This is a genomic window from Shewanella sp. MF08487 (assembly GCF_050848685.1).
Lineage (GTDB): Bacteria > Pseudomonadota > Gammaproteobacteria > Enterobacterales > Shewanellaceae > Shewanella > Shewanella glacialipiscicola.
The window spans coordinates 173014-265735 of the sequence record NZ_JBOZPB010000003.1 but is presented as its reverse complement, the minus strand read 5'-3'; the positions used below and the strand labels follow the sequence as shown (position 1 = coordinate 265735).

The 92722-nt window shown below is 44.9% G+C and carries 78 protein-coding genes and 3 pseudogenes (1 of these 81 cut by a window edge); 47 read left to right on the top strand and 34 right to left on the bottom strand.

Translation table 11 applies throughout. From position 1 onward, the window contains the following. Together ACRN9H_RS03795 and ACRN9H_RS03790 are read left to right on the top strand one after the other, a co-directional pair. Positions 1-93: pseudogene (locus ACRN9H_RS03795) on the top strand (IS5/IS1182 family transposase); the annotation flags it as partial. A gap of 93 nt (positions 94-186) precedes the next feature. After that, complete coding sequence (locus ACRN9H_RS03790) at positions 187-816, top strand: 3'-5' exonuclease (RefSeq protein ID WP_432312523.1); 630 nt, start codon at positions 187-189, stop codon at positions 814-816. A 376-nt stretch (positions 817-1192) separates the two neighbouring features. Here ACRN9H_RS03790 and ACRN9H_RS03785 read toward each other — a convergent pair whose 3' ends face one another. Continuing rightward, complete coding sequence (locus ACRN9H_RS03785; protein ID WP_432312522.1) at positions 1193-1921, bottom strand: DUF3334 family protein; 729 nt, start codon at positions 1919-1921, stop codon at positions 1193-1195. Between the two features lie 358 nt (positions 1922-2279). On the opposite strand from ACRN9H_RS03785, the gene ACRN9H_RS03780 reads away from it, so the two are divergent. The 12 genes from ACRN9H_RS03780 (at position 2280) to ACRN9H_RS03725 (ending at position 12933) form a co-directional block, all read left to right on the top strand. Next, positions 2280-3917, top strand: coding sequence for a methyl-accepting chemotaxis protein (locus ACRN9H_RS03780; RefSeq protein WP_432312521.1), 1638 nt, complete (start codon positions 2280-2282; stop codon positions 3915-3917). Between the two features lie 190 nt (positions 3918-4107). Beyond that, positions 4108-4497 (top strand): ACT domain-containing protein, encoded by a 390-nt coding sequence (locus ACRN9H_RS03775; RefSeq protein ID WP_432312520.1) that lies wholly within the window; start codon positions 4108-4110, stop codon positions 4495-4497. 35 nt (positions 4498-4532) lie between these two features. Next, the gene (locus ACRN9H_RS03770; RefSeq protein ID WP_220774380.1) at positions 4533-4790 is read left to right on the top strand and encodes an HPr family phosphocarrier protein; all 258 of its coding nucleotides are present in this window, start codon (positions 4533-4535) and stop codon (positions 4788-4790) included. A 118-nt stretch (positions 4791-4908) separates the two neighbouring features. Further along, positions 4909-6612, top strand: a complete 1704-nt coding sequence (gene ptsP, locus ACRN9H_RS03765; RefSeq protein ID WP_432312534.1) for a phosphoenolpyruvate--protein phosphotransferase — start codon at positions 4909-4911, stop codon at positions 6610-6612. A gap of 72 nt (positions 6613-6684) precedes the next feature. Continuing rightward, positions 6685-7194, top strand: coding sequence for a PTS glucose transporter subunit IIA (gene crr, locus ACRN9H_RS03760; RefSeq protein ID WP_220774381.1), 510 nt, complete (start codon positions 6685-6687; stop codon positions 7192-7194). A 270-nt stretch (positions 7195-7464) separates the two neighbouring features. Beyond that, positions 7465-7809, top strand: coding sequence for an ArsC family reductase (locus tag ACRN9H_RS03755; protein WP_432312519.1), 345 nt, complete (start codon positions 7465-7467; stop codon positions 7807-7809). Beyond that, positions 7809-8948 carry a succinyl-diaminopimelate desuccinylase gene (gene dapE, locus ACRN9H_RS03750; RefSeq protein ID WP_432312533.1) on the top strand — a complete coding sequence of 380 codons (1140 nt, stop codon included), beginning with the start codon at positions 7809-7811 and terminating at the stop codon, positions 8946-8948. Before ACRN9H_RS03755 ends, dapE begins: the two co-directional genes overlap by 1 nt. Beyond that, entirely contained in the window at positions 8942-9655 is a 714-nt protein-coding gene (locus ACRN9H_RS03745) for a M15 family metallopeptidase (RefSeq protein WP_432312518.1), read from the top strand. The genes dapE and ACRN9H_RS03745 overlap by 7 nt, the downstream gene beginning before the upstream one ends. Positions 9656-9738: 83 nt before the next feature. Next, positions 9739-10569 (top strand): alpha/beta fold hydrolase, encoded by an 831-nt coding sequence (locus ACRN9H_RS03740; protein ID WP_432312517.1) that lies wholly within the window; start codon positions 9739-9741, stop codon positions 10567-10569. Positions 10570-10758: 189 nt separating this feature from the next. Continuing rightward, a complete protein-coding gene (gene can / locus ACRN9H_RS03735) occupies positions 10759-11376 on the top strand; it encodes a carbonate dehydratase (protein WP_076500346.1) in 618 nt (205 codons plus the stop codon). Between the two features lie 532 nt (positions 11377-11908). Further along, the gene (gene kdsB / locus ACRN9H_RS03730; RefSeq protein ID WP_432312516.1) at positions 11909-12646 is read left to right on the top strand and encodes an 8-amino-3,8-dideoxy-manno-octulosonate cytidylyltransferase KdsB; all 738 of its coding nucleotides are present in this window, start codon (positions 11909-11911) and stop codon (positions 12644-12646) included. Positions 12647-12681: 35 nt separating this feature from the next. Next, complete coding sequence (locus tag ACRN9H_RS03725; protein ID WP_432312515.1) at positions 12682-12933, top strand: DUF2897 family protein; 252 nt, start codon at positions 12682-12684, stop codon at positions 12931-12933. Between the two features lie 196 nt (positions 12934-13129). Here ACRN9H_RS03725 and ACRN9H_RS03720 read toward each other — a convergent pair whose 3' ends face one another. Next, positions 13130-14134 carry a rhodanese-related sulfurtransferase gene (locus tag ACRN9H_RS03720; RefSeq protein ID WP_432312514.1) on the bottom strand — a complete coding sequence of 335 codons (1005 nt, stop codon included), beginning with the start codon at positions 14132-14134 and terminating at the stop codon, positions 13130-13132. Between the two features lie 289 nt (positions 14135-14423). Here ACRN9H_RS03720 and ACRN9H_RS03715 point away from each other — a divergent pair, with 289 nt between their 5' ends. Further along, positions 14424-15080 carry a glutathione S-transferase gene (locus tag ACRN9H_RS03715; RefSeq protein WP_432312513.1) on the top strand — a complete coding sequence of 219 codons (657 nt, stop codon included), beginning with the start codon at positions 14424-14426 and terminating at the stop codon, positions 15078-15080. Positions 15081-15242: 162 nt separating this feature from the next. After that, positions 15243-15440 carry a hypothetical protein gene (locus tag ACRN9H_RS03710; protein ID WP_432312512.1) on the top strand — a complete coding sequence of 66 codons (198 nt, stop codon included), beginning with the start codon at positions 15243-15245 and terminating at the stop codon, positions 15438-15440. Between the two features lie 138 nt (positions 15441-15578). Here the strand turns inward: ACRN9H_RS03710 and ACRN9H_RS03705 are convergent, their stop codons facing one another. Next, positions 15579-17336 carry a SulP family inorganic anion transporter gene (locus ACRN9H_RS03705; RefSeq protein ID WP_432312511.1) on the bottom strand — a complete coding sequence of 586 codons (1758 nt, stop codon included), beginning with the start codon at positions 17334-17336 and terminating at the stop codon, positions 15579-15581. Positions 17337-17742: 406 nt separating this feature from the next. Beyond that, a complete protein-coding gene (locus ACRN9H_RS03700; RefSeq protein WP_432312510.1) occupies positions 17743-18369 on the bottom strand; it encodes a LysE family translocator in 627 nt (208 codons plus the stop codon). A 93-nt stretch (positions 18370-18462) separates the two neighbouring features. On the opposite strand from ACRN9H_RS03700, the gene ACRN9H_RS03695 reads away from it, so the two are divergent. The 4 genes from ACRN9H_RS03695 to ilvN all read left to right on the top strand — a co-directional run bounded on the left by ACRN9H_RS03695 (position 18463) and on the right by ilvN (position 24189). Beyond that, on the top strand, positions 18463-19821 hold the full coding sequence (locus ACRN9H_RS03695; RefSeq protein WP_432312509.1) for a PLP-dependent aminotransferase family protein: 1359 nt from the start codon (positions 18463-18465) through the stop codon (positions 19819-19821). 429 nt (positions 19822-20250) lie between these two features. Beyond that, positions 20251-21474 (top strand): multidrug effflux MFS transporter, encoded by a 1224-nt coding sequence (locus ACRN9H_RS03690; protein WP_432312508.1) that lies wholly within the window; start codon positions 20251-20253, stop codon positions 21472-21474. A 502-nt stretch (positions 21475-21976) separates the two neighbouring features. Further along, positions 21977-23695 carry an acetolactate synthase 3 large subunit gene (locus ACRN9H_RS03685; RefSeq protein WP_432312507.1) on the top strand — a complete coding sequence of 573 codons (1719 nt, stop codon included), beginning with the start codon at positions 21977-21979 and terminating at the stop codon, positions 23693-23695. After that, positions 23695-24189 (top strand): acetolactate synthase small subunit, encoded by a 495-nt coding sequence (gene ilvN / locus ACRN9H_RS03680; protein ID WP_220775016.1) that lies wholly within the window; start codon positions 23695-23697, stop codon positions 24187-24189. Before ACRN9H_RS03685 ends, ilvN begins: the two co-directional genes overlap by 1 nt. Before the next feature lie 84 nt (positions 24190-24273). On the opposite strand, the gene ACRN9H_RS03675 is transcribed toward ilvN, so the two are convergent. The 13 genes from ACRN9H_RS03675 to trmJ form a co-directional block, all read right to left on the bottom strand. Then, a complete protein-coding gene (locus ACRN9H_RS03675) occupies positions 24274-24717 on the bottom strand; it encodes an Hsp20 family protein (protein WP_432312506.1) in 444 nt (147 codons plus the stop codon). A 236-nt stretch (positions 24718-24953) separates the two neighbouring features. After that, positions 24954-25385, bottom strand: coding sequence for a nucleoside-diphosphate kinase (ndk, locus tag ACRN9H_RS03670; RefSeq protein ID WP_076500319.1), 432 nt, complete (start codon positions 25383-25385; stop codon positions 24954-24956). Between the two features lie 196 nt (positions 25386-25581). After that, positions 25582-25749 (bottom strand): hypothetical protein, encoded by a 168-nt coding sequence (locus ACRN9H_RS03665; RefSeq protein WP_432312505.1) that lies wholly within the window; start codon positions 25747-25749, stop codon positions 25582-25584. Positions 25750-26074: 325 nt separating this feature from the next. Further along, positions 26075-26980, bottom strand: a complete 906-nt coding sequence (gene rimK / locus ACRN9H_RS03660) for a 30S ribosomal protein S6--L-glutamate ligase (protein WP_220773516.1) — start codon at positions 26978-26980, stop codon at positions 26075-26077. Between the two features lie 157 nt (positions 26981-27137). Beyond that, positions 27138-27476, bottom strand: coding sequence for an ISC system 2Fe-2S type ferredoxin (fdx, locus tag ACRN9H_RS03655; protein WP_076500317.1), 339 nt, complete (start codon positions 27474-27476; stop codon positions 27138-27140). Between the two features lie 8 nt (positions 27477-27484). Next, on the bottom strand, positions 27485-29347 hold the full coding sequence (gene hscA / locus ACRN9H_RS03650) for a Fe-S protein assembly chaperone HscA (protein ID WP_432312504.1): 1863 nt from the start codon (positions 29345-29347) through the stop codon (positions 27485-27487). Between the two features lie 67 nt (positions 29348-29414). Further along, positions 29415-29939 (bottom strand): co-chaperone HscB, encoded by a 525-nt coding sequence (hscB, locus tag ACRN9H_RS03645; protein ID WP_432312503.1) that lies wholly within the window; start codon positions 29937-29939, stop codon positions 29415-29417. 16 nt (positions 29940-29955) lie between these two features. Continuing rightward, positions 29956-30279 (bottom strand): iron-sulfur cluster assembly protein IscA, encoded by a 324-nt coding sequence (iscA, locus tag ACRN9H_RS03640; RefSeq protein WP_006081855.1) that lies wholly within the window; start codon positions 30277-30279, stop codon positions 29956-29958. Between the two features lie 14 nt (positions 30280-30293). Next, positions 30294-30677 (bottom strand): Fe-S cluster assembly scaffold IscU, encoded by a 384-nt coding sequence (iscU, locus tag ACRN9H_RS03635; protein WP_006081856.1) that lies wholly within the window; start codon positions 30675-30677, stop codon positions 30294-30296. A 37-nt stretch (positions 30678-30714) separates the two neighbouring features. After that, positions 30715-31929, bottom strand: coding sequence for an IscS subfamily cysteine desulfurase (locus ACRN9H_RS03630; RefSeq protein WP_432312502.1), 1215 nt, complete (start codon positions 31927-31929; stop codon positions 30715-30717). Positions 31930-32009: 80 nt separating this feature from the next. Further along, a complete protein-coding gene (gene iscR, locus ACRN9H_RS03625; RefSeq protein ID WP_432312501.1) occupies positions 32010-32471 on the bottom strand; it encodes a Fe-S cluster assembly transcriptional regulator IscR in 462 nt (153 codons plus the stop codon). Positions 32472-32858: 387 nt separating this feature from the next. Further along, entirely contained in the window at positions 32859-33668 is an 810-nt protein-coding gene (cysE, locus tag ACRN9H_RS03620; protein ID WP_220773521.1) for a serine O-acetyltransferase, read from the bottom strand. 54 nt (positions 33669-33722) lie between these two features. Then, a complete protein-coding gene (gene trmJ, locus ACRN9H_RS03615) occupies positions 33723-34451 on the bottom strand; it encodes a tRNA (cytosine(32)/uridine(32)-2'-O)-methyltransferase TrmJ (protein ID WP_432312500.1) in 729 nt (242 codons plus the stop codon). Positions 34452-34603: 152 nt separating this feature from the next. On the opposite strand from trmJ, the gene suhB reads away from it, so the two are divergent. Continuing rightward, positions 34604-35407 carry an inositol-1-monophosphatase gene (gene suhB, locus ACRN9H_RS03610; RefSeq protein WP_076500301.1) on the top strand — a complete coding sequence of 268 codons (804 nt, stop codon included), beginning with the start codon at positions 34604-34606 and terminating at the stop codon, positions 35405-35407. Between the two features lie 269 nt (positions 35408-35676). Here suhB and lolE read toward each other — a convergent pair whose 3' ends face one another. From lolE to ACRN9H_RS03595, 3 genes are all read right to left on the bottom strand, one after another. After that, the gene (gene lolE / locus ACRN9H_RS03605) at positions 35677-36927 is read right to left on the bottom strand and encodes a lipoprotein-releasing ABC transporter permease subunit LolE (RefSeq protein WP_432312499.1); all 1251 of its coding nucleotides are present in this window, start codon (positions 36925-36927) and stop codon (positions 35677-35679) included. After that, positions 36924-37619 (bottom strand): lipoprotein-releasing ABC transporter ATP-binding protein LolD, encoded by a 696-nt coding sequence (gene lolD / locus ACRN9H_RS03600; RefSeq protein WP_432312498.1) that lies wholly within the window; start codon positions 37617-37619, stop codon positions 36924-36926. Before lolD ends, lolE begins: the two co-directional genes overlap by 4 nt. 121 nt (positions 37620-37740) lie before the next feature. Beyond that, positions 37741-38973, bottom strand: a complete 1233-nt coding sequence (locus ACRN9H_RS03595) for a lipoprotein-releasing ABC transporter permease subunit (protein ID WP_432312497.1) — start codon at positions 38971-38973, stop codon at positions 37741-37743. A gap of 94 nt (positions 38974-39067) precedes the next feature. On the opposite strand from ACRN9H_RS03595, the gene ACRN9H_RS03590 reads away from it, so the two are divergent. The 4 genes from ACRN9H_RS03590 (at position 39068) to hdhA (ending at position 45811) form a co-directional block, all read left to right on the top strand. Next, on the top strand, positions 39068-39703 hold the full coding sequence (locus ACRN9H_RS03590; RefSeq protein WP_432312496.1) for a hypothetical protein: 636 nt from the start codon (positions 39068-39070) through the stop codon (positions 39701-39703). An 88-nt stretch (positions 39704-39791) separates the two neighbouring features. After that, positions 39792-43280 carry a transcription-repair coupling factor gene (gene mfd, locus ACRN9H_RS03585; RefSeq protein ID WP_432312532.1) on the top strand — a complete coding sequence of 1163 codons (3489 nt, stop codon included), beginning with the start codon at positions 39792-39794 and terminating at the stop codon, positions 43278-43280. Next, the gene (locus tag ACRN9H_RS03580) at positions 43280-44266 is read left to right on the top strand and encodes a peptidoglycan binding protein CsiV (protein ID WP_432312495.1); all 987 of its coding nucleotides are present in this window, start codon (positions 43280-43282) and stop codon (positions 44264-44266) included. The genes mfd and ACRN9H_RS03580 overlap by 1 nt, the downstream gene beginning before the upstream one ends. Before the next feature lie 777 nt (positions 44267-45043). Further along, positions 45044-45811 (top strand): 7-alpha-hydroxysteroid dehydrogenase, encoded by a 768-nt coding sequence (gene hdhA / locus ACRN9H_RS03575; protein ID WP_432312494.1) that lies wholly within the window; start codon positions 45044-45046, stop codon positions 45809-45811. Between the two features lie 88 nt (positions 45812-45899). Here the strand turns inward: hdhA and ycfP are convergent, their stop codons facing one another. After that, positions 45900-46439 (bottom strand): alpha/beta hydrolase YcfP, encoded by a 540-nt coding sequence (gene ycfP / locus ACRN9H_RS03570; protein WP_432312493.1) that lies wholly within the window; start codon positions 46437-46439, stop codon positions 45900-45902. 77 nt (positions 46440-46516) lie between these two features. Continuing rightward, on the bottom strand, positions 46517-47545 hold the full coding sequence (gene nagZ / locus ACRN9H_RS03565; protein WP_432312492.1) for a beta-N-acetylhexosaminidase: 1029 nt from the start codon (positions 47543-47545) through the stop codon (positions 46517-46519). A 384-nt stretch (positions 47546-47929) separates the two neighbouring features. On the opposite strand from nagZ, the gene ACRN9H_RS03560 reads away from it, so the two are divergent. Continuing rightward, a complete protein-coding gene (locus ACRN9H_RS03560) occupies positions 47930-49306 on the top strand; it encodes an L-serine ammonia-lyase (RefSeq protein WP_432312491.1) in 1377 nt (458 codons plus the stop codon). 89 nt (positions 49307-49395) lie between these two features. Here the strand turns inward: ACRN9H_RS03560 and fghA are convergent, their stop codons facing one another. Beyond that, positions 49396-50253, bottom strand: a complete 858-nt coding sequence (gene fghA, locus ACRN9H_RS03555) for an S-formylglutathione hydrolase (protein WP_432312490.1) — start codon at positions 50251-50253, stop codon at positions 49396-49398. Positions 50254-50391: 138 nt separating this feature from the next. Beyond that, complete coding sequence (locus ACRN9H_RS03550; protein WP_025007830.1) at positions 50392-51531, bottom strand: S-(hydroxymethyl)glutathione dehydrogenase/class III alcohol dehydrogenase; 1140 nt, start codon at positions 51529-51531, stop codon at positions 50392-50394. 176 nt (positions 51532-51707) lie between these two features. Between ACRN9H_RS03550 and ACRN9H_RS03545 the strand changes: the two genes are divergently transcribed. Further along, positions 51708-52586, top strand: coding sequence for a LysR family transcriptional regulator (locus tag ACRN9H_RS03545; protein WP_014610473.1), 879 nt, complete (start codon positions 51708-51710; stop codon positions 52584-52586). 45 nt (positions 52587-52631) lie between these two features. On the opposite strand, the gene ACRN9H_RS03540 is transcribed toward ACRN9H_RS03545, so the two are convergent. Then, positions 52632-53921: an NAD(P)/FAD-dependent oxidoreductase gene (locus tag ACRN9H_RS03540; RefSeq protein WP_432312489.1), complete on the bottom strand. Its 1290-nt coding sequence runs from the start codon at positions 53919-53921 to the stop codon at positions 52632-52634. 346 nt (positions 53922-54267) lie between these two features. Between ACRN9H_RS03540 and ACRN9H_RS03535 the strand changes: the two genes are divergently transcribed. Together ACRN9H_RS03535 and ACRN9H_RS03530 are read left to right on the top strand one after the other, a co-directional pair. Next, positions 54268-54921, top strand: coding sequence for a DUF938 domain-containing protein (locus ACRN9H_RS03535; RefSeq protein WP_432312488.1), 654 nt, complete (start codon positions 54268-54270; stop codon positions 54919-54921). A 647-nt stretch (positions 54922-55568) separates the two neighbouring features. After that, positions 55569-55859, top strand: a complete 291-nt coding sequence (locus tag ACRN9H_RS03530; protein WP_432312487.1) for a cytochrome c3 family protein — start codon at positions 55569-55571, stop codon at positions 55857-55859. Between the two features lie 158 nt (positions 55860-56017). Here ACRN9H_RS03530 and ACRN9H_RS03525 read toward each other — a convergent pair whose 3' ends face one another. Continuing rightward, positions 56018-58027 carry an ATP-dependent DNA helicase gene (locus tag ACRN9H_RS03525; protein ID WP_432312486.1) on the bottom strand — a complete coding sequence of 670 codons (2010 nt, stop codon included), beginning with the start codon at positions 58025-58027 and terminating at the stop codon, positions 56018-56020. A 497-nt stretch (positions 58028-58524) separates the two neighbouring features. On the opposite strand from ACRN9H_RS03525, the gene ACRN9H_RS03520 reads away from it, so the two are divergent. The 16 genes and pseudogenes from ACRN9H_RS03520 to ACRN9H_RS03445 form a co-directional block, all read left to right on the top strand. Continuing rightward, positions 58525-59502, top strand: coding sequence for a transposase (locus tag ACRN9H_RS03520; RefSeq protein WP_432312531.1), 978 nt, complete (start codon positions 58525-58527; stop codon positions 59500-59502). Between the two features lie 232 nt (positions 59503-59734). After that, positions 59735-59893: pseudogene (locus ACRN9H_RS03515) on the top strand (IS5/IS1182 family transposase); the annotation flags it as partial. Positions 59894-59967: 74 nt separating this feature from the next. Beyond that, on the top strand, positions 59968-60747 hold the full coding sequence (locus ACRN9H_RS03510) for a hypothetical protein (RefSeq protein WP_006086296.1): 780 nt from the start codon (positions 59968-59970) through the stop codon (positions 60745-60747). A gap of 1065 nt (positions 60748-61812) precedes the next feature. After that, complete coding sequence (hisG, locus tag ACRN9H_RS03505) at positions 61813-62712, top strand: ATP phosphoribosyltransferase (protein ID WP_006086295.1); 900 nt, start codon at positions 61813-61815, stop codon at positions 62710-62712. A 3-nt stretch (positions 62713-62715) separates the two neighbouring features. After that, positions 62716-64038, top strand: coding sequence for a histidinol dehydrogenase (gene hisD / locus ACRN9H_RS03500; protein WP_432312485.1), 1323 nt, complete (start codon positions 62716-62718; stop codon positions 64036-64038). Positions 64039-64066: 28 nt separating this feature from the next. Next, positions 64067-65266, top strand: a complete 1200-nt coding sequence (gene hisC / locus ACRN9H_RS03495; protein WP_432312530.1) for a histidinol-phosphate transaminase — start codon at positions 64067-64069, stop codon at positions 65264-65266. A gap of 101 nt (positions 65267-65367) precedes the next feature. After that, positions 65368-66459: a bifunctional histidinol-phosphatase/imidazoleglycerol-phosphate dehydratase HisB gene (gene hisB, locus ACRN9H_RS03490; RefSeq protein ID WP_432312483.1), complete on the top strand. Its 1092-nt coding sequence runs from the start codon at positions 65368-65370 to the stop codon at positions 66457-66459. 31 nt (positions 66460-66490) lie between these two features. After that, positions 66491-67243: an imidazole glycerol phosphate synthase subunit HisH gene (gene hisH, locus ACRN9H_RS03485; protein WP_432312482.1), complete on the top strand. Its 753-nt coding sequence runs from the start codon at positions 66491-66493 to the stop codon at positions 67241-67243. Between the two features lie 66 nt (positions 67244-67309). After that, positions 67310-68047 carry a 1-(5-phosphoribosyl)-5-[(5-phosphoribosylamino)methylideneamino]imidazole-4-carboxamide isomerase gene (hisA, locus tag ACRN9H_RS03480; RefSeq protein WP_432312481.1) on the top strand — a complete coding sequence of 246 codons (738 nt, stop codon included), beginning with the start codon at positions 67310-67312 and terminating at the stop codon, positions 68045-68047. Then, on the top strand, positions 68029-68802 hold the full coding sequence (gene hisF, locus ACRN9H_RS03475; RefSeq protein WP_006081894.1) for an imidazole glycerol phosphate synthase subunit HisF: 774 nt from the start codon (positions 68029-68031) through the stop codon (positions 68800-68802). The genes hisA and hisF overlap by 19 nt, the downstream gene beginning before the upstream one ends. A 134-nt stretch (positions 68803-68936) precedes the next feature. Next, positions 68937-69575 (top strand): bifunctional phosphoribosyl-AMP cyclohydrolase/phosphoribosyl-ATP diphosphatase HisIE, encoded by a 639-nt coding sequence (gene hisIE, locus ACRN9H_RS03470; protein ID WP_432312480.1) that lies wholly within the window; start codon positions 68937-68939, stop codon positions 69573-69575. Positions 69576-70310: 735 nt separating this feature from the next. Next, the gene (locus ACRN9H_RS03465; RefSeq protein WP_432312479.1) at positions 70311-71498 is read left to right on the top strand and encodes an aromatic amino acid transport family protein; all 1188 of its coding nucleotides are present in this window, start codon (positions 70311-70313) and stop codon (positions 71496-71498) included. Positions 71499-71937: 439 nt separating this feature from the next. Further along, a complete protein-coding gene (locus ACRN9H_RS03460; protein ID WP_432312478.1) occupies positions 71938-75270 on the top strand; it encodes a YdbH domain-containing protein in 3333 nt (1110 codons plus the stop codon). A gap of 13 nt (positions 75271-75283) precedes the next feature. Then, entirely contained in the window at positions 75284-75502 is a 219-nt protein-coding gene (locus ACRN9H_RS03455; protein WP_432312477.1) for a YnbE family lipoprotein, read from the top strand. Between the two features lie 25 nt (positions 75503-75527). After that, entirely contained in the window at positions 75528-75848 is a 321-nt protein-coding gene (locus tag ACRN9H_RS03450) for a YdbL family protein (RefSeq protein WP_432312476.1), read from the top strand. A 205-nt stretch (positions 75849-76053) separates the two neighbouring features. Continuing rightward, a pseudogene (locus ACRN9H_RS03445) lies at positions 76054-76299 on the top strand (integrase); the annotation flags it as partial. 485 nt (positions 76300-76784) lie between these two features. Here ACRN9H_RS03445 and ACRN9H_RS03440 read toward each other — a convergent pair. The 7 genes from ACRN9H_RS03440 to ACRN9H_RS03410 all read right to left on the bottom strand — a co-directional run bounded on the left by ACRN9H_RS03440 (position 76785) and on the right by ACRN9H_RS03410 (position 86481). Further along, complete coding sequence (locus ACRN9H_RS03440; protein WP_432312475.1) at positions 76785-77429, bottom strand: hypothetical protein; 645 nt, start codon at positions 77427-77429, stop codon at positions 76785-76787. Between the two features lie 109 nt (positions 77430-77538). Then, a complete protein-coding gene (locus tag ACRN9H_RS03435; RefSeq protein WP_432312474.1) occupies positions 77539-80454 on the bottom strand; it encodes a hypothetical protein in 2916 nt (971 codons plus the stop codon). 123 nt (positions 80455-80577) lie between these two features. Further along, the gene (locus ACRN9H_RS03430; protein ID WP_432312473.1) at positions 80578-81537 is read right to left on the bottom strand and encodes a hypothetical protein; all 960 of its coding nucleotides are present in this window, start codon (positions 81535-81537) and stop codon (positions 80578-80580) included. Continuing rightward, positions 81530-82375 carry a hypothetical protein gene (locus ACRN9H_RS03425; protein WP_432312472.1) on the bottom strand — a complete coding sequence of 282 codons (846 nt, stop codon included), beginning with the start codon at positions 82373-82375 and terminating at the stop codon, positions 81530-81532. Before ACRN9H_RS03425 ends, ACRN9H_RS03430 begins: the two co-directional genes overlap by 8 nt. A 4-nt stretch (positions 82376-82379) precedes the next feature. Continuing rightward, complete coding sequence (locus tag ACRN9H_RS03420; protein ID WP_432312471.1) at positions 82380-82577, bottom strand: hypothetical protein; 198 nt, start codon at positions 82575-82577, stop codon at positions 82380-82382. A 2-nt stretch (positions 82578-82579) separates the two neighbouring features. Continuing rightward, on the bottom strand, positions 82580-83272 hold the full coding sequence (locus ACRN9H_RS03415) for a hypothetical protein (RefSeq protein ID WP_432312470.1): 693 nt from the start codon (positions 83270-83272) through the stop codon (positions 82580-82582). Between the two features lie 17 nt (positions 83273-83289). Beyond that, positions 83290-86481 (bottom strand): ATP-binding protein, encoded by a 3192-nt coding sequence (locus ACRN9H_RS03410; protein ID WP_432312469.1) that lies wholly within the window; start codon positions 86479-86481, stop codon positions 83290-83292. Positions 86482-87088: 607 nt separating this feature from the next. Between ACRN9H_RS03410 and ACRN9H_RS03405 the strand changes: the two genes are divergently transcribed. Then, positions 87089-89089 (top strand): DEAD/DEAH box helicase family protein, encoded by a 2001-nt coding sequence (locus ACRN9H_RS03405; RefSeq protein WP_432312468.1) that lies wholly within the window; start codon positions 87089-87091, stop codon positions 89087-89089. Positions 89090-89129: 40 nt separating this feature from the next. Further along, positions 89130-90986, top strand: coding sequence for a DEAD/DEAH box helicase family protein (locus tag ACRN9H_RS03400; protein WP_432312467.1), 1857 nt, complete (start codon positions 89130-89132; stop codon positions 90984-90986). 333 nt (positions 90987-91319) lie between these two features. Here the strand turns inward: ACRN9H_RS03400 and pglZ are convergent, their stop codons facing one another. Beyond that, positions 91320-92722, bottom strand: the 3' portion of a protein-coding gene (gene pglZ, locus ACRN9H_RS03395; protein ID WP_432312466.1) for a BREX-1 system phosphatase PglZ type B. The gene runs 637 nt beyond the window's last position; 1403 of the gene's 2040 nt are visible here — the last part of the coding sequence; the start codon falls outside the window, past its right edge; its stop codon occupies positions 91320-91322.

Genomic DNA, 92722 nt, shown 5'->3' with positions numbered 1-92722 from the left:
GCAATATCAACAAGATATGACAAGCTAGCAAGAAATTACGCCAGTATGGTGTCACTGGCGTTTATGTTAATGTGGCTGCCGATGTATTGCTGAGCAACATTTGTACAGCAAAGATCAACAGACCCTAAGCATTTTCTTTTATTGCATCAAATGTTGATTCATTATTTTAAAGCCAAGGTAAGATCTATGCCTCAATCCGCCGCTAACACTTTGGTCGTACTCGACTTTGAAACCACGGGGCTATCGCCTTATCAAGGGGATCGCGCGATTGAGATCGGGGCGGTGTTGATTGAAGATGGTGTGATCACCCAAAGATTTTCTGAGTTAATGAACCCGGGATTCAGAATAAGTCGCTTTATTGAGGACTATACGGGGATCAGTAATCAAATGCTCAGCGATGCGCCACCTTGCGATGAAGTGATGGTGCGCTTTGCCCGCTTTATCGGCAATCATAATTTAGTCGCCCACAATGCAGCATTTGACCAACGTTTTTTAGATGCCGAGTTTGCTAAAATTCGCCACCGTTATCTTGGGCAATTTAGCTGCTCCTTACTGGTGGCAAGACGTTTATATCAAGCGGCACCCAACCATCAATTGGGCACCTTAGTGCGCTATAAACAGTTACCCACTGATGGCACCTTTCACCGTGCTTTAGCCGATGCTGAAATGACAGGCCATTTATGGCTGGCGATGCTAGCCGATCTAAAACAAGATTTTGGCCTCTGTTCACCGACCTTTGAATTACTGCAAAAGCTGACCAAGAAAAGCAAAGCCGATGTACCACGCTTTTTAAGTCAGCACGCCGTTAAAGTCTAGCGGATAAAAAAGAATAAACTCACGAGTCATTAAATGCCAAAGTATGGCTATTTTGAGTGTGACGATTCTGGTATTTTCATTTAACCTGCAATCAGAAAATTTAGCAACACCTTGAATATTTTGATAAATATCCACATTAACATGTCGATGATTGGTAGGTGCGCTGGACGCTATTGGCGGCGATACACCCGCACGATAAGCGATACCAATCGAGGTCCCTATCGTGTCATAAAGAGCATTTTACCTTAGTCATATATTGCCATGATGCTAAAACAGTTCAATTAGCTTTTATAGACGAATGCATTAACATCAGTCTATGTTCACGTTAACTGTGCCTGCATAGCCAATACGATTGGTATTACACTACTATTCCTGCTTAAATGCCAAGTTGATCAAGTAAATCATCGGCTTCATTATCAATTGCGTGCATCGCGATTGCGGGCTTATCAACATTTTTTACCAACGACGAGACATTTGAAGCTGAGCCCTTATTTACCCCTATCGTGCTGTGCAGCTCTAAAAGACTATCGGGATCGAACTCTTCATCATATACAAACTCATCTAAACGAATGAACTCGGTTTTGTCCATGGCAAATTCAAGGTAGAAAATATGATTATTTTCAGTTCTAAATGACACTCTGCGAGCAACAGCATCATCAAGATTTGCATCAATAGAAATAGTTAACTCTTTATTAATCGTTAACATTTTTGGCTGGCTTTGGCTGATCGATGTTTGTAATTCCTTAGAAATTTTATTAATAAAATCCCCTAAAATTTGGTTCATCAGTTCACCTATCACGTTACCTACTTCATCCGACGTATGTGAAAACGCGAGTTCAGCTTCAGGCATACCCATATTCAGCATGTAACGACGGTAAATTTCAATTGCAGCAGATGAGGAAAAATTAATCACTACCAGCCCTGAAAAACCACCATCAAAAATTGAAAAACAACCAAGATCGGGCTTAAGGCGAGTGCGTGCAATACTCTGCACCATACCCGCGTGAGTGACATGACTGGCACTGGTACTGGATAAGACGTGGGCGACTGAATGACACAGCTTCAGTAAAATATCATCCGACGTTACGATAGTATTATTGGTCATAATTGATTCTCAAACTGAATAATGGGTTAATATTGCGCGTAAATGCGTTAAAAATCAAAGTTAAAACAATTAATTAGCCTAATGCTATCATATTACTGGTGTTAACATAAACCTAACGTGTTGATATCTAATAGAACAGATAAAACGTCGTCAACTAAGCAACTTAAAAAATAGCGACACAAAAACAAATCTGGCTAATAAAGAAACACATTCAAATTGACTCTCCTTAATAATCTGCTTTAGATCAAATAAATTGAACTTTATTAAGCGGGTTAATTGAATTTACAGATTAGGTGATTCAATTAAAAATGATTCACGGGTATATTAACCTTCAATAATAATACCTTAAGGAACACCCATGATCACATTTTTGCGCCGATTTACCATTTTACAACGCTTAATGATGATGCTCCTTATGGCAGCTTTGGGCACGGTCTGTTTTGCTAGCTTTTCGATTAAAGAACAATACAGCAATTTAATCGAGCAAAAATGGCTACAGATCGATGGTCAACTCTCCAACGTATTAAGCATAATAGATGCATACCATCAAGATGCCATTAAAGGTAGGTTTAACGAAGATGGAGCTAAAAAAGCAGCAGCTAACTTAATCAATCAGACTCGCTATTCAGGCTCAGGCTACTTCATTGTGATTGATGATAAGAATCAAATTCTGGCCCACGGTGATAACGCGAGCTTAGTTGGTACCTCAGCATTAAATTTCAAGCTACCTAATGGCACCAACCCATTAGCCACTATGCTGCCATTAGCGCGGGCTCAATCGAAAACCACCCTCGAATATCCGATTGCCAATCCCATGACTAGAGCCATAGAAGATAAGCTCGCACAGGCCAGCTATTATCCGCAATGGGGCTGGACGGTGATAACGGGCGCCTATTTAAGCGATGTAAAAGCCAGTTTGCAATCTATCATTATCGATTACTTGATCATCATGTTTTTGATTTCGGTCCCAATTTTTGCTTTCTTTCTGGTACTCAACCGTTCTATTACCTCGCCTTTAAATGATGCCATTGATGCCCTTGAAAACATTGCCCAAGGTGAAGGCGATTTAAGTCAGCGCATTAGCACCCAAGGTAAAGATGAGGTTGCCCACCTCGCCCGCGCTTTTAATCTGTTTGCCCAAAAAATTGGCGACATGGTGGGCCAATTACAGCCTTTAGGCCAAGCATTAGACACTGATGCAAAACAGCTGTTAATTGCGGTAGAAGAGTCAAATCAAAGTACCGACCATATATACAAAGAAACCAGTAGTGTAGCCACCGCAATCAATCAGATGCTCTCTACCACGCATGAAATGGCGAGTAACACACAACAAGCGGCCGATGCAGCCAACAGCGTGAAACATCAAGCGCAGCAAAGCCAAATAGTGATCGATAACACGGTCAATAATACTGAAAAGCTGGTGGCAGAATTAAAAGCCTCTGAAGTCATTACCCAAAAGTTGGCTGTGGCTTCTCAGCAAATAGGTAACATACTCGATGTGATCCGCAGCATTGCCGACCAGACAAATTTGCTAGCCCTCAACGCCGCGATTGAAGCTGCGCGAGCGGGTACTCATGGCCGAGGTTTTGCTGTGGTGGCTGATGAAGTTCGCGCCCTAGCAACTCGCACGCAAGCTTCGACGAATGAGATCCAAAACATCATCAGTGAAATCCAATCGGGCGTGAGCTCAGTGATGAAAAGTAATAATCAGACTCAACTGCAATCCGATGAATTACAAGCACAAGCCTATGAAGCGGGTAAAGCGATGGCAGCTATCCTGCAATTAATCGCACATATTAGTGATATGAATACTCAACTGGCCAGTGCCACTGAAGAACAATCCCTTGTAACTGAAGAAATTAATCGCAATATTTGTAACATTTCTGAGTTAACTGAAGTCTCGGTTAAAGCTAACGAAAGTAACCGCTATGCCGCGCAGTCACTGCAAGACATTAGCCAAGGTATGTCAGGTACCTTAGGGCAGTTTAAAATCTAATGCTCTAACGACATGATGACTCACTAAAAAGGGTGCAACTAAGCACCCTTTTTATTAGCTTTTGTTGAGTAAGTTATTTTTAAAGCCCTGCTGTTGACAATAAGGCAGGCAGCTCAATACAAATTCAGTGTCACACTCTGGGTTTGATATGCGGTATGCTTTAGTTACAATACCCTAACGAGTAATTGCCATGCGCATGACCTTAGCTGTTCTTCCCGAACAATATACCATCCATAGCTTTAGCCCGAATGCCGTATTACCCAGCGAAGTGTTTGCCCAAGAAATCTATTTCATTGGCAAAACACCAGAAGGCTTATCTTTGGTTATTGACAGTGATGTCACACTCGATAGCTTAGAGCAAGAACACGGTTGGCGCTGTTTTGAAGTGCTAGGTCCACTTGGATTCTTGACTACAGGTCTCTTATCTAAAGTGACGAGTACCTTAGCAGACGAACATATCAGTATTTTTGCCATGTCGACCTTTGATACTGATTATATTTTAGTGAAATATAATCGGCTCAATCTTGCCATTGATGCCTTGAGAAAACAGGGCTATCACATCATAGAATCACAAAAGTGACGTGTAATATCTCCTTAAATATGAGTTCAGCCACTATGTACGAAAAAACAGTCACGATTATTGCTAAACATGGTATTCATACTCGTCCTGCGGCCCTATTAGTCAAAGAAGCCAAAACCTTTGACTGTGATGTGCTTGTCGAATGTAATGGCAAACAAGCCAGTGCTAAGAGTTTGTTTAAACTACAAACCTTAGGTTTATACTATGGCGTAACGGTTAAAGTATTTGCTGAAGGTGAGCAAGCACAAGCTGCGGTAGAAAAGGTTTCAGAACTCCTTATTACCCTAAGCTAGTCCAATTATTGTCACGCTTTAATGCATTTATCCCCACTCTTTACAAACTCAGCAGCACTCAATTAGACTCGCTATCGGCGAGAGAGCACTCAGTTCAGTGGTTAATTTAGGAATGAATATGTCAATAACGGGGATTATAGTGTCATCGGGAATCGCTTTTGGTCAGGCGCTTCACCTTATTCACACCGAACATCACCTTGATTATCGTCCGATTCCCCTGTCTAAAATCCCTCAACAACAGGGTAAGTTTGTTAAAGCATTAACAGAGTTACAAGCACAGCTGACGCATAGCCAAACAACATTAAGCCACGACTCAGATAACTATCAATTGATTGAGGCTGACTTACTTTTATTGCAAGATGATGCGTTAATTGAGCAAGTTAATGACGCTATTCGGACGCTACAATTGTCCGCCAGTGTGGCGGTCGAGCGTATATTCGCCCATCAAGCTAATGAGCTAGAGTCATTAGACGACCCTTATCTTGCTAATAGGGCTCAAGATGTACGCGCGTTGGGCCAAAGAGTCGTGGCAGCCATTAACGGCCATTTAGACCCCGGTTTTGCAACATTCGACACGCCAACGATATTATTAGCCCAAGATTTAACCCCTGCTGAATTTGCATTACTCCCCCGGGAAAACCTCTGTGGGATTGTGCTTAAAACTGGTGGCTTAACCAGCCATACGGCTATTTTAGCCAGAGCGGCGGGTATTCCTGCGATATTAAGTTGCCAGTTTGATGCCGACGCCATCCCCAATGGCATACCATTAGTGCTCGATGCGCTTAATGGTGAACTCTGTATTAACCCAAATCCTGAACAACAGGCAAAACTCACGGTTACCTTTCACCATGAACAGCTGCGCCGCGCAGCACTACAAGCCTATAAAGATGTCCCTGCACAAACCCTAGACGGCCACCAAGTGGGGTTAATGGCCAACGTGGGTAACCTGAACGACATCATCCATGTGAGTGATGTCGGTGCAGATGGCATCGGTTTGTTTCGTACTGAATTCATGTTGATGAACGTGAGCACCCTACCCGACGAAAAAGCCCAATACAGCTTATATTGCGAAGCTCTGCACGCGCTAGGCGGTAAAACCTTTACGATTAGAACGTTAGATATCGGTGCAGACAAAAAGCTTCCCTGCTTGTACCAAGAACAGGAAGATAATCCCGCTTTAGGCCTGCGCGGTATTCGCTACACCTTAGCCCACACCGAATTATTTAAAACCCAATTAAGAGCCATTTTGCGCGCCGCTAACCATGGTCCTATCCGCTTAATGTTTCCTATGGTTAATCAAGTCGAAGAGTTAGATGAGATATTTACATTAATAGCCCAGTGCCAAGATGCCTTAGAAGAGGAAGAAAAAGGCTACGGTGAACTCAGTTATGGCATCGTTGTTGAAACTCCCGCAGCAGTGCTGAATTTAGGCGCTATGTTACCAAGGCTTGATTTTGTCAGCATTGGCACGAATGACTTAACCCAATATGCGATGGCCGCAGATAGAACTAACCCGCAATTAACCCGCGATTATCCTTCTCTGTCCCCTGCCATTTTAGCGTTAATTAACATGACCATAATCCAAGCTAAAGCCGCCCATGTAAAAGTCTCACTTTGCGGCGAAATCGCCAGCTCACCGCATATTACGCCACTGCTCATTGGTATGGGATTAGATGAGCTCAGTGTTAACTTAAGCTCGCTCTTAGAAGTGAAAGCGGCGATTTGCCAAGGCAATATGCAACAATTTACCGCACTGGCACACACCGCATTACAACAAGATAGAATTTCAAACCTGCAGCAGTGTATAACAAGCTATAAATAGAGACATTTATTCGTTATGCTGCATCTATAGAATAAAAACGATGACCAAAACAAGTATAAGAGGCATGACATTATGGGATTTTTAAGCCGAATAAGGCGCTTGGTATCGGGTCAGTCTCAATTAGCGGGCGGTATCATGGTATATGCGCCAGTATCAGGCGATATTGTGGCAATCGAAAAGGTTCCCGATGTGGTTTTTGCCGAAAAAATTGTTGGTGATGGCATCGCTATCGCCCCAAAAGGTGAATTAATTCTTGCACCTATCGACGGCACTATTGGTAAAATTTTCGAGACTAATCACGCATTCAGTATTGAATCACCCCAAGGTTTAGAATTATTTGTCCACTTTGGTGTGGGCACAGTTGAACTCAGGGGAAGAGGTTTTACACGCTTAGCCGAAGAAGGCCAAGAAGTTAAAGTCGGCGATCCTATTTTGTCGTTTGATCTTGATTACCTTAAAGATCAAGTCGACAGCTTACTAACGCCTGTCGTACTTGCGAATATGGAAGACATTAAATACCTCGACAAAGCCCAAGGCAGTGTCGTTGCGGGTAAAGATGTTATTTTTACAGTACAGCTTTAAATTTTTCACAGTGCAGCTTTAGGTTAATGATTGCAATGCACTCTTTACCAGACGATATGATTTACCAGACAATATAGTTGGGGGAGCGATTCCCATGATAAGCGCCCTTTATGTTTTTAGGATAAATAAACAATATCGTGATAAATGCCTGAAAAAGCTAAGAATAAATTGTGTTGTCTTTTGGTCGCATATCGCACTAGTTACATGTGACACATTGCCTGCAAAAACAATGCTTGCTAGCCAAGCGTCCATCTACACTGGAGCATCATTTTGACCCTCTACGGTATTAAGAATTGCGATACAGTGCGTAAAGCACGTAAATGGATTGAAAATCATCAACTGCCAGTTAATTTCCACGATTTTAGAGATGACGGCTTACGTCAAGAAGACCTCGAACTCTGGTGCAACACCTTAGGTTGGGAAACCGTATTCAATAAGCGCAGTACTAGCTTTCGCGCACTTAGTGACGCAGATAAAACCGATATTAATCAAATCAAAGCCATTAAACTCATGTTAGCGCAGCCAACACTTATCAAGCGCCCCGTCCTTGCTGTCGGTGAACACATATTAGTGGGTTTTAACGAGGCCGATTATAAAAGAGTATTCTCGCTATGATGTCAGCTGATAATTACCCCGTAACTGAACTCACCAAAGCATTAATCGCTCGCCCTTCGGTGACACCGCTTGATGAAGGCTGCCAAACCTTAATGGCAGAACGATTAAGTACACTCGGCTTTAATATCGAAGCGATGATATTTGAAGACACCACTAATATGTGGGCACGGCGTGGCAATAAAGGTCCACTATTTTGTTTTGCAGGCCACACAGATGTGGTTCCAACAGGCGATGTGAGTCGCTGGCACACGCCGCCTTTTGTGCCCACTATTATCGATGGTTATTTATATGGCCGCGGCGCGGCAGATATGAAAGGTTCACTGGCGGCAATGATCATTGCCACCGAACGCTTTGTCGCAAAACATCCCGATCACCATGGTTCTATCGCCTTTTTGATTACCAGCGATGAAGAAGGCCCATTCATCAACGGCACAACGCGGGTCATTGATACCTTAGAGGCCCGCAACGAGAAGATTACCTGGGCGTTAGTCGGCGAGCCTTCATCTACCCTAAAGCTGGGCGATGTGGTCAAAAATGGTCGCCGCGGCAGTTTAACAGGCAACTTAACCGTGAAAGGCATTCAAGGCCACGTGGCCTATCCACACCTTGCCGATAATCCAATCCACAAAGCCGCGCCTTTCTTAACCGAGCTGAGCCAAATGCACTGGGATAATGGCAATGAGTTCTTTCCGCCCACCAGCTTCCAAATCGCCAATATTAATGGCGGCACCGGCGCATCGAATGTGATCCCCGGCGCACTGGACGTGATGTTTAACTTCCGTTACTCCACCGAAGTGACCGCCGACATCTTGATTGAGCGGGTTGAAGCCTTATTGAAAGCCCATGAGCTAGATTACGATATTAGCTGGATTTTCAATGGCCTACCATTTTTAACCGGCGATGGTCCATTACTTGATGCGACGCGTCACGCGATTCGCCAAGTCACTGGTTATGAAACCGATCCACAGACCACAGGCGGCACATCAGACGGACGTTTTATCGCGCCAACGGGTGCTAAAGTGTTAGAACTGGGCCCAGTTAACGCCACCATTCACAAAGTAAATGAATGCGTTAAAGTGGATGACCTTGAACAGTTAGCCCTGTGTTATGAAATTATCTTGGAACAACTGCTGTGCTAGCACATCTTAATATCCGCCCCGAAAATGCACGGCTTTATGGCTTAACCTCCTCAGACTTAGTGGAGTATTTAAGTCCACATCATCGTGGGTATCATAGCTTTTGGTTAGAGGCCAACACCGCTATTGCCTTTAATGCGATGGCGGCAAAAGCTAACGAAGCGGGCATAAAACTGGCTATCTGCTCCGCCTACAGACCATTTGAAAGGCAACTCGCTATTTGGAATGCTAAGGCCAGCGGCAAACGTGCGGTGTTGGATATTGATGAACAAGTGGTAAATATTCAGGGGCTGAATGATGATGCCATCGTCGACTTGATTTTACTCTGGTCGGCGCTTCCGGGCGCATCCCGCCATCACTGGGGCACTGATCTTGATGTATTCGATGCGGCGACGATTGATGTCAAAGCGCTGCGTCTTATTGAAGCAGAATATGTCGAAGATGGCCCCTGCGCCAAACTGCATGCTTGGTTGCTAGAAAATGCCTATGATTTTGGCTTTTATTTTCCCTTCCAACGTGGACAAAGTGCGGTGAGCCCTGAGCCTTGGCACATCAGTTATTTCCCCGAATCACAATTACTATTGCCTCAATTTGATCGCACTGAATTGGCCATCCTATTAGCCGACAGTGATATGTTGCTCAAACATGCTGTACTTGTCCGCTTAGATGCGCTCGTAGATGAATACGTACTACGTATCGCCCAGCCCTAACTACGAGTGTTCGCCAAGGTTAGGCCAATAACATCGTCAAGGTTGGAGCTTAACATAATGATATATTTGATTAAGTAGGTTTTATGGATTTTTCTTCACACTATCAACAATGTACTATTGCCGAGCGTAATTTAAGTTATCTCGATATCGGTACTGGCCCAGTATTGTTGTTCGGTCACAGTTATTTATGGGATAGCGCCATGTGGGCGCCACAAATCGCGGTGTTAAGTGCCCATTACCGCTGCATAGTGCCAGAACTTTGGGGCCATGGTCAGTCAGATTTACTCCCCGATAACTGCACGACCCTAGTCGATATTGCCGATCATATGTTGGCCTTAATGGATACCCTCGATATTGATAACTTTAGTATTATTGGGCTTTCTGTTGGCGCGATGTGGGGCGCGGAACTGGTGCTAAAAGCGCCAGCTAGAGTTAGCACTTTAGTCATGCTAAACAGTTTTATTGGTTTTGAACCCGAAGTGACTCGTGCTAAATATTATTCCATGCTGGATACTATCGCTACAGCGAATGCGATGCCTGCGGCGCTTATCAGTACCATTTCACCCTTGTTTTTCGCTAATCATGCCATAGATAACGCACCTGAGCGTGTCGCCGCTTTTAAGCACTCTCTGGCAAATATCACCGTAGAAAAAATCTCGACAATCGTTAAACTGGGACGGATGATTTTTGGTCGACGCGATACGATAGAATATGCTGAGCAGTTTACGCTACCTTGCCTTATCATGGCGGGGGTTGAGGATAAGGTACGTAGTGTATTAGAAAGCTATTTGATGAGTGATAGTATTGATGGTAGCCAACTGGTGCATATTCCGTCAGCAGGACACATTTCAACGCTTGAGCAAGCTGAGTTTATCAATCAACATTTAGTCACCTTTCTCGCGCGTTATTTATAAAACCGCCCCATATAAGGGGCCTATGTTATAAAAATAGCAAACATCATTAAGATTCAATCCGTTAATGTTGTCACGAATTGGATAGACCAGCACAGAAAAATTTACTGCTATACTCTTGCTAAAATAGTGCTACCAGCAAGAGCTAGAGCGTCATAAGACTTTTATGTGTCAACAAAACAATAGGTTACAATGAAACTACTTAAACCGCTATTTGACAATAACCGCCGCTGGGCCGGACGTATACGTCAAGAAACCCCTGATTTCTTTGAACAATTAGCTAAACAGCAACATCCTGAATACCTGTGGATTGGCTGCTCAGATAGTCGCGTACCGTCTAACCAAATTATCGATCTTATGCCTGGTGAAGTCTTTGTTCACCGTAATATCGCTAACATGGTGATCCATACCGATCTTAACTGCTTATCAGTACTGCAATATGCCGTTGATGTACTCAAAGTGAAGCACATTATGGTTGTCGGTCACTATGGTTGTGGTGGCGTGCGCGCCGCTATGGGTCAGCAACGCTTAGGGCTTATCGATAACTGGCTCGGGCATTTACGAGATATTTACCGTATCTATCAAGAAGAATTGTTACAGATGGATGAAGCCAAACGTTTTGATCGCCTGTGCGAACTTAACGTCATTGAGCAAGTTGCTAATGTTACCAGTTCAACCATAGTGCAGGAAGCATGGGATCGCGGCCAAGAAGTTGCAGTGCATGGCTGGATTTACGGTATTGATAACGGCTTACTCACCGATTTAGATGTCACGGTTGACCGCGAACATGGATTAGCCCATCCACGCTAATGATTCGCTTTTGGGCGGGTGTCATCATGCTAAGTTCGTGTAAAAATTAAATAAAACCTGCCTCTGTGCAGGTTTTATTCTTACATGGCTACTTTTAACAATTAAACATCGCAAGGGGCTTTTACCCCAGTTATAATCCGCCTATACGTCAAAACGCTAAAGAAAACCCTACATAACCTGAACTCTGGATAGTGGCTGTGGTAACTGATTAATCTTATTACCTTATTCACAACATTAACTCTACAGAGTGAGTTTTTCGTTATCAAGGCAAGTTTGTGTACCTAATAGCGGGCTATTAGTAGCAAAGTTAACGCAGATAAAGGGAAAAATAGCCTGTAGAGACGCAGAGCTTATCCCGAGTTCAGGTTACATACTCTACTTTCAATAATAGAGACATAAGCGTAGGAAATCATAGGCAACATGTTGACGACTTTTTTCTGCCGCATCTAGGCTCTATTACATATCAAAAGCGCTCATTACGAGCTCTTTTGCTGACTAAACTGTATGCATTTGATAAAAATAGGATAATTTGATGAATGTTACTCTTTTAATCCCCGCTCGTTATGCTTCAAGCCGCTTTCCGGGTAAACCCTTAGCGCTGATTAATGGCAAACCTATGATCCAACATGTGTATGAACGCGCATCGTTAGCCAAAGGTCTGACTAACATTTATGTCGCGACCGATGATGATCGCATTAAGTCTGTTGTTGAAGGATTTGGCGGCAATGTTGTTATGACCAGCCCAGATGCAGCATCAGGTACAGATCGTATCAATGAAGCGATAAGTCTCTTAGGGCTAAAAGATGACGACTTGGTGATCAACCTGCAAGGCGATCAGCCACTAATTAATCCCACTTCTATTGAACAGTTAATCAATCTATTTAAAGATCAGCCTGGTGAGTTTGAAATGGCCACTTTAGGTTTAGTGATTGATAATAAAGCTGAGCTTGATGACCCAATGCATGTGAAGATGGTTTTTGATAACAACGACTTTGCCCTGTATTTCTCTCGTGCTCGCATTCCCTTTGGTCGTGATACGCAAGATTACCCTGTTTATAAGCATTTAGGCGTTTACGCTTATACCCGCAAATTCGTACAAGCTTTTGCCGCGCTGCCATTAGGTCGCCTAGAAGAACTGGAAAAACTTGAACAATTACGCGCCCTAGAGCATGGTTATAAGATCAAAATAGCTATTAGCGATTTTGATTCCGTCGAAGTCGATGTGCCAGATGACATTCGTAAATGTGAGCAAAGATTAGCGGCTAAGTAATTGCATTGTTGGTCTTTTTGAAATAGGAGCTGAGTATGTCAACCTTAGAAGTTTGGATCCTGATTATTTTGATCCTTGGTGTCATTGCCAGTAATCTTGCCGCACTCAAATACAGTGCTAAGTTTAAGCTGCCGCAATTTGGTCAGCATGACAAAGATAAACAGATAAAGACAAGCGATGACGATCCTGATAAAACGCCTAGTGAAGCAGATAATGACACATCATTACAGCCAACCTCAGCGACAGAGACGAGTTCAGAGCCTAATACAAAGGATCGCAAAGAGTAATCAGTGCTTAAGCGTGTTTATTTTATTTTTAAAAAGGCGCTAAATGCGCTTTTTTAATAAAATAATTCAACCAAAATGCTTTAAAGCCAATTGTTGTAGCGGGTCTTTTCGCGCAAACACACAATAAAGAATGAAAAAATGGCCCGAACAAGTCGGGCCACAGTGCACATTATATTAATGACTCATGCAGTATGCTTTATACCACTGGTGATTTTTTCGCGTTATTTTTCTCAGCGGCGAGTCGACGCTGCGCTTCTTTCTGCTCGCGGCGGGCTTCAATCACTTGATTTACATCGCTGCCGATATGCGCTTCATTACGGGCTTTTGCCAGATTCACTTGGCGTTCACGCTCAACAAAACGTTTACGCTGCTCGTCGGAAATCTTATCAATACAATGCGGACAACTCACGCCTTGCACATAGGCAGGGCTCTGTTTCTCAACTTCTGTGATGGGCATACGACAAGCATTACATTGATCATATTGGCCTTTCTTTAAATCATGATTTACCGCAACACGATTATCGAATACGAAACACTCGCCTTCCCACAGGCTTTCTTCTGCTTTAACTTCTTCAAGGTATTTTAGAATGCCGCCTTCGAGATGATACACCTCATCAAAGCCTTGCTCTTTCAAATACGCGGTTGATTTCTCACAGCGAATACCACCAGTACAGAACATAGCCACTTTTTTATGTTTGGCAGGATCAAGATTCTGCTTCACATATTCAGGGAATTCTCTGAAGGTTTCGGTTACTGGATTAACCGCATTTTTAAAGGTGCCGATTTGAACCTCATAGTCGTTACGAGTGTCGACTAAAATCACGTCGGGATCTGAGATCAGCGCATTCCAATCTTGCGGCTTAACGTAAGTGCCAACGACTTTTAAAGGGTCAATCCCTTCAATGCCCATAGTCACTATTTCGTTTTTCAATTTAACTTTAGTGCGATAGAACGGCATTTCATCGTCAAATGACAGTTTATGAACAATTTTGTCTAGGCCATTTTGGCTATTAAGCCAAACTAATAGTGCTTCGATAGCTTGTTCACTGCCAGCGACGGTGCCATTAATCCCCTCACTTGCCAGTAGTAAAGTGCCTTTGATTTCGGCCTGTTCCATCATCTCGAGCAGCGGTGCTCGAATCGATTCAAAATGCGGTAACGACACAAATTTATATAACGCACACACGACAACTTTAGCCATAACACCCTCTTTGCTGGCTGGAACTTCATTTCCAGTGCATAAACACATTAACCATCTGTAGATTTGCTACAGATCCCAAAATAGCGCAGAATTTTACCTGAGTCACAGCCAGATAAACACAGATAAAATGCAGGGCCTGTTATTCTTTACGTATATGAGTCATAAAAATAATGTATTGAATACAAATTAAACACAAATATGCATATTAACACGGTACTATCTGCGCCTTTCATAAGCCGCATTCCTGCCAAGGCTTTTTCAAACTGATAACACAAGTGAGGAGTCCTGCATGGCTTTAGCCGTTCTGTATACTTTCCGCCGCTGCCCCTATGCCATACGGGCGCGTCTTGGATTATTACTCGCTCAATGTAATGTAGAAATCCGCGAAATTACACTTAAAGCCAAACCGCTAGAGATGCTGGCCGCGTCACCTAAAGGCACAGTGCCCGTATTAGTGCTAGCGAACCGCGATGTCATTGCCCAGAGTCTTGATATTATGCGCTGGGCACTCACGCAGCACGATCCATTAGATTTGTTATGCCATAAAAACCCTGCTGATGCCGATAAAATGGCAGCACTTATTGAGCAAAATGATGTGCAATTTAAACCATGGCTTGACCGCTATAAATATAGCGATCGTTACCCAGAGCAAACACAAACGGACTATTACCAACTGGCGAGCTGTTTTCTCATACAGCTGGAACAGTGCCTTAGTAAAACTCCATTTTTAGTGAGCCATACACCTCGCCTCGCCGACTATGCCATTGTACCTTTTGTACGCCAATTTGCCGCAGTAGAAACTAAACGTGCACTGAGTGATGACTTTCCCGCTGTCGCTGCATGGCTAGAGCGATTAATGTCGAGCGAGATATTTATTCGCGCCATGCATAAATATGTGATCTGGAATGCTAGTCATGCGCCAATTTACTTGTTAGGAGATTTATAAGTTTATAAATTTAAGGGATTATTATGGTTTTATGTTATAGCTATTAATACGCCGTTCGAGTAAAGTGCTGATTACTTGGCAACATGGCGACATAAAAAGCAATCGCTCTTAATGTCTCAAGAGCGTGAATGATAAAATACAAGGATACGTAGGTTGGAACATATGGATATCAACATCATGATTATGCTGACAGGATTGCTGTTATTGCATTGTCTATTCGCCTTACGAGCCTTCAACAGTAGAGTCAATCTCAGCACAAATAAGAAATGCTTCTGGTGTTTACTCAGCCTGATACTCGGCCCTATGGGTTACTATGGTTACCACGGTTTTATTCCGCTAGATAGAATTCTTAAAGACTAAAAGGTAGCAAGACTTCATACCACTCAATTGATAAGTTACTGGCAAGCAAAAAAATAGCGCAACCTTAGTTACGCTATTTTTACTAAAGTATCATCATCAAGAATTAACGATAGCTGTATTTAAGCAACTTAGTGTTAACTACAAGTGACTGTGTAGTAATACTGAGTCATCGGGAACCTTTTGAATCACTGGGGCTTGGCCTTCTGCCAACGCCTGTTTGTAGCTCTGATTCATTTTAAGGGCTAAGTATAAATCGGGGCGGATCAAAATCCCTCCTTCTCCGGTATGCATACCCGCTTGCTCGAACCAACTCAGTATTTGTCGCTTACGCCCCGCTAACACTAAACGCACCCCACGCTTTTTAAGTAACTGATGTAAATCAGCTAACATCGCCATCACACTTAAATCTAAATGTGTAAAACATGGCACGGCATCAATAATAATGCAATCAACCGGCTCTGATTCGCGTACAAATCGTTCTAACAAGCGGCGCTTAAAATAGGTCGCATTAAAGTAGGTTAATGGAGAATTAAACCGATAGATAAACACGCCAGGAACCGATTTAGCTTTATCCGAATCATCAATGCTGCGAATAACGCCCTTATGATCTAAACCAAGCACTTGATCTGTTGGGCGCATGACTGTGGCTAAGAATTGGAATAAGCCCAACAATACGGCCAAGGTTATCCCAGGAATAACCCCGATAAACAACACCGAAAACAACGTAATTGAGGCTAATAAAAAAGCAGAACGGTCTCTTATGCGCAGGTTCCATAACGACTTTAGGTCAATGAGTGAAATAGAGGCAATCACCAGTACCACGCCTAAGGCGGCACTCGGAATATACTTTAGCGGCTCGGTAAAAAATAATGCCACGACACCAATCAACAACGCCGCAATAATAGACACTAGCTGACTTTTACCGCCATTAGCATCATTAACAGCGGTACGAGAATCCGCGCCGCTAACAGCAAAACCTTGGGATAATGCCGAAGCTATATTGGCTAACCCTAACGCCCTAAATTCTTTATCTGCATCGATATCATAACCATTTTTTGCTGCGAAGCTTCGCGCTGTCAGCATCATACTAACAAAGCTCACCATAGCTAAGTTAAGTGCTGGGACCACAAGTTCACGGGCAATACCCAAATTGAAAGCGGGTGCTTGAAACGACGGTAATCCCGCAGTAACCTCCCCCACAACGCTAATATCAAAGCTTGTCAGATTAAACATCCACACCAGCAAGGCTGCCATCGCCATTGCGCACATAGAAGCAGGCCATTGGGGGCGAAAACGTTTAATTAAGGCATAGGTTGCCAGCGTCACAATCCCCATCGACAGTGTCGGCCAATGGGTTTTTGATAAATAAGAAGGCGTACCGGTGAGACGCTCAATGAGATAACGTTCGTCAAAAGTAAAGCCAAATATTTTTGAAAATTGCCCAACAATGATGGTAATCGCGACCCCGTTAAGTAACCCCATAAGAATCGGCTTCGAAAGAAAATCAGCCAGAACGCCGAGCTTAAACCGACTAGCAATGAGACACCAAAAACCCGTCATCGCCGTCATGGTCATGACTAACTGCCAATGCTTCATGCTATCACCTGCTGCAAGCGGAGTAACCACAGCCGCAATTACTGCGCAAGTTGCCGCATCAGGCCCCACGATAAGCTGCCTTGAAGTGCCAAAAAAGGCATACACCAACATAGGTAAGACACAGGAATACAAGCCAACAGCGGCATTCACACCGGTTAATTGGGCATAAGCAATCGCAACGGGTAATGCTACAGCAGCAACAGACAGTCCAGCACGGACATCATCCCTTAACCATTGTTTTTCATACTTCAGCATTTGCGCTAAACCAGGCATAAACGAGACTAAACTGGGAAACTTCACGCGATAACCTCCATATATTCACTCCCAAGTTAACTAACCTGAACTTGGAATAAGCTCTGCGTCTCTACGGGTTAGTTCTCCCTTTATCTGCATTAACTTTGCGACTAATAGCCCGCTATTAGGTGTGCAAGCTTGCCTTGATAACGAAAAAATCACTCTGTAGAGTTAATTTTGTGGATAAGGTAATAAGATTAATCCGTTAGCACAGCTATTATCCCGAGTTCTGTTAAATAATACTTGAAATGCCTTAGGTTGAGTATAACCCCCCCTAAAATGATGACCTAGAGTGATCCTTATTCAAAAAGTTACCAATATTAAGTTGCTTATGACATAAAGCCAATCATTACTCGAGTTTGTTTTGTGCAAACTTTTCTACAAACGATAAGCTTAGTGATATTAAACGCCATTAGCGCAAGATCATCGGCAGTGATACTAATAATAAACTGCCCATAAACCAGTTGAAATAGCGTTTACGTTTATCGGTATTCAGTTTTTTACTGATTGCAGCCCCCACAAATACCCAAGTGAATGAAGCGGGAAATCCCACTAAGTTAAACACCAACACCCCCAAAAAAGCACTTAACCAAAAACCATCTCCACCTAATGTAAAAGCACTGCATAGGGTAATTGTCGACATCCAAGACTTAGGATTAATCCATTGGAATAATGCGGCTTCTATCATCGTCATCGGCTTTCTACCGTCATCTACATGCGTATTGTTCACTGGTGAGGTCACTAATTTGTAAGCTAAATAAAGCAAATACGCTAAAGCAAAATACTTTAATACTTGATGTAATACAGGTAGTGCTTCGAACAAGGCCCCGAGTCCGAATAATACCGAAAGATGTAAAGACGTCGAGCCCAAGCGGATCCCAGTGATATGCGGTACAGTACGCAATACACCAAAGTGCGCCCCCGAGCTGGCTAATAACACATTATTCGGCCCAGGCGTCATCGTCATGGTAGCGCAAAACAGCCCCGTGGACGCCATCAAAGTCCATAACTGTGGATCATAGAGTAATGCGGTGTTCATAATCGCCTTAATATTGTATGCATACATTTATTGACATAAACAGATGCAATAAATAATATACGGACAATACTAGAGATCAATGGATTTATTGTCATGGGTACAATCTGGACGCCGGATCTAACCGAATTTTCAGGCCCTAAATATCAGCGCTTAGTCAGTGCCATAGAACAAGGCATACTACACAAGGTGTTATCCCAAGGCAGTAAACTGCCACCGCAGCGTCGTTTAGCCGATGCTTTAGGCATCACTGTTGGCACTGTGACCCGCGCCTATGCATTAGCGGAGCAACGGGGTTATGTGCAAGCGCGTGTGGGAGACGGTACCTATGTTAATGCCGCCCCGGTGCCTGAGATTGGTAACATACAACTGAATATGGCGACCTGCCAACAGCCACTCACAGATCAAATCAGCACCCTAAGCGATTGCCTCAGCCAATTAGCAAAAGACCCGAATAAACTCAGTCAATTACTCGGTTATCGTGCTAGCCCATTAGATCAACACCAACAAATTTTTCACCAATGGCTTAACCAACGTGGAATAGAGCAAACTCCCGAGCAATTGATTTTTACCCATGGTGGCCAGCAAGCCATTTTTGCCTGTTTAAATGCTTTTTTAAAGACGGATGATGTACTGTTACACGAGCAATACAGCTATCCTGGTGTGAGAATTTGCGCTAAGCAACTCGGTATCAATAGTATTGGTGTACCGCTCACTCATGAGGGGGTCGATCTCACCCGCTTTGAGGCATTACTACAAATCCACACACCGAAAGTAGTTTATCTCACCCTAAATAATCAAAACCCCACTTGTATCCAATACAGTGAGTCGCAGCGACAAAAAATCCTCGAACTGGCAGAGCAATACCAGTTCTATATTATTGAAGATGATGTTAATTATTGTTTGCCCGAAGAATGGCATTCGCCCCTGTGGCAATTAGCAAAGCAGCTGGCTATTCCACGGGTCATTTATATTTCTAGCTTATCGAAATTATTTTCTGGTGGTTTAAGACAAGGTTTTATTCTGGTCCCAGAACCCCTTATCGCCCAAGTGCGCCTCGCTATTCATAGCCAATGCTGGATGGTGTCACCACTCAATATTGAAATTGCATGTCAGTTGATTAAGAAAGGAAAAATCACCGCAGATAGAGATACCATAGTGCGCCAGCGCCAGCGCCTCTGTGTTGCTATGGGTGAACGGCTGGGATTAACCCAGACTTGGCGAGGACTCAACGGCTGGTTACAACTACCTGAAGATATTAAAGCGCATCACCTCGTTACCGCTCTGGCCGCAAAAGGCATATTAATTCGTAATGGTGATGACTTTAATTGCCATGATAATTTTATTCGCTTAAGCCTTGGCGGCGCCGAAAATAATGCACAATTTCAACAAGCGATTGATTGTATCGAAGCGGCAATTCATTCTTTGGTGCAAAATGCTTATTCTGTGGTGTAAGGATGATTAAAATCATAAAAACAACTGATTATTATACATAAAATAAGATGAAATTAATTCACACCTACAGATAATTTAACTATGTTTGGTATCAAGAACTACGCTATTACGCGATTTCCTCACAAAGCCCGCATTATCACGGAAGTCATCTTAGTTACAATTTAAGCGGTAAAACGTGGTAAAGAAATCGCCGTAAGGATTGGTTTATTTATCTGAGCACTCTACTATGCTATTGCTTAACGCCAAAACAATATGAATCAGCAACGCTATTACCCTAAATCCTGTCAACTGTTGTAATTATAGCGTTGATATTAATACAAAGTACGGGCTGATATAGTCATGGCAGTAATTGCACATTGTCATAGGACAATTTACATCACCGAATCAATCTGAGAAAACTATTTTCATTTTTTATCACTCGAGGTAACCGTGGGCCCACAATCACTGTCTTCAGCTAATAACGGTAGACGTATACCGAATTTAGCTCTGCTTATTCCCATGCTTGCGGCGATTGTAGCTATCACCCCATTAGCCATCGACATGTACTTACCCGCGATGTCGACATTGGCGCTCAGTTTTCAAACGGATGTCACCACGGTGCAACAATCCCTGAGTATTTACTTAGCAGGTTATGCTCTTGGCATGTTGTGTTTTGGCCCTTTAGCCGATCGTATTGGCCGCCGGCCAATGGTGATCATTGGGCTAAGTGGATTTATGCTAACCAGTTTGCTGATTGGTTTTGCGGGTCAAGTCGAAGTCTTTTTAGGGCTGCGTTTTTTGCAGGCCTTTATCGGCGCAGCCGCAACGGTGGTTGTGCCAGGATACATCAAAGAAGTCTATGGCGACAATACCGCAAAAGGTATGTCATACGTGAGTTTAATCATGATGTTAGCGCCGTTATTAGCGCCGAGTATTGGTAGCGTGATTCTTGAACTGGGTGATTGGCATTTAATTTTCTTTATTCAATCAGCTTATGCTGTCACCTTACTTTTGCTAGTGCTGTTTGCGCTGAAAATGCCCAGTGATAAAGATATGGAGACCCGCAGCCAAAAATCGTTCCTTGGCGCCTATGCAACCGTACTGAGTCGCCAAGGCGTTAAATTAAATATTGCCAGCGGCGTACTGACCTCCTTTGCTTTTTTCTGTTATCTCACCGCATCACCCTTCGTTTATATGGAAGTCTTTGCCCTAGATAAATCCTATTTCGCCATCTTATTTAGCACCAACGTTGGTGCCTTGATGTTAGCAAATATCATCAATACTCGCATTGTGAGCCGTTATGGCTCGCTGCGTATGTTGCATGTATCGACCTTTTTTGGCGCCATTGCGGGAGTCGGTTTATTAACCGTCAACCTACTCGGTATGAGTTATCATTTTACCGTGATCATGCTTATTCCTTTGATGGGCAGCCTAGGGGTGATGTCGGTCAACGCCGATGCGATAGTGCTGATGAAGTTCAAACAAGAAACCGGCACGGCAACAGCGGTTATTGGCACTTTAAGATTTGGCTGTGGCGCGTTAGCGGGGCCATTATTAGCGGTGTTCTATGATGGCACAGCAGTCCCCTTTGCCGCACTCATGTTAGCGGCGATTTTATTAGTTGGGATTTGTCAGTTTAATCGCCCAAAACATCAACTACCGCCAACGATTTAACCACTATCAGATACCGAGATCTTATGAGTCAGGATGTTATGCTAAATAAGAAACTCACATTAATACACATAAAAGCAACAAATTAAGAGCATAAAATAATCATTAGTTAAGGCATCCCTTATTTAAGGTCCTATACAAAAAAGGCACTTCTAGTGCCTTTTTTGCTCATTAAAAATATAACCTATTGAAAGTAAGTAAATAAAAAACATACACTCAACATCACTTACTCTTATTTACGCATTCTAGCGCTATTCAAACATGAAATTGTTTCAAGTTGGTTAATTTTTAGATAAAAGTCTTGAGTTATAGCATTTTTTGAATATGATGAAACTCTGTTCATTGCAACAGTCGCAGCATCCTAAGGGATAAGTCACTTGCCTTTTACAAAGTCGATGCCGCATTTTGTAGTCTGGATTACCGTTCAGGCTTAATTTTAGAGCGATTACCGTCGCTGTAACAAGTTACTGTTTACCGTAACGGTACTATGCAATAGGAGTTTTACATGGAAATGTTATCCGGCGCCAGTATGATAGTGCGTTCTTTGATTGATGAAGGCGTAAAGCACATTTTCGGCTATCCTGGCGGTTCAGTTTTAGATATCTACGATGCCCTGCACGTTATCCCCGGTATTGAACACATACTCGTTCGTCACGAACAAGCTGCCGTACACATGGCCGATGGCTACGCCCGTGCTACGGGTAAAGTGGGCGTGGTATTAGTCACCTCAGGACCCGGTGCCACCAACGCGATTACCGGTATTGCCACCGCCTACATGGATTCTATTCCCCTAGTGGTATTATCGGGTCAAGTGCCGAGCAACCTTATCGGTAATGACGCCTTCCAAGAATGCGATATGATCGGTATCTCTCGTCCAGTGGTCAAACACAGCTTTTTAGTTAAAGATCCCACTCAAATCCCTGAAACGATAAAAAAAGCCTTTTATATTGCCTCTACTGGCCGTCCTGGGCCTGTGGTTGTAGACCTACCAAAAGATTGCTTAAACCCAGCGCTGCTGCACGAATATATTTATCCCGAAAGCGTGAAAATGCGCTCATACAACCCGACAACATCAGGGCATAAAGGACAGATCCGTCGTGGACTACAGGCACTATTAGCGGCTAAAAAGCCTGTGCTCTATGTCGGTGGCGGCGCCATTATCTCAGGTTGTGATAAGCAAATTTTACAATTAGCTGAGAGACTGAATATTCCTGTTGTTAGCACGCTAATGGGGCTTGGCGCCTTTCCAAGCACTCACAAAAACAGTTTAGGCATGCTGGGGATGCACGGTCGCTACGAAGCCAACATGACGATGCATAACTGCGATTTAATCTTTGGTATCGGCGTACGTTTTGATGATAGAACCACCAATAATGTGGAAAAATATTGTCCTAATGCGACCATTTTGCATATCGACATCGATCCCTCTTCTATTTCGAAAACCATTCACGTGGATATTCCTATCGTGGGTTCGGCCGACAGTATTCTAGACAGCATGTTGGCACTGTTAGATGAATCGAACGAACACAACGACAGCGAAGCCATTGCAACTTGGTGGAATGATATTGAGCAATGGCGCAGCCGTGATTGTCTGGCCTATGACAAAAAAAGTGGCCGCATTAAGCCACAACAAGTCATTGAAACCCTATACAAGCTGACCAATGGCGATGCCTATGTTGCCTCTGACGTTGGCCAACATCAAATGTTTGCCGCCTTATATTATCCGTTTGATAAGCCGCGCCGCTGGATAAACTCCGGTGGTTTAGGCACGATGGGGTTTGGTCTACCCGCCGCGATGGGCGTAAAAATGGCCATGCCTGATGCCACTGTTGTGTGTGTCACGGGTGATGGTTCAATCCAGATGAACATCCAAGAGCTTTCGACCGCATTGCAATATGATACGCCGGTTAAAATTATCAACTTAAACAATCGCTTTCTTGGCATGGTTAAACAATGGCAGGACATGATTTACTCTGGCCGTCACTCACATTCCTATATGGATTCAGTGCCAAATTTTGCCAAAATTGCCGAGGCCTATGGTCACGTTGGTATGACAATTAGCGATCCAGCAGAACTTGAATCAAAAATGGCTGAAGCACTGGCGATGAAAGACAAATTAGTCTTTATCGACATCATGGTGGACGAAACTGAGCATGTATACCCCATGTTGATCCGCGGTGGTGCAATGAATGAAATGTGGCTAACCAAGACGGAGCAATGCTAATGCGTCGAATTATATCTGTATTATTAGAAAACCAATCCGGCGCCCTTTCTCGTGTGGTCGGATTATTTTCACAGCGCGGTTATAACATTGAAAGTTTAACCGTGGCGCCAACGGACGATATCACCCTATCGCGTCTTAACATCACAGTCGTTGCCGATGAAATGGTGCTAGAGCAAATCGAAAAGCAGCTGCATAAATTAATCGATGTCTTAAAAGTCTCCAATATTACCGAGTCTGCTTACATTGAGCGTGAATTAGCACTGGTTAAAGTCCGTGCTCAAGGTGAGTTTAGGGAAGAGGTTAAGCGCATGGCGGATATCTTCCGCGGTCAGATTGTTGATGTCACAGCCAATTTATACACCATCCAAATGGTCGGCACGTCAGACAAGCTCGATGCCTTTATCCATGCTCTGGCTGAAGTCACAAAATTAGTCGAAGTTTCTCGCTCAGGCGTGGTAGGTCTCGCCCGCGGTGAAAAGGCGATGAAAGCTTAACTTTCCATAACACCAATACAAAGCCACAATAGAAAGGGGAGCATAATGCTCCCCTTTCTATTTAAGCGGTTACCGCTAAGTCAGTTATGATTGATTATCGAGTAAGCGCGATGAGCTGATCTCAATCTTGCGTGGTTTTAACGCTTCAGGGATCTCACGTACCAGATCGATATTCAATAAGCCATTCTCTAAACTTGCACCCAATACGGTAACATAATCAGCAAGTTGGAAGGTACGCTCAAAACCGCGTTCTGCAATACCTTGGTACAGGTATTTACGTTCAGATTGGATTTCAGCTTTATTGCCTTTGACCAATAATTTTTCACCTTCACTGCTAATTTCAAGTTCTCCCATGGAAAATCCAGCGACGGCCATCGTAATGCGATAACGATTTTCGCCTAATAATTCAATATTATATGGAGGATAACCTGTGTTGCCATTATTGGCGGCAGCATGCTCTGCTAATTGCGCTAAACGATCGAAACCAATGGCACTACGGTAAAGTGGAGTTAAATCATAATTACGCATATTCATATCCTTGTCTTAAGCAATATGGAGAATTGGCGGACTGTTTTCACGATGAAAACATATCAGGTCTCGCCGGGTTAAAGAGCCTGTCCTTGCGGCACAGACTTAACACTAAGATCCTCATAGAGCGATCCTGCAATAGATATAGGGCCGGGAAACTACATTTCAAGCTATAAAATTGAAAAAATGCCAATAAAAAAGGAGCCATAGGCTCCTTTTTTAGTCTTAGCATTGAATTAACGTGTGCGTGGGCACAGTTCTTCAGCGCTAAAGAAGTAAGCAATTTCACGCGCTGCAGATTCAACCGCATCAGAACCGTGAGCCGCATTTTCGTCAATGCTTTCAGCAAAATCAGCACGGATAGTACCAGGAGCGGCTTGAGCTGGGTTAGTTGCACCTAAAATTTCACGGTGAGCTAAAACAGCATTTTCGCCTTCTAACACTTGGACCATGATTGGGCCAGAAGTCATGAATGCAACAAGATCACCAAAGAAACCACGCTCGCTATGCTCAGCATAGAAACCTTCAGCTTGTTCTTTTGTTAGGTGAAGCATTTTTGCTGCAACGATCTGTAGACCTGCAGTTTCAAAACGATTGTAGATAGCACCAATGTGGTTTTTTGCAACAGCATCTGGCTTAATTATAGAAAATGTGCGTTCGATCGCCATGAAGAGCTTCCTTTAGTGAGCAAGTTAAAAAATTCGCGCGGATTATACGAAATTTAAATGCTAAATCCTATCTTTATAGCAAATTAGTCTGAGATTTTATGTTCATTTGTCTTATTGATAATCAGTTTACGCATACACAAGACCCTCACTAGGATTAAAAACCTTAGCGAGGAATGCAAACTCATTAAAAATATGCTTATTTTCTATTCTTGGCCCACATACCCGCCCACACAATCAAAGCTACTAAGATGACTGCGGGAGCAAGATCTAGCAAGTGATGAAATAAACCGACACCACCATGGCCGGGGTGAGCCCAAACCATGGAGGGAACAAGTGCGCATAACAATATAAGTAAAATTTTCATGTGGACATCCTTGCGATTGCGACTGCGATAACAACGTAAATAATCTAAAATACTTAACCAAGTTATAACAAGGTACAAGATTCATTTACGGTGAACTTGACTGTGATCAAATTCTTACTAAATATCGCTTACGGCTCCGCAAAATCGTGAGATGTATCACTTCAAATAATCTTCTAAAAGACAATTTGGCTCACATTAAAATATGCCCATCAATGAAGTCAGGCTATGTTGCTTCAACCCTACAGGGATAACTGAACAATAAAGCATTCCATCAGAAAATGCCTAAGTGTTGATATGACACATATTAATACTCAAGGGCAAAATATTAACCCTGCGCTTGAGTCACTTTTTTCACTTTAATCGCATTTTTTTCAACAAAATCAATAATAGCACCCGCCACATCTTTTGTGGTGGCGCCTTCAATGCCTTCAAGCCCTGGGGATGAGTTAACTTCCATAATCACAGGTCCGTGGTTTGAACGCAGTAAATCAACACCAGCCACATTTAATCCCATAGTCTTAGCCGCGCGGATAGCAACTGAGCGTTCCTCTGGGGTTAATTTAACTAAACTTGCCGTGCCACCGCGATGCAAGTTAGAACGAAACTCACCGGGCATCGCTTGACGCTTCATGGCTGCAATCACTTTATCGCCAAGCACGAAACAACGAATATCGGCACCATTGGCTTCTTTGATATATTCCTGCACCATGATGTTAGCTTTAAGGCCCATAAAGGCTTCAATCACACTCTCTGCCGCTTTACGCGTCTCGGCTAATACCACGCCAATTCCTTGGGTACCTTCAAGTAGCTTGATGACTAACGGCGCCCCACCCACCATATCAATTAAGTCAGGAATATCACTCGGTTTATTGGCAAAACCAGTAATGGGTAAGCCAATACCGCGGCGTGACATCAACTGCATAGAACGCAATTTGTCACGTGAACGCGAGATCCCAACAGAATCATTTAGGGCATACACACCCATCATCTCAAACTGGCGCAATACCGCTGAGCCATAAAAAGTGATCGATGCCCCAATGCGGGGGATCACGGCATCAAATGCAGGTAACTCGCGTCCACCGATATGGATACTCGATTGCCGCATGTTGATATTCATATAACATTCTAAGGGATTGATTACGTGTACTTCATGACCACGTAATTGAGCCGCTTCAACGAGTCGCTTTGTTGAATATAACTCAGGCCCTTGCGATAAGATCGCTATTTTCATTCAGGTCTCCGGCAACCATTAATTTTGAGCGCATAATACGCCTGCGCAGGGATAAATCAAACAACTAGAGACATAGACAAGGTTAGTTGCACAAATGCTCAACGCCAAAAGTAAAAAACCAGTCGCTTGGACTGGTTTTCATCATACTACAACACAATTAATTGCCTTCGCTGACCATATTAACTGTGTATTTAGGAATTTCAATCACCATGTCACTATCAACTACTTTAGCCTGGCAAGATAGACGACTTTCGGGCTCTAACCCCCATGCTTTATCAAGCATGTCATCTTCAAGTTCATCACTTGGCTCAAGATCGTTAAAACCTTCACGGACGATACAGTGACACGTAGTGCAAGCACAGGACTTTTCACACGCATGTTCGATATTAATGCCGTTACGCAGCGCTACATCGAGAATTGTCTCACCAACATTGGCCTCAAGCACTGCACCATCTGGGCACAATTCAGCATGGGGAAGAAAGACTAACTGGGGCATCGTATCACCTATATATTGTCGATCGATTGGCCTTTAAATGCCACTCGAATAGAATTGTCCATACGTCTGGCAGCAAAATCTTGGGTTTGCTCATCCAGTTTTTCAATCGCGAGTTTAATCGCATCGGCATCATCGCCCGCGGCAACTTGCGCCACATTGGCCATAGTGGCATCGATCTGACTACGCTCATCGACATTCAGCAAGTCGCCATCTTTGGCTAACGCGGCATGTAAAGACTCGAGGACCCTCGCCGCCTCCACTTGCTGCTCGGCCAGCATACGACGGCCAATATCATCCTTGGCATACTTCATCGAATCTTTCAGCATAGTGGCGATTTCAGTGTCGGATAGGCCAAAAGACGGCTTAACCTGAATACTGGATTGCACACCAGTGGATTTCTCCATCGCCGTCACGCTAAGTAAACCATCGGCATCCACTTGGAATGTCACCCGAATATGCGCAGCGCCAGCAGCTAACGGCGGAATACCCTTTAAGGTAAAACGCGCCAGTGAACGGCAATCGTCAACGAGTTCACGTTCACCCTGCACGACATGGAATGCCATCGCAGTTTGACCATCTTTAAAAGTGGTAAACTCCTGCGCGCGTGCAACCGGAATAGTGGTATTACGCGACACAACTTTTTCCACTAAACCGCCCATGGTCTCTATGCCTAACGACAAAGGGATCACATCGAGCAATAACAAATCCGATTCAGGTTTGTTGCCCACTAAAATGTCGGCTTGAATGGCCGCGCCAATGGCGACAACACGGTCAGGATCGATAGACGTTAGCGGTGGTTTACCGAAGAAAGCTTCGACCTGTTCACGCACTAATGGCACCCGCGTTGAACCGCCAACCATTACAGTTTCAAGCACTTCATCCGTCGTGACGCCCGCATCACGCAGGGTACGGCGACAGCTGGCAATCGTCTTTTTCACCAATGCCGCAATCATGGCATCAAATTCAGCTTTAGAAACGATTTGCGTGAGTTCAGTCCCATCGGCGAGCGTCACTCTCGCTTCAGTTTGAACCGCATCCGTTAAGGCTTCTTTCACACGGCGCGACTCGATTAACAGTTGACGACTTAGTTGCGAATCTATGTCTTTAAGCTGCCAAACTTGTTGCATATGGGCTTGCAATAAATGGTCAAAATCATCACCGCCAAGGGCTGAATCACCGCCAGTGGCCAACACTTCAAATACACCACGATTTAAACGTAAAATAGAAATATCAAAAGTGCCGCCGCCTAAATCATAGATGGCAATCACGCCCTCTTGCTTAGAGTCTAAGCCGTAGGCAATGGCAGCTGCAGTCGGTTCATTCAACAAACGTAGCACTTTAACACCGAGCAATGCTGCGGCATCTTTCGTGCCTTGGCGCTGAGCATCATCAAAATAAGCCGGTACGGTTATCACGACACCTTGCAGCTCGCCGCCTAAGGTCTTTTCAGCACGGGCAATCAGCGGACGTAAAATCTCCGCAGACACTTGCACCGGATTCACTTGGCCTTGGGGAGTCACGAATAAAGGTAAACCGTTTTCGCTTTCGGCAAACTCGTAGGGGAATGATTGCTCGCCTGCTTGAATATCCGCAAGGCTACGACCCATAAAACGCTTCACCGAGACAATCGTATTTTGTGGATCTTGCGCCGAACTTAGAGCCGCGAGGGCGCCAACTTCAACTGTATCTTGGGTATAGCGCACTATAGATGGTAATGAATGCTGTCCAAATTCGTCCGGCAGAGTTGCCGTCTCACCACTTCGAACCGCTGCCACTAAAGAATTAGTGGTACCTAAGTCAATACCAACGGCAAGTCTATGTTGGTGCGGCGCGGCACTTTGTCCGGGCTCAGCTATCTGCAAAAGGGCCATATATATCCAACTTAGTAATGCCGACCCAAGCACGCTTGAGTCGGCAAGATAACGTAAACACGTAAAATTAATCTAACAGCGCGTCTTCAACTCTAGTTAATTCATCGTGTAATTTTGCCATAAATTTAAGTTTACGAACTTGATCCGCCGCTAACAATGCATCTTCAGGCTGCTCGCTGCTTAACAATTGTGTCAATTGCTGAGTCAGTTGCGCGCGGTACTGTGCAAAAGATTGATATAGCTCATCGATGCTGGCTTGAGGATCGGCACTGTCGCTTATGTCTTCTAACGCTTCACGCCATTCCATCTGCTGCATCAAAAAGGCCGTATCTTTCACCGTGGTGGTTTCATGGCTTAATTCAATGCCGCGAAGGGACAACATATGCTCGGCACGGCGAAGAGGATCTTTTAAGGTTTGAAAACCATCATTGACTTGCGCTGTGCGTTGTACTGACAGCAATTTTTGCTGATCAGTATCATTAGCAAACTTATCGGGATGAACCGCCCTTTGCAGTTCGCGATAGCGTTCTGCAAGTAAGGCGGTATCAATATCGAAGGCAGGAGAGAATTTAAATAACTCGAAATAATTCATGCGTTAACTTTAGCAGTTAAACAGTGAAACTTTCACCGCAACCACACTCACCTTTTGCGTTAGGGTTGTTAAATTGAAAGCCCTCGTTCAGCCCTTCTTTAACAAAATCCAGCTCGATCCCTTGAAGATAGATAAGGCTCTTGGCATCTATGATGATTTTCACATCTTCGATATCAAACACTTCATCGTCATCATTTAAAGAATCAACGAACTCAAGTACATAAGCCATACCAGAACAGCCTGATGTTCTTAAGCCGAGACGCAGGCCTACACCTTTGCCTCGGTTGACTAAGAAAGATCTGACACGATCGGCTGCCGCTGGGGTCATTGTAATCGCCATCTTAACTCCAGATGTTACTTAGCTTGTTTCGATTTGTACTCGTCGATAGCAGCTTTAATGGCATCTTCAGCCAAAATTGAACAGTGAATTTTCACCGGTGGCAATGCCAATTCTTCAGCGATATCCGTGTTTTTGATCGCCGCAGCTTGTTCGATAGTCTTGCCTTTAACCCACTCAGTCACCAGTGAGCTAGACGCAATTGCGCTACCACAACCGTAGGTTTTGAACTTAGCATCTTGAATAATGCCATCGGCACCGATTTTCAACTGAAGTTTCATCACGTCACCGCAAGCAGGCGCGCCTACCATACCGGTTACGACCGAAGGATCGTTTTTATCGAAAGAACCAACGTTACGTGGATTCTCATAATGATCTATCACTTTTTCACTGTAAGCCATGGTACTGCTCCAAAATTATCTATTGTAAAAGCCAGAATTAATGATGTGCCCACTGAACTTGGTTCAGATCGATTCCATCTTTGAACATTTCCCACAAAGGAGACATTTCTCTTAATTTATCAATAGATTGAGTAATAACTTCGATAGCGTGATCAATTTCTTCTTCCGTTGTGAAACGGCCGAGTGAGAAACGAATTGAGCTATGTGCCATTTCATCGTTTAAGCCAAGTGCACGTAATACGTAGCTAGGCTCTAAGCTGGCTGAAGTACAAGCCGAACCCGATGAAACCGCTAAATCTTTAAGGGCCATCATTAACGATTCACCTTCAACATAGTTGAAGCTGACGTTGAGGCTACCGCAATGGCGTTGAGTCAAGTCACCGTTGATATAGGTTTCTTCGATGTGCTTAATGCCATTCCATAATTTGTCACGTAATGCACCGATACGGGCGTCGTCAGAGGCCATTTCCGCTTTTGCGATTGCAGCCGCTTCACCTAAACCGACGATTTGATGCGTTGGTAACGTACCGCTACGCATACCACGTTCATGACCACCACCGTGCATTTGCGCTTCTAAGCGAATACGTGGCTTACGGCGAACATAGAGCGCGCCAATGCCTTTAGGTCCATACATTTTATGGCCAGAAATTGAGATCAAATCCACTTTAGTGGCTTGCACATCGATAGGCACTTTGCCCGCACTTTGCGCCGCATCCATATGGAAGATAATGCCTTTTGAACGGCATAACTCACCGATGGCATCGATATCGTGGATCACGCCGATTTCATTGTTCACATGCATAATGCTGACAAGAATAGTGTCATCACGCATTGCCGCTTCTAAACGTTCCATTGGAATGATACCGTTTGGTGCAGGCTCTAAGTAAGTGACTTCGAAACCTTCGCGCTCTAATTGGCGACAGGTATCAAGCACCGCTTTATGTTCAGTCTTGCTGGTAATGATGTGCTTGCCTTTCTTATGATAGAAATGAGCCACACCTTTAATCGCTAAGTTGTTAGATTCGGTCGCGCCAGAGGTAAACACAATTTCACGGTGATCGGCGTTAATTAACTCAGCAATTTGATTGCGAGCAATATCTACCGCTTCTTCAGCTTGCCAGCCGTAACGGTGCGAACGTGAGGCGGGATTACCAAAAATGCCGTCCATTGTCATACATTGGAACATCTTTTCCGCGACTCTTGGATCAACAGGCGTGGTGGCGGCATAATCTAAATAGATAGGAAGCTTCATAACACACTCCGTACTGAGCAGTCTCTGGTAGAGGCTACATACAACGTACAAAAATTATTTTTATATATAACAAATCGTCATTACAAACTGACTCTTTGTTCCTTTTGTATACTGTCTTGCTTAAGAGAGATAAATTGCACATCTCGCTTCTGCATCAAGCCGGCAAGACTGATACCATCTAAAAAATCTGAAATTTGTTTGCTTAAATCGCCCCAAAGTGAATGGGTTAAGCAGCGAGTTCCACTCTGACAATTACCCAGTCCTTGGCAACGAGTCGCATCAACAGACTCATCTACAGCATGGACAACCATGCCGACAGAAATATCATTGGCTTCTAAGCCTAAGCGATAACCACCGCCTGGTCCTCGTACACTGGCCACTAAGCCATGTTTTCTTAGCTTAGCAAAGAGTTGTTCAAGATAGGAAAGCGAAATGCCTTGTCTTTCAGAGATATCCGCTAAGGGAACGGGTCCCGATGCTGAGTGGATTGCCACATCTAGCATAGCGGTTACTGCATAACGACCTTTTGATGTAAGTTTCATAACTACTATCATAGCTCCCGAAAAGGTATGCTTTATTTCAAACAAGTATGCATTATTTCAACATACCCGAGTAAATTAGTCAAGTATTAAACCTACTAAAACACTCAAGTATTAAGCATGCATCAATACCCTTTCATCTTGGTGGGGTATTTAACCTTTTTCCGCCCTAAGATTCAATGCTGAAAAGGCAATTTATCGACATCTAGCACGATATCCACAACGAATAAAAGCGTTTAGAAGGAGAAGCAAGCTATCGAAACTGAGCAGGACGCTAGTCAAAATCTAGTCAAACTCTCGCTAAAACTGAGTAGAATCTTAGCAAAATCCTAGCCAAGCTAGGAGTTTGATAGCTGCATTGACATCAATAATAAACGCTGACATCTCGCTTTAAACACTGGGATCAAACTCATCGCGCTTATCTGTGGCGACTTTTTCAGCATCATTGAACTCACCCATATCAAGCTCAGGCAACTTCTCTGTGCAAACATTGCCACCCAGACCTTGAATAGCTTGACACAACTCTTGCACTTTCGAGTCCATTAGATGCATGTGATCCAGCATCTGTCCTATCGCATTGGCAACCGGATCAGGGTTATCCGGTGATACTGCATAAGCATCAAAGCCGTATTTTTTTGCCATTGCGCTGCGACGTTCAGTTTTCTCTTTCGATTGCGCTGACGGTGTTGCCACCACGCGCCCAGGAATACCCACAACCGTAGTATCTTTAGGCACATCTTTCACGACAACGGAGTTAGAACCGACACGAGCACCATCATGCATCGTAATAGGACCGAGGATTTTTGCCCCCGCACCGACCACCACATTATTCGCTAACGTTGGGTGACGCTTACCGGCTTGCCATGTAGTGCCTCCAAGCGTAACACCATGATAAAGCGTGCAATCATCGCCAATTTCAGCGGTTTCACCAATCACTACGCCCATGCCATGGTCGATAAAAAATCGACGCCCTATGGTTGCGCCAGGATGAATTTCAACCCCGGTTAGCCAACGGGAAAAAGTCGATAAACAACGTGCCGTTAAGCGCCAATCGCGCTTCCAAAGCTTATGGCTTATCCGATGCAACCAAATCGCATGCATGCCTGGATAATTAACCAAGATCTCAAAGGCGCTGCGCGCCGCAGGATCACGGTGATATATAGATTCAATGTCTTCTTTTAGCCTAGCTATCACGCCCATTATTTATCCCTTTTCGGTCATGCTGTACGGTAATTATTGCTGATTAGGATTTGGCTATTTATCTTTAGAATCGGTCACTTTCTCAATTGACGTCAAAATCCCCCTAAGGATATTCATTTCTGGGCTCTCAATCCGTGCACGACTAAATAAACGACGAAGTTTCATCATCACTTGCCCAGGATGATTCTTGATGATAAAGCCGGTTGATAGCAGCGTCGTCTCAAGGTGTGCAAAGAAACGTTCCTGATCGGCTGCCAACGGATACTCTGTTGGCTCCTCCTCTATCACTTCTTTTTGTGCCAGATGGGCAACACGGGTTTCATAACAAATGATTTGTACGGCTTGCGCAAGATTGAGCGAGCTGTATTCAGGATTTGCAGGAATGGCCACATGATAAGTGCATTGTTGTAATTCTTCATTGCTTAACCCGTGGTTTTCACGGCCAAACACGATAGCAACAGGACCTTTAAGTGCCTCGGTCGCTAACTTCACGCCTGCTTCTCTTGGTTCCAACATCGGCCAATCTAAGGTGCGACTGCGCGCGCTAGTGGCAATAACCAAACTGCAATCGGCTATTGCTTCAGCGAGCGAATCGACTTTCACAAGATGTTTAAGAATATCCGATGCACCCGCGGCAAGGGCTATGGAATGCCCATCAGGTTCAACACGCGGTTCGGCAAGATACAAATTAGACAGACCCATAGTCTTCATCGCTCTGGCAGTGGAACCAATATTGCCGGGGTGCGATGTCCCCACTAAAACCACTCGAATATTACTTAGCATGGAATAACTTAATTTAATTCATAAAACGTTGGGTGCGAATATTATCACAGCCATTGCCGAATGCTTATATGAAAATCGGTATTTGATATAACTATCAAATCGAGTATAATACTGCCCGCTATTTAACGTTCTTTAACATCCAGGGGATTGCAATGCATCCAATGCTGACGATTGCTGTACGCGCTGCCCGCGCGGCCGGCCAAAATATTATGCGCGCCTATACCGAACTTGACCGTATTGAAGTGAGTTCAAAAGGTATCAACGATTTTGTTACCAGTGTAGACAAGGAAGCAGAAGCGACAATTACTTACCAGATCCGTAAATCTTACCCTGATCACACTATCGTGGGTGAAGAGAAAGGCGAAAACCGCGGTAGTAATAACGACTATGTTTGGATAGTTGACCCTCTGGATGGCACTAACAACTTTGTTAGAGGCATTCCCCACTTCGCGATTTCTATCGCTCTGCAACACAAAGGTAAAACTGAAGTTGCGGTTGTTTACGATCCCGTTCGCGAAGAACTCTTTACCGCCGTCCGTGGTAAAGGCGCAAAACTCAATGATTTCCGTCTGCGTGTGACCAACGTGAATGAACTTACCTCTACCATGATTGGTACAGGCTTCCCATTCAAGGCTCGTCAACACACTGAAACCTATATGGCTATTTTCGGCGAAGTCTTCGGCCAATGTGCTGATTTACGTCGTGCAGGTTCTGCCGCATTAGATTTAGCCTATGTTGCCGCCGGTCGTTTAGATGGTTTCTTCGAAATTGGCTTAAAGCCATGGGACATCGCAGCTGGCGATCTTATTTGCCGTGAAGCTGGCGGTACTGTGACTGATTTTACTGGCAACCATAACTATCTGGTTTCTGGCAATATCGTGGCAGGTTCACCTAAAGTGACCACAGAATTAGTTAAAATCATGCGTCCATTATTGAACGAAGGTTTAAAGCGTTAATCTCTATCAACGCTTACCTTTAGATATCGCATAGATACACACATTAAACACGAAAAAGGCCAGTGGCAGTCTCTTCTAAGAGCGCTCACTGGCCTTTTTGTTTCTATCGTTTTAATGCTAAATCATAACGCTAAATCATTATCTGGTTCGATGATAAGTACATTAGCGCAAATCAGCACTTTGATTACACGCTAACGATTACACTCTAAAAGAGTGTGCACTCAATTCTGCACTCGTCCGCGAACAGAGCAGACATTGTCTTAAATACGTTATCTACCCGCTAATGCTTGTGCTGGCGCAATTTGACTGGCCTTCCAAGCAGGATAAAGCGTCGCGATTAAGCTCATTATAAATGCCATCACAATGACTAATACCGCATCAGAGCTATGTAACTCTGACGGCAAAAAGTCGACAAAGTACACATCGGCTGACAACAGTTGAATACCCAATAACTGTTCAATTGTGCTGGCAATCACACTTAAATTCAGTGCCACACTCACGCCAATAATACCGCCAAGACCGCAACCGAGCAGACCATTTAAGGCGCCCTGCACCATAAAAATCCCCATAACGGCAACACGGCTTAAGCCCATCGTCATCAAAATCGCAATTTCAGAGGCTTTATCACGCACCGCCATCACTAAGGTGGAGACGATATTAAAGCAGGCCACACCAATCACCAGCACTAACACTAAGTACATTACAGTGCGAACTAACTGAATATCTTGATATAAATGGCCTTGGGTACGGGTCCAGTCACTGATATAAACAGACTGCTTTTGAGCATAACCCAGTTCGCGCACTTTTTCTGGCGCATCAAATACCTTATCAACGCTAATACGCACACCTGTTACGCCGCTCTGCAGATTCAAAATTTGCGCCGCGTACTGCAGTGGAATATAAGCCGTAGTCAGTTCAAGCTCGCCGCCAAGATGATAGGTACCAGACACTACAAAACGATGGCTTTTAGCCGCACGTAAACTGCCTGCGGTTTCTGGATCCATATCCTGCACATACAAAGCCAGCGTATCGCCCACCTCAAGCCCTAATTTAGTCAATAAACTCTGGCCAAGCACAATATTATTGTCATCTTGGCTCAGACTCTGCCAGCTTGCATCACTCATAAATTGTGACAGGGTTGAAACCTTTATTTCTTCTTTCGGAAAGATTCCCACCACTGCTAAGCCTTGAAACCCACCAGGCTTTTGCACTAAACCTTGCATACGGATAAAGGGCGCCGCGCCGCGAATACCCTCAATCTGTAGCGCGCCTTCGGCCACCTCTTGCCAGTTGGTAATGGGTTCATTCACCCCAACAATGTCCGCCTGTGGCACTACGCCAAGTAATCTTTGCTCTAATTCGCGCTCAAAACCATTCATTGCCGACAGAACTATGATCAATACCGCCACGCCTAAGGCAATACCCGCAGTCGATGCAAAGGAAATAAAACTAATAAAACTGTTGGCTTGGCGAGCGCGATAAAAACGCCAACCAATGGATAAGGCTAACGGGCCGTTCATACTTGGGTTTCCGCCGCTAATTGCAGAAAACCATTTTTCATCATCAATTGGCGGTCCATACGGGCAGCTAATTTATGATCATGAGTCACCACCACAAAGGCAGTTCCAAGCTGGTCGGCAAGCTCACGGATAAGCTCATACACCGCATCGCCACTATTGGCATCTAAGTTACCCGTTGGTTCATCGGCCAACACTAACTTAGGTTTATTAATCAAGGCTCTTGCAATAGCCACGCGTTGACGTTCGCCGCCCGATAACTCGGCAGGAATGTGCGTCAGGCGATGGCCAAGCCCAACGCGTTCCAGTAAGGCTTTCGCATCGGCAAGTGCCTGTTTGCGATCTTTACCTTGAATAAATGCGGGCATAGCGACGTTTTCTAACGCGGTAAATTCAGGTAACAAATGGTGGAACTGATAGATAAAACCTAAATCTTGATTACGGATTTGTGCTTGGCGCGCACTCGATACTTGATATAAATCTTCGTCTAACAGCAACACTTTACCCGCGGTTGGCTCATCCAACGTGCCCATTATATGCAGCAGCGTACTTTTACCAGAGCCTGAGCTACCGACAATCGCCAACTGCTCGCCCTTAAACACTTGCAAATCGACATTAGACAACACTTGCGTGGTCACGGCGCCATCATGGTAACTCTTACTGACACTCTGCACTTGCAGTAACACGTCTTGCATTAAAGTTCTCTCTTAAACGGATTTTGGCATCGATAAATATAAATAAAATCAATGCGTAAAATAATTTTAATCTTACTAAACCATCATGCTAAATACCGACGGTTTGCAGATGTTGGCGTAGTTACTCGTATCTCAGCGCGGTTGCTGGTTGCACATTAGCAGCGCGCAGCGCGGGATATAAAGTGGCTAATAAGGTCACCAACAAAGTGCCTACCACAATCACAGACAACTGCATAAACTCCAGTTTCACTGGCAAGCTCTGCCCTACACCTAAAATTGAAATGCCTAAAGTCGTCATAATGCTATTCAGATTCAGGGTTATAAATATGCCTACCGCGAGCCCAAGCACTAAACCAAGTACGGCATTGAGCGTGCCTTGTACCACAAAAATGCCCATCACGGCGGGAGTAGTCATGCCTTGGGTTTTCAATACCGCCACATCGGTCGTTTTATCCACCACCATCATCACTAACGCCGAGACAATATTAAAAGCCGCTACTGCCACAATCAGACTCAGCATCAGCGACATCATATTTTTTTCCATTTTGACCGCGCCAAACAAGTGGCCATAGGTGTCACGCCAGTCACTGGTTGTTGCCTTAACACCTTGTTTAGCGAGAACATCCTGTACTTTAGGCGCTAAAGCTGGCGCGCTAAAGGGATCGGCCAAATAGAGCCTTAATTGATCGATGGCATCACTGGGTTGACGCATCAGGCGTTTCGCATCTTGATAATGGATATACGCCACGCCCGCATCGACCTGCGATCCCATTTCAAAAATACCCGATACTAAAAACTTACGTTGGCTGGGCACTGGGCCTAATGGGGAGTACACCACGCCATCACCACTCAATAGCCGTATCGTATCACCCGGTGCGACTTTGAGTTGTCTTGCCAGTTCAGCGCCTAAAATCACCTTGTAATCGCCACTTTTTAGCTGTTCAAAAGCACCTGAGTAAGTGTGCTGAGCCACAGAAGATAGTTCTTGTGCTAATTCGGGAAACACGCCATAAATTTGTACCGCACGAATATTCGCCGCCGATTGCACCATGGCCTGAGTCGACACGCTCGGCGTTACACCTAGTACGCCCGGCAAAGCTTTAAGCGCACTCGCCTGCTCAGTCCAATCGACTAAGGGAACTTCGCTATAAAGCGTTAATTGCGGCACGGCCCCTAAGATGCGTTGTTTCAATTGGCCCTCAAGACCATTCATCACAGAGCTCACGACAATAAGCGCGGCAACGCCTAAAAAAATGCCCGAAACGGCAAATAAAGTAATGAACGACGCGAACGCGTTCGCTTTTCTGGCCCGCCAATAGCGGTAACCAATATAGAAAGGAAATCCTGGATTCATTGAAAGAGGGTTACGTCCTGTGTGCTGAACTTGCTAAATCATGAAGATGGGCACGATAATAGGGGTATTGGTCCTATAAATAAAGAGGCAAGACTTGTTCACTGACCCCAATCCGTATTTTAGTGTGCCTCACCACTTTACAGCCTATTTAAGCCAATGGCCTAATTCGCAGGCATTACCCTCAGAAATGGCATTAAGATCAATGCAATCCTTGGGTATTCAGCTATTAAGTGAAGTTAAAACGCTCGAGGCTAACTGCCTGCTACAACTGCGTCATTTAGACAACGACGCAAAAGCCGTGGTGGACTTTTTAAAACTACAATCACGCAAAGTAGATTTAGTACTACAACATGTATTAGAAAAAGAAACCCAAGAGGGTGAAAAATGCATTGGCAGTCAGTTCGGTGGTAGCGGCTTGAGGTTATTCACGCCCACAGCCTTAACCATTGGCACCCATTATAAAATCACCCTATTTATTCACGACGAATTAGTGGCTATTTTGTGCTTTGGTAAAGTTGTTGCAACTCACCCCATCACAGCCGTTCAATCACAGAATAATGAGCATAACATCAACGCTGAATCTACTGCCAAGCCCTGTGATACACAATGGCAAACCGATGTTGAGTTCAGTCAAATTCTCGAAGCCGATGTTGAACAGTTAGTCAAAGCCAGCCTTAACGTGCAACAGAAACAACTCAAATTACGCAAACTCTCCCGAGACGAGCGTTAATAGCCGTTGACTTTTCACTGGCACCTACGCCCTCAAGTCTCTACAATGTCGGCAACTTTTTGTGAATGAATCAGTTTATCGTACGCCAATGACTCACATATCAGCCCTAGCGCCGCCAGCCGTTAAAACTGGCACTCAAATTCAAACCTTGTCCACTGTCGGCGGGGTTTGCCAAGCTGTTACACTCGCCAGTTTAACGCGTCAACATAAGGGGACGACTCTCGTTGTCACCAGTGATACGCCAAGCGCCTTAAGCTTAGAGCTAGAGCTGAGTTATTTGCTCAGTAAAACAGGGATTAAGGTCAGATTATTCCCTGACAGAGAAACCCTGCCCTATGACAGTTTTTCGCCACATCAGGATTTGATTTCCCAACGGCTTGAAACACTGGCGCAGCTTTCTCAAATTGAACAAAATATCGTTATCGTACCTGTTACGACCTTAATGATGCGCCTACCACCTAAAGCCTATTTAAGCGCTAACGTGTTTGTGCTGAAAAAGGGCGATCGTTACAAATTACACGATGTACGCCAACATTTAACCGACACGGGCTACCATGCGGTTGAGCAAGTCTATGAACACGGTGAGTTTGCCATTCGCGGTTCGATTCTGGATATCTTCCCCACGGGGATGAATATGCCACTGCGCATCGAGTTATTCGACGAAGAAGTCGAAACCATTCGCCGTTTTGACCCAGAAACCCAACGTTCATTGCAACCTGTTGACTCCATTCGGTTATTACCCGCCAAGGAATTCCCCACCGATAGCGCAGCCATCGAAGGTTTTAGGCAAAGATACCGTCGCCGTTTTGAGGTTATCGTTAAAGAACCTGAATCAGTTTATCAGTTAGTCAGCCGCAATTTAATGCCCGCAGGGATTGAAAACTACCTGCCACTATTTTTTGATGACACCGCCACCTTATTTGATTACCTGCCAAAGGACACCCAGTTAGTCACCTTAGGGGATATTGAAAAGTCGGCGCGCGCGCATTTACAAGAAGTCGAACATCGCTATCAAGACAGACGCGTTGATCCACTGCGGCCATTGCTAGCGCCTAAAGAGCTGTATTTACTCATCGAAGAGTTATTTGCCGCCTTTAAACCGCTGCCACGTTACCAAATGCAAGTGCCTACGGCCGACTGCCCTGTCACAAGCAAAGCGGCTATTATTGCTGCCAGTCCCCTGCCCGATATCAGCGCCAACCATAAATTAAAGCAACCGCTGCTCGCGCTGCAAGATTATGCCAGCAGCGCCAAACGCATGTTATTTAGCGCCGAGTCCGAGGGCCGCCGCGAGGCGTTACTTGAGTTACTCGCGAAAATTCAGCTTAAACCTACGCTATTTAGCCATTTTGATGAATTTATTCAAAGTGATACCAAGTTAGGCCTTATCGTGTCACCGCTGTCACGCGGTTGTTTGCTGCAGATCAGCGCCAAAGATGGCATCAGTATCATTTGCGAAACTGAGCTTTTCGGCCATCGCATTTCCCAGCAGCGCCGCCGTGAAAAACAGAGACAAATTAGCAACGATGCCCTGATTAAAAACTTAGCCGAACTCAAAGTCGGCCAGCCGATAGTGCACTTAGAGCACGGCGTTGCCTTGTATAAAGGTTTAGTCACCTTAGACACGGGTGGATTGGTCGCAGAATACCTGCAATTAGAATATGCTGGCGGTGACAAACTGTATGTGCCAGTGTCTTCATTGCATCTCATCAGCCGTTACAGTGTTGGCGCCGATGAAGACGCCCACTTAAATAAACTCGGCAACGAGACGTGGGCTAAAGCCAAGAAAAAGGCGATTGAAAAAATCCGCGACGTCGCAGCCGAGCTGCTCGATGTCTATGCCCGTCGCCAAGCGCGTCCTGGCGAAAGCTGCGCAATTGACGAAGAAGAATACGCTCAATTCGCCCGCGGCTTCCCCTTCGAAGAAACCGTCGATCAAGAAAGCGCCATTATCGCCGTGTTAGCCGATATGCAATCGCCAACCGCAATGGACAGATTAGTCTGTGGCGATGTGGGCTTTGGTAAAACCGAAGTCGCCATGCGCGCCGCCTTTGTGGCCGTCAACGCCGGTAAACAAGTGGTCGTGCTGGTCCCGACCACATTGCTTGCACAGCAGCACTATGAAAACTTTAAAGACAGATTTGCCGACTGGCCTGTGGTCACCGAAGTGATGTCACGCTTTCGCACCGCCAAAGAGCAGACTCAAGTGCTGCAGCAATTGGAAGAAGGCAAAGTCGATATCGTTATCGGTACTCACAAGTTATTGCAATCTGAGGCCAAGTTTGAAAACTTAGGCCTGCTGATCATCGACGAAGAACACAGATTCGGTGTGCGTCAGAAAGAGAAAATCAAGGCACTGCGTGCCAACGTGGATATCCTAACTCTGACGGCAACGCCTATTCCACGGACCTTAAATATGGCCATGTCGGGCATGCGCGATTTATCGATTATCGCCACCCCGCCCGCCAAACGTTTAGCGGTGAAAACCTTTGTGCGAGAATCGGATCCTGCGACTGTGCGCGAGGCCATTTTGCGGGAGATTCTCCGTGGCGGCCAAGTGTATTACCTGCACAATAATGTTGAAAGTATCGAAGCATGTGCCCAAGGCATTATCGATTTACTGCCCGAAGCGCGGGTAGTCGTCGCCCACGGTCAAATGCGTGAGCGCGATCTTGAGCGGGTGATGTCTGACTTTTATCATCAAAGATTCAACGTTTTAGTCTGTACCACTATTATCGAAACCGGTATCGACGTCCCGAGTGCCAACACCATTATTATCGAGCGCGCCGATATGTTTGGTCTGGCGCAGTTACATCAATTACGTGGCCGCGTCGGGCGCTCGCACCACCAAGCCTATGCTTATTTGATGACGCCGCATCCAAAACGTATCACGCCAGATGCGCGTAAACGTTTAGAAGCGATTGGTGCCCTTGAAGATCTTGGCGCAGGCTTTATGCTGGCGACCCAAGATTTAGAGATCCGCGGCGCAGGTGAACTCTTAGGCGATGAACAGAGTGGCCATATTTCTAAAATTGGCTTTAGCTTGTACATGGAAATGCTCGAAGCTGCAGTCAAGGCCTTAAAACAAGGTAAAGAGCCATCGCTAGCGCAAATGCTGAATCAGCAATGCGAGATTGAACTGCGTATCCCCGCCCTACTGCCGGAAGCCTATGTAAGCGACGTCAATATTCGCCTATCGCTTTATAAACGCATTGCGGGCTGCGAAACACAGGCGGCGCTTGATGAGTTAAAAGTTGAATTAATTGACCGTTTTGGCTTACTACCAGAACCAACGCGCAACCTAATGGAAATGACCCTCTATAAACATGAGGCGACTCGCTTAGGGGCCACTAAAATCGAAGTACACAGCAAAGGCGGTAGCATCGAATTTAGTGATGATCACGTCATAGATCCTGTGTTTATTATTGGATTACTCCAAAGCCAGCCACAAATCTATCGAATGGAAGGACCGAATAAGTTAAAGTTCAGCTTTGCGGCCGAAACCAGTAAAGACCGCCTCGCTTTAGTGAAACTTTTGCTTGAACAATTATCGCAACATCGTCTTGGAGATAAATAGTGTTACGTAAACTCGCGGTCTCTATCGCTACACTCATTGCGCTATCACACACTCAAGTCGCCCAAGCACAAGCTTGGTTTGAGGTTGAGGTCTATGTGTTTGAACGCCAAAGTCAGTCAACTGAACAATGGCCCAATGCGCCTCTCAAGACTAAAACCGACAACGCAATAGATTTAATTTCACCCGTCGTCGCACAAGCGGTCACGCCAAGCACAAGCGCATCGGCACCTTGTACTTTGGTATTTGACGCCGATGCGAACAGCCACTGCGCTGAAACCTTAAACGGCGCGACAGATAATGCGCGCGCCACTGTGCAGTATCGCTATCCGTCAATCATTCCGTCAGAAATCAGTAGCCCAGAGCCCCGTTATGCTAGTGCCAACGGTAATCCAGTATTACTCACACGTAGCCAAGGCCAATTTGCGAGTATAATTAGCAGCATATCTCGTGAGCGTGGTACGCGTAGTCTACTGCACATGACTTGGCAACAACCCATGAGCGGTAAAAGCGGTTCAATACCCATGCGATTATTTGCTGGTAAAGATTTTTCCAGCACTTATCACTTTGATGGCAGAAAAATCGTTAAACAAAACCATACCGCGCCAACGCTGAGCGCTGAAGGGACGCCATTGTCTTCATCTGTGGTATCACCAGTTTGGGAATTAGATGGCACACTGAATATCTACTTAAGCCATTATTTGTATATTGAAACTGCCCTGAATTTACGAAAAGAAGGTCGAAAACTCATGCCCGTCATGCCAAGTGATGGAGCAGATACCAGCGCAACACTCACAACGCCAAAAGTGATGACGCCGTTTTTAATGTCGATTCCTTTAGAGCAAAATCGCCGCGTGAAGAGTGAAGAAATCCATTATTTAGATCATCCCGAAATGGGCATGGTGATCCAAATACGTAAAATGGCGCAGCCCAGTGCCCAGCAACAACCTCAAAATACCGAATCTATCCAAACGGTTGGGCAATACTGAACGAGCAAATACCAGCAAAAACATTTAAGTTAACACACTGTTTTTTATTCTTAAAACTCATGAGAAAAACAGTGTGGTTAACTTAAGACGGTACGCTGGATAAGTCGATAAGATAAATATCATCGGTTTTGCCTTCTTGTACCGTCACGATTAATGCCTCTAAATAGGGCAAATGCCTCACCACCAACATTGTATTAAGTGATTAACCGCAATATCGCCACTCCGCACCATCCATGCTGTTTTCGAAATATTGTCTTCTTGGATTAAATTAATCGAATTAAACCCGCCGTATTAAAACCATCATATTAAACATGGATTCAAGGGATAAGTGTTAAGCACGGGGTTATAGAGTAAAAACGCTATCATGCCAATCGTATTAAATTAGCAGTAAAAAAACAGCTAACTAGACTGCTGTTAGCTGTGTCGGGCGACATACGCAAAGGGATATCCATTCAATAGATAAATAGATTGAACAACCTGTATCACTTTGTTACAAGCTGTTCAGATACGCCACTCTACACAAAAGATAATTATTTTCAAGTTTTTGAAAAATAAACGATTCATTTAAATCAATATCATACTTTTTACTGAAAATTGCCCTATTACCTTTCTATCGTGTTTGTCATGCCGCACTCTGTATACTCTCAAGAGACGCCACAATATTTCTCTTAAGCTTAGATTGGCAACACGCCCAATCACCTGTTAATAAATAGTCACCAAACTCATCGATTTAGTACTTAAACATCTGATTTGGCTTCATCCTCTAAGGAGATAACCATGTATAACCCTAAAGACTTTACACTCAATGGAGACGTTGCCGTCATTACGGGCGCCGGCGCCGGCATTGGCCGCGCGATAGCAGAAACCTTTGCAGCAGCGGGCGCTGCCGTTATGGTCAGCGATCTAAAACAAGAGACGGCAAATGTCGTAGCGCAAGCCATTATTGCAAAAGGAGGTAAAGCGGTTGCAATTGACTGTGATATCACTCAGGAAGATGATCTCACTCGCCTCGTGGCACAAACCATTAGCGAGTTTGGTAAGCTCACTATTTTAGTGAGTAATGCCGGTGGCGGTGGGCCAAAGCCATTTGATATGCCAATGGCCGATTTCCGTCGCGCATTTGATTTAAACGTATTTTCTTTGTTCCGCCTCGCTCAAATTGCAGCACCAGCAATGGAACAAGCGGGGGGAGGATCCATCTTAGGGATTACCTCAATGGCAGGTGAAAATAAAAATGAACATATGGCCTCCTACGCCTCGTCCAAAGCTGCGACCAACCATTTGATCCGCAATATTGCCTTTGATCTTGGCCACAAAAATATTCGCGTGAACGGCATAGCCCCCGGAGCAACCCGCACGGCAGCGTTAGAATCCGTACTCACCGCTGAAATAGAACAACATATGTTAAAGAAAACCCCCATCCATCGACTTGGTGAGCCGCAAGATATGGCCAATGCGGCTTTATTTTTATCTTCTCCAGCGGCAAGTTGGATCAGTGGTCAAATTCTTACCGTGTCAGGCGGCGGCGTGCAGGAACTAGAATAAATCACCCGTAGGCATTGTTGAGTTGTTGAAGGGAGTTATTGGGTTTCGCACGTGGCGAGCGAAACCCAATACATTACAGAAACTGTTATTATGCGGTTTTAAATTGGCTAATTTTGGGTAAGTGTGCGGCTAATTGTGGGAACTTATGCGGCTGAACAGTATCCCACTCAATCGAATAATACGGACTCAATTCATTTGCAGAAACGGTGTTATCAGCCACCTCATCGTGCATCGACAAGATACACATGGCCTGATGACGGTTTTTCAATCTAAACCCAGACACACATTTACTCGCAATATCGGTATATTCCTCAGGGCGATCGATACAACCTTGCATGGTAATTTCTGGATGCAAATTAGGGTTGATCAACACAGATTTTAGCCCCGTTAAAAAACCAATGCGCTCAGTCCAATAGGCACCTAACCCCACTCCGACCATTAAAGGTGCGGGATCATCGCTATGCTTCATTTGCTTGGCCACTTCCTTAAGCAAATGCTGCATATCGTTCTTTGGGTGCAAAGTACTGTAACTGACTAAACGTACATCAGAGTCAATAAACTGCAACTGACGCATTTTTTCGTGATTACCTGGGCTAGTCGCATCAAATCCATGAAGATAGAAAATCATATCAGGCCTTTTAATCGTTTTTAATAACGTGAATTGACTAACCCTAGCAAAAGCATTTACTCATACCTTGCGCTACATCAAACTTTTACTTGTTGAGCTAAACAAATTTGCTCCGCAAGCTGTTTGGCATTTTCCCAGCGAGCCGTATTAGCCAGTGCTGCTGCCGTTTGTGCGGTATTAGGTTTGAGCAATCGTGCAGGATACTGCGGCTCGCTCGCCGGCCAGCTAAAGCCATCTAGAAGCGACATTACGCCTGAATTATCATTACACACCAAAATCATATCGCAACCTGCCGCTAAGGCGGCGCTTGCCCTTGCACGGTAATCGCCAGCAAAACCCGCGCCTTGCATGCCTAAATCATCGGAGAAAATCACCCCGTTAAACCCGAGCTCTTCACGCAGCACTTGTTTTAACCAGTATTGCGAAAAACCCGCAGAGTTTGGGTCGACCTTAGGGTAAACCACGTGCGCTGGCATAACGCCTAATAATTTATCTTTTGCGATCAGCTCTTTAAACGGCAAAATATCTTTTGCAAAAATAGCATCGGCATCACGCTCATCAATGGGTTTCTCGTAGTGCGAATCCGCCACTACACTGCCGTGTCCGGGGAAATGCTTACCCACGGCGCCCATGCCAGCGGCGGCTATGCCCACAATAAAGCTTTCTGCCAGGGCAATCACCTCGGCAGGCTCAGGGCTAAAACTGCGCTTGCCTATCACTTGGCTAACGCCGTTTAAGTCTAATACTGGCGCAAAACTTAAGTCGATATCGCAAGCCAATAATTCAATCGCCATTAAAAAGCCGAGTTCACAGGCCCAACGTTTTGCCAGTACCATATCGCCCTTCGCCGCGGGTAAAATGTCACCCATGGCAGGAATAAGGGTAAAGCCATCACGAAAACGTTGCACACGGCCCCCCTCGTGATCGACCGCTATCAATATCTCAGGACGAATTTGACGTATCTGTTGTACGAGGTGACACAGTTGATCGCGGCTCGAAAAATTACGAGAAAATAAAATTAAACCGCCAACCTGTGGATGACGTAACATCTCAGATTCTGCTTCACTTACGTCCAATGCGAGTAGATCTAACATTAAATAACTCATCTTTTTCCCTAATAATATTCATTTATACTCAAAAAATAGCCACTCCGTTATAAGTAGTCTACGCTCACAAAAAAGCTAAAAAAAGCGAAGCACCCACCCTTGTAGCGCCTTAAAAATCGGTATTCTCAGTCAAAAATGGCTTGGAAATACGTTCCCAGTTAAGTTCAGCTTATGCGAACCATAACGAATTAAAAAAACTAATGTGAATTGTCACACTGTTCTATGGGATACTGATAGTAGAGTATTACACAGGCACATCTTGCATGAAAGAGCGCCTCAATAGACCAGAGTGTTTGCAGAAGATTAACCCGCTTCAATTTATAGCGCGAGCAATCCCATACACTCAAACTAAAATAATCATCAAGACACAACAGGACTTCTATCATGATTAGCGTATTTGACATGTTCAAGATTGGCATCGGTCCATCGAGCTCACATACTGTTGGCCCAATGAAAGCGGGCAAAATTTTTATGCAGCGTCTTACAGACTCAGGACTAGATAGCCAAATTGACGAATTAAGAGCAGAACTGTTTGGCTCTCTTGGCCAAACGGGTAAAGGCCACGGCACAGGTAAAGCCGTTATTTTAGGATTAATGGGCGAAGATCCTGAATTTGTCGATACCGAAAGCATTGATGGCATTTTAGACAGTGCATCAAAAAATGAAACGCTAACACTCAGTGGCGGTAAAATCGTTAAATTTACCCGTGAACATGGCATTATCTATCACAGACGTAAATCGCTGCCCGCACATGCCAACGCCATGACCCTATACGCTTATAGCCAAGGTGAATGTGTTTACGAACGAACTTATTATTCTGTCGGTGGCGGATTTATCTTAGACGAAGATGAAATTAGCCAACGCAATGCTTCACCTGCATCACCGATTCAATCTGCGCCGTTTGAGTTTGATAGTGCAGCGCAACTGCTCGAGCTGTGTGGCCAACAAGGCCTCAGCATTTCATCTTTGATGATGGCAAACGAGCAGAGCTTAGCCAGCGAAGACGAAGTGAAAGCCAAGCTGTGGAATATTTGGCAAACCATGAAAACCTGTATCGAACGCGGTTATCAAAAAGAAGGTATTTTACCTGGTGGCTTAAAGCTGCGTCGCCGCGCCCCTGCACTTTATCGTCGTTTAAAAGCCGAAGGCCGTAACAATGTTGACCCGTTAACGGCAATGGATTGGGTGGATTTATTCGCTCTTTCTGTTAACGAGCAAAATGCAGCCGGTGATCGCGTTGTGACAGCACCAACAAATGGTGCAGCGGGAATTATTCCAGCCGTATTATGTTATTACGATACTTTTGTACAAGCAGTAGATATCGATGTGTGTGCACGTTATCTATTAACAGCCGCTGCGATTGGCATTTTGTATAAGAAAAATGCCTCTATTTCTGGTGCTGAAGTCGGTTGCCAAGGTGAAGTCGGCGTGGCCTGTTCAATGGCCGCTGGCGCACTGACAGAAATCATGGGCGGCACGGTTGAGCACGTTGAAAACGCGGCTGAAATTGGTATGGAACATAATTTAGGTTTAACTTGTGACCCAGTAGGCGGCCTAGTGCAAGTGCCTTGTATTGAGCGTAATGCTATGGGCGCAATCAAAGCGATCAACGCCTCTCGTTTAGCGTTACGCGGAGATGGTCATCATAAGGTTTCACTGGATAAAGTGATCAAAACCATGATGGAAACCGGTAGAGATATGCGCAGCAAGTACAAAGAGACCGCCAAAGGCGGCTTAGCGGTCAACATTGTTGAGTGTTAATGTCATCTCGCTAATCGCTTAAATCGCACCATAAAAAATGCCGCAACTAATAAAGTCGCGGCATTTTTGTTTTCACTCATAGATACCGACTATGTAACACCGATTTCCGGCTTAAAGTACAAGCTATGGAACTTAAGGTGTTCTTCAATAAAGCTCGCGATGAAGTAGTAGCTGTGATCGTACCCCGCCTGCATCCGTACATCTAAGGGGTAGCCCTTAGCCTGCGCGATATCCACCAAGGACTGTGGCATCAATTGGGTGTCTAAAAAGCTATCGGCTTCACCTTGGTCAATCATAACTGGCACCTCGGCAATGGCGAGCTTGAGCAACTCACAAGCATCGTACTGGCGCCAGTGTTCACGATTCTCACCTAAATACTCACTAAAGGCTTTAATGCCCCAAGGTGCATTACTCGGATTCGAAATCGGGCTAAAGGCCGAAATTGAGCTGTATCTGTGCGGGTTACTGAGCCCAATCACCAAAGCGCCGTGGCCGCCCATAGAATGACCCGATATCGCTCGCTGTGTCGTCACGGGAAAATGTGCTTCAATCAAAGCAGGCAACTCGTGGACTATGTAATCATACATTTTGTAATGACGATTCCACGGTGCTTTTGTCGCATTGAGGTAAAAACCCGCGCCTAAGCCTAAATCGTAGGCTTTATCGGTTGCATCGGGCACACCATCTCCGCGAGGACTGGTATCGGGGGCCACAATTGCCATTCCAAGCTCAGCCGCCATGCGCTGCGCACCCGCTTTTTGCATAAAGTTTTCATCGGTGCAGGTTAAGCCTGAGAGCCAGTACAGCACAGGCACAGGTTTATTCACCGCTTCGGGCGGCAAATAAATGGCAAAACGCATCTCACAATTTAGCGACTGAGATTGATGGCGATATTGCTTATGCCAACCGCCAAAACTCTTATTACAACTGATATTTTCTATGGTCATACAAGTCCTTTTAAGCTCAATCTTTAGTGCTTAGTCATAACGCTTAGTGTACTCAGTTGGCAACACGGCAGACAGATTTGCACCTGTCTGCCGGTTTGTCACATCAAGCTGAAGCATCAATTGACAGTGCGAAACCGCTTATTTATCAAAATGGATCACGCTACGGATGCTCTTACCTTGGTGCATCAGCTCGAACGCTTCATTGATTTGCTCTAGTCCCATTGTATGGGTAATAAAGTCATCGAGCTTAAACTCACCGGCTAAGTAACGCTCAACAATGTGTGGTAACTCTGAACGCCCTTTCACGCCGCCAAAGGCGGAGCCGCGCCATACTCGACCCGTGACCAATTGGAATGGACGGGTTGAAATCTCTTGACCTGCACCGGCAACACCGATGATGACCGACTCGCCCCAACCCTTATGACAACACTCTAAGGCGCTGCGCATCACGTTGACGTTGCCGATACACTCAAATGAGTAATCTACGCCGCCGTCGGTCATCTCAACGATTACCTCTTGGATGGGCTTATCGAGTAATTTAGGGTTGATGCAATCGGTCGCGCCGAGTTTTTTGGCTAACTCGAACTTAGACTCGTTGATATCAATGGCGATAATGCGACTGGCTTTGGCCATAGTGGCACCGATAATCGCCGATAAACCGATACCGCCGAGGCCGAAAATCGCCACGGTTGCGCCTTCTTCCACTTTGGCCGTGTTCATCACAGCGCCCATACCTGTGGTTACGCCGCAACCTAGCAGACAAATTTCTTCTAATGGCGCGCTCTTATTGACTTTAGCCAATGAGATTTCAGGCAGCACAGTATATTCAGAGAAGGTCGAGCAGCCCATGTAATGGAAAATAGGTTTGCCATCGAGATAAAAACGCGTGGTGCCATCGGGCATTAAGCCTTTACCTTGGGTCGCCCGAATTTTTTGACATAGGTTAGTTTTGCCCGATAGGCAGAACTTACACTCGCCGCACTCTGGAGTGTAAAGTGGGATCACATGATCGCCCACTTGCACGCTGGTCACGCCCTCGCCTACTTGCTCAACAATACCGCCACCTTCATGGCCTAAAATGGCAGGAAATACCCCTTCTGGATCGTCGCCGCTCAGGGTAAACGCATCCGTGTGACACACGCCAGTAGCCACAATGCGTACTAACACTTCGCCCGCTTTTGGTAACATCACATCCACTTCTTCAATCTTAAGTGGTTGTCCTGGTCCCCAAGCCACTGCGGCCTTTGATTTAATAAACTGCGGTTTTTCGTTCGACATTGTTACGTCCCTTGAATAGGTAATAGGAGTAAGTCATTGGTGTATCATAAATTCAATTCAGGCCAAGCAAACTCTTGCGCCCATTGCACTGATGCTACTGAATAGGAGGATTGTATTTGTTTCTCAGCGAGAGACAATCTAGTATTCAAGCAATTCATTTTTACTGAGTAACAACAATGTATCTCTGGGATGGCATTTCTGAATTTGTCGCAGTGGCCGAGGCCGAAAGTTTTACCCTAGCAGCGCAGCGGCTGAATATCTCCACCGCCCACGTTAGCCGCCAAGTGAGCACCTTAGAAAATCGCCTTGGCACAAAACTCTTTTACCGCACAACCCGCAAAGTGTCGTTAACCGAAGAAGGCACGATTTATTATCGTCATTGCCGCCAATTACAAACGGGGTTAGAAGAAGCCGAGCGCGCCATCTCAAACCTAAAGGACTCACCCCAAGGCTTAGTCAAACTCACAGCGCCCGTCGCCTATGGCGAGAAATTTATCATGCCATTACTCAATGATTTTATGGTGCAATATCCCAGCGTTGAGTTTAGCGTCGACTTGACCAATCGCACCTTGGACTTGATTGAAGGCGGTTACGATCTGGCCATTCGCCTCGGAAAACTCGCAGATTCGAGCCTGATGGCCAAACCGCTCAGCAGCCGCACTCACTATGTCGCTGCCTCACCAAGCTATGTGGAAAAATACGGTCAGCCCCATACCTTATCAGAACTTAGCCAGCACAATTGTTTGATCGGTAATCATAATTACTGGCGCTTTGTAGAAAATGGCCGCGAGCGCAATATTAAAGTCCGCGGCAATCTCAATTGTAACAGTGGCTACGCATTAAGGGATGCGGCACTAAAGGGCATAGGGATAGTTCAACTGCCTGATTATTATATTGAAGAAGATATTCAAGCCGGACGGTTACTCTCCTTCCTTGACAGTCACCGCGAAGCCAAAGAAGGCATTTGGGCACTCTATCCGCAAAATCGCCACCTGTCGGCCAAGATCCGTGTATTGGTGGATTACCTCGCCGAAAAACTCGCCGAGCAGGATTAAATACTGTTTGAGCAGATTGATTGATGGCAGACAACACGGCGCAGACTAGCGCCAGTTTTCCCGCAAAGTGTAATACAACATACCTAACGCCAACGCTTGATTACCAAACCATTCATTTAACGGAATGCGGATATGACGCATGGCGGCAAACAAATCAAATTCACGCAATTGCCCATCCATCGCATTGGCCATGATCTCGGCCATAATGTGCGATGTCGCCACTCCGTGCCCAGAATATCCTTGGCAATAGAATACATTAGGCGACACTTTGCCAAGCTGCGGAATACGGTTAATCACAATGCCTGCCATTCCCGCCCAGGCAAATTCGATATCAACGCCCTTTAATTGTGGAAACGTACGCTCAATCGCGGGCCGTAATTCCGCCGCCACATTTTTAGGATCGCGGCCGCTGTAGTTAGTGCCGCCGCCGAACATCAGCCGTTTATCCGCGGTCAGGCGATAGTAATCCAGTACAAAGCGGCAATCGTACACGGCTAAATCCTGCGGATTGATTTGTAAAGCGATCTCATCGGGCAGAATCGCTGTGGCGCAATTGCCTAAGGACGCCGGAAATAACATGCCACGCAGTTTTGGACGGGCGAGTTTATGGTAAGCATTACCGGCGATCAGCACACTGTTGGCGCGCACTTTTCCCTTGGCGGTGACAACGGTAGCAAGATCGCCTTCTTCAATATCGAGCACGGGTGAGTTTTCAAAGATTAATGCCCCAAGACCTGCTGCGGCGCGGACTTCACCCAGGCATAAATTGACTGAGTGCAAATGCATATTACGCCGATTGATTAAGCCGCCGTGATACAAGGGCGAACCTAAATAGGCGGGTATTTCATCGGCGGATACCAGCGTCATAAATTCACCCATGCCGCGGCGCTGTGCCTCATCATGCATCGCCTTAAGCTCGTGCATGTGCTGCATCTGGTAAGCGGTTTGGATATGACCAAACTTTAAATCACAGTCTATGCCGTACTTGGCCACCCGATTTTTAATAATGTCGTGGCCGCGCCAACGTAAATTCCACACATACTCTTCAGCTTCATTGCCAATCTGGCGGCGCAGTTGTTTTGTCATCGCTGCATCGCCAGACAAACTGCCCGTCACCTGCCCGCCGTTGCGTCCGGTTGCGCCCCACGCAATTTTATTAGCCTCAATAAGTGCCACCTTGTAGCCCTTCTCGGATAATTCCAACGCCGTTGCCACGCCGGTAAACCCGCCACCGACAATCGCCACATCGACTCGAATGTCGCCTTCAAGCGCAGGATAATCTGACTCTTGGTCAATGGTGGCATTGTAGTAGGAGGCGCAACGCTCTGCTGACATAGTCATTCCTTGATGTTGAAAGTTAAGTACTGAAAGCTGTGTTCTGGTGATTAGTGTTGAGTCTTAGTCTGTGAGCGCTAGCGTTAACACGTTACCCGTCGATGTTGTTTTATATTTTTTACAAGCGTTCAGAATTTGAGAGTATATCTGAGTTGAGATCGAGGTCAACCGTGGATTGAGTTAACCGCTTGCTGGACATAACAAAGGAAGCAGGAATGGCTTCTGATTGAAGAACCTAGGATTAAAGCGTGGCTCATTTTATCTTTTAAACCTTATACTTTTTGCTGGTTTAAGATAGGCTTGTGCGGCGTTATCCTCTTTTTATCTCAGCAACCTAGAGTCCATTATGCCACGATTGCCAATTGTCCAACCAATGACCCAACTGCCGTTTTCCCAAGCGTGCGAAAACAACAAAGCACCGATTTTAGCGGTATTAACACAAGCATTCTCACTCAACCAGCATGTACTCGAAATCGGCAGTGGCACGGGCCAACATGCGGTGTATTTTGCCGCCAATCTGCCCCATTTAATCTGGCAAACCAGCGATCAAGCTGAATATATTGAGGTCATTAGCGCAAGGTGCAAGCAAGAAGGCAGGCTATGCGATGCAACGGCAAATCTAGTTTTACCCATTATCCTTGATGTTACCGCGCCATGGCCGGTGGACGGCTTAACACCCGAGATTGACGCCGTTTTCAGCGCCAATACTTTGCATATTATGAGCAAAAACATGGTAGAAGCGTTTTTTACTGGCCTTGGTCTGTATCTCCCCCAACTCAAGACCCTGTGCATCTACGGCCCGTTTAACTATCAAGGCGAGTTTAGCAGTGACAGCAATCGCCAGTTTGATGGTTTTTTAAAACAGCGCGACCCCGCCAGCGGTATTCGCGATATAGAATGGATTTGTCAGCTCGCTAGTGAGCAAGAGTTAACACTTCAGCATGATATCGCGATGCCAGCAAATAATCGTTTATTGCAGTTTGTACGCGACTCACTTTAGTCATTAAGCTTAATGTTTTATTAGGGTAAAAAACTCAGCACTTTATTTTTACTCCCAGTAAATAATCTCCGCAGAACCCATCTGGTATCGGTCATTTTTGCCCTAATGAACTCCCTTACTTCAGAGCTATAGGTTAAGGGAGTGACCTTACCGCTAAAAACGTAAAAGCGACGACAAAACTCATAGAATTACCATCTTAAATAAACAATAAAGTCATTTTTTATCATTTACATGACCAAGTCAGTATTTTCATAAATAGAATTATAGAAAAAAGATTAACTCATTAAGATAATAAACCCTGCGACATAACCTTAATCATAGTTTTTAACTAAAAAAACATTAACTCAGTCACTTTTGATAATGATCAATATTTTACCACTTTAAAAACTTATTATACCAACGTAAGGCGTCCTAACCCTAAACGACCTTAAAATTAAAATCTATATTTTTATATTTCACCATAAAAGCCATGAATTGCATAGTAATGACAATGAGCGATATATTAAAACTGTGCAATAACGATTTTATAAAATACATCTTTAACCTTAAATAGAAATTTACATCCATAACATACTCACATGATGCAATAAGTGATGTGCCGGTTTAAGAATGATGATTTAACCTAAAAATAAAAGAAGGAAAATGATATGTTTAAAAAGATGATGCTAATCGCTGCACTGTGCTTGTCGACTAATTTAATGGCGGCATCACTTGCCGATAGCCATTCTGAAAGAGCTGAGTGTGAATCTTGCCACAAAGATAAAGCGCCTTCAGCAGACTTGGCGTTTGAAAATCAGCAATGTATTTCATGCCATGGTGAAATGAAAACCCTCACTGGGGAAGCTCATGCTAAGCATGATGGCGTAGTAGAATGCACGACTTGCCATATCGCCCACGAAGAAAAAGCGCCTGCTGATTCCTGTAAAGACTGCCATTAATTGACTCTCATTGTAAAAATTTATGTTGAAGAACATCATTAGGCTAAATGCTGTTTAGCCTAATTTCAACGGGACTTGCCACCGACTGATTGTAAGTGGCAAGTTTCATCTACGCTTTAATGTTATTGATATATAACCAGTAAATATCTGATTAATCCTCAAGATATCCCTCTCAAGAAAGTCAGCGCTTTATCTAAGTCACGAGTGCGCGCCATCGGCGGCAATGAATTTAAAAAGGCTTGGCCGTAATAGCGATTCACGATGCGATTATCACAAAGGATCAGCACACCGCGATCTTTTTCATCACGAATAAGACGGCCAACACCTTGTTTCAGAGCAATAATCGCCTGAGGTAACGACACCTCAGTAAAAGGATCGAGTCCCTGACGACTCACATTGTCGGCTCGAGCACGATACAAAGGCTCATCGGGCGACACAAAAGGTAATTTGTCGATGATCACGCAGCTTAACAATTTGCCGCGCACATCCACCCCTTCCCAAAAACTGCTGGTGCCGAGCAACACCGCATTTCCGAGTTGGCGAAACTTCGTCAGCAGACTCTGTTTACCCGCTTGACCTTGTACTAGCAGCGGATACTGAGTGCGAGTTCGCAGTGCCAACGCCGCTTGTTCGAGCATTTTATGGCTGGTAAATAAAATAAAAGTCCGTCCCTGCGCCGCGTCTATCGCTTGCACGCACACCTCCACCAGCTGCTTTAATGCTTGCTGTTGATTGGTCACGCTGCCAAGTTGTCTCGGCACACAAAATACCGCGTGGCGGGGATAATCGAAGGGACTGTCGAGAATGCTTTGCTGCGCATCGACGATGCCCATTTCTCTGGCGAAATGGGCAAGGCTGCGGTTAACCTGCAAGGTTGCCGAGGTAAATATCCAGCTGGTTTCAGGCACAAATAACTGCTGGCACTCACGGGCAATATTGATCGGTGAAATTCGTAGCACCACAAAGCGACTGCCAAATTCGATGCTGTAGGCCGCCAGATTATTATCACAGTTAAAAAACACACTGAGCTTATTATTCAGCTCTGCCAACTTGATGGCGATATCATCTAACAATTCACTGCGGCCAATATGGGCCATTAATAAATTCTGCAGCGCAGTTAATTCCGCTAATAAATCCCATGATGCCGCCGCGAGCGCTTTATTGCCCAGCACTAAACGCCAGTCGGATTCACCGCAGGAATATAACTGATTATGCCAGTCACTTAATTTAGCGAGGCAACGCTGACAAAATTGCGCGAGTTGCCCAGTATCACTGAGTTCGGTCTGATAAATAGCGAGTAGCTTTTGAATAAAATCATCGATAGTGCGACTCGAACATTGCTGGCCAAAATAGTTAACGCAAATATCGGGTAATAAATGCGCTTCATCGAAAATCACTACGTCGGGATCGGGCAGTAACTCGGCAAAGCCCGTGTCTTTAAGTACGCTATCAGCGAAAAACAAATGGTGGTTAACCACGATGATTTTGGCATCCATGGCTCGGCTGCGCGCCTTGCGCGTAAAGCAGGCATCATAAAAATCGCAGCGCTTACCAATACAGCTTTCTTTAGTACTGACTACGAGCGGCAACGCCGAGGAATTCTCAGGTACTGAGGTTAAACCGCCAATATCACCATCTTTACAGGTGCTCGCCCACTGATTGATTTTCAACAAATCATCCAACAAACGCGCATCGATACGTGTCGCCTCGCTCATTTGCTTATCGAGTCGCCACTGGCACAGATAATTATTGCGCCCCTTTAGCAGCGCCAGTTTGGGCTCAATTCCCAACATGGCGACCAGCGCGGGTAAATCTTTAAAAAACAACTGCTCTTGCAGATTTTTACTGCCGGTACTGACGATAACTTGCTTGCCGCTCAATATCGCGGGGATCAAATATGCAAAGGTTTTACCCACCCCAGTGCCCGCCTCAATCACCACATTACCCTTAGACGCTATCGCCTCACTCACTTGCTGCGCCATCTGCATTTGGCTTGTGCGCGCACTAAACCCTTGAATATGTTTCGACAATACTCCATCGGGCAAAAATGCCCGTTGCACTTCGCCCGCTAGTCGGCTCACCGCAGCAGCGCCTTTTGCGGCAGCAGGCTTAGCCACTATTTCTTTAGAGGGAGCATGCTTTGATGTCGGTTGGCGGGAGCGAGTCAAAGGGAGAATCAATCCTTTATTAAGGTGTTAGGGAGCGGTATAAAACAATGTAGTAAGGCCACACTATAAGCTGCTGCGGGGCTGCTGAGCGAGTGCATTGTAATGACTTTACTTAACCACAAGCACTGGTTAGTGCCGCAAACAGCTACCATAAACAATAGTGTTAAGCTTAACAGCTCGAAGCATTATGCTGATTTAAGATAAGACTACAAGTTAGCAAGAATAATTTCGCGGGTTCTTTCCCTCGCGCCATACATGAGCCACCATTTAAAGCTGTTCATTATGGGTAGTCAGTTTTGATACAAAGCTCCCAAAACAAGATACTTGAGTACGCGCAGAGTTTTTCTCAGTTTTTCTAAGCTGTAGTTTTTCTAAGCCACCCATAGTTTTTCTAAGCCACCCATTGTTAATTATTGCGAGTTTCATGGTGCTTCTTGGTGAATCACCAATTTCGCAACTAGGCTTAGTGTCTGTTTCCCCGCACAAGGAGTGTGATGATGCCACAACCAAGGAGAACTCAAGTCAGTTTGGAAGATACGCCTTTTTATCACTGCTGTAGTCGGGTAGTTAGACGTGCCTATTTATGTGGTGAAGACCTTTTCTCTGGTAAAAATTACGACCATAGACGTGAATGGGTAGAGCTGCAATTACTTAAACTGGCTCAGGTTTTTGCTATTGATGTTGCAGCATATGCAGTGATGAGCAACCATCTGCACTTGGTACTTTGTGTGGATATTTTCCAAGCCAATCAATGGAGTGATAGAGAAGTGCTTGAGCATTGGCATCAAGTATTTAAAGGTACTGAATTAACACAACAATTTGTCAAAGGGCAAGTTGTTGAAGCCCATGACGTGGCTAACCTTAAACACCATATCGCCCTATACCGCAGTCGCTTAAGTGATATCTCTTGGTTTATGCGAGCGTTAAATGAACCTATCGCCCGTAAGGCAAATCAAGAGGATAACTGCACTGGACGCTTCTGGGAGGGCCGTTTTAAATCCCAAGCCCTACTCGATGAGACGGCAGTACTCGCATGTATGACCTATGTTGACCTCAACCCTATCCGCGCTCAACTGGCCACAACACCAGAAACCTCGGATTTCACCAGTATTCAACGGCGTATCCGTGCGGCACTAGCAGGCAAACAACCTCAAACATTATTACCTTTTATCGGTAATGAGCTGGACAATATGCCTAAAGGGCTGCACTTTAATTTACAAGAGTATCTACAACTTGTCGACGATACCGGCAGAATTATTCGCGATGATAAACGCGGGAGTATCAGTTCGAGCAGTGCTAGCTTACTGAGTCGCCTTAATATTCCGCCTGAGCATTGGCTTAAGCTCACTCACCATTTCGGGCAGCTATTTAAAGGTCCCGTGGGTACTTTGCAAGAACTTACTTGTTACTGCGAACACCTTGAAAAGCGACGAAGGCACTATCGACACAGCTGCCAGTATTTAATGGCAAGCTGACCGAAGCAGAGATAATTTAGTGTTCAAATTGATTAATCCACCGCAGTGGAGAATATGGCTCGAACTTAATCCATCCAATTTCAGCTAAATATCGGCAAATGAATATAAAACGACCAAAAACCCCTCGGAAATGTGACTTTCAACCTCTGTAAAATACCTTTGGTAAATGCGACTTAGGTGTTGTAGGTTATGTTTCGCATCATGGGTGGCTTGGAAATCGGCTTGGAAATCGTCACTAGCAGAGACTGCCATGGGCCGATATAAACGGTTGAATAGTCCAATGCTAAGTTTGCGTGATTATAATGGGCAAGTCGCTGAGGCGTTAACTGGTGTGAAGGCGATGAACAAAGTCATTAGACTGGGTATGCCCGTTCGACAGCAAGTTGCTTAATCTGCCAGAAGCCTTGGAATGATTACCTTATATGAAATGATTTAATCAACAACGCCGCTTGAGAGGACAAATTATTGATACAACTTGATGATCATATCGCGACACTGTCACACATTGTATTTTCTACTGATGACGTAGTTGAGTGGGGTGGTGTCTATCAGTGGCTTCATATCTCAGCATCTATTGAATCGGTATCTTTGGATACAATTAAATATAATCAAAGTTTCGGATGGTGTGCACCTGCTGATGAATTTGATCTGGCAAGAGATAAATTACTGCCTATATTTGCTACAAAATTAGCAATCTTCAATTTCGTGTGGGGAGCACTTGAATCTACGATAGATATAGTTAAGCCGCCTAAGAACCCCGATAAATCTAAACGAGGAAAAATTAGAGATACTTGCCTTTGGTTAAGTTCTTTTAATAAGTCAGAACCAATACCGGAGTTATTAACTCAAACTACTTTGTTTAGAGCTTTAGCCTTACAATCAATTGGCTATGACCGTGTAGAGAAACGTATTTCAGCGACAGATGAATTTGGCGCTACTGGTGTTGGTTTATATGGAGTTTATGAATTAAGAAATTTATTTGCACATGGTAGTATGGAGTTTCCATATCCAGATGGCGAAAACCTTCCTGTATGTGCCGAAATAGACTTAGTCGACTGCGCAACACGCATTGTTTTGTTTTCTATTCAATTGCTAATGCTGAAACACTTTCCGAATCCAGAAGATTATGAAGTCTTTGTAACTTCGGTTAGTGGGAATCTAGATGGCGAAACCAATTTATCTTATGCTCTGCGAGTTTGCCATTTGGAAGAAAAAGAGCTAGTAACACTTAAGTTTCAGATGTAACCACTTAACAATCAAGGCAATGTGTTACACCCGTCTGTTTTGATTTGTAGTTCGTACACCTTATTGCAGGCGTTAATCCATAGATATTTTAATTCGAAACTCACCGATTAGAGCTGAAAATCTAACAAGATTTTGTCAAAAAGTGTACTCAGTATGTTTTCAGCCTTAACAAATCGGCTTTTCTAAAACATCTATAACTAATTCTAAAAAATAGTGGCCACATAACCAATTGAAATAAAAAATACAGTAATTGTTAGTGCTAGCTCTAGCCTTTTGAACTTACAGACAACACGAATGCACAAAAGGTGCGCTATGGTGATTAGCGAGACGATCGTCCGCCCCATGGACGGGGCGAGCATCCAAGGACGGGCTGCGAGTCGGTGAGTAAATGCCATGGCAAGCCTACGTGAGTAGATATCAGTAAACGCACAGCACCGCACAACTCAAGTTACGAATCCCCTGCACGACTTTCCAACACATTTCGGTCCACTTTCAACATCCCCTCAACAAATATGCTCAATGGCTTTATTTAGCGATAACCACCTGCCTTTCACAAAAACGCATAAATATTCTCATTTAATTCAAAATTGCTGTTGCAAAGGCTCATAAAAGCGGTTAGTTTAAATCCACTTATACGGATAGACGTCCGTAACAACGCATTCAACGCTTCACTGTATTTCGAGCAGTTGAGCCAATAAAGCTAAATACCGAGAGAGTAAAATGAGCCCACTACTGAACGCTATTCACCACCATCACCACCATATGCGGTAGCCTTCGGACGCTCACTGCCGGAGGACTATATCCTTCTGGCGGACTGATTCAAGATGATCATAAACCCCTGGAAGGAATTCCGGGGGTTTTTTGCATTTAGGCGCTAATTTTGGTTTTAATTTTGATTTTAATTTAATAAGAAATTTTAGATATTTTACAAATTATCAATACGTTAGCTAGAGCTCTTAGCAAGATTACTTAGCTAGAGTCCATTAAACGGCAAGACGTATTAAACCGATTAAACAACACACTTTTGAATCTTTTAATTTTGATACTTTTGAGCGAGATAACACTATGACTGAATCGAACCGTTTACGCATCGCCATCCAAAAATCTGGTCGTCTTTCTACTGACTCTCAGCAACTGCTAAAAAGCTGTGGTGTTAAATTTTCCATTAATGAACAACGCCTTATTGCTCACGCCGACAATATGCCTATCGATTTACTGCGCGTTCGTGATGACGATATCCCAGGATTGGTGATGGACGGCGTGGTTGATATGGGGATCATAGGGGAAAACGTGCTCGAAGAAGAACAAATCGAGCGTCAAACCCTGAACAAACCTGCAGATTGCCTCAAACTGCGTCAGTTAGATTTCGGTTCATGTCGCCTCTCGTTAGCCGTACCAACAGAATTCAGTTACGCCGATGCCTCCTCTTTAGAAGGATTACGCATCGCCACTTCTTACCCGAACCTGCTGCGCCGTTTTATGCAACAAAAAGGCATAACTTATCGCGACTGTATGTTAAAAGGCTCGGTTGAAGTCGCCCCACGTGCCGGCCTTGCCGATGGTATTTGTGATCTGGTGTCGACGGGCGCTACCTTAGAAGCCAACGGTTTATACGAAACTGAAGTGATTTACCGCTCTATGGCCTGCATCATTCAATCGACCCAAACCCAAACACCGACTAAACAAGCACTCATCGACAAAATTCTGTCCCGCGTCAATGGCGTTATCCGCGCCCGTGAGAGCAAATACATCCTGCTGCACGCGCCAACCGAAACCTTAGATCAAATCGTCGCCCTGCTGCCCGGCGCCGAAAACCCTACCGTATTGCCATTAAACGATGACACTAACCGCGTGGCTATTCACGCCGTCAGTACCGAAGATTTGTTCTGGGATACCATGGAACAACTAACTGCACTCGGTGCTAGTTCGATTCTGGTGATGCCAATCGAAAAAATGATGGGGTAATGTATGGATATCCTAACTTGGTCAACCTTATCAATCGCCGAACAGAAAGATGCTCTCAAACGTTCACCCTTAATTGGTGATAGTGGCTTAGAGCAAAGCGTTCGCGCCATTCTCGATGCGGTGGCAAGCCGCGGTGATGCGGCCATTGCAGAGTTTAATCAAAAGTTTGATGGCTTTAATAGCGCAACCAAAGATTTAAGTGGAAAAGGAAGTGGCGAACTGCGCATGGGCGAAAGTGAGATTGCCGCAGCGTGTGCACGGGTGTCACCGGAGCTGAAAGCAGCTATATCCAAAGCCATGGCGAATATAGATGTGTTTCACAGCGCCCAGCAATTTCGCCCGATTGATATGGAAACCGAGGCGGGAGTACGCTGCGAGTTACGTAGCGAACCAATTGAAAAAGTCGGTTTATATATCCCCGGTGGTAGCGCGCCATTAATTTCTACCGTGATGATGCTTGCCCTGCCCGCCAAGATCGCCGGCTGCGAACAAAGAGTATTGGTCAGTCCACCGCCGATCAACGATGCCATTATCTATGCCGCCAATGCCTGCGGGATCACTGAAATCTATCAAGTGGGCGGCGCGCAGGCGATTGCAGCACTGGCCTTTGGCACAGAAACAATTCCGGCGGTTGATAAGATTTTTGGCCCAGGTAATCGCTATGTGACTGAAGCTAAACGCTTAGTGTCACAGGATGGTCGCTGCACTGTGTGTATCGATATGCCGGCTGGTCCTTCTGAGGTGTTGGTGATTGCCGATAGCGACGCGAATTGCGAATTTATCGCCGCCGATTTGCTTTCACAAGCTGAGCACGGCCCTGATTCACAAGTGATTTTAGTAACGGATTCGCAAGCTATCGCGGACGGCGTCAATGATGCACTAACAAGACAACTCGCCGTCCTGCCGCGTTGTGATATCGCGGCAACGGCGCTACTGAGCAGTCGCACTTTTGTTGTTGACGATATGCTGCAAGCCGCGCAGGTTTCTAATCAATATGGGCCTGAGCACTTGATCATTCAAACGCGCTTTCCCCGTGAGGTGTTGAAAAACATTCGCGCCGCTGGCTCGGTATTTTTAGGCGCTTATACGCCTGAATCTGTTGGCGATTATGCCAGTGGCACCAACCACGTGCTGCCGACTTACGGTTACAGTCGCGCCGTGTCGAGTCTGTCATTAGCTGATTTTAGCCGCCGCTTTACCGTGCAGGAACTCAGCGCTAAAGGCTTAATTGGACTGGGACAAGCGGTCATGACATTAGCCAGTAACGAATTGCTCGATGCACACAAAAATGCCGTCGCAGTACGTTTAGCTAGCCTTAAGAAATGATCCGCATAATGAGATGTGAGTGAAGAAAATGAGCCAAGTGAGCAGCATGGAAAAGACAGCAGAACCCGCAGCATTAGCATCGACGTTAGCACCATCAACGTTAACGCAATCGGCGTCGCTAAATTTAGCCGAGCGCCTAGCGCGCCCTGAATTACTGGATTTAACGCCCTACCAAAGTGCCCGCAGACTGGGCGGTCGTGGTGATATTTGGATCAATGCCAACGAATCGCCGTTCAATAATGTCGATAAGGCAGCGCTCGATTTATCGAAATTGAATCGTTACCCAGAATGCCAACCGCCGCAGCTTATCAATGCCTACAGCGAATACAGCGGCGTGAGCGCCAGCAAGATAGTCGCCAGCCGCGGCGCCGATGAAGCGATTGAGCTGTTAATTCGCGCCTTTTGTATTCCAGGCGTCGACAGCATCGCCTGCTTTGGCCCAACGTACGGCATGTATGCCATCAGCGCGAACACCTTTAATGTGGGCGTTAAAGCGTTAAATCTCAGCGCAGAATATGGCTTGCCGACAAGCTATGCCGAGGACGTTCGCGGCGCAAAACTGGTGTTTATCTGTAATCCCAATAATCCGACCGGGACTGTGATAGACAAAGCCATTATCGAGCAAGCGATCAAAGCCCTGCCCGATTCGCTTGTGGTCATCGATGAGGCCTATATTGAGTTTTGCCCTGAATACAGTGTGGCGGATTTACTGGAAAGTTATCCTAATCTAGTGGTGCTACGCACCCTGTCAAAAGCTTTTGCACTCGCCGGCGCACGTTGTGGTTTTATGCTAGCAAACGAGGCCGTAGTCGAAATTATTATGCGCGTGATTGCGCCCTATCCTGTGCCGCTGCCAGTGAGTGAGGTCGCCACGCAGGCGCTATCAAGCGTAGGCGTTGCGCGAATGAAAGTGCAAGTTGCTGAATTAAATGAGCAAGGCGCCAGACTCACAGCGGCGATCAGCACTTATTGTTCAAAATCGAATAGTTCAGATTCGCGCGCCCGCGTGCTTAAGCCTAACGGCAATTATGTGCTGGCTGAATTTGATGATGTCGCCAAGGTCGCAGCGTTACTGCAAGGCAGCGGTGTTGTCGCCCGCGCCTACAAAGACCCAAGGCTTGCCAAGGCTATCCGCTTTAGCTTTAGTTCTAAGGCGGATACCGATGTGTTAGTGAATTTATTTGAATCGCAACGCACTGAGCTGTCACCAGAAACGAATAATAAGTAACTGAACATAAAAACTAATAAAACCAATAAAAAGCGAATGCCGCGCTGAAGGTGAAATCAGCTTAAGCATTAGCTAAACGAATTGAATTTGAAGGTAGAGCCATGAACCCACAATTTATCCCGAACGTTGCACAAAAAATTCTGTTTATCGACCGCGATGGCACCTTGATTGAAGAACCCGTCACCGACAAACAGGTCGATAGTCTGGCTAAATTAGTGTTCGAGCCACAGGTGATCCCCGCTTTGCTACGTCTGCAAAAGGCGGGGTTTCGTTTAGTCATGGTCAGCAATCAAGACGGCCTTGGCACACCGTCTTTCCCACAGGAAGATTTCGATGCGCCCCACAATATGATGATGCAAATCCTCAAAAGCCAAGGGGTTAACTTTGAAGATGTGGTGATTTGCCCGCACTTTTTTGATGAAAATTGCAGCTGCCGTAAACCTAAGCTTGGGCTAGTAAAAGACTATCTCACCCAAGGCTTCATCGATTTCACCCAATCGGCGGTGATTGGCGATCGCGAAACTGATGTGGAACTCGGCAATGCCATGGGCATTAAAAGCCTTAAATATCAACGCGACACTTTAGGCTGGAACGCCATCGCCGATGCGCTGCTGAATAAAGGCCGCACCGCCACTGTTGTGCGTACCACCAAAGAAACCGATATTCGCGTAACTGTTGATCTCGACAGCCCCGTTAAAGGCAAAATCGACACTGGCATTGGCTTTTTCGACCACATGCTCGATCAAATTGCCACCCACGGTAATTTTAGAATGGATGTGAAAGTCGATGGCGATCTGGAAATCGACGATCACCACAGCATCGAAGACACGGCACTAGCCATAGGTGATGCCCTGCGCCAAGCGCTCGGTGACAAACGCGGCATTGCCCGTTTCGGCTTTAGCCTGCCGATGGACGAAGCCAAGGGCGAATGTCTGCTGGATATCTCTGGTCGTCCTTTTATCAAATTCTCGGCCAATTTTGAGCGTGAGCACGTCGGCGAAATGGCCACTGAAATGGTGCCGCACTTCTTCCGATCCTTTGCCGATGGCCTGCGCTGTACGCTACATGTCGCCGCCGAAGGTGATAACGATCACCACAAGGTTGAAGCCCTGTTTAAAGTGCTCGGCCGCGCGCTACGCCAAGCGGTTAAAGTCGAAGGCGATATTCTGCCATCGAGCAAAGGCGTGCTTTAAGGCATCAGCATAAATCGTTTAAGAGGTTAGGATGCAACAAGACACTCTATTAACAGCTGGCCAGCAATTAACAGCAAATGAATCATCAGATGCTGAAACCGTCATCATAGACACGGGCTGCGCCAATTTAAACTCAGTACGTTTCGCCTTCGAGCGTTTAGGCGCTAAGGTATTGGTCACAGACGATAAAGCCAAAATCAAAGCGGCAAAACGTGTGGTACTGCCGGGTGTGGGCACGGCGGGTGCAGCCATGGCGTCCTTACATGAAAAAGGCTTGGTCGAACTCATTCAAGGCCTGACTCAACCTGTGCTGGGTGTGTGCCTTGGCATGCAAATGTTGGCGGCGATTTCTAAGGAGCGTGGCGGCAAAGGTCAAGACTGCAAATGCTTAGGCATAATCCCAACCGACATTTGCGAGCTGGATACCCAGTTACTCAAAGCTGAAGGCTTACCTTTACCGCACATGGGCTGGAACCAACTTAAGCTAACGACAAACTCACAAGGAGCCAAAACCCCTAGCGTTCACCCGCTATTTGCGGGTATTGAAGATGGCAGTTATGTATATTTCGTCCACAGTTACCGCGCGCCGTTGAGTGAATTTACCTTAGCCCAATGTACCTATGGTGAAGGTTTTAGCGCCGCCATTGGCAAAGGCAACTTTATGGGCGTGCAGTTCCACCCCGAAAAAAGTGCCGCCGTGGGCGCGCAAATTCTGCGTAACTTTTTGCTGATGGATGAAGCGCTGATGGACAAGCTGGAGCAGGAAAGGCTGACCAATGAATAAATTACTTAGCAAAAAACTAACTACTAATAAACCACTTATAAATAAATCAATCGAGGTTTTAAACTTATGATCATTCCTGCGATCGATTTAATTGATGGCAATGTCGTCCGCCTTTATCAAGGCGATTACGCCCAGCAGACTACCTTTGATTTAAGTCCTTTGGCGCAGTTGCAATCCTACGAGGCACAAGGCGCTAAGTGGTTGCATATCGTTGATTTAACGGGTGCGAAAGATCCCGCGAAACGCCAAACTCGCCTTATCAGTGAATTAGTGGCGGGACTAAACGCCAATATTCAAGTGGGCGGCGGTATTCGTACAGAAGAGCAAGTCACTGAATTATTAGCTATCGGTGTAAAACGCGTGGTGATCGGCTCACTGGCGGTGAAAGAACCTGAGTTAGTCAAACAATGGTTTATCAAATACGGCAGCGAAGCGATTTGCCTCGCGCTCGATGTCAATATCAACCAGAGCGGCGAGAAAATGGTCGCCGTATCCGGTTGGCAAAGTGGTGGCGGTAAGAGTTTAGAATCCCTTGTAGAAACCTTTAGCGCGGTCGGCTTAAAGCACGCGCTGGTGACTGATATTAGCCGTGATGGCACCTTAACGGGCGCGAATACCGCGCTTTATCAAGAAATTGCTGCAAGCTTCCCCGACATCGCTTGGCAAGCCTCCGGCGGTATTGCGACCCTTGATGATGTTGCCGCCGTGCGAGACAGCGGCGCTGCGGGCATCATTATCGGTAAAGCCTTGCTTATCAATCAGTTTAACGTGGCGGAGGCAATCCAATGCTGGCCAAACGACTAGTCCCCTGTTTAGATGTAAAAGACGGTAAAGTAGTGAAAGGCGTGCAGTTTCGTAACCACGAAATTGTCGGTGATATCGTGCCCTTAGCCGCGCGTTATGCCGAAGAAGGCGCCGATGAGCTGGTGTTTTATGACATTACCGCCAGCGCCCATGAACGTGTGGTCGATAAATCTTGGGTGAGCCGCGTGGCGGAGCAGATTGATATTCCCTTCTGTGTGGCAGGGGGTATTAAAACCATTAGCCAAGCCCGTGAGTTATTAGCCTTTGGTGCGGATAAGATTTCGATTAACTCGCCCGCGTTAACCGATCCGAGTTTGATCTCACGCCTGCAGGACGAGTTCGGCCGCCAATGTATCGTGATTGGTATCGACTCCTTTTTCGATGCCACCAGCAACAGCTATAAAGTAAAGCAATTTACTGGCGATGAGGCTGCGACCAAAGATACCCAATGGTTTACCCAAGACTGGGTTGAAGAAGTGCAAAAACGAGGTTGTGGTGAAATCGTACTCAATGTGATGAACCAAGACGGCGTGCGCGGTGGCTATGATATCAAGCAGTTAAGTCTTGTTCGCGCCATCTGTGACGTGCCGTTAATTGCCTCGGGCGGTGCTGGAACTATGGCGCATTTTCGCGATGTATTTATTGAGGCTAAAGTCGATGCCGCGCTGGCAGCGAGCGTATTCCATAAGGCGATTATCAACATTGGTGAGTTAAAAGCCTATTTAGCGGCCGAAGGCATTGCGATTAGGCGCTAGCTATTGCAATTAGACGCTCGCGGTCAATCGTTTATAGCGAGCTAATGCCGCCTACCGATACAGTAAGAGCATGAGTAAGAGCTAGCAACCACAATACGTCGCTAAAAAGTATCAACAAATTAAGAGTGAACACTATGTCAACGCAAACAAACACTAAAGCGGATTTTAGCGAGCTGGATTGGGACAAACAGGATGGACTTATTCCTGCCGTGATCCAAAATCACTTATCGGGCAAGGTATTAATGCTCGGTTATATGGATAAGGCCGCGCTGGAAAAAACCTTGAGCACAGGTGATGTCACCTTTTTCAGCCGCTCAAAACAGCGTTTATGGACTAAGGGTGAAACCTCGGGCAATACGCTAAAGTTGGTGGCTATCGATAAGGACTGCGATAACGACAGCCTGTTAGTGCAAGTGATCCCCAACGGCCCAACCTGCCACAAAGGCACCGAAAGTTGCTGGTTAGATGACAATGCGCACCCATTTTTGAACAACCTAGCCAGCTTAATCACCTCGCGTAAAGGGCAAAGTGCCGATTCCAGCTATACAGCGTCTTTATTTGCGCGCGGCACTAAACGTATCGCCCAAAAGGTCGGGGAAGAAGGTCTCGAAACCGCCCTTGCCGCTGCTACCCACGATAAAGAAGAGCTGGTTAACGAAGCCTCTGATCTTATCTATCACTTGCTGGTATTGCTTGAAGATCAAAACTTAAGCCTCAGTGACATTACAGCAAACTTGCTGGCAAGACATGAAAAGGCGCTACAGTTTAAGTGACTGATATTAAAGATAATTGATATTTATCTAGGATACTCAGTAAGATTGAGCTAAATTAATACCGCAACAAATGAACAGGTTAACTCATCAGTATCACGTTTACTCGTTTGACTGATAACCCATACCGCAGATTTCACTCAAGTCTGCGGCATTTTACTTTTTACCAACCCTTTACCTGCGTTATCACCACAAAGTGGAAGGGATCCCGACGATAACTTGATGATAAAAAACCATCAAAATACTGCCGTAATGGTTGACAAGTACAGCTGAAATCCCTATCGTAACCGACGTCAAGAGAGCACGGTGTCAAGATAGTACAAATGTCACAACAGTGCACCGACACACTAGGCCCTCATATTCAAGACTCAATTAACCAAGCGACTAGCGCCGAATATTTACATTAACGGCACCTAAAATACTCGCACTGTGGTTTTTCATTTTTACTCAACCATTTTACTCAACACAGGCTAAGGCAAGTTTTATGTGTTTCTCACTATTCTATTATCTCTATCTGTAGCCGCAATGGCATAGATAGGCTTCCTCGCCTGACCTTCCATTGTGGCCATATCCGTTCGTATCCGCTGAGCGCCACTGTTATTTCAAAATGAAATAGTGACATGATTTACTGATTAAACGCTGAATCATTAAACGTTAAATCACGTCAGACTGTGTAAGCCAGCTATTTTGGGATCACCTCTTTATCTCCTTTTTACTGCTCTTTTTTGAGATCATGTTATGACACAGAATAAAATACTCGGCAGTTTACTGCTTATCGCAGGCACCACAATTGGCGCGGGTATGCTAGCTTTACCTATCGCATCGGCGGGACTCGGTTTTGGTACTTCTTCCGCCATCATGTTGATCCTGTGGGCGCTAATGGCCTACACCGCGCTGTTAATGGTAGAGATTCATCAATTCGCACCCAGTGACGCCAGCCTTAATCACTTAGCACAGCATCTACTGGGTCGTAAGGGTCAGTTGATCGCCAATAGCGCCTTGATGTTTTTACTGTACGCCCTCTGCGCAGCCTACATTGCTGGCGGCGGTGAGCAAGTAAACCAAAAATTGAGCTCTTGGCTAGGGTTAAGCCTACCACCACAATCGGGGGCCATACTGTTTACGATGCTGATTGGGGCGATTGTGGGCATGGGAACTCACTGTGTGGACCTTATCAACCGCGGTTTGTTTGCCCTTAAGCTATTGGCATTACTGCTTATGTTGGCCTTGTTACTGCCGCAGGTTGAAAGCCCACATTTGCTCGAACTCCCACTCAACCAAGGTTTGATTATCACGGCTATTCCGGTGATTTTTACTTCCTTTGGTTTCCACGGCTCGATTCCATCAGTGGTGCGCTACTTAGGCGTTGAGGTCAAAGCCCTGCGCAGGATCATGCTACTCGGCTCCGCTTTACCACTGGTCATTTATCTTTTGTGGCAAGTAGGTAGCCAAGGTGTACTGAGCCAAAGCCAATTACTTGAAAACCAGAGTTTATCGAGTTTTATCAACCAACTGGCAAGTGTACTGCACAGCAAATATCTCAGCAGCGCGATTAGCCTATTTGCCGACTTAGCCTTGGCAACCTCGTTTTTAGGGGTAAGTTTAGGTTTATTCGATTTTATGGCTTCCACCTTAAGGCGAAAGGATAATTTTTCTGGCCGCAGCTTGACTGTGGCGATCACCTTTTTACCGCCCTTAGGGTTTGCCCTCTTCTATCCACAAGGTTTTATTACTGCTCTAGGCTATGCGGCAATTGCGCTGGTGATCCTCGCCATTTTCTTACCTGTGGCTATGGTGTGGACACAACGCCAAAGGCGAGATATGGCCAATATGCCGACAGGTTACCGCGTTGCGGGTGGCAAGCTTGCCTTAATCCTCGCCACACTTTGCGGTATTGCCGTTATCGTTGCCCAGATTTTTAGCTAATTATTAATAATATTAGCGCCAAGAGACTGTAAATAATCAACTATTAACAACAGGCTCTTGTCTATCAAATGCTGATTTCACATTAGTCAGCTAACGCTTTGAGTGTTAAACTGCCTATCTTAGTGCATGCAACGGCTTAAATTTATGTGCTTAATACATATACTTAAATAATCTGAACTCGGATAGTGGCCGTTGTAACTAATTAATATTATTACCTTATTTACAAAATTAACTCTACAGAGTAAGTTTTTCGTTATCAAGGCAAGTTTGCTACTAACTAATAGCGGGCTATTAGTTAGTAGCAAAGTTAACGCAGATAAAGGGAAAAGTAACCTGTAGAGACGCAGAGCTTATCCCGAGTTCAGGTTAAATACATATAAAATGAGCCATAGTGCAATATTAATAACCTGCTCTGTTGATAAGGATACAGTCAAAGCTCATGCCAATCCCCAACAAGCCAAGCTCTCACCATGCCGCCCACCATCGGGCGCAACAAAATGAGGCGAGTGTAATACCCGCCGATGCGGGTGGTGGCGTCACGGGGAAAAAGTCGAGCCAAAGTCGTGGTACATTTCCTTTCAAAAAAGCCCTATTGGTTACCAGTTTAAGCGGTATATTGTTTGGCGCAGCGTGCATTATTTGGATTATCAATACTCAAACTGAAAAGCTGATCATGCAGGCAGCTAACTATGCACTCAGTGGCATGGACAGCGAGCTGATTGATATTCACTTGGGCAATAGTCAGTTAGATCATTGGCACATTACTTCTGCCAACCTTAGGGTGCATGACAGCAATATCACGCTTAACAATCTAAATGTCACGCTAACACTCGACTGGCCACAGAGTTTTGCTGAGCTTAAACAGTACAGCCAACTATCTTCTCTCACTCAAAAAATCACAAAAATCACCACCGGTGACATTGAGGTCGAGTTAGGGGAATCGTTGTTTTTACGTAATCGCAGTGCCATTGATGAACAAGGCCCTGCATTCGCCCTAGATATTAAATCATTACCCTTAATTGATATTGGTAAAACTGACTTTATCCTGAAAGCGCAAAACGACTTACCTGCCTATCACCTCGTCATGGACAAACTGAGCTTAAACAGCGCGGGGGAAGTTAATAGTGAATTTAGCCATGCTAGCGAAAGTATCGCGCAACTTAACGCACAACTTACCGCCCGTGAATGGCAGCTAGAGAGCCAAATCGCTCTGGGCCCCCTATTAACTAGTTTGCATCAGATAAGCCTGAGACAACATAAAGACAGCGTGCTGAGTCAGTTAAGTGAACTGGATCAACAGTGGCAAGCGTTAGCCATCGATTTACAAGGACAGCTCGTTTCCCATAGTCGCCTTGGGTTAATTTCGGGCGAACTGGCGAGCCAACATAGATTAGATAAACCAAAAGTCACGTTGAATCAGTTAGCCGCGCTGCAGCTTACGCCTACATCCGGACTCGACTTTAAGCCTACGGTTGAATTTGGCATTGCGGGGCATTTCACCGAACTGGATTTAATCCTTGAGCCCTTTAGCTTGGCACTGAGTCCAAACAGTGAACAACAGCAACGATTAATGCAGTTACTCGATGAACCGGTTTCTAAGCCCGTATCTGAAACCTCCACGGCGACATCGCAGCGAATATTAACGTTACTCTCAGGGCTAAAAAGTACCGAAGCGCCAATGGGAATCGCGCTGACATTAAATGAGCCCCTGCATTATCCGCTGACCCATCCCCAGCAGGCACAGCCTTCGCCGTTAACGCAATCCACCCGTATCCAGTTGCCCCATGTGCAGCTAAAAACCTTAGCTAGTAAAATTACCACTCAGCTCGACCTCGATAATCTGGAAATCGAACATTCTGCTACGGCATTGCAATTCAAAACAGATTGGCGTGTTAATGCAGATCAATCATTTCCGCTAAAGTTAACAGACCTCTGGCTAACTGCGTCGCAGGATTTAGGCTGGAATAGCGGTAAATTAAGCAGTAGCGGGCAGTTTAGTTTTACGCGCTCACTCAATGCTACCGATTGGCAATTTATGACTGCGCCAATTAACCCAATCAAATCCAATGTTGTAAGTCAGCAACCCACTATTCAATTAGCGTTAGAAGGGCTCAAACTTAATAGTCAGGCTAAAAAAATAGCCACCAAAAGTACCGAATTAAGCCTTGGCAATATCAGCCTCAATGCACTCTCTCAGTTTCAACTGAGTTTTCAAACGCAATCTGCGCAGCAAAATAAAGGAACAAGTTCAACACCTAATGTAACGTTAAATGCAAGGTCAAACACAGGCTCGACTAACGCAAATACGAGCAGATTCAAAATGGCTTTACCGCCATTAGCATTAACCCTTACGCAACTGAATTTTTCGCAAACGACGCAATCAGCATCAACAATAAACTCAGCCGATACCGTCACGAGTCGCAGTGATATCAGTGCAGCAGCGTTTTCTATCACATCACAACGGGGCATGTTCTTTGATTTATCGCATACCGAAACGCCAATCAATGCCCTATTAGCGTTGCCGTGGAGCAATAAACTTGAATGGCAAGTCAATCAGCTTAATATTGATAAACTGCTTAGCAGCAAAGGTCGAAGCCGCCAAGAAACCTTGCTCAAGCTGGATAAATCAGCACTGACACAAACCTTAGAGTGGAAAAAAAATACCTTATTGGGTAATGAGCATTGGCAAGTTGGCACAGTTAAACTGCAAAGCCAACATAAACTGAGCTTCGCCACCGCCACTAAACCGTTAGCATTAACAGGCCAATGGGTCGTTGATACCAGCATGACTGAAGCCCTTGCGCTGCTTAATCAAACCCAACCTGTGCCATCAGATCTCAATATCACTGGTAATAACCAATTACAGGCACAGTTTACCTTAACCCAACTGCGCGATCAGGCCCAATTTGCCATGCAAATTACCCAATCAATGACCGAGCTTAATGGTTTTTATAAAGACATTATTTTTGAAGGTGGAAAACTGCAGGCGCAATGTGAATTCACTTGGGGGCTTTCCCATAAACAAGAAGCGCATAAAAATCTTCAGGATAAAAGCAATGTGAGCAGCTTAAGTAAACTCAACTGCCCACAAACGCTGATGACCTTTAACCTATTCAACCCCGGATTTCCGCTCACCGATATCGAAGTGGCAGCCGATATTGCACTGAGCAAAGATGCCGCAAAACTTCCCGATAATTGGATACAGCAACTCACAGGGTTAAGTGATACCGATGTATCCATGACGGCCAAAGGCAAAATACTGAGCGGTCAGTTTTTGCTGCCAGAGTTTAGTCTTAAATTACAGGATAAATCCCATGCCTACCTGCTACTGCAGGGCATGAGTCTGGAAGAAGTTTTACGCATTCAACCGCAAACAGGTATTTATGCTGACGGTATATTTGATGGCGTATTGCCGGTAGATTTAGTCGACGGTAAGGTATCCATTACCGGTGGGCAATTAGCCGCACGAGCACCCGGCGGCTTGATTGCTATCTCGGGTAATCCTTCGGTTGAACAGATGCGCCAATCCCAGCAGTATCTTGATTTTGTATTTTCAACAATGGAACACTTACAATACAGTCAATTATCAAGTAGCTTTGATATGAACCAAGCATGGGATGCCAAGCTACTCGTCGAAGTGAAAGGCCGTAGCCAAGGGGTTGAACGCCCTATTCACTTGAATTACTCCCATGAAGAGAACATGCTGCAATTATTCAAAAGTCTCCAAATTGGTAATGATTTGCAAGATAGAATCGAAAAATCCGTGAAGTAATAAGGAAACCTCAGTGAAGATAATTCAATTACAGCAAGTTAATATAGGTGCCAGAAGTGTTCTGACCGTATTAGTCGCACTTGTCGCATTACAAGGCTGCGCGCCCACTGTAAAAATAGAACCGCCAGATAAACCGATTGTTATCAATCTTAATGTCAAAATTGAGCATGAGATAAGAATCAAAGTCGATAAAGAACTAGACCAACTACTGTCTGACGATAAGCTGTTCTAATTAAATAAGAATTGAGGAATATATTATGAAATCTAAATTACTATTGCTATTTACCCTCAGCTTCTTAAGCCTCAGCGCCTTTGCCATGTCACTTCAAGACGCTAAGTCACAAGGTTATCTAGGCGAGCAGCCAAACGGCTATTTAGGGTTAGTTCAAGCCAATCCCGAAGCCAAAGCTGTGATGGACGATGTCAATAACAAGCGCCGTGCCCACTACGAAACCATCGCCAAAAAGAACAAACTCTCCCCAGCCGATGTTGCTAAACTCGCTGGCGAGAAAGCCATCGCAGCCACAGATAAAGGCAATTATGTGCAAGATTCAAACGGCAAATGGATTAAAAAATAATCTGCTAGAAGCTTTGCTCATCTCGCAGCGATAAGCCACATAAAGCCCGATATTTATCGGGCTTTATGAATCTGACTTAGACATAACCGCTCAACTCGCAAGCAAGTATTCGCTTAGTTTTTTTCAATGGTAAGAGTGGACATCCGTTCGCCGCTGGTTCACAGGACTTCTTAAGCGCACCAAGTTACGTCATCGTGGCCCCAATCAATGCCGCCACACCTTCGCGAGTCAACTACTATCGAGTTACGTTCCGCTTGAGTGGGTAGCCCGTCAGCTTGGTCATAGTGATACTACGATGATCAAGAAACACTATGGGAAATGGATACCTAAGGACTCTCAAAGAATGGCTAATCGCGTGTCTGAAATGCTTGGATTTACCAAGGACATAGACGGACTGCAAAATGGTGATTTTGCCCAGCTTTTGCCCAGAAACAACAAAGGGAATCAGTAAGATACTGATTCCCTTTGCTTTAATTTGGCGGAGAGAGGGAGTCGAACTATAGCTGTAACACATTGAAAAGTATTGCTAATAAAGACATACCACAGTGCTGCATTACTTTTTGCATTACTTCCGATTTTTGATAATTTCCTCAATTAGACCAATGACTTACCCTGGGAATCCGGCTCCTCAATTTCAGTTCAAAATAACAACATAAGCAATTGTATTTATTAGCTTTTCACAAGAACTCAAAAAGTCAACAAAAAAATTTAGCACAATTTACGCTAGTCGTCATTTTTGACCAATATTCGCACATGTGCGACTTATTTTGATAGCTTCAATGTCTAGAACAGACATCGTTTATGTAACGACTTTAACACTAACAGGCAAGCGTTAAACTTAAGAAACAATCTAAAACGGTGAAAATAACTAGCCTCTGAACGGCCTCTTTATTTTGAGCCAACACACTTAAGCCACTATACCTGTTCGCCTAGCTGTTATACCACCGGATAGCATGCATCTCCCCAAAGTGTTTCAGGATGAGTCATCATGATCTCTATAATCAATGGTACAAGCTTACTGAGCAAACTGGCAGAATCTTTAAGTTGTTTACGATTAACAGAGCTGTTCCATGTCGCGCCGCCGTGGACTAATTGGTTGCGCATGGTATAGAGTCGATTAAAAATAACACCGAGCAAGATAGGAGTATTACCACTCGACAAAGCGTGACTCGCCATCTTTTTACCTTGCTGAAGCCGCTCTTTCCATTTGTCTTCAGATATTTTATCGCTATGGAAATCCCAAAAACTTTGCAGCACAAAAGGGGTATCTAGTAATATACGGATACTGCCAGAAAACTCCTGCCATACTAGCTTATCGATATGTTTATGCTTATCTAAATCACACAGTTTCCCCAAAAAACCTTTAAAAGATTCTTGTTCTGACAACTTCAAACAATCATCAATTTCAGTGGCATAAGCAGCATTAAATGCTATCCAGAGGAAGATAAAACGGCCATCGTCATCATCAGCCATTTCTGCTCGTTGCAACCAGCTTAACGCTCGATGAACTCGCAAGTTGAGATTGATCGGTGACTGCTCGCGTAATATCCGCTGCTGATTTTTTAGCTGTGTGAAATCCATTGCTATTGTTCCTTAGAGATCTTGCCTCACCACCTGGCTTATTTATGACCCAATTGAATCATAAATAAGCCGTAACATGTCGAAATAACAATATTATCCCAACACTCCTTTATGAGATTATCAATCCCGTTTCAAGATCCAATCTCTTACGACTAATAATATCTGATTCAAGAACAACCTCTTCGCTTACCGCGGCTAACTCCACAATACAGGGATGAATTGCACGAGCAAAAAGTTTCGTACCAGGCGGCGCAGCAGGGAAATCAACTCTGTGGATCAATAACTCAGGATCCCCTTCTTGCATCCCCACTTTAGCTTTCGGACTCACGCTGTAACACAGCTTAAAAACCTGTTGAGGCATACTCCCCAGCAATTGCCACTGTTGATATTCACTACTGGGAGTCAATTGCGGCGTAAATTGTCCACGACGAATACCACCCACATAATAACGAAATGGCGCTTCATCATGGCTTTCTGTTCTAACCTTATTGATAAGTTTTACTTTCTCACCAGGACAAAGTCGCAGCAAACCGAGTGCAACCCCTGTTTTAGCCGTTGGTGCATGCAAATTATCTTGGTTTACCGCCAAAGGAGGATGGATAACTAATGTTGGCGTTCTGCCTTGAAATACCTCTGCAAGCAATGCGTTCCATTCATTACTATCATTTTCAACCAACGCGGTAATATGCCTTGATCGACTACCATTCCCCGCCAACAGTAAATGTATAGGTCGTGAACCGAATTGTTCAACCACATGGTCTAATTCTACTAAAAAAGCACGTAAACCTTCTTTAATTCGATTAAATAACAAAGCATCTAGCTTTTGAGCATCAAAGCTAATCTCACTCTTAACTTTCTGCCCATCCATATTAAGCAAATCTATGGAAGTTTGAGACTCAAGCTGCCCGTCAGTATTCTCCATAAATGGACGTAACTTTGTTCCTAGTAATACAGAGTTAGTTTGCGCCGCTTGAGTTTGTTGGACAAAAACTTCATCACCGCTAAAGGATTTGCCATCAAGGGGCCGAGTAAAGGGGAGCTTATGTTCACGACAAATGTCTAAATTGTCTTTAAAGGTCTCATAAACAAGATGTTCAAGTAAGTTTTCGCCACCTAAAAAATTATCCCCAGATGAATGAAGCGACTCAAATACTTGCTCATAACCTTCATCCTCCTCGACAGCCGTTGCCCAGCGCCAAATACCAAAGTCGAAGTCAGTTGTACCACCGCCAAAATCAAATACCGCATAGGCAACACCATCATCGGTTAACTTAGGTTTGATGCTACGGTTATCGTCATTAACCGCTGCACTAGTAGCCACAACGTCTTGGGATGCTAAATGATGTAACGCCGCAGCGGCATAAGCTGCCGGCTCTGATGCCAGTTCTTTAACCTCAAAGTCCCGAAAAACCTCATTTTGAGACACTAAAGTGCTTGGCAAGCTACGCTGTAAGCCTCGGCGGAAACTGGCAAGAATTTTATCTTTAGTCGCGCGCTCATATTTTGCCGGGAAAGTCAGGTGGTATTTAAGATACAAGCCACGCTCACGCCAGTTGATGGTCATCCCTAAATACCAAGCATATAGCTCAACCGGATCAAAGGGATCTGTTGTGCTGACCTCCATCGCCTGACCACGCACAGGGTTACGTTCTGTTAATGACGCGAGGGTCAATTCATGACCTTGGTAGTCAGTTAACCGCAGTTGCTGCTTATCTGAACGCATAGCCCACTGCTTAATACGCGGTAAAATTCTGGCAAGCACACCAGTATCACCAGGATTATTTCTAAAACTTTCCTGTGCCTCGTGGGAGGTATGTAACCAGTTCCAATCAAGCTCTGGCCGGTAAGTTTGGCGTTGCCAGATTGCCCTGAAGCGCTCAAAATCCAATAGTTCTAATACTGTGGGGTTTTCATAGTGGGTGGCTTCAGGTTGCTGATAAAAATCACGCACGCCAATGCGCAGTAACTGCCGAGTGCCATTCTGGTCGCAATAGGCGACCACTGTACTACTGGTACCAAAATCGATAGCCACATTGTGCAACTTAACATCCTGCTTGGGATTACGAGCCACCAACTTAAGCTTAGCCAGTGCCTCGAGGTCGCAACCCCATAGCTCCCACAATCCCTTATTAAGGTCGGTTAACCTCGCCTTTTCTAGTTGAGGTAAACGGCAAGGTCGCCAATCTAAGCCATTCAGTGTACTAATTGGACTCGTTAAACATTGATCTTGATTAACGCCGCGTAAATAAACCCCCTGTTTATTGAGGGTGATAAGTAGTTGCTCGTGGTCTAGCTCTTGCCAACTATTATCCGTTTTACAAAATGTACTTTCTTGCTTATCGACGGTTGATAATGTGTATTGATGTTTAGCAATAAAGGCTATCGTTTCGGCAACACTCACGGATTTCCAAGCGGAATGGCAAGCATACAGATATCCACTGCTGTTAGTAGAGAATGTTGTCCAATTATCTATGTCAACATAATACTCTTGAGTCATCCATCTGCACTGATTGAATATTCGTTTCCCAGTTAAGTCCGGGTTAGCCTTATTTTGGGCAAATAGCTTAAAGTCTGCCATTTTAGGCACACTCCAATTATCTAGCCCAAGGGTGCGAAACTTTGCCGCTTCGGTTTTAAGCGTATCTAAGTTACCTGATATCAGATTAGAGGTCTGCCCCCATGACCAGAGCAGCTTTTGCTGGGTATCAAATCTTGCATGATGTCCTTGTTGGCCCTTTATCAGAACAAAAGCATTAGCGGCAAAAAACTGTTGGAAGGCAGATATTGGCTGATGTTTTAGGCGCGTCTTGGTATCGAACAGTCCACAAGGTTCGTTACTGCCAAGGGGGCAAATATGCCAAAACCGCTCAGTTGCTAAAGATTCAGTGAAATCGGCCAGCTCATCGTTAAAATGTTGAATAAAATTTGTGGCTGTTTTAGGGCTCGATTTACCACACACACCGCTGGAATGATTCGAGTTAGTTTCTTGCGGCTGTGAATGCTGTTTAGGTTGGTGTTGAGTCATATTGCTATTATCCGTAATAGAATCTAGCAGTTAACGCTCGTAAGAGACTGTAGCATTGCATTAAATAAAGCGAATGTTTCGGCCAAATGCAGTTATGAGCGTCTGTCTGCTATATCAAAATCGCTAGGGTGTGGTGATAACTAAGGCTTTTTTAAGTAATCGCCCCGCATGATCTCTTATCCCAGGAAGCACCACCGCTTTTACTGTTTCTCCAATCGGTTGGCTGAAGGCTGCGCGCTGCTGTTGGTTAAAATCAAAACTCTGTCCCGTCGTTGGCTCAAAGAGCTGATAGGGCTTTTGCTGCCAGTTGTGGTTATGCCAGCCAAGTGCAGTCGCAAGCAATTGGGCCTCGGCTTGGCTGGCGGCTCTATTTTGCTGTTCGCAGCGATCTTTCAGTAAGTCCCATAAGCGTTTAACACTATCGAGTTGGGACATTACCGCAACTGTGCTAATTAAATCTGTACTTGAAGGCTCAGCGCCGCCGGATGCATTAAGGCCCAAATCGGCACTTAAGCTTAAGTCTTGCCTGAGGATATTTTGTACTAGGTTATTTTGCGCTTGATTTGCTTTAGTCAACGCTAATTGAGCCTGTAGATATTGCTGCTCCAGTTGCTGCAGTTTTGCTGTAACAGACTGTACAGCGTCTTCTAACATGATGTTTTTACGCAACTGCTCGTTAAGCTGTAATTGTAATTGTTGCAACTGCTGCTCGAGTTGGCTATTTGCCCCATGTGACTGCGCTAACTGATGCTCAAGGGCTTGTAGCTCAACCAAGGCAGTTGGCAAACTGTGCGCCGCTGTTAAGGAAGTATCTGCGGCTAAAGTGCTATTAGCAGTAAAGCTGCTGCCGGCATCAGTATTATCGGATGTGTTGCTATGTGTCTGGTGGGCAAGCTGCTGGATCAAACTTTTTAAGGGCACAAAATGTAACAGCAGCAGCTTTAAGTCAAACACGCTTAACTTCGGGCTACCTGAAAAAAAGCTTTTATCCTCTTTAGCCCAGCTGTAACTGAGTTCATCTAAGCGCTTTTGTTCATCAACGGTTAAATGCACAAAAGTGTTTTCTTCTTGGTGATCAGGCATGTCTATCCGCCTCTAGTTGCTCTATCAGGCCACGCATTTCAGGGCGCGGCGTTAATTGCTGCCGCTGCGGTAATCTTGAAACAAAACCGATAATTTGACGTTGAATTTCTATTGGTAGGGTTTTAAATTGTCGCTGCAAATGGTGGAGAGTTTCTTGACTAGGTTCTGGGTAAGGGTTGGCGATTTTAAAGGGTTCTATCCGTCCGGCTAATAAAGCCAGTTCTGTCCCATCGATAACGGTAAATACCCGAGGAAATAATGTAGGTAGGTAACTCATTAACTGCTCTGCATCTACACGACGAAGTATGGCATTTTGAGCAGATAACCGTTCATTATCCTTCATGATTTGTTCTCTATCCAGCTGCAGTTGCTGTGTTAGTGCTTCATGCTCGCGATGAGTCGCCGCCTGTAACCTTTGGCGTTCAGTGGTGTTATCTGTAGCAAGCAACATGGGCAGGAGCAACTCAGCAACCAAGCTTCTTTTAGGTAGCTCGGCATTAATAGTCAAAGCACTACGTTTGGCTAACTGCTCATAGGACAGAATCTGCCAACCACGCTTAGACAATTGAACTAGCAACTTAGGCAGCGCAGCCTCTAGGGTAGACTGACTCTTAGCATCGTAAATTAGTTGCAACGGATAATCTCCGCCAAGACGTGAATCTATATCGGCAAGCGCTTGGGAAAGCAACTCCCCTTTAGTGCAAGCTAACCATTGCTTTTCCCCCTCGATAGGGAGTTCAACTGGAACTTGATTAGCGCTGAGCTTCCAAGCTGCAAGATAGTCTTGCACTAGAAGGATAACCACAGATGTTAACTGGCAGAATTGATTAGATGTCATTGGCCTATTCTTTCATTCTTGATTGGGGATCTGGCGAGCTTAACTTGTCATTGTCATTGTCTTCAAAGGCTTCAAGGTCAAATTGCTGAAGCTTTGCGACGGTTTTGTCAAAGTCAGCAAACAGTGCGTCTTCTTGGGTTTCAGATTGATCAGATAAATTCATCTGGGCAAACCCGCTAGAAATTGAGCTAAAAAATCCCATTTTTACTCCTTGCCGATACTGTCGGCACTGTTTTTTATGCTGTGCCAGTTATCACTAGCTTTATCAAGAGCTGCAAATAGCGCTTGTTTACTCTCAACCCCACTGCTATTGACTAAGGCATCTGCCATACCTTCTTCCATGCGGTAAGCATCGCCCGCACTGAGTTTACGTTCAAGATAACCAAAAACATCACCGCTTAACTTACCTTGCTGAAGTAGCGAATCCATTCGATTAACAGTAAAAAATTCTGGGTTTGCCACGGGTAAAAGCCAGATAGCAGACAATGAGCCAGGGGCTGCATCAAACTTTTTTTCTAATCCAAAGGAGCCTACGCCAAGGCCTACAACGAGCCTTTCGATATCATTGCGATTTTTGGCTTTATCAGGATCAATTTCAAAGTTACGCAGTGCTTCAACGTATTCGTCAAAATCATCAAACTTTTCAGGTGTGATCCCCTCTTGCGCAGCTTGCAGTGCCCGCTCCCCCATTTGCTTAACGTCTTCGTCTGGCTTTAAAATCCCTACTGCTTGTAAAAAGTTGTTAGCAAACTGCCCGAGTGCCTCGCCTAGTTTGGGTAAATGAGTCGCGATAGTGCTTAGCACAGGACCGAAACTACTGGCAAACGAACTCAACGCACTGCCAATAGTGCTGCAGGCAGAACTAATGGCTGTACTAAAAAAGATTAAAAATCCCATAATGACACTCCTAATAATTAAAATTTTTGATAATTAGATAATTGGTGAAGAACCTTTTTACATTCTCTACTGCTAGATTTTGCCGCGTTGAGCTTATTTATCACCTCAGTAGCAGTACTGGTCGCTAAGGTATTGAGCATGGTTGATAAGCCCTCACTCCAGATTGCAAAATCGGTCGCAGGGAAAGGCCAAATCGCATTTGTTGTCGATTTGGTTCGCAGGGTTGGATGACAATCTCGCATCAATGCCAGTAGCTGCATCGTAAAAGGATGAGTTGGCAATGGTAAATTTGCCCCCCTGCTCCATTCATCTTGATTAACGGGATTCTGCGCTGCAATTGGCTGCCATTTCTCTAGCCACTGTATCAAGGCCTCAGAAAGTTTTAGCTGTTTTAACTCGGTTATACTCGACGTCCCCAAAATCGATGGCGTTATTTCTAGTAATATATTCAATGCCTTGCGGCCAGAGTGCACAAAATCAGCAAAAGATAATTTTTGTTCATCTTGGGTAAGCCAGCCAAGGTGAGTAAGTGTAGGATAATACCTGGCTCTCTCTTGCCAGAGCTGATTGACTGCCAGTTGATTAATATCATCCTCGGATAATGGTTCTCCATCGGTTTGCGCTAGATCTGCGCGGATAGCCCCATGGGCTGGTCCATGCCATCCGCCACAAAAAATAACCGCCTCACCTGTAGCCAAGTTCGGTAAATAATCACGCTGTGCCTCATCCATCATCATGGCTTCGCCCATTGCACGCCTATCGTCCTCAGCAAACAAACGATGAACAATCTTGATATGGGTATTTTTAATCACATCAGCCACTAACTTGGCTGGAATTTGATCTGCAATGATCAAGCCTTCACCGTATTTTCGCACCTCGGCAAGTAAGTCAGCAAAGGCGTCAACGGCCATTGCGCGCGCCTTATCGCCTGGCTCTGGTTTCGCCAACAAACGATGGGCTTCTTCTATCAATGTTAAATGGCGAAATGTACTGTCTTTTCCATGCCGGTAGCGTATGGCTTCACTCACCGCGCCCAACAACAGCGCCATCATTAGCGCCTTACCTTCGCCATCTTTAATTTCTTCTAACTCAATTACGACCTTGTTATCGAGTAGCGCATCAACATCTAGCGATTGTGGCACATTGAGAATATCCCCGAGTACACCATGAGTCAGACTGGTCAAACGTGAAACCAGAGAGCCACGATATTTTTCTTCAAACTCTTTACCCATTCCTTGCTCTGGGATCAACTGATCAAGCTGACGGATCATATCTCCCATGGTTGGCCAAGCCTGCGCCGCTGGGTCAAAAGGATCATCGCAGCAAAAACACGTGTTATCTGTTAGATCCCAGCCCTTTTCCTCGTAGGCACGCACAATCGCTTGCTCAACTAAAAAAGGCATAGATGCTTCCATCGGGAAAATCGCAGCAAATACATTTCGTAAAAATGACACGTGACTTCTAATATGCTGTTTAGGGTGCACCAATGCGAATGGATTGAGCCGCAGACTACGTTGTCGATCGCCATTAGGACGATAATAGGCCACCTGATTAGGCATATGTTGATGTAAGGCACGGTACTCAGTTTTGGCGGGTTCAATAACCAAAAAGGGCAATTTCGATTCGATTAATAAATTAAGGCAGGTAGTCGTTTTGCCTGCTCCAGTGACCCCCGTGACAAAGATATGTTTATTAAAATCAGCCTTGTTAAGATTGATTGAATTAGTGTGTTGCTTACGGCCTCGATCAATCACCGCCCCTAATTTAAGCGCGTCATCAGCTTTAACTCTTGGTAAATCAACAATAAACTCCACTGTTTTGCGCCGGCGCAGCCCCGGTAACTCATGCCGAGGTAACCCAGCAACCATAGCGAGTTCATCACCTGTCAATAACGTCGAAAACTGTGATTCATGACTGTTAGTGATACTGTGAAACAATGAGTTTCTATAGTTAAGTGATTGCTTTAACGTTGGTAACTGTAATATCTGCGCGGCAGAGGTTTCATTAAGATCAACGACTTCAAGTGGGCTGACTGTGATTTCTCCCCCTTGATAAGTGGAACAAACGGTATTTTTTAAACGGCGATAACTGGATGGCGTATCCGCCGCAAGGTAAATGGCTGTGCCAAATAAGCCTTTAGTTACGCCCTTTTGCAGCCTAGGGATAAGGGACTTTTCAATATGATCGAGCAGATGCTGGGCGCGTTTATCGGTCACTTCTTTAGTTAAACCAATATTGTTCCCTGCAGAGCGATTTAGATTATAGGTCTCGTTAACACTGGTTGAACGGCTACTACCTTTAGTATCAGCAACACTGGTATTGGTTCCCCAATTTTTGCCTTGAGTATCGCCACTAGAGGTTCCTGACGAGTGATTGGATGATGAATTGTCATTGGAGCTCTTTCCAATATTTTTACTCTGCGAAACACCGTCATTTTTACCGCGAGTATCGGTTCGCCCAGTATTGGTGCTATCCGATGTCCCTTCACTGAAACTATTGCCTTTTTGCTCATTGTGATTACTACCCGCTTGAACACTGGTTTTCACCTGAATGGATAGTTCACTTGCCAGTTCATAGGCATCATCTAGATAAACTCTCGCATCTTTACGAGTTAAAGGTTGCGTCACCACAACCATTTGCCAATTAGCAGAATTAATGCTGTCTGAGTCACTGCCGCTGCCTGAAAGCAAAGTTCTAACAAGTCTTTCAATACCTTGATAATCTTCTTCGTTACTGTCTTGTTCTTGACTCTTTCCTGTTGGAATACCAAGTACAACACCTTTATGCTTACTTGCTTGCAGACGCTCCATCAAGGGCTCAATGCCTTCTAGCTTAGAAAGATTAATCCCTGGCAATTGGCCCTCAAGCGCCCCGCGTAAATTTTTAAACGCTTCATGCCCGTCTGCTGCAGAGGTTAGCTGGTTAACCCCAAAATAAAGGGCAACCCCTTCTAAACTAACATCAAGCAAATAGACAAACTGAATTTGATCTTCATGTTCTAAGGCAGCATAAACATTAGCCAATGCCAGCCTATATGCGCTTGGATTCTCATCATTAATTTCTTCTACGCGTAAAAGTTTTAACGATGAACTGGGTAAGGATAATGGCAGTTGAGCAAATTGAGGAGTAGGCATGCAGGCTATGTGCTGCAAAATATTGCTGCGACCCACAACGGAATCGGAAAATTTGGTGATGACTTCTTGAGACATGCAACAATCCTTATCACAGAGCCAGAAATATAGACTGCGTCAATCCCTGACAAAAAATTAAAAGTAATGATTACCTTACGAAGATATTGGTCAATTTCGATAAACCAGCCTCAATCATCGTTGCAGGACGTTTTTCAAGCGCCCCATGACACTTAGGACAGCGATCAAACCAGTTGTAGCCACGCGTAATGACATCACTTTTAAACACCACTGTTTTGTGCCAGTCGCAATTCGAACAAATAAATGTCGTGCAAGGGGGAGGAACAGGCATGGTAATCCTTACGCAAGCTTGAATGTGACACATGCTACACGATAAGACTTAACCTTTACTACTCACTAAGATCATATTTTTAATAAATATTTTTATATATTAAGGCATTTTCATCCTTACTGTATATACGGTATTCAGCAATACAGCTGTAAGCACATTGTGGTAAACACAAACACATTAACTTAAACATCAGTGGCATCATGCAGGTGTGGTAGCCTCTTGCCAGACTATATAAAATTCTCACTTCACAATTTCAATTAAACATGCGATTTTTTAAAATATATTACTTAAAATTAACGTGTTATAGTATTTTAAATTAAAAACAAGGTAGCCAGAATGGACTCGAAAGCTCAAAACATGCGTCAAAAAGTACAGCATATTTTAGATAGTAACGCATTGCACTCTCACCAAATCAATGCTGCACAAAAAACCTTTAATGCATTATCAAGTGAGCAAGTCAGGGCCATTGTTACCGCCGCGGAAATGCAAGCAGGCAAATCGGGAATCGCGCTGGCTTTATGTTGTTTACAACGACTTAGCTTAACTGATCAACAAATTTGTAACAGAGCACAGCTCAAAGATACACTTTACCTTGTCACAATGCCCGATACCGCACTCAAAGAACAAGCTGAAGAAGACTTAAAACTAGCCAAAAACGTTGTTGTCAGTAACTTTGTTAACTTTGAAAAAGCGCTTGAGAATGAGTTCAAAGGCAACCCACCTAAACTGATTATTATCGACGAATGTCACTATGGCTCTAATGTGGCAGCCGTTCGATATAGCAAAATTTTCGATTATCTAGAACAAGAAAACGATTCCTGCAACGTTGTGTTTATTTCAGCAACACCTTTTGGTGCGCTTTACGGTGCGGAAACCGAATATCAAGAAGCGTTAGAACTGCAAACAGAAGCAGAATCTAAGCAGGATGAAGAGCTTTTAAAAGAAGCTAATGATGTTGCCTCTAAAGCACTAAAGGATTCGATTTTAAGACGCGACTTCAATACTCGCCTGGTTTTTCATAAAACAAGTGATGAGTATTACGGTGTTCGCGAAATGTTAAATAATGGTAAGGTTAAAGCGCTTATTGACGATAACCGCAATTTTCTTTTCCCATCGCAGGAAAGAGATGCATTTATAACTCAATTTAAGCAACACGAAGGGATGGGGTGGTCGTTAGTTAGGGTACCAGCAGGATTGGCAATGGAGGCCAAACAATTTTTAATCACGCAAGGAATTGACGAAAACGCCATCTACATTATCGGTAATTCATTGAGTGGTGTACCAGAAGACGAACATTGCTCAATTGAAAGATTTAAAAAGGAGTTTGATGACGCATTGTTGTTCGAAGATAAACTGATTGCGATTACGGTCGCCAGCGCCCGCGCAGGTATCAATTTCGGTGCGATGATGAAAAACAATCTCATCTCTACTTGGGATAGTACAGTCGCCAGTGTCGCTGCAGTGGTTCAAGCAAACATAGGCCGTGCCTGCGGTTACCATGGCAATAATGCATCGACCCACTACACAAACTTAAATGCAACTGAAGCATATGGCGCAATCCTAGACCACTTAGAACTTACCTGTTCCGACAACGCTGCCTCTGATTTTGATGGATTGAAAGAGTTTTTTGATGATATTTGTCAAGAATATCAAGTAAATGGCCTTGATGTTGGACTTACAATTAAATACAAACGTCGTAGACCAATCGGAGATGTAGAAACCTATAAAACCGATAGTTACGTTGCAGTCCCAGCGAAGCTGCTTGAGGAAGATGCAGATTTTAGCCAATTCACTCGAGACAAGCATTTTTTACAGGTAATAGACGTTATTCGGAATGAATTTACTGCTAAAGGAGCTCCCTGCGTCAAAGGCAGTCGTGCTATGCGCGGTAAAGGCAAAAACTGGATCAAAGCGCACTGGGTAAATGGCGATAGTTTTGACAATCCAGAAAAAGCCCGCGCGGACGGAACTCAAAAACAAAAAACATTTTTATATACGCAAATACTCGATGACGGCGAATACCTCGAATTTAATAGAGTCGTAGCCCCTGGCTCTGGCGAACTATCAGAGAACAAATTGATAGCTGCAGCCATCTTTAGTGTTTACAACATTTCTCGTCGTAAAGTTGATAAGAAAATCATGTCACTAGAGGATATTTGGGAAATGTGTGACCATTTCGGAATCGAAAGAGATGACACTATGTTAGTGCTTTATAAACGTGGAGAATACGATATTGATCGCTCCATCAGTAAAAAACAGCACAACGAATTACCAGAAAAAACAGGCTCACTTAGTGATGAATCCCACTTTTCAGACAAAGTAAATTCTGCACATTAAAAATACCGATGAGCCTTAGACTATACAGCTGGGTAACCTAATGACCGCTTTACACAAATATCGACAACAGGTTGAAAATGCGATTTCAGCAAATACCTTCGAGCATCAGCGTAATGCTGCAGCAAAAACCTTTGCAAAATTCAGTGCCGGTTCTCGAGCAGTTGTGTTAGCCGCTGAAATGCAATCTGGTAAATCAGGGATTGCACTGGCGTTATCCGGGTTGCAAAGACTTTCGCTTACCGACGACCAAATAAGTGACAGAAAGCGCTTAAAAGATACGCTTTACTTAGTCACCATGGCCGACATTACACTGCAAGAACAAGCCAAAAGAGACCTTGCACCTTGTAAAAATGTTGTCGTGAGTAATTTTACTCACCTTGAAAACAGCTTAAAAAGTGATTTTAAGTATCAAGCACCAAAGTTAATCATTATTGATGAATGCCACTATGGTTCAAGCAGCGATAGCGTGCGTTACCATAAGGTTTTCAACTATTTAGAACGTGATAATAATGAGTGCAAAGTCGTCTTTGTGTCTGCAACGCCGTTCAGTGCATTATACGCTGCGGGTGAAGATTCCATTTTGCGCCACAATTTCAGCACAGCCCTCGTATTTCACAAAACCAATGATGAATATCATGGTATCAGGCAAATGCATCGTAATAACCAAATCATTAAACTTGATGAAGATTATCGCGACTTTTGTAAGGACTCCTTGCTCCGTAACCGTTTCATTCGCCAGTTTAAAGAGCATCAAGGCCCTGGTTGGTCGCTTGTTCGAGTATCCTCAAGCCAAGCTAACACAGTAAAGCAGATCCTTATTAATCAAGGTGTGGCCGAAGAACAAATTTATATTATTGGCCAAAAACTGGTGGGCGTTGAAGATCATGAGCTCTCCTCCATCGATGACTTTAAACGAGAATATGAAACAGCAACGATGTTTGATGACAAGCTCATCGCAATTACCGTTGCTGGCTTCCGGGCAGGCGTCAATTTTGGTCAAGAGATGAAAGAAACTCTGATTAACACCTGGGACAGTACCATCTCTAATATAGCGGCAGTTGTTCAAGCGAATATAGGCAGAGCATGCGGATACCATCAAAATGTCCAAGCCAAACATTTTACTAATTTGGATGCAGTTCGAGCCTATTCAGATCTTCTTGAACACTTAGAAGCCAAAGATAACTCTGATGATTTTGTCGGCTTGCATCAAGTTTTTGAAGACATCTGCAATAAATATCAAGTCAGAGGATTCGATCGAGGAACGGTCATCACGCCAACGGCTGAATCAATAATAAGTAAAAAACTCGATGATTCGTCAACTTTCTTCACAAAGGCCTACCTCGTGGTACCCGCAATGTTGTCAAAAACAGACGCCGATTACAGCGCTTATACTACAGATCCTGAATTACTTCAGGCTATTACGCTCATTCGTTCAGAATTTACCTCCGATGGTCCCCCCTACCCCAAGAGTGGCCGCGCTATGCGGGGTGACGACAAAAATTGGATTAAAGCCCAATGGGTTAATGGTGTCACCTACGATAACTACAGCCCCAGTTGCGCCAAGGCACGCGCGTTGGATTTCACTGCAAAACTAGATAATGGAATTGAAGTCGAATTTAACCAGATAGTTAACCCTGGCGGTGGCGAAACAACATCAGATAAGCAAGTTATGGCTAGCATTTTCAGCATCTACAACTTATCCAAGCAGACTGATGCTTTTAAACGGGCAATGGATATGGATGACATGGCTGAGATTTGCCAAGCACTGGATTGTCAAATTGACGATACGTTAATATTACTGTACCAACGCGGCATCTACTCACAGTCATTAACTGAACAAAAACAAGCAGATTCAATTCAGTTATCTAACATAAAACATCAAAGCGTTTTTAAATAAAAGAAGCCGCTGATTTCAGCGGCTTCTCATTATTCTATCTACGAGGCTAAGCAAATTTTAGCTTAAACAATCGACGCTTTTAGCCTTAGCTATCATATCTTTTTGCTCCTCAATCGTCTCTTTAACGATTTTATCAAAGAACTTTTTTCTCTCTCGATGATGCATGTCGGACAAAATCAGAGAAAGCCGTCGATTTAACCTTATTACGTTTAGTAAACATTACTTCCTCCCATTTTCAGCAGCCTTGAGTCCTACAATGGCTTCCAAGGACTCGCGATTTAATCGCCTTGTCAGTGATCTGCTTATCGTCCAACACTCAGCACCTTATCCAACTCACGCTTGCCTAATTTTCAATACAGGCGTCAAACACTCCTGCAGGCTCAATCCACCATGGTTGTAATAGTCGCCAGCGGTAAAGGCGCCGACCCCCGGTGCCATGGCAAGCGATACCGCATTATTCCAATGCCAGCCCACCTGCGGAAGATCGGTCGAGGCGTTATCGTGCAAAATGGCGCAGCGGGACAAATACTTACGCACCAGTGGCTTATCCAGCTCGACCTTCGGCAGTTTGTCCGGCAACCACAACCAACCATGGTCTGTCACAATGCGAACCTCACGCCAGCCTGCATCCAACAGATGGCAAACCCTATCGGCCACTTCATTGAGCACAGCATCAATCCCCAAAGGCAATTTGCGCTGCTGCTGGTGGCCCAGGTTATCCAGGTCGCCAGTTTGTAACCAGGCAAGTCCTTCTGGCTCGCCACTATCAAGCCCCTCTAAATACTGCCACCCGTGTTCTGCCAGCAGCTTTTTAAGGTGATAAGCGCTGAAATCACTCGAAGTCGCCGCAACAGACGGCGTAAAGTCCTGAGTATCCTGCGCTCCCGTTAACAAGCCTGCAATGGGTGTCACTGCGGCTTTAGCGGTGTCAGTCAATGACGGCAATGCACTCCACTGGCTAGTAAGCTTGGCCTGTATTTGGCGCGCAAATAGCTTTTGCTCCAACCATTTGGCGCAGTCATAACGCAAACCATCAACAAAAAACACCACTAAACCTTTGGCAAGATAACCCGCAGTGGCCTCGTTAATCTCCCCATCGCCAGGGTAACCCTGACGCCTCACCAATCCCTGGAAGTTATGGGTCACTTCAGAGAGCCAAGGAGAATAGATAAGTGCAAGTACTTCTGCCACCAGCTCTTGCTGCTGAGGCTCTATTGCCAGTGCCATCGCCTGCAGTGCGGCGGCATCGGCTTGCCAATAAGTGTCACAGTAAAGGGCTGCCATCTCTTGAGGTGATTGATGGGTAAACGGCTGCGCCGTCAGCTTCGCCACTTTGGCAAGCTCGGCCAAAATTTGCAGATACTTAGATTGTCCTAAGCGATACCAAAGCCAGCCTTCACGCACCTGATGGGTTTTATACAAATCCGCAATGTTGCTCCTAACCAAGCTCAGTTCGCCCTGCCCCAACGCCACTAGGGCATTCATCAATCTCTGCTCTTCGCGGGCGTTTTCGATGGGGTAATGACTAAAATCCGCCGCCAAATCGACTGGCACAAGTGTAGCAATCGCAGTGAGGAGAGAATGCAGATTATGGGCCGAATCCTCAAACCGCTGCCACACCTCAGCCCAAGGCCCCTCGGCATTAAGCATGGCTGCCAACATCTGTTGATGGGTATCATCACCTGGTTTCAGACCGAATTCACTCTCACAGGTTTGGCAAAATAGCTGCCACTTGC

Bases quoted from the DNA above. Each gene is read 5' to 3' on its own strand.
- ACRN9H_RS03790 (WP_432312523.1), top strand. From the start codon at position 187: ATGCCTCAATCCGCCGCTAACACTTTGGTCGTACTCGACTTTGAAACC.
- ACRN9H_RS03785 (WP_432312522.1), bottom strand. From the start codon at position 1,921: ATGACCAATAATACTATCGTAACGTCGGATGATATTTTACTGAAGCTG.
- ACRN9H_RS03780 (WP_432312521.1), top strand. From the start codon at position 2,280: ATGATCACATTTTTGCGCCGATTTACCATTTTACAACGCTTAATGATG.
- ACRN9H_RS03775 (WP_432312520.1), top strand. From the start codon at position 4,108: ATGCGCATGACCTTAGCTGTTCTTCCCGAACAATATACCATCCATAGC.
- ACRN9H_RS03770 (WP_220774380.1), top strand. From the start codon at position 4,533: ATGTACGAAAAAACAGTCACGATTATTGCTAAACATGGTATTCATACT.
- ptsP (WP_432312534.1), top strand. From the start codon at position 4,909: ATGTCAATAACGGGGATTATAGTGTCATCGGGAATCGCTTTTGGTCAG.
- crr (WP_220774381.1), top strand. From the start codon at position 6,685: ATGGGATTTTTAAGCCGAATAAGGCGCTTGGTATCGGGTCAGTCTCAA.
- dapE (WP_432312533.1), top strand. From the start codon at position 7,809: ATGTCAGCTGATAATTACCCCGTAACTGAACTCACCAAAGCATTAATC.
- ACRN9H_RS03740 (WP_432312517.1), top strand. From the start codon at position 9,739: ATGGATTTTTCTTCACACTATCAACAATGTACTATTGCCGAGCGTAAT.
- can (WP_076500346.1), top strand. From the start codon at position 10,759: ATGAAACTACTTAAACCGCTATTTGACAATAACCGCCGCTGGGCCGGA.
- kdsB (WP_432312516.1), top strand. From the start codon at position 11,909: ATGAATGTTACTCTTTTAATCCCCGCTCGTTATGCTTCAAGCCGCTTT.
- ACRN9H_RS03725 (WP_432312515.1), top strand. From the start codon at position 12,682: ATGTCAACCTTAGAAGTTTGGATCCTGATTATTTTGATCCTTGGTGTC.
- ACRN9H_RS03720 (WP_432312514.1), bottom strand. From the start codon at position 14,134: ATGGCTAAAGTTGTCGTGTGTGCGTTATATAAATTTGTGTCGTTACCG.
- ACRN9H_RS03715 (WP_432312513.1), top strand. From the start codon at position 14,424: ATGGCTTTAGCCGTTCTGTATACTTTCCGCCGCTGCCCCTATGCCATA.
- ACRN9H_RS03710 (WP_432312512.1), top strand. From the start codon at position 15,243: ATGGATATCAACATCATGATTATGCTGACAGGATTGCTGTTATTGCAT.
- ACRN9H_RS03700 (WP_432312510.1), bottom strand. From the start codon at position 18,369: ATGAACACCGCATTACTCTATGATCCACAGTTATGGACTTTGATGGCG.
- ACRN9H_RS03695 (WP_432312509.1), top strand. From the start codon at position 18,463: ATGGGTACAATCTGGACGCCGGATCTAACCGAATTTTCAGGCCCTAAA.
- ACRN9H_RS03685 (WP_432312507.1), top strand. From the start codon at position 21,977: ATGGAAATGTTATCCGGCGCCAGTATGATAGTGCGTTCTTTGATTGAT.
- ilvN (WP_220775016.1), top strand. From the start codon at position 23,695: ATGCGTCGAATTATATCTGTATTATTAGAAAACCAATCCGGCGCCCTT.
- ACRN9H_RS03675 (WP_432312506.1), bottom strand. From the start codon at position 24,717: ATGCGTAATTATGATTTAACTCCACTTTACCGTAGTGCCATTGGTTTC.
- ndk (WP_076500319.1), bottom strand. From the start codon at position 25,385: ATGGCGATCGAACGCACATTTTCTATAATTAAGCCAGATGCTGTTGCA.
- ACRN9H_RS03665 (WP_432312505.1), bottom strand. From the start codon at position 25,749: ATGAAAATTTTACTTATATTGTTATGCGCACTTGTTCCCTCCATGGTT.
- rimK (WP_220773516.1), bottom strand. From the start codon at position 26,980: ATGAAAATAGCGATCTTATCGCAAGGGCCTGAGTTATATTCAACAAAG.
- fdx (WP_076500317.1), bottom strand. From the start codon at position 27,476: ATGCCCCAGTTAGTCTTTCTTCCCCATGCTGAATTGTGCCCAGATGGT.
- hscA (WP_432312504.1), bottom strand. From the start codon at position 29,347: ATGGCCCTTTTGCAGATAGCTGAGCCCGGACAAAGTGCCGCGCCGCAC.
- hscB (WP_432312503.1), bottom strand. From the start codon at position 29,939: ATGAATTATTTCGAGTTATTTAAATTCTCTCCTGCCTTCGATATTGAT.
- iscA (WP_006081855.1), bottom strand. From the start codon at position 30,279: ATGGCGATTACAATGACCCCAGCGGCAGCCGATCGTGTCAGATCTTTC.
- iscU (WP_006081856.1), bottom strand. From the start codon at position 30,677: ATGGCTTACAGTGAAAAAGTGATAGATCATTATGAGAATCCACGTAAC.
- ACRN9H_RS03630 (WP_432312502.1), bottom strand. From the start codon at position 31,929: ATGAAGCTTCCTATCTATTTAGATTATGCCGCCACCACGCCTGTTGAT.
- iscR (WP_432312501.1), bottom strand. From the start codon at position 32,471: ATGAAACTTACATCAAAAGGTCGTTATGCAGTAACCGCTATGCTAGAT.
- cysE (WP_220773521.1), bottom strand. From the start codon at position 33,668: ATGGGCGTGATAGCTAGGCTAAAAGAAGACATTGAATCTATATATCAC.
- trmJ (WP_432312500.1), bottom strand. From the start codon at position 34,451: ATGCTAAGTAATATTCGAGTGGTTTTAGTGGGGACATCGCACCCCGGC.
- suhB (WP_076500301.1), top strand. From the start codon at position 34,604: ATGCATCCAATGCTGACGATTGCTGTACGCGCTGCCCGCGCGGCCGGC.
- lolE (WP_432312499.1), bottom strand. From the start codon at position 36,927: ATGAACGGCCCGTTAGCCTTATCCATTGGTTGGCGTTTTTATCGCGCT.
- lolD (WP_432312498.1), bottom strand. From the start codon at position 37,619: ATGCAAGACGTGTTACTGCAAGTGCAGAGTGTCAGTAAGAGTTACCAT.
- ACRN9H_RS03595 (WP_432312497.1), bottom strand. From the start codon at position 38,973: ATGAATCCAGGATTTCCTTTCTATATTGGTTACCGCTATTGGCGGGCC.
- mfd (WP_432312532.1), top strand. From the start codon at position 39,792: ATGACTCACATATCAGCCCTAGCGCCGCCAGCCGTTAAAACTGGCACT.
- hdhA (WP_432312494.1), top strand. From the start codon at position 45,044: ATGTATAACCCTAAAGACTTTACACTCAATGGAGACGTTGCCGTCATT.
- ycfP (WP_432312493.1), bottom strand. From the start codon at position 46,439: ATGATTTTCTATCTTCATGGATTTGATGCGACTAGCCCAGGTAATCAC.
- nagZ (WP_432312492.1), bottom strand. From the start codon at position 47,545: ATGAGTTATTTAATGTTAGATCTACTCGCATTGGACGTAAGTGAAGCA.
- ACRN9H_RS03560 (WP_432312491.1), top strand. From the start codon at position 47,930: ATGATTAGCGTATTTGACATGTTCAAGATTGGCATCGGTCCATCGAGC.
- fghA (WP_432312490.1), bottom strand. From the start codon at position 50,253: ATGACCATAGAAAATATCAGTTGTAATAAGAGTTTTGGCGGTTGGCAT.
- ACRN9H_RS03550 (WP_025007830.1), bottom strand. From the start codon at position 51,531: ATGTCGAACGAAAAACCGCAGTTTATTAAATCAAAGGCCGCAGTGGCT.
- ACRN9H_RS03545 (WP_014610473.1), top strand. From the start codon at position 51,708: ATGTATCTCTGGGATGGCATTTCTGAATTTGTCGCAGTGGCCGAGGCC.
- ACRN9H_RS03540 (WP_432312489.1), bottom strand. From the start codon at position 53,921: ATGTCAGCAGAGCGTTGCGCCTCCTACTACAATGCCACCATTGACCAA.
- ACRN9H_RS03535 (WP_432312488.1), top strand. From the start codon at position 54,268: ATGCCACGATTGCCAATTGTCCAACCAATGACCCAACTGCCGTTTTCC.
- ACRN9H_RS03530 (WP_432312487.1), top strand. From the start codon at position 55,569: ATGTTTAAAAAGATGATGCTAATCGCTGCACTGTGCTTGTCGACTAAT.
- ACRN9H_RS03520 (WP_432312531.1), top strand. From the start codon at position 58,525: ATGCCACAACCAAGGAGAACTCAAGTCAGTTTGGAAGATACGCCTTTT.
- hisG (WP_006086295.1), top strand. From the start codon at position 61,813: ATGACTGAATCGAACCGTTTACGCATCGCCATCCAAAAATCTGGTCGT.
- hisD (WP_432312485.1), top strand. From the start codon at position 62,716: ATGGATATCCTAACTTGGTCAACCTTATCAATCGCCGAACAGAAAGAT.
- hisC (WP_432312530.1), top strand. From the start codon at position 64,067: ATGAGCCAAGTGAGCAGCATGGAAAAGACAGCAGAACCCGCAGCATTA.
- hisB (WP_432312483.1), top strand. From the start codon at position 65,368: ATGAACCCACAATTTATCCCGAACGTTGCACAAAAAATTCTGTTTATC.
- hisH (WP_432312482.1), top strand. From the start codon at position 66,491: ATGCAACAAGACACTCTATTAACAGCTGGCCAGCAATTAACAGCAAAT.
- hisA (WP_432312481.1), top strand. From the start codon at position 67,310: ATGATCATTCCTGCGATCGATTTAATTGATGGCAATGTCGTCCGCCTT.
- hisF (WP_006081894.1), top strand. From the start codon at position 68,029: ATGCTGGCCAAACGACTAGTCCCCTGTTTAGATGTAAAAGACGGTAAA.
- hisIE (WP_432312480.1), top strand. From the start codon at position 68,937: ATGTCAACGCAAACAAACACTAAAGCGGATTTTAGCGAGCTGGATTGG.
- ACRN9H_RS03465 (WP_432312479.1), top strand. From the start codon at position 70,311: ATGACACAGAATAAAATACTCGGCAGTTTACTGCTTATCGCAGGCACC.
- ACRN9H_RS03460 (WP_432312478.1), top strand. From the start codon at position 71,938: ATGCCAATCCCCAACAAGCCAAGCTCTCACCATGCCGCCCACCATCGG.
- ACRN9H_RS03450 (WP_432312476.1), top strand. From the start codon at position 75,528: ATGAAATCTAAATTACTATTGCTATTTACCCTCAGCTTCTTAAGCCTC.
- ACRN9H_RS03440 (WP_432312475.1), bottom strand. From the start codon at position 77,429: ATGGATTTCACACAGCTAAAAAATCAGCAGCGGATATTACGCGAGCAG.
- ACRN9H_RS03435 (WP_432312474.1), bottom strand. From the start codon at position 80,454: ATGACTCAACACCAACCTAAACAGCATTCACAGCCGCAAGAAACTAAC.
- ACRN9H_RS03430 (WP_432312473.1), bottom strand. From the start codon at position 81,537: ATGCCTGATCACCAAGAAGAAAACACTTTTGTGCATTTAACCGTTGAT.
- ACRN9H_RS03425 (WP_432312472.1), bottom strand. From the start codon at position 82,375: ATGACATCTAATCAATTCTGCCAGTTAACATCTGTGGTTATCCTTCTA.
- ACRN9H_RS03420 (WP_432312471.1), bottom strand. From the start codon at position 82,577: ATGGGATTTTTTAGCTCAATTTCTAGCGGGTTTGCCCAGATGAATTTA.
- ACRN9H_RS03415 (WP_432312470.1), bottom strand. From the start codon at position 83,272: ATGGGATTTTTAATCTTTTTTAGTACAGCCATTAGTTCTGCCTGCAGC.
- ACRN9H_RS03410 (WP_432312469.1), bottom strand. From the start codon at position 86,481: ATGTCTCAAGAAGTCATCACCAAATTTTCCGATTCCGTTGTGGGTCGC.
- ACRN9H_RS03405 (WP_432312468.1), top strand. From the start codon at position 87,089: ATGGACTCGAAAGCTCAAAACATGCGTCAAAAAGTACAGCATATTTTA.
- ACRN9H_RS03400 (WP_432312467.1), top strand. From the start codon at position 89,130: ATGACCGCTTTACACAAATATCGACAACAGGTTGAAAATGCGATTTCA.